Annotated in this window: 102 protein-coding genes, 1 tRNA gene, 3 rRNA genes and 3 pseudogenes (2 of these 109 cut by a window edge); 36 read left to right on the top strand and 73 right to left on the bottom strand. The window is 58.1% G+C overall.

Annotated features, from left to right (window positions below; genetic code table 11):
- From yfdX1 to PVE98_RS19715, 6 genes are all read right to left on the bottom strand, one after another.
- Nucleotides 1–512, bottom strand: partial view of a heat resistance protein YfdX1 gene (gene yfdX1 / locus PVE98_RS19740; protein WP_233985785.1) — the 5' portion only. It extends 397 nt beyond the left edge of the window; only the first 512 of its 909 coding nucleotides appear in the window; the start codon lies at nucleotides 510–512; its stop codon lies off the left edge, out of view.
- A 21-nt stretch (nucleotides 513–533) separates the two neighbouring features.
- On the bottom strand, nucleotides 534–992 hold the full coding sequence (hsp20-GI, locus tag PVE98_RS19735; protein WP_016782889.1) for a small heat shock protein sHSP20-GI: 459 nt from the start codon (nucleotides 990–992) through the stop codon (nucleotides 534–536).
- A 146-nt stretch (nucleotides 993–1138) separates the two neighbouring features.
- Nucleotides 1139–3988, bottom strand: coding sequence for a heat shock survival AAA family ATPase ClpK (gene clpK / locus PVE98_RS19730; RefSeq protein ID WP_180246353.1), 2850 nt, complete (start codon nucleotides 3986–3988; stop codon nucleotides 1139–1141).
- A 105-nt stretch (nucleotides 3989–4093) separates the two neighbouring features.
- Nucleotides 4094–4663, bottom strand: coding sequence for a small heat shock protein sHSP20 (hsp20, locus tag PVE98_RS19725; protein ID WP_034126243.1), 570 nt, complete (start codon nucleotides 4661–4663; stop codon nucleotides 4094–4096).
- Nucleotides 4664–4697: 34 nt separating this feature from the next.
- The gene (locus PVE98_RS19720) at nucleotides 4698–4979 is read right to left on the bottom strand and encodes a helix-turn-helix domain-containing protein (RefSeq protein ID WP_016782886.1); all 282 of its coding nucleotides are present in this window, start codon (nucleotides 4977–4979) and stop codon (nucleotides 4698–4700) included.
- A 223-nt stretch (nucleotides 4980–5202) separates the two neighbouring features.
- The gene (locus PVE98_RS19715) at nucleotides 5203–5466 is read right to left on the bottom strand and encodes a hypothetical protein (RefSeq protein WP_141228731.1); all 264 of its coding nucleotides are present in this window, start codon (nucleotides 5464–5466) and stop codon (nucleotides 5203–5205) included.
- Nucleotides 5467–5480: 14 nt separating this feature from the next.
- On the opposite strand from PVE98_RS19715, the gene PVE98_RS19710 reads away from it, so the two are divergent.
- Both PVE98_RS19710 and PVE98_RS19705 read left to right on the top strand, forming a co-directional pair.
- Nucleotides 5481–5744, top strand: coding sequence for a transposase (locus PVE98_RS19710; protein ID WP_001446199.1), 264 nt, complete (start codon nucleotides 5481–5483; stop codon nucleotides 5742–5744).
- Nucleotides 5701–5853, top strand: a pseudogene (locus PVE98_RS19705) (transposase domain-containing protein); the annotation flags it as partial. The gene PVE98_RS19710 and the pseudogene PVE98_RS19705, both read left to right, overlap by 44 nt.
- 290 nt (nucleotides 5854–6143) lie before the next feature.
- Here PVE98_RS19705 and PVE98_RS19700 read toward each other — a convergent pair.
- From PVE98_RS19700 to ravA, 24 genes and pseudogenes are all read right to left on the bottom strand, one after another.
- Nucleotides 6144–6245, bottom strand: a pseudogene (locus PVE98_RS19700) (ATP-binding protein); the annotation flags it as partial.
- A 91-nt stretch (nucleotides 6246–6336) separates the two neighbouring features.
- Complete coding sequence (locus tag PVE98_RS19695) at nucleotides 6337–7959, bottom strand: Tn7-like element transposition protein TnsE (RefSeq protein WP_094988650.1); 1623 nt, start codon at nucleotides 7957–7959, stop codon at nucleotides 6337–6339.
- Nucleotides 7952–9454, bottom strand: a complete 1503-nt coding sequence (locus PVE98_RS19690; protein WP_180246355.1) for a TnsD family Tn7-like transposition protein — start codon at nucleotides 9452–9454, stop codon at nucleotides 7952–7954. Before PVE98_RS19690 ends, PVE98_RS19695 begins: the two co-directional genes overlap by 8 nt.
- Nucleotide 9455: 1 nt before the next feature.
- A complete protein-coding gene (locus tag PVE98_RS19685) occupies nucleotides 9456–11066 on the bottom strand; it encodes an ATP-binding protein (RefSeq protein ID WP_407568537.1) in 1611 nt (536 codons plus the stop codon).
- Nucleotides 11059–13146 carry a Mu transposase C-terminal domain-containing protein gene (locus PVE98_RS19680; RefSeq protein WP_024014938.1) on the bottom strand — a complete coding sequence of 696 codons (2088 nt, stop codon included), beginning with the start codon at nucleotides 13144–13146 and terminating at the stop codon, nucleotides 11059–11061. Before PVE98_RS19680 ends, PVE98_RS19685 begins: the two co-directional genes overlap by 8 nt.
- Nucleotides 13133–13960, bottom strand: coding sequence for a TnsA endonuclease N-terminal domain-containing protein (locus PVE98_RS19675; RefSeq protein ID WP_094988648.1), 828 nt, complete (start codon nucleotides 13958–13960; stop codon nucleotides 13133–13135). Before PVE98_RS19675 ends, PVE98_RS19680 begins: the two co-directional genes overlap by 14 nt.
- A gap of 145 nt (nucleotides 13961–14105) precedes the next feature.
- Nucleotides 14106–15935 carry a glutamine--fructose-6-phosphate transaminase (isomerizing) gene (gene glmS / locus PVE98_RS19670; RefSeq protein ID WP_096072285.1) on the bottom strand — a complete coding sequence of 610 codons (1830 nt, stop codon included), beginning with the start codon at nucleotides 15933–15935 and terminating at the stop codon, nucleotides 14106–14108.
- 148 nt (nucleotides 15936–16083) lie between these two features.
- Nucleotides 16084–17454, bottom strand: a complete 1371-nt coding sequence (gene glmU, locus PVE98_RS19665; RefSeq protein ID WP_096072286.1) for a bifunctional UDP-N-acetylglucosamine diphosphorylase/glucosamine-1-phosphate N-acetyltransferase GlmU — start codon at nucleotides 17452–17454, stop codon at nucleotides 16084–16086.
- A 158-nt stretch (nucleotides 17455–17612) separates the two neighbouring features.
- Entirely contained in the window at nucleotides 17613–18032 is a 420-nt protein-coding gene (locus PVE98_RS19660) for a F0F1 ATP synthase subunit epsilon (protein WP_033755408.1), read from the bottom strand.
- Between the two features lie 24 nt (nucleotides 18033–18056).
- On the bottom strand, nucleotides 18057–19454 hold the full coding sequence (gene atpD / locus PVE98_RS19655; RefSeq protein ID WP_033755405.1) for a F0F1 ATP synthase subunit beta: 1398 nt from the start codon (nucleotides 19452–19454) through the stop codon (nucleotides 18057–18059).
- Nucleotides 19455–19483: 29 nt separating this feature from the next.
- On the bottom strand, nucleotides 19484–20350 hold the full coding sequence (gene atpG, locus PVE98_RS19650) for a F0F1 ATP synthase subunit gamma (protein ID WP_033755402.1): 867 nt from the start codon (nucleotides 20348–20350) through the stop codon (nucleotides 19484–19486).
- A gap of 52 nt (nucleotides 20351–20402) precedes the next feature.
- On the bottom strand, nucleotides 20403–21944 hold the full coding sequence (gene atpA, locus PVE98_RS19645; protein ID WP_096072287.1) for a F0F1 ATP synthase subunit alpha: 1542 nt from the start codon (nucleotides 21942–21944) through the stop codon (nucleotides 20403–20405).
- 14 nt (nucleotides 21945–21958) lie between these two features.
- Complete coding sequence (atpH, locus tag PVE98_RS19640) at nucleotides 21959–22492, bottom strand: F0F1 ATP synthase subunit delta (RefSeq protein ID WP_033755396.1); 534 nt, start codon at nucleotides 22490–22492, stop codon at nucleotides 21959–21961.
- 14 nt (nucleotides 22493–22506) lie between these two features.
- Nucleotides 22507–22977, bottom strand: coding sequence for a F0F1 ATP synthase subunit B (gene atpF, locus PVE98_RS19635; RefSeq protein ID WP_033755393.1), 471 nt, complete (start codon nucleotides 22975–22977; stop codon nucleotides 22507–22509).
- A 111-nt stretch (nucleotides 22978–23088) separates the two neighbouring features.
- A complete protein-coding gene (gene atpE, locus PVE98_RS19630) occupies nucleotides 23089–23328 on the bottom strand; it encodes a F0F1 ATP synthase subunit C (protein WP_003849523.1) in 240 nt (79 codons plus the stop codon).
- Between the two features lie 48 nt (nucleotides 23329–23376).
- Nucleotides 23377–24195, bottom strand: coding sequence for a F0F1 ATP synthase subunit A (gene atpB, locus PVE98_RS19625; protein WP_033755384.1), 819 nt, complete (start codon nucleotides 24193–24195; stop codon nucleotides 23377–23379).
- Between the two features lie 8 nt (nucleotides 24196–24203).
- Nucleotides 24204–24584 (bottom strand): F0F1 ATP synthase subunit I, encoded by a 381-nt coding sequence (gene atpI, locus PVE98_RS19620; RefSeq protein ID WP_048781264.1) that lies wholly within the window; start codon nucleotides 24582–24584, stop codon nucleotides 24204–24206.
- Between the two features lie 713 nt (nucleotides 24585–25297).
- The gene (gene rsmG, locus PVE98_RS19615) at nucleotides 25298–25915 is read right to left on the bottom strand and encodes a 16S rRNA (guanine(527)-N(7))-methyltransferase RsmG (protein ID WP_333620473.1); all 618 of its coding nucleotides are present in this window, start codon (nucleotides 25913–25915) and stop codon (nucleotides 25298–25300) included.
- Nucleotides 25916–25962: 47 nt separating this feature from the next.
- The gene (gene mnmG / locus PVE98_RS19610) at nucleotides 25963–27852 is read right to left on the bottom strand and encodes a tRNA uridine-5-carboxymethylaminomethyl(34) synthesis enzyme MnmG (protein ID WP_096072288.1); all 1890 of its coding nucleotides are present in this window, start codon (nucleotides 27850–27852) and stop codon (nucleotides 25963–25965) included.
- Between the two features lie 441 nt (nucleotides 27853–28293).
- Nucleotides 28294–28734: an FMN-binding protein MioC gene (gene mioC / locus PVE98_RS19605; RefSeq protein WP_313620076.1), complete on the bottom strand. Its 441-nt coding sequence runs from the start codon at nucleotides 28732–28734 to the stop codon at nucleotides 28294–28296.
- A 152-nt stretch (nucleotides 28735–28886) separates the two neighbouring features.
- Nucleotides 28887–29348, bottom strand: coding sequence for a transcriptional regulator AsnC (asnC, locus tag PVE98_RS19600; RefSeq protein WP_033755376.1), 462 nt, complete (start codon nucleotides 29346–29348; stop codon nucleotides 28887–28889).
- A gap of 102 nt (nucleotides 29349–29450) precedes the next feature.
- A complete protein-coding gene (gene ovoA, locus PVE98_RS19595) occupies nucleotides 29451–31589 on the bottom strand; it encodes a 5-histidylcysteine sulfoxide synthase (RefSeq protein ID WP_033755373.1) in 2139 nt (712 codons plus the stop codon).
- A 70-nt stretch (nucleotides 31590–31659) separates the two neighbouring features.
- On the bottom strand, nucleotides 31660–33120 hold the full coding sequence (gene viaA, locus PVE98_RS19590) for an ATPase RavA stimulator ViaA (protein WP_096072291.1): 1461 nt from the start codon (nucleotides 33118–33120) through the stop codon (nucleotides 31660–31662).
- Nucleotides 33117–34613, bottom strand: a complete 1497-nt coding sequence (ravA, locus tag PVE98_RS19585) for an ATPase RavA (protein ID WP_033755367.1) — start codon at nucleotides 34611–34613, stop codon at nucleotides 33117–33119. Before ravA ends, viaA begins: the two co-directional genes overlap by 4 nt.
- A 273-nt stretch (nucleotides 34614–34886) precedes the next feature.
- On the opposite strand from ravA, the gene kup reads away from it, so the two are divergent.
- Nucleotides 34887–36755, top strand: coding sequence for a low affinity potassium transporter Kup (kup, locus tag PVE98_RS19580; RefSeq protein WP_033755365.1), 1869 nt, complete (start codon nucleotides 34887–34889; stop codon nucleotides 36753–36755).
- Nucleotides 36756–36758: 3 nt separating this feature from the next.
- On the opposite strand, the gene qseC is transcribed toward kup, so the two are convergent.
- Together qseC and qseB are read right to left on the bottom strand one after the other, a co-directional pair.
- Nucleotides 36759–38090 carry a quorum sensing histidine kinase QseC gene (gene qseC, locus PVE98_RS19575; RefSeq protein WP_096072292.1) on the bottom strand — a complete coding sequence of 444 codons (1332 nt, stop codon included), beginning with the start codon at nucleotides 38088–38090 and terminating at the stop codon, nucleotides 36759–36761.
- Complete coding sequence (qseB, locus tag PVE98_RS19570) at nucleotides 38087–38749, bottom strand: quorum sensing response regulator transcription factor QseB (RefSeq protein ID WP_407568536.1); 663 nt, start codon at nucleotides 38747–38749, stop codon at nucleotides 38087–38089. Before qseB ends, qseC begins: the two co-directional genes overlap by 4 nt.
- A 162-nt stretch (nucleotides 38750–38911) precedes the next feature.
- Here qseB and PVE98_RS19565 point away from each other — a divergent pair, with 162 nt between their 5' ends.
- From PVE98_RS19565 to rbsR, 7 genes are all read left to right on the top strand, one after another.
- A complete protein-coding gene (locus PVE98_RS19565; RefSeq protein WP_096072293.1) occupies nucleotides 38912–39307 on the top strand; it encodes a YgiW/YdeI family stress tolerance OB fold protein in 396 nt (131 codons plus the stop codon).
- 170 nt (nucleotides 39308–39477) lie between these two features.
- Nucleotides 39478–39897 (top strand): D-ribose pyranase, encoded by a 420-nt coding sequence (gene rbsD / locus PVE98_RS19560; RefSeq protein ID WP_096072294.1) that lies wholly within the window; start codon nucleotides 39478–39480, stop codon nucleotides 39895–39897.
- 7 nt (nucleotides 39898–39904) lie between these two features.
- Nucleotides 39905–41413, top strand: a complete 1509-nt coding sequence (rbsA, locus tag PVE98_RS19555) for a ribose ABC transporter ATP-binding protein RbsA (protein ID WP_033755352.1) — start codon at nucleotides 39905–39907, stop codon at nucleotides 41411–41413.
- Complete coding sequence (gene rbsC, locus PVE98_RS19550) at nucleotides 41410–42381, top strand: ribose ABC transporter permease (RefSeq protein ID WP_033755349.1); 972 nt, start codon at nucleotides 41410–41412, stop codon at nucleotides 42379–42381. Before rbsA ends, rbsC begins: the two co-directional genes overlap by 4 nt.
- Before the next feature lie 26 nt (nucleotides 42382–42407).
- Nucleotides 42408–43283 carry a ribose ABC transporter substrate-binding protein RbsB gene (gene rbsB / locus PVE98_RS19545; protein WP_033755347.1) on the top strand — a complete coding sequence of 292 codons (876 nt, stop codon included), beginning with the start codon at nucleotides 42408–42410 and terminating at the stop codon, nucleotides 43281–43283.
- 65 nt (nucleotides 43284–43348) lie between these two features.
- Nucleotides 43349–44281, top strand: a complete 933-nt coding sequence (gene rbsK / locus PVE98_RS19540) for a ribokinase (RefSeq protein WP_033755345.1) — start codon at nucleotides 43349–43351, stop codon at nucleotides 44279–44281.
- Between the two features lie 3 nt (nucleotides 44282–44284).
- A complete protein-coding gene (gene rbsR, locus PVE98_RS19535) occupies nucleotides 44285–45277 on the top strand; it encodes a ribose operon transcriptional repressor RbsR (RefSeq protein ID WP_369826120.1) in 993 nt (330 codons plus the stop codon).
- Here the strand turns inward: rbsR and mdtD are convergent.
- Nucleotides 45274–46677 carry a multidrug transporter subunit MdtD gene (gene mdtD / locus PVE98_RS19530; RefSeq protein WP_096072296.1) on the bottom strand — a complete coding sequence of 468 codons (1404 nt, stop codon included), beginning with the start codon at nucleotides 46675–46677 and terminating at the stop codon, nucleotides 45274–45276. The two genes, rbsR and mdtD, sit on opposite strands and share 4 nt — an antisense overlap.
- A gap of 544 nt (nucleotides 46678–47221) precedes the next feature.
- Here mdtD and PVE98_RS19525 point away from each other — a divergent pair.
- The 4 genes from PVE98_RS19525 to rrf all read left to right on the top strand — a co-directional run bounded on the left by PVE98_RS19525 (nucleotide 47222) and on the right by rrf (nucleotide 52245).
- A 16S ribosomal RNA gene (locus PVE98_RS19525) occupies nucleotides 47222–48763 on the top strand.
- A gap of 82 nt (nucleotides 48764–48845) precedes the next feature.
- Nucleotides 48846–48921: transfer RNA gene (locus tag PVE98_RS19520), tRNA-Glu, on the top strand.
- A gap of 211 nt (nucleotides 48922–49132) precedes the next feature.
- Nucleotides 49133–52038 (top strand): 23S ribosomal RNA (locus tag PVE98_RS19515).
- A gap of 91 nt (nucleotides 52039–52129) precedes the next feature.
- Nucleotides 52130–52245 (top strand): 5S ribosomal RNA (gene rrf / locus PVE98_RS19510).
- Together the 16S, 23S and 5S rRNA genes with 1 tRNA gene alongside form the textbook arrangement of a ribosomal RNA operon.
- Nucleotides 52246–52345: 100 nt before the next feature.
- Here rrf and mobB read toward each other — a convergent pair.
- Together mobB and mobA are read right to left on the bottom strand one after the other, a co-directional pair.
- Nucleotides 52346–52849 (bottom strand): molybdopterin-guanine dinucleotide biosynthesis protein MobB, encoded by a 504-nt coding sequence (gene mobB, locus PVE98_RS19505; protein WP_096072298.1) that lies wholly within the window; start codon nucleotides 52847–52849, stop codon nucleotides 52346–52348.
- Nucleotides 52846–53415: a molybdenum cofactor guanylyltransferase MobA gene (mobA, locus tag PVE98_RS19500; RefSeq protein WP_033754211.1), complete on the bottom strand. Its 570-nt coding sequence runs from the start codon at nucleotides 53413–53415 to the stop codon at nucleotides 52846–52848. Before mobA ends, mobB begins: the two co-directional genes overlap by 4 nt.
- Nucleotides 53416–53467: 52 nt before the next feature.
- Here mobA and PVE98_RS19495 point away from each other — a divergent pair, with 52 nt between their 5' ends.
- From PVE98_RS19495 to polA, 4 genes are all read left to right on the top strand, one after another.
- Nucleotides 53468–53743: a DUF1040 family protein gene (locus PVE98_RS19495; RefSeq protein WP_033754214.1), complete on the top strand. Its 276-nt coding sequence runs from the start codon at nucleotides 53468–53470 to the stop codon at nucleotides 53741–53743.
- Between the two features lie 45 nt (nucleotides 53744–53788).
- Complete coding sequence (locus tag PVE98_RS19490) at nucleotides 53789–54772, top strand: serine/threonine protein kinase (RefSeq protein WP_033754217.1); 984 nt, start codon at nucleotides 53789–53791, stop codon at nucleotides 54770–54772.
- A gap of 27 nt (nucleotides 54773–54799) precedes the next feature.
- A complete protein-coding gene (gene dsbA, locus PVE98_RS19485) occupies nucleotides 54800–55429 on the top strand; it encodes a thiol:disulfide interchange protein DsbA (RefSeq protein WP_033754221.1) in 630 nt (209 codons plus the stop codon).
- Nucleotides 55430–55805: 376 nt separating this feature from the next.
- Nucleotides 55806–58592 carry a DNA polymerase I gene (polA, locus tag PVE98_RS19480; protein ID WP_313619346.1) on the top strand — a complete coding sequence of 929 codons (2787 nt, stop codon included), beginning with the start codon at nucleotides 55806–55808 and terminating at the stop codon, nucleotides 58590–58592.
- 392 nt (nucleotides 58593–58984) lie between these two features.
- Here the strand turns inward: polA and yihA are convergent, their stop codons facing one another.
- A complete protein-coding gene (gene yihA / locus PVE98_RS19475) occupies nucleotides 58985–59617 on the bottom strand; it encodes a ribosome biogenesis GTP-binding protein YihA/YsxC (protein WP_033754226.1) in 633 nt (210 codons plus the stop codon).
- Between the two features lie 648 nt (nucleotides 59618–60265).
- Here yihA and yihI point away from each other — a divergent pair.
- The gene (gene yihI / locus PVE98_RS19470; protein WP_033754229.1) at nucleotides 60266–60784 is read left to right on the top strand and encodes a Der GTPase-activating protein YihI; all 519 of its coding nucleotides are present in this window, start codon (nucleotides 60266–60268) and stop codon (nucleotides 60782–60784) included.
- A gap of 230 nt (nucleotides 60785–61014) precedes the next feature.
- Nucleotides 61015–62388, top strand: a complete 1374-nt coding sequence (hemN, locus tag PVE98_RS19465; RefSeq protein ID WP_096072300.1) for an oxygen-independent coproporphyrinogen III oxidase — start codon at nucleotides 61015–61017, stop codon at nucleotides 62386–62388.
- A gap of 24 nt (nucleotides 62389–62412) precedes the next feature.
- Here hemN and PVE98_RS19460 read toward each other — a convergent pair whose 3' ends face one another.
- The 5 genes from PVE98_RS19460 to PVE98_RS19440 form a co-directional block, all read right to left on the bottom strand.
- On the bottom strand, nucleotides 62413–62538 hold the full coding sequence (locus tag PVE98_RS19460; RefSeq protein WP_147632217.1) for a YshB family small membrane protein: 126 nt from the start codon (nucleotides 62536–62538) through the stop codon (nucleotides 62413–62415).
- A gap of 102 nt (nucleotides 62539–62640) precedes the next feature.
- Complete coding sequence (glnG, locus tag PVE98_RS19455) at nucleotides 62641–64050, bottom strand: nitrogen regulation protein NR(I) (RefSeq protein ID WP_033754235.1); 1410 nt, start codon at nucleotides 64048–64050, stop codon at nucleotides 62641–62643.
- 7 nt (nucleotides 64051–64057) lie between these two features.
- Nucleotides 64058–65107, bottom strand: coding sequence for a nitrogen regulation protein NR(II) (gene glnL, locus PVE98_RS19450; RefSeq protein WP_033754238.1), 1050 nt, complete (start codon nucleotides 65105–65107; stop codon nucleotides 64058–64060).
- 221 nt (nucleotides 65108–65328) lie between these two features.
- On the bottom strand, nucleotides 65329–66738 hold the full coding sequence (gene glnA, locus PVE98_RS19445) for a glutamate--ammonia ligase (protein ID WP_033754241.1): 1410 nt from the start codon (nucleotides 66736–66738) through the stop codon (nucleotides 65329–65331).
- Complete coding sequence (locus tag PVE98_RS19440) at nucleotides 66728–66982, bottom strand: hypothetical protein (protein WP_127908360.1); 255 nt, start codon at nucleotides 66980–66982, stop codon at nucleotides 66728–66730. Before PVE98_RS19440 ends, glnA begins: the two co-directional genes overlap by 11 nt.
- A 191-nt stretch (nucleotides 66983–67173) precedes the next feature.
- On the opposite strand from PVE98_RS19440, the gene typA reads away from it, so the two are divergent.
- The 5 genes from typA (at nucleotide 67174) to fabY (ending at nucleotide 72124) form a co-directional block, all read left to right on the top strand.
- The gene (gene typA / locus PVE98_RS19435) at nucleotides 67174–68994 is read left to right on the top strand and encodes a ribosome-dependent GTPase TypA (RefSeq protein WP_033754244.1); all 1821 of its coding nucleotides are present in this window, start codon (nucleotides 67174–67176) and stop codon (nucleotides 68992–68994) included.
- 219 nt (nucleotides 68995–69213) lie between these two features.
- On the top strand, nucleotides 69214–69810 hold the full coding sequence (gene yihX / locus PVE98_RS19430; RefSeq protein ID WP_096072302.1) for a glucose-1-phosphatase: 597 nt from the start codon (nucleotides 69214–69216) through the stop codon (nucleotides 69808–69810).
- A gap of 3 nt (nucleotides 69811–69813) precedes the next feature.
- Nucleotides 69814–70683, top strand: a complete 870-nt coding sequence (locus PVE98_RS19425; RefSeq protein ID WP_096073853.1) for a virulence factor BrkB family protein — start codon at nucleotides 69814–69816, stop codon at nucleotides 70681–70683.
- Nucleotides 70680–71117, top strand: coding sequence for a D-aminoacyl-tRNA deacylase (gene dtd, locus PVE98_RS19420; RefSeq protein ID WP_096072303.1), 438 nt, complete (start codon nucleotides 70680–70682; stop codon nucleotides 71115–71117). The genes PVE98_RS19425 and dtd overlap by 4 nt, the downstream gene beginning before the upstream one ends.
- Nucleotides 71118–71176: 59 nt before the next feature.
- Nucleotides 71177–72124, top strand: coding sequence for a fatty acid biosynthesis protein FabY (fabY, locus tag PVE98_RS19415; RefSeq protein WP_033754253.1), 948 nt, complete (start codon nucleotides 71177–71179; stop codon nucleotides 72122–72124).
- A 36-nt stretch (nucleotides 72125–72160) separates the two neighbouring features.
- On the opposite strand, the gene PVE98_RS19410 is transcribed toward fabY, so the two are convergent.
- The 7 genes from PVE98_RS19410 to gmk all read right to left on the bottom strand — a co-directional run bounded on the left by PVE98_RS19410 (nucleotide 72161) and on the right by gmk (nucleotide 81331).
- A complete protein-coding gene (locus PVE98_RS19410) occupies nucleotides 72161–73840 on the bottom strand; it encodes an AsmA family protein (protein WP_096072304.1) in 1680 nt (559 codons plus the stop codon).
- 120 nt (nucleotides 73841–73960) lie between these two features.
- Nucleotides 73961–75346 (bottom strand): NCS2 family protein, encoded by a 1386-nt coding sequence (locus PVE98_RS19405; protein ID WP_033754257.1) that lies wholly within the window; start codon nucleotides 75344–75346, stop codon nucleotides 73961–73963.
- A gap of 125 nt (nucleotides 75347–75471) precedes the next feature.
- Nucleotides 75472–77550: an ATP-dependent DNA helicase RecG gene (gene recG, locus PVE98_RS19400; protein WP_333620359.1), complete on the bottom strand. Its 2079-nt coding sequence runs from the start codon at nucleotides 77548–77550 to the stop codon at nucleotides 75472–75474.
- Nucleotides 77547–78245, bottom strand: a complete 699-nt coding sequence (trmH, locus tag PVE98_RS19395; protein WP_033754263.1) for a tRNA (guanosine(18)-2'-O)-methyltransferase TrmH — start codon at nucleotides 78243–78245, stop codon at nucleotides 77547–77549. The genes recG and trmH overlap by 4 nt, the downstream gene beginning before the upstream one ends.
- A 3-nt stretch (nucleotides 78246–78248) precedes the next feature.
- On the bottom strand, nucleotides 78249–80357 hold the full coding sequence (spoT, locus tag PVE98_RS19390; protein WP_033754265.1) for a bifunctional GTP diphosphokinase/guanosine-3',5'-bis pyrophosphate 3'-pyrophosphohydrolase: 2109 nt from the start codon (nucleotides 80355–80357) through the stop codon (nucleotides 78249–78251).
- Between the two features lie 20 nt (nucleotides 80358–80377).
- Nucleotides 80378–80653 (bottom strand): DNA-directed RNA polymerase subunit omega, encoded by a 276-nt coding sequence (gene rpoZ, locus PVE98_RS19385; RefSeq protein WP_013511051.1) that lies wholly within the window; start codon nucleotides 80651–80653, stop codon nucleotides 80378–80380.
- A 54-nt stretch (nucleotides 80654–80707) separates the two neighbouring features.
- Nucleotides 80708–81331 carry a guanylate kinase gene (gmk, locus tag PVE98_RS19380; RefSeq protein ID WP_033754269.1) on the bottom strand — a complete coding sequence of 208 codons (624 nt, stop codon included), beginning with the start codon at nucleotides 81329–81331 and terminating at the stop codon, nucleotides 80708–80710.
- Nucleotides 81332–81573: 242 nt separating this feature from the next.
- Here gmk and ligB point away from each other — a divergent pair.
- Nucleotides 81574–83317: pseudogene (ligB, locus tag PVE98_RS19375) on the top strand (NAD-dependent DNA ligase LigB); the annotation flags it as partial.
- On the opposite strand, the gene PVE98_RS19370 reads toward ligB, so the two are convergent.
- The 7 genes from PVE98_RS19370 to PVE98_RS19340 form a co-directional block, all read right to left on the bottom strand.
- Nucleotides 83258–83875: a trimeric intracellular cation channel family protein gene (locus PVE98_RS19370; protein WP_033754272.1), complete on the bottom strand. Its 618-nt coding sequence runs from the start codon at nucleotides 83873–83875 to the stop codon at nucleotides 83258–83260. The pseudogene ligB and the gene PVE98_RS19370 overlap by 60 nt on opposite strands.
- A gap of 375 nt (nucleotides 83876–84250) precedes the next feature.
- Entirely contained in the window at nucleotides 84251–84895 is a 645-nt protein-coding gene (locus tag PVE98_RS19365) for an oligosaccharide flippase family protein (protein ID WP_096072306.1), read from the bottom strand.
- Nucleotides 84896–84966: 71 nt separating this feature from the next.
- Nucleotides 84967–85233: a hypothetical protein gene (locus PVE98_RS19360; RefSeq protein WP_048782845.1), complete on the bottom strand. Its 267-nt coding sequence runs from the start codon at nucleotides 85231–85233 to the stop codon at nucleotides 84967–84969.
- Between the two features lie 433 nt (nucleotides 85234–85666).
- On the bottom strand, nucleotides 85667–86062 hold the full coding sequence (locus PVE98_RS19355) for a polyketide cyclase (RefSeq protein ID WP_096072307.1): 396 nt from the start codon (nucleotides 86060–86062) through the stop codon (nucleotides 85667–85669).
- A gap of 126 nt (nucleotides 86063–86188) precedes the next feature.
- Nucleotides 86189–87325, bottom strand: coding sequence for an alanine racemase (locus tag PVE98_RS19350; protein ID WP_096072308.1), 1137 nt, complete (start codon nucleotides 87323–87325; stop codon nucleotides 86189–86191).
- A gap of 117 nt (nucleotides 87326–87442) precedes the next feature.
- Nucleotides 87443–88366 (bottom strand): kdo(2)-lipid IV(A) palmitoleoyltransferase, encoded by a 924-nt coding sequence (gene lpxP, locus PVE98_RS19345; protein WP_033754286.1) that lies wholly within the window; start codon nucleotides 88364–88366, stop codon nucleotides 87443–87445.
- A gap of 384 nt (nucleotides 88367–88750) precedes the next feature.
- Entirely contained in the window at nucleotides 88751–89614 is an 864-nt protein-coding gene (locus PVE98_RS19340; RefSeq protein ID WP_033754290.1) for a YicC/YloC family endoribonuclease, read from the bottom strand.
- A 158-nt stretch (nucleotides 89615–89772) separates the two neighbouring features.
- On the opposite strand from PVE98_RS19340, the gene PVE98_RS19335 reads away from it, so the two are divergent.
- Nucleotides 89773–90204: a DUF3574 domain-containing protein gene (locus PVE98_RS19335; protein ID WP_096072321.1), complete on the top strand. Its 432-nt coding sequence runs from the start codon at nucleotides 89773–89775 to the stop codon at nucleotides 90202–90204.
- Nucleotides 90205–90239: 35 nt separating this feature from the next.
- Here PVE98_RS19335 and PVE98_RS19330 read toward each other — a convergent pair whose 3' ends face one another.
- Nucleotides 90240–91424, bottom strand: coding sequence for a NupC/NupG family nucleoside CNT transporter (locus PVE98_RS19330; RefSeq protein ID WP_096072322.1), 1185 nt, complete (start codon nucleotides 91422–91424; stop codon nucleotides 90240–90242).
- Between the two features lie 145 nt (nucleotides 91425–91569).
- On the opposite strand from PVE98_RS19330, the gene rph reads away from it, so the two are divergent.
- Nucleotides 91570–92286 (top strand): ribonuclease PH, encoded by a 717-nt coding sequence (rph, locus tag PVE98_RS19325; RefSeq protein ID WP_033754298.1) that lies wholly within the window; start codon nucleotides 91570–91572, stop codon nucleotides 92284–92286.
- A gap of 49 nt (nucleotides 92287–92335) precedes the next feature.
- A complete protein-coding gene (gene pyrE, locus PVE98_RS19320) occupies nucleotides 92336–92977 on the top strand; it encodes an orotate phosphoribosyltransferase (RefSeq protein ID WP_033754300.1) in 642 nt (213 codons plus the stop codon).
- Between the two features lie 60 nt (nucleotides 92978–93037).
- On the opposite strand, the gene slmA is transcribed toward pyrE, so the two are convergent.
- The 3 genes from slmA to coaBC all read right to left on the bottom strand — a co-directional run bounded on the left by slmA (nucleotide 93038) and on the right by coaBC (nucleotide 95405).
- Nucleotides 93038–93634 carry a nucleoid occlusion factor SlmA gene (gene slmA, locus PVE98_RS19315; RefSeq protein ID WP_033754303.1) on the bottom strand — a complete coding sequence of 199 codons (597 nt, stop codon included), beginning with the start codon at nucleotides 93632–93634 and terminating at the stop codon, nucleotides 93038–93040.
- A 111-nt stretch (nucleotides 93635–93745) separates the two neighbouring features.
- On the bottom strand, nucleotides 93746–94204 hold the full coding sequence (gene dut, locus PVE98_RS19310) for a dUTP diphosphatase (RefSeq protein WP_033754307.1): 459 nt from the start codon (nucleotides 94202–94204) through the stop codon (nucleotides 93746–93748).
- Complete coding sequence (gene coaBC / locus PVE98_RS19305; RefSeq protein ID WP_096072323.1) at nucleotides 94182–95405, bottom strand: bifunctional phosphopantothenoylcysteine decarboxylase/phosphopantothenate--cysteine ligase CoaBC; 1224 nt, start codon at nucleotides 95403–95405, stop codon at nucleotides 94182–94184. The genes dut and coaBC overlap by 23 nt, the downstream gene beginning before the upstream one ends.
- A 180-nt stretch (nucleotides 95406–95585) precedes the next feature.
- On the opposite strand from coaBC, the gene radC reads away from it, so the two are divergent.
- From radC to mutM, 4 genes are all read left to right on the top strand, one after another.
- Nucleotides 95586–96242 carry a DNA repair protein RadC gene (gene radC, locus PVE98_RS19300; RefSeq protein ID WP_096072324.1) on the top strand — a complete coding sequence of 219 codons (657 nt, stop codon included), beginning with the start codon at nucleotides 95586–95588 and terminating at the stop codon, nucleotides 96240–96242.
- Between the two features lie 243 nt (nucleotides 96243–96485).
- The gene (gene rpmB, locus PVE98_RS19295) at nucleotides 96486–96722 is read left to right on the top strand and encodes a 50S ribosomal protein L28 (protein ID WP_010616494.1); all 237 of its coding nucleotides are present in this window, start codon (nucleotides 96486–96488) and stop codon (nucleotides 96720–96722) included.
- A gap of 11 nt (nucleotides 96723–96733) precedes the next feature.
- Entirely contained in the window at nucleotides 96734–96901 is a 168-nt protein-coding gene (rpmG, locus tag PVE98_RS19290) for a 50S ribosomal protein L33 (protein WP_001051798.1), read from the top strand.
- 69 nt (nucleotides 96902–96970) lie between these two features.
- Nucleotides 96971–97780: a bifunctional DNA-formamidopyrimidine glycosylase/DNA-(apurinic or apyrimidinic site) lyase gene (gene mutM, locus PVE98_RS19285; RefSeq protein ID WP_333620361.1), complete on the top strand. Its 810-nt coding sequence runs from the start codon at nucleotides 96971–96973 to the stop codon at nucleotides 97778–97780.
- On the opposite strand, the gene coaD is transcribed toward mutM, so the two are convergent.
- The 8 genes from coaD to PVE98_RS19245 form a co-directional block, all read right to left on the bottom strand.
- On the bottom strand, nucleotides 97781–98260 hold the full coding sequence (gene coaD, locus PVE98_RS19280; protein WP_033754318.1) for a pantetheine-phosphate adenylyltransferase: 480 nt from the start codon (nucleotides 98258–98260) through the stop codon (nucleotides 97781–97783). It abuts the gene before it with no gap.
- Nucleotides 98257–99033, bottom strand: a complete 777-nt coding sequence (locus PVE98_RS19275) for a glycosyltransferase family 2 protein (protein WP_313619842.1) — start codon at nucleotides 99031–99033, stop codon at nucleotides 98257–98259. The genes coaD and PVE98_RS19275 overlap by 4 nt, the downstream gene beginning before the upstream one ends.
- Complete coding sequence (gene waaA / locus PVE98_RS19270) at nucleotides 99033–100307, bottom strand: lipid IV(A) 3-deoxy-D-manno-octulosonic acid transferase (protein WP_048782874.1); 1275 nt, start codon at nucleotides 100305–100307, stop codon at nucleotides 99033–99035. The genes PVE98_RS19275 and waaA overlap by 1 nt, the downstream gene beginning before the upstream one ends.
- Before the next feature lie 85 nt (nucleotides 100308–100392).
- Nucleotides 100393–101526, bottom strand: a complete 1134-nt coding sequence (locus PVE98_RS19265; protein WP_096072326.1) for a glycosyltransferase family 4 protein — start codon at nucleotides 101524–101526, stop codon at nucleotides 100393–100395.
- Entirely contained in the window at nucleotides 101519–102595 is a 1077-nt protein-coding gene (rfaQ, locus tag PVE98_RS19260; RefSeq protein WP_096072327.1) for a putative lipopolysaccharide heptosyltransferase III, read from the bottom strand. Before rfaQ ends, PVE98_RS19265 begins: the two co-directional genes overlap by 8 nt.
- A 72-nt stretch (nucleotides 102596–102667) precedes the next feature.
- Nucleotides 102668–103618 (bottom strand): glycosyltransferase, encoded by a 951-nt coding sequence (locus PVE98_RS19255; RefSeq protein WP_244951160.1) that lies wholly within the window; start codon nucleotides 103616–103618, stop codon nucleotides 102668–102670.
- A 44-nt stretch (nucleotides 103619–103662) separates the two neighbouring features.
- A complete protein-coding gene (locus tag PVE98_RS19250; RefSeq protein ID WP_407568535.1) occupies nucleotides 103663–104772 on the bottom strand; it encodes a glycosyltransferase family 9 protein in 1110 nt (369 codons plus the stop codon).
- A 42-nt stretch (nucleotides 104773–104814) separates the two neighbouring features.
- The gene (locus tag PVE98_RS19245) at nucleotides 104815–105939 is read right to left on the bottom strand and encodes a glycosyltransferase (protein ID WP_096072330.1); all 1125 of its coding nucleotides are present in this window, start codon (nucleotides 105937–105939) and stop codon (nucleotides 104815–104817) included.
- Nucleotides 105940–106268: 329 nt separating this feature from the next.
- Between PVE98_RS19245 and PVE98_RS19240 the strand changes: the two genes are divergently transcribed.
- On the top strand, nucleotides 106269–107246 hold the full coding sequence (locus PVE98_RS19240; protein WP_096072331.1) for a polysaccharide deacetylase family protein: 978 nt from the start codon (nucleotides 106269–106271) through the stop codon (nucleotides 107244–107246).
- Here PVE98_RS19240 and PVE98_RS19235 read toward each other — a convergent pair.
- From PVE98_RS19235 to rfaD, 6 genes are read right to left on the bottom strand one after another with little or no spacing between them, the layout of a single operon-like run.
- Nucleotides 107229–108236 (bottom strand): glycosyltransferase, encoded by a 1008-nt coding sequence (locus PVE98_RS19235; protein WP_096072332.1) that lies wholly within the window; start codon nucleotides 108234–108236, stop codon nucleotides 107229–107231. The genes PVE98_RS19240 and PVE98_RS19235 overlap by 18 nt on opposite strands.
- Entirely contained in the window at nucleotides 108236–109492 is a 1257-nt protein-coding gene (locus tag PVE98_RS19230) for an O-antigen ligase (RefSeq protein ID WP_096072333.1), read from the bottom strand. The genes PVE98_RS19235 and PVE98_RS19230 overlap by 1 nt, the downstream gene beginning before the upstream one ends.
- On the bottom strand, nucleotides 109482–110660 hold the full coding sequence (locus PVE98_RS19225) for a glycosyltransferase (RefSeq protein WP_096072334.1): 1179 nt from the start codon (nucleotides 110658–110660) through the stop codon (nucleotides 109482–109484). The genes PVE98_RS19230 and PVE98_RS19225 overlap by 11 nt, the downstream gene beginning before the upstream one ends.
- Nucleotides 110657–111625, bottom strand: coding sequence for a lipopolysaccharide heptosyltransferase RfaC (gene rfaC, locus PVE98_RS19220; RefSeq protein ID WP_096072335.1), 969 nt, complete (start codon nucleotides 111623–111625; stop codon nucleotides 110657–110659). Before rfaC ends, PVE98_RS19225 begins: the two co-directional genes overlap by 4 nt.
- Entirely contained in the window at nucleotides 111613–112671 is a 1059-nt protein-coding gene (gene rfaF, locus PVE98_RS19215; protein WP_096072336.1) for an ADP-heptose--LPS heptosyltransferase RfaF, read from the bottom strand. Before rfaF ends, rfaC begins: the two co-directional genes overlap by 13 nt.
- A gap of 16 nt (nucleotides 112672–112687) precedes the next feature.
- A complete protein-coding gene (gene rfaD / locus PVE98_RS19210; RefSeq protein WP_033754343.1) occupies nucleotides 112688–113620 on the bottom strand; it encodes an ADP-glyceromanno-heptose 6-epimerase in 933 nt (310 codons plus the stop codon).
- A gap of 232 nt (nucleotides 113621–113852) precedes the next feature.
- On the opposite strand from rfaD, the gene PVE98_RS19205 reads away from it, so the two are divergent.
- Entirely contained in the window at nucleotides 113853–115046 is a 1194-nt protein-coding gene (locus PVE98_RS19205) for a glycine C-acetyltransferase (RefSeq protein ID WP_096072337.1), read from the top strand.
- A 10-nt stretch (nucleotides 115047–115056) separates the two neighbouring features.
- Nucleotides 115057–115343 carry the 5' portion of an L-threonine 3-dehydrogenase gene (gene tdh, locus PVE98_RS19200; protein WP_096072338.1) on the top strand. It continues 742 nt past the right edge of the window, so only the first 287 of its 1029 coding nucleotides appear in the window; it begins with the start codon at nucleotides 115057–115059; the stop codon falls past the right edge of the window.

Below are 115343 nucleotides of genomic sequence, written 5' to 3'. Positions count from 1 at the left end.
ATGGGCAGGTTGTCGGTTTCGATCACGATTTCGCTGGCCAGATTGGCAACGATGGGCCGGGCCTTTTGCACCTCGCCATCACCCAACAACTCCCGAGACAACTTGACCGCTTTCTTTACCGATTCCACGTTGGCGTGGATATCATGGGTGATGACGCGTACATCGACCGGCGCCAAAGCAAGTTTGGCGTCGCGTGCCAATACCAGTTCCAGCTTTCCGGTGGCCAGTTCCAGCGCAGCGAGCGCCTCCTTGGTCTTATTTGCATCAAGGAGGGTCAAAGCCTCCTGGGTCTTGGTGAGCGCCGTGATGGCGTCCTGAGTGAGCTCGGAACGCTTTTTTTCGGCTTCCTGGGCGGCCTTGTCGTCTACTTGTGGCTGCGCCGCCTTGGGTGCGACAGAGGGCGCTGCAGCGCTTGGACTTGCCGCCGATTGGGCCAAAACCGGTCCACTCAGTCCGATGCAGACCGCCAGGGCAAGTGCGGAACGGATGTATTGGGGCTGTTTGATATTCATGATGTTGGACTCCAATTGAAGTTAATTGACTGAAATTTCAATCTGCTTCGGCTTGGCTTGCTCGGCCTTGACAAGCCGCACTTCCAGCACGCCGTCTTTCATCGAAGCCGTCACCTTGGTCGGATCAACGTTGTCAGGTAAGACAAAGCTGCGCACAAAGCGGCCATACGCACGTTCGATGCGGTGGAATTTCTTGCCCTGCTCCTCTTTTTCCAGTTTGCGCTCGCCGCTGATGGTGAGTACGCCGTTTTCCGCGCTGACGCGCACGGCATCCTTGGGGACCTCCGGCAGATCCAGCTTGAGGAGGAATGCGTTCTCATCCTCGCTGATGTCCACCATTGGTGCCCAGTCCGCCGTGGTCATGGCTTCGTTGCCGGTACGGGCGCCCTGTCGCTGGGGGGGCCGTCCCAACATCGTCGCCAGGCGGTTTTGCAATTCATCCAGTTCCCGGAAGGGGTCCCACGGAGTCAATGCAGACATATCGGTTCTCCTTGAACAATGCCGGCGAATTGGATGACGCACCGAACAGAGCCGCCGGCGCACTCTGAATAGCGCCTGCTACTTTTCGTTTCCATCAAGAACAAGTCCTTGGGTCAATTGAAGGATCACGACAGCCTCCCCATGACTCAAGATTCGCCGCCCGCTGACTTTTTCTTGCGCGCAGGCTTGCTCGCGTCGCTCGGCGGCGTCTCGGCCACGTTCGCGGCATCGGGCTTCTCAGGCTCGGCCGGCTTTGCGGGTGGCTCCTGGCGCTCGAAGACCACCCGTTCGGCCTTGTCGTCCCAGCGTGCGCTGGCGTGATCGCCCTTGCCGATTCCGCCGCCGAGCATCTCGCGTGCCAGCGCGGTTTCCAGCTCGCTGCGGATCAGGCGCTTGAGTTCACGCGCACCGAACTCGGGCTTGTAGCCTTCCTCCGCGAAGTGGTCGATCAAGGTCTGATCGAAGGTCAGCGTCACGCCCTGGCTGGCGGCGTTGCGGGCCACACGATCGAGCTGCAGGCCGACGATATGGCGGATCTCCTCCTTGCCCAGCGCATGGAAGACGATGATCTCGTCGATGCGGTTGATGAACTCGGGGCGGAAGTGTCCGCGCAGCACGTCCATCACCTCGGACTTGGTCTTCTCGTATTCCTCGCCGGCGGCGCTACGGGCCTTCAGCCGACGCTGGATGATGTCCGAGCCCAAGTTCGAGGTGGCGATGATGATGGTATTGGTGAAATCCACCACCCGGCCCTTGCCGTCGGTGAGCCGCCCGTCGTCGAACACCTGCAGCAGGATGTTGTAGACGTCGGGGTGAGCCTTCTCGATCTCGTCCAGCAGCAACACGCTGTAGGGCTTGCGACGCACCTTCTCGGTGAGCTGGCCGCCCTCGTCATAGCCCACATAACCCGGAGGCGCGCCCACCAGGCGTGCCACGGTATGGCGTTCCCCGTACTCGGACATGTCGATGCGCAGCAGCGCACCTTCATCGCCATAGATGGACTCGGCCAGCGCCTTGGCGAGCTCGGTCTTGCCCACGCCGGTCGGCCCGAGGAACAGAAAAGTCGCCACCGGCTTGCCGCCTTCGCGCAGCCCCGCGCGCGACAACCGCACGGCATCGGCCACCGCGCGCACCGCTTCGTCCTGGCCCACCAGGCGCTCGTGCAGCCGCTGTTCCAGATGCAACAGCTTCTCGCGTTCTTCCACCGTCAGCTCGTTGACCGGAATGCCGGTCAGGCGCGAGACGATCTGCGCGACATGCTCGGCCTTGACTTCGGCGCTGCCCGAGGCGCGCTCGCGCTCCCAATCTTCGATGAGCTTCTTGAGTTCGGCCTCTTTTGCCTCGATGCGCTTGCCCAGCTCGGCGGCCTTGTCGTACTGCTTGCGCGAGGCCATGTAGTCCTGCTCACGCCGCAACTGGTGCAGTTCGGACTCCAGCTCTTGTACGGCCACTGGGCGAGCCGTGGCCGACAGCTTCACGCGTGCGGCCGCCTGGTCAAGCAGGTCGATGGCCTTGTCAGGCAAAAAGCGCGCGGTGATGTAGCGGTCCGACAACTCGGCGGCGGCGATGATCGCATCCTCGGTGATGCTGACCTTGTGGTGCGCCTCGAAGGTGTCGCGCAGGCCGCGCAGGATCATCATGGTCTGCGCTACCGTCGGCTCGGGCACCATCACCGGCTGGAAACGACGCTCCAGCGCGGCGTCCTTCTCGATGTACTTCTGATACTCGTTGAGCGTGGTGGCGCCGATCAGGTTCAGCTCGCCGCGCGCCATCATCGGCTTGAACACGTTGGCCACGTCCAGCCCGCCTTCGCCGCCACCCTGGCCGGCACCGACGATGGTGTGCACTTCATCGATGAAGAGAATCATCTCGCCCTGGTGCTCGGTCACTTCCTTGAGCACCTTCTGCACGCGCTCCTCGAACTCGCCGCGATACTTGGCGCCGGCCACCATGGCGTTGATGTTGAGTTCCACCAGACGCTTGTCGCGCAGCGTCTCGGGCACTTCGCCGGCGACCATCCGCTGCGCCAGTCCTTCGACAATGGCGGTCTTGCCGACGCCGGGCTCACCGATCAACACCGGGTTGTTTTTCTTGCGCCGGGCCAGCACCTCGATGGTGGTCTCGATCTCCTGCGCACGGCCGATGACCGGATCGAGCTTGCCCTCGCGCGCCATCTTGGTGAGGTCGCGCGAATACTTGTCGAGTTCTGGCGTGTTGGTCGGCGTCTCGGCGCGGCCATCCTCGGCGCCTTTGCCGACCACCTTGCTGACCTGTTGGCGCAGCGCCTGCGGCGTCAGGCCGTAGCGGCGTAGCAGGTTGGCGGCCAGCCCTTCGCCTTCCTCGGTCAGACCGATCAGGAAATGCTCCGGACCGACATAGGAATGGCCGAGTTCATTGGAGGCCACGAAGGCGCGGCTGAGCGCATCCTTCACGCGCGGCGACACGCCGATCTCGCCCTCGAACGGCTTGTCCCCGCGCTTGGCCTCGGACTCGATCTGCCGCTTGAGGTCATCGACCTTGATTTTGAACTGACCCAGGATGGTCTTGACCACGTCGCTGTCGGCCAGCGCCAGCAGCAGATGTTCGGTATCCACCTCGGAGCGGCCAAATTCGGCAGCGTGTTTGGCGGCCTCTTGCAGCAGGGCTTCCGACTGTTCGCTGATGCGGCTGGCCAGCCCACTGCCGCGCCGGCGCGGTGCACCCGAACCTGCGGCGGCGGGTTCGCCAAACACGGCATCGACCACGTCATCGGTATCGGCGGCAAAGGGCGTCGCGTCGTCGCCGATGCGGAAGAAGTCACTGCCGAGGAAGTCCTCGAACAGGCCGCTGCGCGAGCCGAACAAGGCTTCCAGCGGCGAGACGGTGCGTTTTTGCTGGCGCACCAGTTGGCGGTAATGGTCGTCGCACAACAGCATGGTGCTGTGACGCCCGTTGAGATTGGCTTCCACCCGCACGGTGGCGGGTTGGACGCAGACCTGGCATTGTTTTCTGGCCATGCTGATGCTCCTGAGAAGGTTGACAAGGTTGAGGCGACGAGGCATCGCGAGCCGCGACACCTCGTCTCGTACCGGGTTTTTCTTGTGACGAACGAGCCGGCGACGTCAGCTGTTGATCGGGATCGAACGTCCCTGCTTCGGCGCGCTGACCTCGCGCTTGTCGATCGTGACCGTGAGCACCCCGTTCTTGAACGATGCCTTGATCGAATCCTGATTGGCGTCGTCAGGCAGGTTCAAGGCGCGGTGAAAGCTGCCGTAGGTGCGCTCCACACGGTGGAAGCCACCTTCCTTCTTCTCCTGTTCCTGGCGCTTCTCGCCACGCACCACCAGCACGTCGTTGTCGAGGGTGATCTGGATGTCCTTTTCCTCGACACCGGGCACTTCCAGGGCAATTTTGTACTGCTTGTCGGTTTCCTGGATGTCCAGGGCCGGCTTCAGCATGCCCGACCAATCGGATGGCAGCCGCGGCATGGCCAGCGCCGGAAAACCGAAGCCCCGGAACGCGTCATCGAACAGCCGGTCGATCTCGCGATGCAGTTGCAGGATCGGGCTGACTGGCCCGCTCGCCGCTGGCAGGTCATTGCGCTGCACCGGCAGGGAAGAGGCGGTCTGCTGCTCTTGCTGCTCGTTCTTGAACCAGTTCCAGGGAGCCAACTTCTTGAAATCGATGTCCATGTCATACCTCCAGAAAAATTGAAAAACGAGTTACTCAAGCCCTTTGCCTGCTGCGACGGGCAGTGCGCCCAGGCGACACGGGCTGCTCGGATGACTTCTGCTGTTCACGCTTGCGCATCACCTCCTTCTTTGCTCCGGCTCGGGTCTGATCATTGATCCACTGATCGATTTCACTTTGACGAAACCGCCACGTCCCGCCCACCTTGAAAGCCGGAATTTCCCCGTGCGCGGCGAGCCGATAAAGCGTCCGCTTGCCGACTTTCAAGTACGCAGCCAATTCATCGAGCGTGAAAATCACCTGTAGGTGCGCTTTCATCTCACCCTCTCCAATCGCGTCGCTTTGCGGTTCCGGCCAAGGAAATCCTTGCAAGACTTTGCAAGATATTGCGCTTACCAGGACAAACTTCAAGAGTCAATGTACAGCGATCTCCCGCCCCATTGATGCAGGTCAACTGCTCAGGCAAGGCGCAGCGGGGCGGCCTGATCAGGCCATGGACAGCGCCTGGCTCGTCAGCCTGCGTGTGCCACAGGCGCCTCGATCAAACACCGATCCTCACGTTGTAGCCGAGTGCCCGCAGCCCCTTGCTCGTCTGCATGTTCCTTGGCGGAAACTCGTCTGGGCGCGCCCAGCCGACGCTTTCCCCGAGGCTGCTCAGGCCAACGTGCGGAATTGCCCAGTCGTCGCTGCGGATCGCGTTCCAGAGTCGGGCCGAAACACTTCCGTTGCCCCAGACAGCGTAGTTCAACAGTATCCGTCCGTCCAACACACCTTCCCGACACCGCCGCCGAAGGCCATGGCCCATCAAGCGGATTTTCCATGCCCCCTCAGCGCCGTACCTACAGCAAATCTTTCAAGGCCCAGGTCATTCAGGAGTGTTCTGAACCCGGTGCCTCCATCGCAAACATCGCCTTGGGCTACAGCCTCAATGCCAACCTCGTCCACAAATGGATTCGGCTGCATACCCAGAAAACCACGGCTATCCAGCCAGCGTTCATCCCGTTGCCTTCTCAAATGCTCGGCGCGGGATCGCATGCTCAAGTGCGCTGCTGCGATCATGAGTTTGATCCAGTCGGCCCGTAATAATGGGCACGATCCGTATGCCTATCTCAAGGATGTGCTGACACGGTTGCCGACGCAGCGGGCGAGTGAGATTGCAGAGCTGCTGCCGCATAGGTGGCATCCGGCATAGTCGCGCAAGACGGTTTGCCCGCACGCTTACGTTCAACAGCTCAAGCACCGTCCGCCCTTCGCGGGATCGTTGCCGCCAGAGCCACACGCCGAACTTTTCCACCTTGTCGTCGCCGGCCTGCGGTCAGTCAGGCAAGCCCAGGTGCTCGTTTTCCTGCTTGATCGCGTGGTCTCGGATCGCGTGCACCCGGGAAACGGCATCCACGAACTGCCACCATCTCTTAGCTTGGCGGGGTCAAGCCAGCCGGGATGCCCGGACGGTTACGCTGGTCCGCGCCCAGTTGCAGCACCAAGGTCGGCCGCAGTGATGAAGCGGGTCTTGATGCCGCACTGCGCCGCCCGATAGCGCAGTGCGATGGCCAGATGCGTCTTGCCGACTCCCAAGGGGCCTATATCGCCTTGGCACGGCTCCGGGCAGTTTCGGGGAGGCTGCACGCAGTGCGCGACAAGATGTATCGCAGCCGAACTGCGGTGTATTCTGCAATCAGCCTAGGGCCGCGCGTATCCGCTGCTTCCAGTCGAACACCCGGGCATGGTTGGCCCCAGATGAGCTTTCTTTCGGGTGATGCACAGAGTGCAAAGGCTCACAGTACTTCGCCATGGTGCCTGGCCAACGCAACGAGCCTTTCACTGTCTCCCTCAAGATCCTGTCTATGCATTTTCCTGCCTCAACACCTGCTTTGAAGCCCATGATCCGCGTTGACATGGTCTTCCGGTTGTCTGAGGTATCTATTTCTAGAAGGTAGCGTTGATCGCCGTTTTGCAGCTTGAACCTTGCCAGCAGATAGCAGCGTGATTTTTCGTGATCAATCATGTGGTAGCTGCAACGTGGAACGGGCGGCAGAGGCCTCACTTCCAGTGCTACCAGCGCAACTCCAGACTCTTGGGTGATTTGTTCAAGAATCTCTCGGAGCAGCGAGAAGCGATCTGCAAGCCGTTCATGCTCGTCCCCATCACCCTCTCCCTCACCCAATTGTTGGAATTCTCCTGACGCTATGCTGCCCTCGCTCACAGGATCAGCCACGCCGAAGAGTTGGCTTTCTCTGCTCGGGCATTGCTCGTCGTCGACCTTCTTGCCATGACCGTTGGCACGCTCCCCGTTGTAGGCGATCTTGGTGCGCAGCTGAGCATCAAACGTGACTCCCTCAACGGGCAGATGAATCAACCTCTGCTCCTTGGCAGCAGTCGGCTCTTCGTCAGCATCCACCTCCAACTCTTTCGCTCCCGATGGCACGGATACACAGCCTGTGTTCTCTCCCCTGACGGGTAACTTGAGAGCAGGGTGATGGAAAAAAATATCACCGCGATGGCTAAACCGGAGCCCCTGAAGCTTTTCGATCTCCCAGACCAGCAATTCGTTGCTTTCCGGATCAAAGGGGCCTCGCACATCCATGGTGGTACCCGCGAGGGAAGTGGGTGCCTGAAAGTCGAACTGCCACCTGGCATACGCCAACTCTTGCAGTACCCGCTCTTGCCTTTGATTGAGGCTTTGCCAGATTGACTCGAAGGATCGCCTCACATCCTGATTCAGCAGCAGCCAACTGAAATGGTCTCTGTATCCCTTGATTTTGAGAAGCTGACTTGGGGCCCCCGTCTTCGGGGGCGTATGGATATGAACAACATCGCCCTCTCTGTAGATCGTGAAGGCCATGTCCAAGCCATTCGGTGCGAAGGCTGCACGAACGGCGAAGGCTGCGTGGAAGAACATTTTTCGTGCCAGCTCGAATTTCGGCAGCCAGACGGTCAGACCATCGACCTCGAACACAAAGCATCGCTGTCCAGATATCTCAGGATTTGCAGCAAGCCTTCTGGCCAGACGTGGGCACTCACCCAACTGCCTTTCCCGCCAGGTATCTATTGCAGGAAGCACCACCGTCTTCTTGAAACCACTGGGACGATAAGGAGCCCCTTCTTCGCCAAGAAACTCGCGACCAACGGCCAAGACACACGACATCTCCTGTGCGAACCGCTGCAGCTGCAGCTGACCGTTACGCTCAAAGAGAGCCGCCAACTGCCACTGGGCCGCCGGAGTCTTGGCCCTGAAAAAATTTCCAACGGCCAGCAACCTGGATCCGTTCGGGATCTGACGAAATACTGTCCTATTCAATCCATCTTCCTATCAATCGAATGAACGCAGTGGTCAGTGGTGCCACCCTGCTTTTTTCCAATCCACAACGCTTTTCCAGCTCCCAGCGCCTAGACGTTATGCCTGTCTGTACATCCTTCAGCATCGCTGCAGTCAGGCGACGGATCTGATACTCGCCGACGGACTCGGCATAGCGATCCAGGAAGGTGCAGCAAAGAGGCAATTGATCGAGACGGTGCTCGACTGATGCCCGATGGGGTAGCTGCTGCAGGAACCAGTTGCGACTCCTGCGCGGAAGGCCCAGGTCTTCTTCGCTACCTCTACCAATCCGGATCAGCAGGCGCACCCACCTTATGTCACGCGCTCGCCAGTCGATGTGGCTGTTGTTGCCCTGTCGGCGCTGCCTGACCTGGTTCGCAACCATCAGCCAGTGTCGGTCATGACGATAGAGCCAGGCGTAACATGCCCCTGCTCCGTCTTGCCTGGCTGCCTTGGCTCCACCGTGATTAGCCAGTGCTTGCAGCCAAATGGCTCGGTACTGCTGCTTTTGCTCAAACTCAGCAGGGAGCAGCTGCACTGACCGCTCGGAGGCAAGGTCGACCTGGCGAGTCTTCGCCTCGCTGATCAGCTCGCCAGCATGCTGGCCAGGGCGCAGGCTGGTCCAGACGATCAGATGCTGCAGCGCACTGAATCCCTTGCGATGCTTCCTGAACATCGCCAACAGCCAAGGTGGAGGCTCTCCGGATGTCAGCAGACCGTTCGCAGCAAGCCAATCCCTTTGATGGGATGCCAGGATCTTCTCCCAGATGACTTCAGCCCTGACCTGCCGGCCTCGCCTGGCGTCGCACTCTGTAGCCAGGTACCGGTACAGGTTGGTCCAGCGTCCGTAGCCAGGCGATTGCACCTCTTCGAGCGCCAGCAGCTGCATAGCAGCCTTGGCGAGCCTGATAGCCTCTTCGCCCACGGGACTCACGCGAAGATCACGGGGCAGAAACAGTGGAGAGGCTGTATGAAACTCGTGCCGCTGCGCTCGACGGAACGGGATAGGTGAGTTCAGGAGCTGACAGCCATGCTCGGGACAGGCATCTATCCCTTGAATCTGCCAGCTACGCCGCCAGTAGGGTTCACCGTAGCGCGCAGACATATCTTCAAAGCAGATCGGGCAGTAACGCAGCCAATCGGGCCACTTGACCAAGGCCGTCGAGGCCCCAGACAGACCAATCGTCGGCCGGTCGGGAGCAAGCATGGCCTGAAAAAGATCGGTACGGCGCTCCGGCGGAATGAAAGGGGCATAGAGCGGGAACAGCGTGTGATTCAGGATCATGCCTTCCGCATCCAAGCCCGTGTTGTTCGCCAACGCAGTCAGGTGTGTGGGCAGATCGGTGATCGCGGCAACCTTGCTGTCACCGAAAAGCATGTGCAGCAAGGTCTTGTGGCTGCCTATCCCCAGATGTACCCGGCACCGGGCAATACCGCTGTAAAGCAGTTCGTCCGGGTAGAGCCTGGGGAAGTACATGTCAGCTCGCTCTCAGCAGAGGCCGCAGATCGAGGATCAAGCCAGCCTGCTTGAATCTGTCATAGGCCTCGCTTTCAGGCCCATCGGCATAACGTCGGCGCAGATCCTCCTCGGATAGGCACCCCCACTCCGTCCGCTTAACTCTGGAAATGCCGGGCCTCTTGGGAGCGTCCTGCGCGAGGTAGGCCGTGGCCTTGTGAATCAGGGCCGCCAGCGGGATGTCCGGATTCTCCGCCAACAATTCATCGGCCATGGGAATGGCGATGTCCCTCGGGATTTCCATACCTTCGAGCAGGGCGGCCAACCGCTTTGCCTTGTCATCAGCCGGAGGGGCCGATGGTTTAGGTTGGGGGACGCTATCCAGAGAGCGAGTCAGGGTCAGCAACCGTCCCTCGATCTCTGGCATCAGCAGGTCGTCATATTTGGCGATCAGCTCGGGCCTACCGCTCCGCAAGGCCGCCAGCATCGGATGGACCGGTTTGAACTCGTCCTCGAAAACCCTGCGCAGCAACAGCGGCTTAATGCACTCGACACCTGTCACTATCGCCCGGATCTGCGCCAGCGCGAACAGCTTGATGACGATGTCCATGACCCCTTGGGTGAGGTCGTACATCGTAGCCTCCAGTTCATCATCCAGCGGCGCCGCATTTCGCAGCCACTGATACTTCCAAAGCCGCTTCAACAGACGCTTCCAATGCTCGTCCCGAGGCAACCTATCCCAGCGGATGCTGCCCAACCCGGAGACCCGCCGAGCAGCCCGGAACGTGCGCTGGAAGAACTTGCTGGCCCGGTGGGTGCCGACCTGAATGATCGGAACACCGATGGTGTTCACCAGCGACACGAAGAAATTGTGCATTTTTTCGGCACCACCGGAGCGTGCCTCGTTGAGGTTCTGAACCTCGTCGATGATCAGCACTCCGAGCGTGTGCAGATTGGCCACCTGGCACATGGATGCCAGCAGACGTTTGCTACCCAGCTTCTTGCGTCCGTGGCTACGGCTGTAGTGGGTACCCAGGATCTTGTCTACTTCGTTGAAGAAGCTCAGGCACAGCTCATCCAAGTCACCGTCAATTGGGCAGTCGATCTTCAGGTAGACCAGTTGGGTGATGTTGTAATCAGGGTGATGGAGAGCTTGGGGGTACATGCCCAGAATCCGCTCCAGCGTGCGCGTCTTGCCGCAACCGGAGCAGCCGAACAGCGACAGGCTGTTGGCCGTAGAGGAGACACTCTGGTACACCGCCGCATCCAGATCCTCCTCCTCGACACGGCGATAGCCATTCTGCAGGTGCGCATACCAGGCACCGCTGGCCGGATTCCGACCGATGTACCCTTGACGGATCATCAGGCTGATCTTGCTCTCCAGCTCCAAGTGATGGCTCAGCGGCTGGAAGAAGCCGTGCAACAGGCGGGCAATCGCATGTGCCCTGAGCCGACCATCCAGAAGCGCCTCCTGCGGCTCGAAACCGGGAAGCTGCTGCAATAGATCGACCACCTCCTGCAGATCAGGAATCGGAGGCAATGCGCTGATGAGCGGATTGTCCTGATACTCGGGAAGCTGCTGCTCCTGGTAACGCGCCAGGGGAATGACTCCGCGCTGGAATTCTTCAGTCATCCTCTTCCTCCTTGAATATCAGGTCACTGAGATCTGGGAAGGCATAATCTTCCTGCTTCTCACCCCGCAGTGGGATCACCTCGGCTGGCTTTTCCTGCTGTGCTTTATCCGGTTTGAATGCTGTTTTCTGGCGTTCCTGGCGCTTTTCCTGCTGCTTGTTCTCGCGGATCTGGGTTCCCAGATCCTTCGTGGTCATACCCGTTTTGACCGGACTGGCATCCTCTGCCTGGGCAACGATGGACTCGATCTGCTTCAGAAGATTGCCTCTCTCTACCAAAGCTTCCGCCGCCGCGTTGGTATCGCTACGCCGTTCCTCTCTGGACAGCAGCCAGACATCCCAGAAGGTCATCCCCCTGAAGCGTCGACTGCGGTCGGCAAGATCGCAAACCCAGTAGTCCTTGAGACTATTGGACGGCCGCAGGTAGATGTGGTCGGCGCTACGCGGATCGTATGCGACCGTTACCCCTGTCGGCCGGCGCCCCTGGCCTCGGTGAAACCAACCCTCCCTGATTGCTTCCTGGCAGGTGTAGAAGCAGCCGAACAGCCTGATTCCCAGCTCCGAAACCGTGGCCGACTCATGGGGCAAGAGATTTATCCGCACCAGCTCCTCGGGCGCAGTACGTAACCGGCCGGTCAAGTTGGCCAAGCCCCAGTTCCACAGCATGACCGGGATGGCTGGCAGATCGCCCGGCATACCAGAGGTTCTGTCGTATTTGCTCAAGGTATGAAAGTTGTTGTGGTAGAGGATGCCGGCAATGATGATCTGGGTGAACTCGGGCAAGGTCAGACTGGCATCAAGTCTGTAGTCGTGGCCACCCCGCTTCCGGCTGGTGGTGTCCTCGACCACACCGCTGGCATAGGGCTTGAAACGCTCCTGCACCGTCCGGAAATAACGCTCGACGATCCCCTTGGCATCTCCTCGCCTGGCCGGTGCATTCTCGATGCGAACGCCGAAGGCTTGGGAAAATGCTTCCACCTTGGTGCCATTCAGTTCGCCCTTATCGGCCAGCACCACATCCGGCAAGCCTTTGACCGGCCAGTCGCTGGCATCGATCTCCACGCTATACTGGCGGCAATACTCAACCTTGTCGGCGACCGTGTTGGCCAATGCCACCATGGCACTGACCCAGGAAGGTCCCTCGAATCCGACGTACATACCAACGACCATGCGGCTGAACACGTCGATCACCATGTAAACGACAGGCCTGCCGACGATAAGGCTGCGATCATGTTCTGAAACCAGATAGATATCGGCGATGGTGGCATCGATCTGGTAGCGGTATCCGGGCCCCAGTGCCTCGGTCGTCGATGTACTGCTGAGCGGTCGGAAGTCCTTGGCAAAATCCACTGCGGACACCCTGCATGGCAAGGTGTCGGTGAAGTGATATTCGCGCCCATAGAAGTAACGGAACTGCCCCAATGTAGGCAGTTCGAAGGTCGGCAGCTCCGTCAGAACAGCACGGAGCAGATTCAGCCCGGCGGCGTAGGCATCAGGAATGGACGGATGTTTTTCCTTGAGCAAACGTTCCTCGATGACCCGGCGAAAAATGCGCTCGATGTCCGGCGTGACATTGCTCCCTTTCCCCTCCATCACCACTCTGGGCCTGCCCAGCTTGGCCTGGTTCGGCTTTCTGCGCTTGCCACGGGCGCCCGAGTTGACATAGTCCGGCAAGAGGGCATTCCTGCACATGCCTCGCTGCCAGTAGCGCCTCAGTAACCTATACACCGTCTGATTGGTGACACCATGGCGCTCCATGATGCCTCTGACAATGAGCCCTCTGGGGCGCCGCACGAAAAGCTGGGGGTCGTGCACAAAATCCGCCAGCATTCCCCAAGCTTCATCACGCTTCTGCTGATCAAGGGAACCTTCCTCAACCTCCCGTAGGACTGTTTCCTCGAAGGGATCGGCAATGCTCTCCAGCTCCCGCTCCATGATCAGACGCTCCAGCTCTACAATCGATATCGGTTCGGGCAACGCCGTGTCCGAATCGATATCGATCCAGATTGCCTGCTCGGTACCGGACCAAAGCAGGCGCTTTCGCAGTTCCCCCATCCGGAACACCTGATTAACGGGCAACACTGCTCAGCTCCTGATGCATTTGATGAGAGTTGGCAACCAGGTCTTTCGGCTTCAGCTCCCGGTAAGGAGTGTCAAGATCGAAAAGGAAACAGTGCCGGGCCAGCAACTGGCGTAGCCAATAGAGCGCCTGACCGGCCTCCAGCTGGCCGGAGGTATCCAGTCCTTGGGCAATAGCGGTCAGCTTCCGGTCTGGGTGACGCTGAAACTCGAGCAGAAACAGCTGCTGGTAATGGGCGAGATCGTCCTGAGCGATGTCGCCTTCAGCATGGGCAGGATAGAGCCATTGGATATTGGCAAATGCCACCTTGGATACCTCGCGCTCAGTGACGATGACCCAGGGAATACCTTTTTCCTGCCAGTAGCGCCTTTCAAGTTCAAGCCTCTCGATAACTTCAGGCTTCTGCAGGTCGGTACTGTACTTGGCCTGAATCGCGATGCTCGGGCGCTGAGGATCTTCGAAATCCACCAGAAAGTCGCTGGTCAGTACCTGCTGGGTACCCTTGTAACAACCGTGGGGCAGGCCAAGCTCCTCGGCGATGCGCACCGTATCTTCGACCCGCATCGGAAACTGTTCACGGATATCGGTGACATGGGGAGACCGATCCAAGGTCAGGAAGATGGCCAGTTCAAGATCGGATAGAAGATGGTGTAAACGCCGGGTCTTGCTGCCAGGCAGGCGGTGGGAGCGACCCAGCGAGGACACGTCCCTGGTGTAGATGAACGGCTTGTAGTCTGATCCCTGGCCTTGGCCACGCCCGTCCTTGAGCCTTCTATCGATCTGGGCCTGGGTCAGCCCCTTGAATGTTCCAGACATGAGAAAGCCTGCCCCCGCTGTGTCGATGACCTCAACATAGCGGATGCAGGCTCAGAATGAAACTTTATTTATACGGATGATACTTTATTTATACGGATGAACCTTTATTTGCATCCCACAAGGGCCCGTTTCCGGGCCCGCTTGTTTACTCTACCGTCACTGACTTCGCCAGGTTACGCGGCTGATCCACGTCGGTGCCTTTAATCAGCGCGACGTGATAAGAGAGCAGCTGCAGCGGCACGGTGTAGAAAATAGGCGCGATCACCTCTTCCACGTGCGGCAGAGAAATAATCTTCATGCCGTCGCTGTCGCTGAAGCCGGCGTCCTGATCGGCAAAGACGTACAGCAGACCGCCGCGCGCGCGCACCTCTTCAATATTAGACTTCAGCTTTTCCAGCAGCTCGTTGTTCGGTGCCACCACGATCACCGGCATATCGGCGTCGATCAGCGCCAGCGGACCGTGCTTCAGCTCGCCAGCGGCGTAGGCTTCGGCATGGATATAGGAGATTTCTTTCAGCTTGAGCGCCCCTTCCATAGCGATCGGATACTGATCGCCGCGGCCGAGGAACAGCGCGTGATGCTTGTCGGAGAAATCTTCCGCCAGCAGTTCGATACGCTTGTCCTGCGCCAGCATCTGTTCGATGCGGCTCGGCAGCGCCTGCAGGCCGTGCACGATCTCGTGCTCGGTTTCCGCCGACATGCCGCGCAGGCGGCCCACTTTCGCCACCAGCATCAGCAGCACGGTAAGCTGTGTAGTAAAAGCTTTGGTCGAGGCAACGCCGATTTCAGTGCCCGCTTTGGTCATCAGCGCCAGATCCGACTCGCGCACCAGCGAAGAGCCCGCGACGTTGCAGATCGCCAGCGAACCGAGGTAGCCCAGCTCTTTGGTCAGACGCAGCGCCGCCAGCGTATCGGCGGTTTCGCCGGACTGCGACAGGGTAATCAGCAGACTGTTTTTGCGCACCGCCGATTTGCGGTAGCGGAACTCAGAGGCGATCTCGACGTCGCAGGGAATATTCGCCAGCGACTCGAACCAGTAACGCGCCACCATACCGGAGTTATAGGAGGTGCCGCAGGCGATGATTTGTATATGCTCGACCTGGCTCAGCAGGGCTTCGGCGTGCGGACCCAGCTCGCTGAGATCGACTTCGCCATGGCTTAAACGACCGGTTAAGGTGTTTTTAATCGCCATTGGCTGCTCGTAAATCTCTTTCTGCATATAGTGGCGATAAATGCCCTTATCGCCCGCGTCGTACTGCACGCTCGATTCGATCTCGGCGCGCTGCACCGCGTTGCCCGCATGATCGACGATAGTGACGTCGCGTCGGCTAATCTCGGCAATGTCGCCCTCTTCCAGATAGATGAAGCGGCGCGTCACCGGCAGCAGCGCCAGCTGATCGGAGGCGATAAAGTTCTCGCCGACGCCGCGGCCAATCACCAGCGGGCTGCCCGAACGTGCGGCCACCAGCAGCGACGGATCGCGGCTGTCCATGATCACCATGCCATAGGCGCCGCGCAGCTGAGGAATGACGCGCAGCACGACGTCGCGCAGCGTGCCGCCCTGTTTCTGCTCCCAGTGCACCAGATGCGCCACCACTTCGGTGTCGGTTTCGGATGCGAAGCGATAACCGCGCGCGATCAGCGCTTCACGCAGCGGCTCATGGTTTTCGATAATGCCGTTATGCACCACGATGATTTGCTCTGAGACGTGCGGATGCGCGTTGGCCTCCGACGGTTCGCCGTGGGTTGCCCAGCGCGTATGAGCGATGCCGGTGCCGCCGATCAGCGGCTGCTGCTCGGCAGCCTCCGCCAGCATCTGCACTTTGCCGACGCGACGCAGTCGCGTCACGTGGCCCTGACGATCAACCACGGCCAGACCGGCCGAATCATAACCGCGATACTCCAGGCGACGCAGCCCTTCCAGCAGAATCTCTGCGATATCGCGCTGCGCTACTGCACCTACAATTCCACACATAAATGTTATTCCTGACCTGATGGCTTTCGACCATCTTTCGTTGTCATACGACCTGATAACCGGCTTTGCCGGGCTCCCCGAGCCTTGTAGAGAGTGGGGATTATTATTGTGTTACTGCGGCGGCCAGCACGCGGCTGGCCGCTAAAAATTACTTTTTCTTCGCCGGACGCTGCCAGTCCGCTTTGCTGTTCTGCTCTTTGCGGTTATAGACCAGCGACGCCTCGGTAACGTCTTTCATTACCGTGGTGCCCGCCGCGATTGTTGCGCCCGCCGCCACGCTGACCGGCGCCACCAGCTGCGTATCGGAGCCGACGAAGACATCGTCGCCGATAAGGGTTTTGGATTTGTTCGCGCCATCGTAGTTGCAGGTGATAGTGCCCGCGCCGATGTTGACGTTGGCGCCTATCTCCGCGTCGCCGAGATAGCTCAGATGTCCCGCCTTCGAGCCTTTGCCCAGCGTCGCCTTCTTCATCTCGACAAAGTTCCCGACGTGAGCGGCCTGCGCCAGCTCGCTGCCTGGACGCAGACGGGCGAAAGGCCCGACGGTGCAGTCGGCGGCGAGATTCGCATCCTCGATCACCGAATAGGGGCTGATTTCGCAGTCGTCGCCAATGACGCTGTTTTTAATGATGCAGCCCGCGCCGATTTTCACGCGGTCGCCAAGGCTGACCTCGCCTTCGATAATGACATTGACGTCGATCTCGACGTCGCGACCGTGGTGCAAAACGCCGCGCAGATCGAAGCGCGCCGGATCGCGCAGCATCACGCCCGCCAGCAGCAGTTTTTCCGCCTGTTCGCTTTGATAAACCCGCTCCAGCGTCGCCAGCTGCAGACGGTTGTTAACGCCGTCGGTTTCGCTGACGCGCGCCGGTTGCACCGCGTTGATCTGTCGCCCTTCCTGGTGCGCCAGCGCAATGATATCGGTGATGTAGTATTCGCCCTGCGCATTGTTATTGGTGAGCTGGGCCAGCCAGCGCTTCAGATCGCCGCCGTTGGCGATCAGGATGCCGGTATTGATTTCGGTGATCTTCAGCTGTTCGGGCGTAGCGTCTTTCTGCTCGACAATGCCGACAATGGCGCTGTTTTCGCGCACGATGCGCCCGTAGCCGCCTGGATTGTCCAGCACCACCGTCAGCAGGCCGATGCCGCCTTCAAGTTTGGCGTCGCGCAGACGCTGCAGCGTCTCCTGAGAGATCAGCGGCACGTCGCCGTAAAGCATCAGGATATCTTCGTCGTCAGCGAATGCGGGGGCGGCCTGCTGCATTGCGTGGCCGGTGCCGAGCTGTTCCGCCTGCAGCACCCAGTTGAGCGACGGCTCGGTCAGCGTGGCCTTCAGCCGGTCGCCGCCGTGACCATACACCAGATGAATATGGCGCGCGCCGAGGCCGGTTGCGGCGTCGATCACGTGCTGAACCATGGGTTTGCCTGCAAGGGTATGCAGAACTTTGGGCAGATCGGAATACATACGGGTTCCCTTGCCGGCAGCAAGGATCACCACGCTCATTGCGCTGTTAGACATAACCATCCTGACAGAGTTTTTGACATGCGAAAGTTAAACGGTTTACCCCTGAGATTACTACATTTTTCTCAGGTCGAAATTAGGCGCGCGCAGGTTGAAGCGCAGGAAAAAAAAATGCCAGCCCGAAGGGCTGGCATTTCGTGACGCATAAAGCCTGATTACATCGCTTTTTTGGTCAGCTCGATCACGCGCAGTTTAGCAATGGCTTTCGCCAGCTCCGCAGAGGCCTGAGCATAGTCCACGTCGCCGTGGCTGCTGTTCATGTGCTCTTCTGCTTTGCGTTTCGCTTCCAGCGCACGCGCTTCGTCCAGGTCGGTACCGCGGATAGCGGTATCGGCCAGAACGGTAGTGCTGCCCGGCTGCACTTCCAGCACGCCGCCAGAGAGGTAGATAAACTCCTCTTCGCCGTGCTGCTTCACGATACGGATCATTCCAGGCTTGATGGCAGTCAGCAGCGGCGCGTGGCCTGGGAAAATACCCAGTTCGCCTTCGCTACCTGACACCTGAATTTTCTGCACCAGGCCAGAGAACAGCTGTTTCTCTGCGCTGACGACGTCCAGGTGATAAGTCATAGCCATATCTGTCCTCCCGGGAAACCGTTATTACAGTTTCTTCGCTTTTTCCACGGCTTCTTCGATAGCGCCGACCATGTAGAAAGCCTGCTCCGGCAGATGGTCGAACTCGCCGTCCATAATGCCTTTAAAGCCACGGATAGTGTCTTTCAGCGTAACGTATTTACCTGGCGCACCGGTGAAGACTTCCGCTACGAAGAACGGCTGAGACAGGAAGCGCTGAATCTTACGTGCGCGAGCCACCAGCAGTTTGTCGTCTTCAGACAGCTCGTCCATACCGAGGATGGCGATGATGTCTTTCAGTTCCTGGTAACGCTGCAGCAGAGACTGCACGCCGCGCGCAACGTCGTAGTGCTCCTGGCCAACCACCAGCGGATCCAGCTGACGGCTGGTGGAATCCAGCGGGTCAACGGCCGGGTAGATACCCAGAGACGCGATCTGACGGCTCAGGGTAACAGTTGAATCCAGGTGGGCGAAGGTGGTCGCCGGAGACGGGTCAGTCAAGTCATCCGCAGGAACGTAAACGGCCTGAACGGAGGTGATTGAACCGGTCTTGGTGGAGGTAATACGCTCCTGCAGCACGCCCATCTCTTCAGCCAGGGTCGGCTGGTAGCCTACTGCTGACGGCATACGACCCAGCAGTGCGGAAACTTCCGTACCGGCCAGGGTGTAACGATAGATGTTGTCGATGAACAGCAGAACGTCGCGGCCTTCATCACGGAATTTTTCCGCCATGGTCAGACCGGTCAGTGCCACGCGCAGACGGTTGCCCGGCGGCTCGTTCATCTGGCCATACACCAGCGCAACTTTGTCGATTACGTTGGAGTCGGTCATTTCGTGATAGAAGTCGTTACCCTCACGAGTACGCTCGCCCACGCCGGCAAATACCGAGTAACCTGAGTGCTCAGCCGCGATGTTACGGATCAGCTCCATCATGTTTACGGTTTTACCTACGCCCGCGCCGCCGAACAGGCCGACTTTACCGCCTTTGGCGAACGGACACATCAGGTCGATAACCTTGATGCCGGTTTCCAGCAGTTCCTGCGAGTTGGACTGGTCTTCATAAGAAGGCGCCGCGCGGTGAATAGAGGAGATCTCTACTGCACTGCCGTCTTCTTCTTTGATGTCGCCTTTCATGTCGATCGGCTCGCCCAGCACGTTCATGATACGGCCGAGGGTGGCTTTACCCACCGGAACCTGGATCGGTTTTTTCAGGTCAGCAACTTCCAGACCGCGCTTCAGGCCGTCAGAAGAACCCATGGCGATGGTACGAACCACGCCGCCGCCCAGCTGCTGCTGAACTTCCAGCACCAGACGAGCATCACCATTCTGAACCTCAAGGGCGTTGTACACTTGCGGTACCGCGTCCTGAGGGAATTCGACGTCAACTACGGCGCCGATAATCTGGACAATCTTTCCAGCTGCCATCTTGAATCCTCTACCTAATTCTTACCTGGTTAAACCGCGGAGGCTCCCGAGACGATCTCGGTGAGTTCCTGGGTGATGCTGGCCTGACGAGCTTTGTTGTAAACCAACTGCAGCTCTTTGATCAGATTTCCGCCGTTATCGGTTGCGGCTTTCATCGCCACCATACGCGCGGCCTGTTCGCTGGCCAGGTTTTCCACCACACCCTGATAAACCTGCGATTCGACATAACGACGCAGCAGGGTATCCAGCAGCGCTTTCGGATCGGGCTCGTACAGGTAATCCCAAGTCTTCGCCTTCATCTCTTCTTCACCTTCCGCTGGCGGTAACGGCAGCAGTTGGGTAATGGTCGGAGTCTGAGACATGGTGTTATTGAACTTGTTGCTGACGACATACAGCTTGTCGATGCGACCTTCGTCGTAAGCCTGCAGCATCACTTTTACCGGGCCGATCAGATCGGACAGGGCAGGTTTATCGCCCATGCCGGTGACCTGCGCCACGATGTTGCCGCCTACGGAGCCGAAGAACGCCAGACCTTTGGAACCGATGATCGACAGATCGCTCTGCACGCCTTTATCGGACCAGGCTTTCATATCCGCCAGCAATTTTTTGAACAGGTTAATGTTCAAACCACCACAAAGCCCGCGGTCAGTCGAAACGACCAGGTAGCCGACGCGCTTAACGTCGCGCTCTTCCAGGTAAGGGTGCTTGTATTCCAGATTCCCTAACGCAAGGTGACCAATCACTTTGCGCATGGTGTCTGCATACGGACGGCTGGCCGCCATGCGTTCCTGCGTTTTACGCATTTTGGAGGCGGCGACCATTTCCATCGCTTTGGTGATCTTCTGCGTGTTTTTCACGCTTCCAATCTTGTTACGTATCTCTTTTGCGCCGGCCATTAGCTTCTCCTCAAAGCCTTGCGGCCTGTCTTTTCAGACAAGCCGCCAGACATTACCAGGACTGGGTTGCTTTAAACGTGTCGAGCAGGCTTTTCAGCTTCGCTTCGATGTCGTTGTTGTAGTTACCAGTTTGGTTGATTTCCTGCATCAGCTCGGCGTGGTCGCGGTCTGCGAACGCCAGCAGTGCAGCTTCGAAGCTAAGGATTTTCGCCAGTTCAACGTCGTTCAGGTAGCCGCGCTCGGCAGCAAACAGCACCAGACCCTGTTGCGCGACGGACATCGGCGCATACTGTTTCTGTTTCAGCAGCTCGGTCACTTTCTGACCGTGGCTCAGCTGTTTGCGGGTCGCGTCATCCAGATCGGAAGCGAACTGCGAGAACGCCGCCAGCTCACGATACTGTGCCAGCGCGGTACGGATGCCGCCGGACAGTTTCTTGATGATCTTGGTCTGAGCAGCACCACCAACACGCGATACGGAGATACCTGGGTTAACTGCCGGACGAATACCGGAGTTGAACAGGTTCGATTCCAGGAAGATCTGACCATCGGTAATCGAGATTACGTTGGTCGGAACGAACGCGGAAACGTCGCCCGCCTGGGTTTCGATGATCGGCAGCGCGGTCAGTGAACCGGTTTTACCTTTAACTTCGCCGTTGGTGAAACGCTCAACGTAGTCAGCGCTAACGCGTGACGCACGCTCCAGCAGACGAGAGTGGAGATAGAACACGTCGCCCGGGAACGCTTCACGGCCCGGCGGACGGCGCAGCAGCAGAGAAATCTGACGGTAAGCGACAGCCTGCTTAGACAGGTCATCGTATACGATCAGCGCATCTTCGCCGCGGTCGCGGAAGTATTCGCCCATGGCGCAGCCGGAGTAGGGCGCCAGGTACTGCAGTGCAGCGGATTCAGACGCGGACGCAACCACCACGATGGTGTTCGACAGCGCGCCGTGTTCTTCCAGCTTGCGCACCACGTTAGCGATGGTAGAAGCTTTCTGACCGATCGCGACGTACACGCACTTAATGCCGGAGTCGCGCTGGTTGATGATCGCGTCGATCGCCAGCGCGGTTTTACCGGTCTGACGGTCGCCGATGATCAGCTCACGCTGGCCACGACCGATTGGAATCATCGCATCGACAGATTTGTAACCGGTCTGAACCGGCTCGTCGACTGACTGACGGTCGATAACGCCCGGTGCGATCACTTCAACCGGCGAGAAGCCGTCGTTGTCGATCGCGCCTTTGCCGTCGATTGGCGCACCCAGGGTGTTCACCACGCGGCCCAGCAGGCCGCGACCGACCGGCACTTCCAGAATACGACCGGTACACTTAACCTTCATGCCTTCGGCGAGGTCAGCGTACGGGCCCATGACCACGGCGCCGACAGAGTCGCGCTCGAGGTTCAGGGCGATAGCGTAACGGTTGCCCGGCAGGGCGATCATCTCACCCTGCATCACATCGGCCAGGCCGTGTACGCGGATGATACCGTCGCTTACAGAAACGATTGTACCTTCGTTGTGAGCTTCGCTCACGACATTGAACTGAGCAATGCGCTGCTTGATCAGTTCGCTGATTTCGGTGGAATTCAGTTGCATATGCTCCAGTCCCCTTAAGACTGCAAGGCGTCTGCCAGACGCTCGAGACGGCCGCGCACGCTGCCATCAATCACCAGATCACCCGCACGGATGATCACGCCTGCCATGACAGACTTATCAATTTTGCAATTCAGCTTAACTTTGCGTGACAGACGTTTTTCCATCGCGGCGCTGATTTTAGTCAGCTGGCTGTCACTCAGCGTACCGGCAGAAATCACCTCCACCTCCGCAGTCGCCTCATAGGCGTCGCGCAGGTGAATGAACTGCTCGAGTACAGCTGGAAGCGCGGTCAAACGTCCGTTCTCTGCCATAACCTTAATCAGGTTCTGGCCGTGTTCATCTAATTGATCGCCGCAGACGGCAATGAAAGAAGCCGATAACGCTTCCGGCGCCAGCGCGCCAGAGAGAAGATCGGCCATTTGCTCATTGCGTGCTACGGTCGCGGCAAACGCCAGCATATTTTGCCAGCGCTCGATGCTTTGATGCTCAACAGCAAAGTCAAAAGCTGCTTTGGCGTAGGGGCGAGCTACAGTAATCAGTTCAGACATCAGCCCCTCCCTCCTTACAGTTCAGCGACCAGTTTATCAACGATGTCGCTGTTAGCAGCTTCATCCACGGAACGTTCGATGATCTTCTCGGCGCCAGCCATTGCCAGCAACGCGACTTGCTTACGCAGCTCTTCGCGAGCACGTTTACGCTCGGCGTCGATTTCAGCCTGCGCCTGCGCCACGATGCGGTTACGTTCGTTCTCGGCTTCAGTTTTCGCTTCGTCCAGAATCTGAGTACGGCGTTTGTTCGCCTGCTCGATAATGACCTGAGCTTCTTCTTTAGCTTTTTTCAGCTGGTCGGTCACATTGGCCTGCGCGAGATCCAAATCTTTCTTCGCGCGCTCAGCAGAAGCAAGGCCTTCAGCAATTTCTTTCTGGCGCTTTTCGATGGCAGCCATAATCGGCGGCCATACGTACTTCATGCAGAACGCGACGAACAGGATAAACGCGATGGCCTGGCCGAGGATTGTTGCGTTAATGTTCACAGCACAATGCCTCTAATTAAGTTGTTAACTTTTCTGCCGATATCTTAACGATAAGCGGCAGAACCGTTCATCATCGCACCCGGTGCCATGATGAACCAGGAGCGACAGGCTTTAGGCGACAGCAAACATCACATAGAGACCCAGACCAACAGCGATCATCGGGATTGCATCCACCAGACCCATTACAACAAAGAACTGCGTACGCAGCAGAGGAATCAGATCCGGCTGGCGCGCGGCGCCTTCCAGGAATTTACCTCCGAGGATGCCGATACCGATCGCAGCACCGATTGCCGCCAGGCCCATCATCACAGCGGCAGCCATGTACAGCAGATCCATATTCAGGTTTTCCATGACAGTCTCCAGTTTGTTTCAGTTAAACGCTTAGTGTTGAGAAAAAAATCAATGTTCTTCAGATGCCATCGACAGATAGACAATCGTGAGGACCATGAAAATGAAAGCCTGCAACGAGATGATCAGGATGTGGAAAATGGCCCACGGCACATTCAGCACCCACTGCGACCACCACGGCAACAGACCGGCAATAAGGATAAAGATCAGCTCACCCGCATACATGTTGCCGAACAGTCGCAGACCGAGTGAAACCGGTTTGGACAGCAGGCTAACACCTTCAAGGATCAGGTTGATGGGGATGAAGATCGGGTGATTAAAAGGCTGCAGCGTCAGCTCTTTCGCGAAGCCGCCTACACCTTTCATTTTGATGCTGTAGAACAGAATCAAAATAAATACGCCCAACGCCATAGACAGCGTGATGTTCACGTCTGCGGACGGCACGACGCGCAGCGCCGGCAGGCCCAACCAGTGCTCGCCGATGTACGGCAGCAGGTCGATAGGCAGCAGATCCATGAAGTTCATCAGGAAGACCCAGACGAAAATCGTCAGAGCCAGCGGGGCGATAAGTTTGCTTTTACCGTGGTACATGTCGCGCACGTTGCTGTCAACGAAGCCGATAACCAGTTCGATAGCAGCCTGCATTTTCCCTGGCACGCCGCTGGTGACGCTTTTCGCCACTTTGCGGAACAACACCAGGAAGATGAATCCCAGCACCAGAGAGAAAAACATAGAGTCGATATTTAATACCCAAAACGTCGCGGGAGCGTCGTGAGCATTCACTAACTCGAAGGTACGCAGGTCCAACTGAAGGTGCGTCAGATGGTGACCGATGTACTCTTGAGGAGTTTGAGTTTCTCCTGCAGCCATGATGCCTTTTACCCTTTGTTGTTAATTACCGCCGGTGCCAACATCTGAACCACCAGCACCGATAACCAGGTTATCCCGAGCGGCCAGAAAACCACCCTGAAAACACCCAACGCCACAATGAGCAACACGATGGTTGCGATGACCTTGCCGATTTCGCCGAGAGCGAAACTCCACGCAACCCGTCCGGAAGCCGGGGATTGCCCTTGCAGGCGCCAGGCTAAAAACATGAACAACACGTTCGGCAGCCAGGCTGCCGCTCCGCCAGCCAGCGCAGAGACGCCCCAGGTGACATCTTTCAGGGCAAAGAGAGCGCCGATGATGACAACAGTCACCAGCTGGATAGCCAGCACGGTTCGGGCGAATTTTACACTGTAAAGAGACACTGACATGGCGCTGTTACTCCCCTGCCCCATAAGGGGTATGTCGCGTGTCGTATAAGACTGCCTTTACTCACTCGAGTCAAGCAGCAAAAGCCGTGCAAATTATACGGGCCGCACCTGCGATTTCAATCCGTAAGTAGCCAAAAGGTGAACAATTATTTAAATTTCTTTCCGAACGGCTATTTTTCCAAAGATTGCCAGGCGAAATTATGGACCTGCCCCGCGCTAATTTGGCTTCCGGCTTGCGTTTAAAGCGTGCTTTAGATCACATTCTAAACACTGCCCCACTATTCAAATTTGCTGACGAGCAATAGTGGCGTCTATTAATTCGCCGTTAACGCCTTTAAAAACAGTGGGATAATATTTTCGCCACCTCAAGCTGACCTTATTTTCGATAAAAACAGCTGATTGACATCACAGAGTGTGGCAAGAACGTTAAATTGATATTACGCACGCGGAGTTATTACCCTGATATATTTTCCAGCGTGATTATCTGCCCGCCCTGCAGAAGCGGTGGAAGTGATCTTCCTGATAAATAAATGTGAATTAATCGTTAAATGTAACAGAGCTTTTCGGATAATTTCCGGCAAGTCTGTTAACGTTATTTTACTGCCGTCACGTTTAAAATCGCAGCGTACTGGGAAATCAACTGCCGGTTTTATGACCAGCGCATTGAGTAAGGCAAATGACGTTGAACGCCTTAATCCCTGCGCTGTTTAGGGCTATTCGCGTCCGATGATCACCAGGTGACGCTCGCCGTCCAGCTCAGGAACCTGTAGCGCCTCGACTGAAATCAGACGAAAACCGGCTGGCAGGCTGGCGATTTCATCGTCGGGACGTACCCCTTTCAGCGCATAAAATTGTCCCTGCGCGGAAGGCAGATGATGACACCAGTTCACCATATCCTGCAGCGAGGCGAACGCGCGGCTGATAACGCCGTCGAATGGCGGCTCAGAGGGAAACGTCTCTACCCTGCTCTGCACCGGCGTGATGTTGGGTAAACCCAGCTCATGCTGAACCTGGCGCAGAAAACGCACGCGTTTGCCCAGGCTGTCGAGCAGCGTAAAGTGCACCTGCGGCAGCACGATGGCGAGCGGAATGCCCGGCAGGCCAGGTCCGGTGCCCACGTCGATAAAGCGTTCGCCCTTCAGATGAGGCGCCACCACGATGCTGTCGAGAATATGGCGCACCAGCATCTGCTGTGGATCGCGCACCGACGTCAGGTTGTAGGCTTTATTCCACTTATCCAGCAGGCCGACGTAGGCGACCAGCTGCTCTTTTTGTTGATCGGAGAGGGAAATACCGGCTGCCTTAAGCAGCGAAGCGAGTTTTGTGATCACAGCATAAATCCAGTCAGCGGGGGCGAGCGGCCTCGCCCCGTTTCAGGTCAGGCGCTTTTGCGCAGCAGCCCTTGTTTTTTCAGGTAAATCAACAAAATCGAAATCGCCGCCGGCGTGATGCCGGAGATGCGCGACGCCTGGCCGATCGATGAAGGCTTATGATCGTTGAGCTTGGCAATGACTTCGTTCGACAGGCCGTTGACCTGACGATAATCCAGCTCGGCCGGCAGCAGCGTATTTTCATTGCGCAGTTGTCGATCGATCTCTTCCTGCTGGCGCGCGATGTAGCCTTCGTACTTCACCTGAATCTCAACCTGCTCGGCCGCCTGCGCGTCAGGCAGCGACGGGCCGAAGCTCGGCAGCGCGGTAAGTTGAGCGTAGGTAAGCTCTGGACGACGCAGCAGATCTTCTCCGCTCGCCTCTTTGGTCAGCGCGCTATTGAGCAGCGTATTTACTTCCGCGACGTTTTCCGACCTCGGATGGACCCAGATATCGCGCAGGCGCTGACGCTCCTGCTCAATTGCCTCCAGCTTCTGGTTGAAGCGTGCCCAGCGGGCGTCGTCCACCAGACCCAGCTCGCGGCCGGTTTCGGTCAGACGGAGATCGGCGTTATCTTCGCGCAGCATCAGGCGATACTCTGCGCGCGAGGTAAACATGCGGTACGGCTCTTTGGTACCGAGGGTGCAGAGATCGTCCACCAGCACGCCGAGGTAGGCCTGATCGCGACGCGGCGCCCAGCCCTCTTTGTCGGCGGAGCAGCGTCCGGCGTTAAGTCCTGCCAGCAGTCCTTGCGCCGCCGCCTCTTCGTAGCCGGTGGTGCCGTTGATCTGGCCGGCGAAGAACAGTCCGTGAATATATTTGCTCTCCAGCGTCGGCTTGAGATCGCGCGGATCGAAAAAGTCATACTCGATCGCGTAACCCGGGCGAACGATTTTCGCGTTCTCCAGACCCTTCATCGAGCGCACGATCTGCATCTGCACGTCGAACGGCAGGCTGGTAGAGATGCCGTTCGGGTAAATTTCGTTGCTGGTCAGCCCTTCAGGCTCCAGGAAGATCTGATGCGCGTTGCGGTCGGCGAAGCGCATCACCTTGTCTTCGATCGACGGACAGTAGCGTGGGCCGATCCCCTCGATGATCCCGGCATACATCGGGCTGCGATCGAGGTTATTGCGGATCACCTCGTGGGTCTGCTCGTTGGTATAGGTGATCCAGCAGGGAACCTGCTGCGGATGCTGCGAGGCATCGCCCATGAACGAGAAGACCGGCATCGGGTTGTCGCCATGCTGCGGGCTGAGCACAGAAAAATCGATAGTGCGCGCGTCAATGCGCGGCGGCGTACCGGTTTTCAGACGGCTGACGCGCAGCGGCAGCGCACGCAGACGCTTCGCCAGCGGAATCGACGGCGGATCGCCTGCGCGACCGCCGCTGTAGTTATCCAGCCCGATATGAATTTTGCCGTCGAGGAAGGTTCCGACGGTGAGCACCACGGCTTTGGCGCGGAACTTCAGCCCCATCTGCGTGACGGCGCCCACGACGCGATCGTTTTCGACGATAAGATCGTCTACCGCCTGCTGGAAGATCATCAGGTTGGGCTGGTTCTCCAGCGCGGTGCGTACCGCCTGGCGATATAGCACGCGATCCGCCTGCGCGCGGGTAGCGCGCACCGCCGGGCCTTTGCTGCTGTTTAGTATCCTAAACTGAATGCCCGCCTTGTCGATCGCCGTGGCCATCAGACCGCCTAAGGCATCCACTTCCTTAACCAGATGTCCTTTTCCAATGCCACCAATCGCCGGGTTACAGGACATTTGTCCAAGCGTATCAATGTTATGGGTGAGTAACAGAGTTTGCTGACCCATTCGGGCAGCGGCCATCGCGGCTTCTGTGCCCGCATGACCACCACCGATTACGATGACGTCAAAAGGATCTGGATAAAACATGAAGTGGTACCTCGTTGATGAACTGGCAGGGATCGTCGCCCTGGGCGGTGGATTCTACTGAAATTCCGCCGAGGGTGAAAGCGGCGGGATCTGCGGGTTTAAAAGAAAGGATCTTTATCCTGTATATGATCTTTCTGTTAGATCTCTTTATTAGGATCGCGACTGCCTGTGGATAAGCGTCAAAAGCGATAGTTTATCAGCCAGATAGCGAGGATCCTTTGCTGTGAATGATCGGTGATCCTGATCCGTATAAGCTGGGATCAAAATAGCAAGTTATGCACAGCTCACAAAAGCATCAGCGGTTGTTCTTGGGATAACTACCGGTTTTACGCAGCAATCAAGTGTAGTTATCCACAAAAAAAGCGAACGCGATCGAATAAAAACAGACGTTTTAACTGGGGATCCTGCGAAATACCCGATCCCCTGTGGCAAAGGATCCGCTCAGAGATGAGCCATCCAGCCGCTTAGCCAGGCTTCGGCCGGATCTTCAGGGATCTCGTGTTCCAGCACGTCGATTTCCAGCCGCTCGCCAATGCGCTGTGCCCCACGAGCGATCAACAGCGCGTCCAGTGAACGAATGGCGCCGCAGAAGAGATCGTATTCATGGTTGCCGAGGCCGATCGCACCGAAGCGCAACGCCGACAGGTCGGGCTGGGTTTCCGCAATCGCCTCATATAAAGGCTGCAGATTATCCGGCAGTTCGCCTGCGCCGTGGGTAGAGCTCACCACCAGCCAGATCCCCTGCTGCGGCAGCTCGTCCAGCGCCGGGCCGTGCAGCAGCTGCGTGGAAAAACCCGCTTCCTGCAGTTTCTCTTCCAGATGTTCGGCCACATATTCGGCGCTGCCCAGCGTGCTGCCACTGATTAAAGTAATGTCGGCCATGATGCTCTCCCGGAATAAAGGCGAGCATTGTACGCTGTGATCAAGCCGTGATCCACCTGTGGAAAACAGGGTTAATAGAAATGAGGATGCGAACGCAGCCGTTGGCGCAGGCGGCGTTCGCGTGGGATAAAATTGTGCACAGAAAAAAAAGATCAGGGTTTGATGGTGCGCATGATCGGGTTTTGCAGCGAGATCAGGGTTTCGGTGGACTGGATTTCGTCAATGGTCTGGATCTTGTTGATCAGTACCTGCTGCAACGCGTCGATAGATCGGCACATCACCTTAATAAAGATGCTGTAGTGTCCGGTGGTGTACCAGGCCTCGACCACTTCGTCGAGCGCCTCCAGCTTGCTCAGCGCGGCAGGATAGTCGCGCGCGCTCTTCAGAATGATGCCGATGAAGCAGCAGACGTCGAAACCCAGCTGACGGGGATCGATCTCCACGCGGGTGCCGAGAATAATGCCGGCCTGTTTCATTTTCTCCACGCGAACATGGATGGTGCCCGGACTGACGTTGAACTGTTTCGCCAGCTCGGCGTAAGCGGTGCGGGCATTGTCCAGCAGCGCATTCAGGATCCCGCGATCCAGGTTGTCCAGTTGCAGTGATTCGGCCATATCATCCTCATGTCAGCTCTTCTTCTTTGAACAGAGGAGAATGTGCAGTAAAAAGCGGCGTCAGGCAATCTCCGGCAGCGGCGTTTGCCGCTGCCGTCAGGATTAACGCTTACGCCACAGCGTGACCTGAGCCAGCGAATGCTGATACTTGCGCGCGGTTTCGCGGATCACGAAAGGCTGGTCCTGCGGCGCGCCGATCGGCTCGAACTCCGCTGCCAGCAGCCGTTGCAGCGCCTGCAGGGTAGTGAGCGCCTCGCCGTTTTCGCGGATGCCGCCCAGCCAGTTCTCTTTCGGCGTGAAGGCTTCCAGCCAGGTATAAGGCGAGGCGAGCAGCAGCAGACCGCCGGAGCGTATCATCGGCGCGATATCCTGTAGAAAGCGCTGCGGCTGACGCAGGCGATCGATCAGGTTAGCGGCCAGCACCAGATCGTACTGAGCAGGCTGCGGTTTCAGGTTGCAGGCGTCGCCCTGCACGAACTGAATACGCCGCGCCTGTTCGACGTCGAGACCAAAATCTTTCAGGCGCACCTGGCGATAGTCCACCAGATCGCCCTCTTCCGGCACCACGTAGCGGAAATCCTCGCCCGAGGCGAGCTGCAGCGCCACGTCGATAAAACGCGCCGAATAATCCATCCCGATCACCCGTTCGAAATGGCGTGCCAGTTCGAAGCTGGCGCGGCCGGTGGCGCAGCCGATATCGAGCGCGCTGCCGCGTGACGCGCAGTGGGGCAGCGCCAGCGCCACCAGCGATTCAGCGTAGTTGTCGACGCCGAAATAGCGCGGGCCGTACTGGAAGTCGAGATACTGCGACACCATATCGTCGGTTTCGTAGGGGTTGAGCGTCATCGATTCTTTATGGGAGGAGACGACGTAGCGGAATCCCGCATGCTGGAAAAAGTGGCGGCGAAAGGCGTAGCGCGACGACTTCAGCGCCTCGTTGCCGGTGGAGATCCAGCTGCCGCCCTTGATGATCGAATGCTTGCCGTCGAAGGTCGGCGTAGAGAAGTCATCGTAGAGCGGATGCACGCGAAATCCTTCAAAGCCGTTGATCGGCGTAGTGGTCCACTGCCAGACGTTGCCCACGATGTCGAAAAAGTCGCCCTGGGCGAAACGATCGACGGCGCAGGATGAGGCCCAGTAGGCCAGGTTAAGGTTGCCCGGCGCCTGCTGCCACTCAGGCTGATCGCCCTCGACCTGCTCGCGCAGCTGCATCCATTCCGCCTCGCACGGCAGCTGCACGGCGGCGCCGGTCTGCTCTGCTTTCCAGCGGCAAAACGCGGCGGCCTCCAGCTGATTGACTTCCGCCGGCCAGTCCCAGGGCATCGCAACCTCTTCGGTCATCAGACGCAGCTTTAACGCGTCCGGCTGTTGCACATCGCCAACCCAAAAGGTCGGCATCTGCGCCTCGGCAAAGCTGCGCCAGCCCCAGCCTTCGTCGTCCCAGTACTGGCGCTGCTGGTAACCGCCCGCCGCGACGAATTCGAAAAATTCGGCATTGCTGACCAGCATTTTGCTGGCCTTGAACGGCTGAAGTTCTGTCGTCTGGCTGCCGTATTCGTTGTCCCAGCCGTAGGTATCGTCGCTTTTTCCCTGCGTCACGACGCCGCCAGGCATGGCGACCAGGCTGTTGGCCGGCACCGCGTCGCGTACGCGTCGCGCCTCCTGACAGGCTGGCCACTGCGGCTGCGGCTTAACCCATTCGACAGGCAGCTGGCGCATCAGCACGCTGGAGGTTTCCAGATGGATACGCTCATGCTCGATACCCATCAGGATCACCCAGGCCGGACTTTCCCAGTCGATCGGCAACGTCAGCGGCATGGTTTCGATAAAGCGCGTCACCAGGCTTTTCACTTTGCCGCGGTAGTCCCGCACCTCCTGCACGCTGGGCCAGGCGTAGTGGCTCTCATCGAGATCGTCCCAGCTCATCTCATCCACGCCGATCGCCATCATCGCCTCGATGCGATCGTCGACGCGCGCATCGATATAGCGGCCCGCCATCAGCTTATTGATATAGAAAGAGGCGGTGTGGCCAAAATAGAAGATTAAAGGATGGCGCAGCGTAATGGCTTTGGTAAACCAGGCGCGCTCGTCGGCAAGGCAATCGAACAGGCTTTCATACAATTCCCAGGTTTGCGTGTAGTAAGCCAGCAGCTCGGCGCGTTTCTCTGCAACGCTGCTGCCGGAAAGGCGTACCGTACGGGTCGGCGCCGGTAGATTTTGATGTTGTTGTGCGGTTGTCACAGTGAACTCCGTTAGCTGAATAAACACAGCGGGTAATTCACTATAGCAAATCGGGGTTTCTGCCCCGTGACTAACGCCGCCAGCGGCGCAGCAGGCGGCTTTTCATGCCGGTATCGAAGCGCCAGATATGATCGAAAATGCGCAGAATGCCGGGTTTGCCGTGGGCCGACATTGCCACGGCGTGAAAGCGCTGCTGTTGTTGCAGCTGACGCAGCTTAATCAGGCTGACGATCTCGTCGGGCAGGCGCTGGGCGATAAAATCGGAGACCACCACGGCGTCGGCGTCCTGCCACAGCGCGCCCTCCATACGCTTTGCCACGGCTGCCAGACAGGCAGCGAGGTCGGTGCCGCCGCGAAAGCGCTGGCTGAGAAAGCGGATCGCCTGCTCCAGCCCGTCGTCGCCGGTGAGCTCGTAGCCGATAACGTCGTGGGCAAACAGCATAATGTAGCAGCGGCGGCGATCGGCCAGCGCCACCTTCAGCAGCGCCAGGCAGAACGCTTTGGCGCAGCGCTCATTGAAGCCGCCCATCGAGCCGGAGGTATCGACGCAGACGATAAAGGGGCCGCGCGGCTGCTCTTCGTGCTGCTGGTGGCTGACCGGGCGCAGCGTGACTTTTTCATGCCAGGCATCGCCCTGCAGTTTGTAAGTCAGCAGCCGTTTTTCCACCAGGCGACGATAAAATTCCAGCTCCAGCTCGCTGATGCTGATGGTCGCCAGCTCCGGCGGCAGCAAACGCAGCACGTCGTCGCTCTGGTGAATGCCGCTCACCTCTTCAGGCACCGCGTCCGGCTCGCGCACCAGCTGATGGAAAGCCTCCAGCGGCGCATCCTGCGATGGCACCGATTTCGCCTCGCGGCTGCGGCCCAGCTGTTGCGCCAGCGCCAGCAGCTCCGGCTGCTGCGCCAGAAAGTCACCATACTCCAGCATCAGCTGATAGTCGCCGTGCTGCAGCGGGGCTTTGCTCATATCCCATAAGCGGCCGGCCGCCGCCTCGTCGTTGTCGCTCAGCAAGGGCGCCAGCTGGCCGCTCAGCGCCATACGCTGCTGCAGCTCGGCCATCAGGCGTTCGCGCTGCTGCTCCAGCAGCTGTTCGTTAAGCGTCAGCGTCTGCAGCGTCAGGCTGAGACGCCAGCGCTGCAGAAACAGCGTATGCTGCGCGCCGCTTAGCTGATGCGCGTCGGTATGCTGCAACAGGCGCTGCGCTTCTTCCAGGAAGGGCGAAGGCAGCTGAGTCAGCGCCTCGAGTATCTCGGGCAGCTGCTGGCTGAAGTCGTGATGGCTGAGCAGCTGCGCGCGTTGAAACAGCTGAAACTCGTCGGCCAGCGTTTCCGGTACCGGCGTCGCTTTCAGCTCGGCGTTGATCTCCGCTTTCCAGCGCGGCACGTCGCGCAACATCGCCTGCTTCAGACCGGGGAATTTTTCAAAGAAGATCGCCAGCTGCGGGGAGGCGAGCAGCGCGAGGATCAGCTCTTCAATCAGTTCGGCTTCGCCGATGGAGAGCAGCGCGCTGAGCGTCTCCAGCGAGATCATTTACGCGCCTGTTTCAGCTGATCGGCCACGTCCTGCAGGCTGGTTTCGATGCGCGCCAGCCAGTCATCGCTGATAAACAGGCAGCGCTGATGCTGGCTGAACTGATGGCGCTGCGCGCGCAGCTGGGTATCCAGCTCGTCCAGCGCCTCGCTGATTTCAGCCGGCAGTTCGCTGTGCGCAACGGCGCCAGGCAGCGTCAGGCGCGCCGTTTGCAGGCTGACGTCGCGCAGCGCCAGACAGTGCTGCGCGTCCACCAGCAGATCGAGCGTCTGGGCGAAACCGATACCGTTCAGCTTGCCGCGCACGTCGCCGCCCTTCAGCAGCCACTGCTCCAGCGCCTCGCGGGCGATCACCACATGGGTAACCTGCATATCGTGCAGCGTCAGCGGCTGCTGCAGCATCAGGGTCAGCTGCGGCTCCGCCAGGCTGGCTGGCAGCTCGTAGTGCGGCTTGCGGCTGAACATGCCGCTGTGTTTTTCCAGCGTGATCGCCTGCGCCACGCTTTGCTGCTGCTGTAGCGCCAGGCGTCGCGCCTTGAGCTGCTGCAGCCTGAGCAGCAGCGTCTGCTGCTGCCACGCCTGCTGCGTCATCAGCTGGTCAATGGCGCGCTCCAGCACCTGCATAGAGGCGACGTCGTGCCACAGGCAATCTTTCAACAGGATAAGGTCGATTGGCGCGATGGCGCTGCGGCCGCTGTAGAAGGCGCTCGCCTGCAGCAGGTGAATCGCTTTTTTCCAGCGGCGATCGGAGATGTAGGGCGCGTCGGGGAGGGTTTCCAGATGCTGGCGCAGCTGATAGATCAGCTCGAAGACGTTATCCGGCAGGCTGACCTGGCTAATGCCCTGCTGCCACTGATGATATTCCTCGTCGCTGATGCGCAGCGATTCCGCGACCGGATTGGCGTTTTCATCCTGCTGGTGGGTCAGCATGCTGCGAAAGTTTTGCTTCTCATGCACGTTGTCGAGCCAGAGACGGATTAGCATGCGGTCGTAGAGCGCTTCCAGCCCGCTGTCCGCTTCCGGCAGTTCGTTCGAGGCGGTGACCAGCAGGCGCATCGGAATTTTTTCTTCGCTGTCGCCATTGCGGAAGCGGCGCTCGTTAATGGCGGTCAGCAGGGTATTGAGGATGGCGGGTCCCGCCTTCCAGATTTCGTCGAGAAACACGATCTCCGCGTCAGGCAGATAGCCTTTCGTCAGGCGCTGGTAGCGGCCTTCATCTTTTAACGCCTGAATCGACAGCGGGCCGAACACCTCTTCCGGCGTCGAGAAGCGCGTCATCAGGTATTCAAACGCGCGGGCGTGCTGAAAAGCGTATTTCAGGCGGCGGGCGATCAGGCTCTTGGCGATGCCCGGCGGGCCAAGCAAAAACACGCTTTCACCGCTCAGCGCCGCCAGCAGGCAGAGGCGAATAGCGTCGTGGCGTTCATACAGACCCTTCTCGAGGGCATTGCTGAGACGAGAAATTCTTTCTGCCAAAAGATGGGGTTGAGCCATAATCACTTCATTGTCCTTCTGTTACTGCTGCCGTCTTATTGTGTCAGGCGCACTACTCTACTGATTATGATGCGTGAAAGCGTTGATTGCCGTCCGCTTTTTTTGTGTCACAAAATCCAATCATCGCATAATGCCGCCAGAAAAATCGTCAGCGCTAATAGCATTGATGAAAGTGCGGGATGGGTTTTTTAGAAAACAGGTGCATACTGTGCGCTTTTTGACAGCAAGAGCGATGGGGTGTTGCGCCTCTCTGCTCCAACAAAAGATAACTCTATGAGCTCGGATAACAAGCAATCACTTAGTGCGTTAACGCTGGCCGCGATTGGCGTAGTGTATGGCGATATCGGCACCAGCCCGCTCTATACCTTGCGTGAATGCCTCTCCGGTCAGTTTGGTTTCGGCGTTGAGCGCGAAGCGGTTTTCGGCTTTCTGTCGCTGATTTTCTGGCTGCTGCTGCTGGTGGTGTCGCTGAAATATATCAGCTACGTCATGCGCGCGGACAACGCCGGCGAGGGCGGCATTTTAACCCTGATGTCGCTGGCGGGCCGCAATACCGGCGCGCGCGCCACGGCGGTGCTGGTCATTATGGGCCTGATCGGCGGCAGCTTCTTTTATGGCGAGGTGGTGATTACGCCCGCCATATCCGTGATGTCGGCGATTGAAGGGCTGGAGATCGCCGCGCCCTCACTCGATCCCTTTATCGTCCCGCTCTCTATCGCGGTGCTGACGCTGCTGTTTATGATCCAGAAGCACGGCACCGGCATGGTGGGCAAACTCTTCGCCCCGGTGATGCTGATCTGGTTCGCCACGCTGGCGGTGCTGGGCGTTACCGGCATCATGAAGAATCCGGAAGTGCTGCAGGCGCTTAATCCCTCCTGGGCGGTCAGTTTCTTCGTGCACTACAAAACCATCTCGTTCTTTGCGCTGGGCGCGGTGGTGCTGGCGATTACCGGCGTGGAAGCGCTCTATGCGGATATGGGCCACTTCGGCAAAATGCCGATTCGCATCGCCTGGTTTATCGTGGTGCTGCCCTCGCTGGTGCTGAACTATTTCGGTCAGGGCGCGCTGCTGCTCAGCGATCCCAAAGCGATAAAAAATCCCTTCTTCCTGCTGGCGCCGGACTGGGCGCTGATCCCGCTGCTGATTCTGGCGACGCTGGCGACGGTGATCGCCTCGCAGGCGGTGATCTCCGGCGTCTTCTCGCTGACGCGCCAGGCGGTGCGTCTGGGCTATCTGCCTGGCATGCGCATTATCCATACCTCGGAGATGGAGTCCGGTCAGATCTACGTGCCGATGATCAACTGGGTGCTCTATTTCGCCGTGCTGATCGTGATTATCAGCTTTGAACACTCCAGCAACCTGGCGGCGGCTTACGGCATCGCGGTCACCGGCACTATGGTGCTGACCTCGATTCTCTCCTGTACCGTCGCAGTGAAAAACTGGCACTGGAACCGGCTGGCGGTCGGCCTGATCCTGACGCTGTTTCTCTGCATCGACGTGCCGCTCTTCTCTGCCAACCTGATTAAGCTCTTCTCCGGCGGCTGGCTGCCCATCTGTCTGGGTCTGATCATGTTCCTGATTATGACGACCTGGAAGAGCGAACGCTTTCGCCTGCTGCGCCGGATGCACGAGCACGGCAACTCGCTGGAGGCGATGATCGCCTCGCTGGAGAAATCGCCGCCGGTGCGCGTGCCGGGCACCGCCGTCTATATGTCGCGTGCGCTAAACGTGATCCCCTTTGCGCTGCTGCACAACCTCAAACACAACAAGGTGCTGCACGAGCGCGTGGTCTTTTTGACGCTGCGCACCGAGGATGCGCCTTACGTGCATAACGTGCGCCGCGTCGCCATCGAACAGCTGTCGCCGACTTTCTGGCGCGTGGTGGCCAGCTACGGCTGGCGCGAAACGCCGAATGTAGAGGAGATCTTCCACCGCTGCGGGCTGGAAGGGCTTAACTGCCGGATGATGGAGACCTCGTTCTTTATGTCGCACGAGTCGCTGATTATGGGCAAACGCCCCTGGTATCTGCGCCTGCGCGGCAAGCTCTTCCTGGCGCTGCAGCGTAATGCGCTGCGCGCGCCTGACCAGTTTGAGATCCCGCCGAACCGGGTAATCGAACTCGGTACCCAGGTCGAGATCTGATGGTTACCAGCGCAGGGCGACGCAGAGTCCGCCGCCCTCGCACTGGCTGAAGCGCAGCTGCATACCGTGCAGCTGCGCGACGTTCCGCACGATCGATAATCCCAGCCCGCTGCCGCTCTTCTCCTGTCCCGGCGGCCGCCAGAAGCGCTCGCCCAGACGCTGAAGCTCCGTCTCGCTCAGGCCCGCGCCATTATCCTCGACGCGCAACCCGCGGCTTTCCAGCACTACCCTGACGTTGCTGCCTTCCGGCGTGTAGCGGATGGCGTTGTCCAGCAGGTTGCGCGCCAGCAGCGACAGCAGCAGCGGATGACCCTGAATAACCGGCTCGGCAAGGCTTTCCAGACGCAGCGCGACGCCGGCGCGATCGGCGTGCGGCAGCTGCTCGGCCAGCGCCTCCTGCAGCAGGTTATGGAGGTCGACAGGCTGAAACGCCCCGCGTGCATCCTCAGCTTCGGCGCGCGACAGCGTCAGCAGCTGATCCACCAGCCGCGTGGCGCGCTGAATGCCGGCGTCCAGCTGGCGCAAAGCGTGCTGGCGCATCACCTCGTCGTCAGCGGCAAGCTGCACTACTTCGCTCTGCACGCGCAGCGCCGCCAGCGGACTGCGTAACTCATGGGCGGCGTCGGAGGTAAAGCGGCGCTCGCGCTGCACCATGGCGCTGATGCGGCTGAACAGCCCGTTCAACGCTTCCGTCAGCGGTCTGACCTCCAGCGGCACGCGCCCGGCGTCCAGCGGCCTGTCGTCGTCCGGCGCGCGCTGCGCCAGCAGCTGCGTGATGCGCTTGAGCGGGCGCAGCTCGCGCCACACCAGGCCGAGCAGCAGTAACAGCATTAGCGGCAGCGCGATAAGCCAAGGCAGAATGCTGCTTTGCACCAGCGCTTTCGCCATATCGTCGCGGTATTCCCACTCCTGGCCCACCACGATGCGGTGCTGGCCGTCCGGCGTCGTCAGCCAGACAAACCGCCAGGCGTCGTCGTCGTCGATTAACCGCCCGTCGTGAAATCCCTGCGCCTCGGCGTCGAACGGTAGCATTCTGCCGTTTTCGCCGTCGTTCAACACTGGTCTGCCGTCTCGGGTGAAAATAGCAAAGGCGAGCGCGTCGTCATCCTGATCGCCGCGATGATGGCGCAGCAGCGCCTTGTTTTCGGGCAGGGTGGCGTCAGCGGGTGCGGCGAGGTCAAGCGCCATCAGGCGTTTGGCGAACAGCAGCTGCTGGGTGTCGAAAAGCTCGTTGATGGTGTCGCGTGTTTGTAGCCAGGCGCTCAGGCTGGCGCTGCCCCAGCAGAGGCCGAGCAGCAGCACGAAACCGACGCCAAGCCGGAGAAACAGGCTCATTGCGGCTCTCCCAGCATATAGCCGACGCCGTGCACGGTACGGATAAAGGTCGCGTCGAGCTTTTTACGCAGGTGATGAATATGCACTTCTACCGCGTTGCTGGAGACGTCGGCATCCCAGCTGTAGAGCTTCTCTTCCAGCTGCGCGCGCGTCAGCACGCGGCCTGGATGGCGTAAAAAGAGTTCCAGCAGCGCCAGCTCCCGGCTTTTAAGCGGAACCAGCTCGCCATCGCGCGTCACGCTGTGGCTAGCAGGCTGCATAATGACGTTACCGTGACGCAGCTCCGGCTGCAGCTGGCCGTGGCGACGCCGGATGAGCGCCTGTAGCCGCGCGGCGACTTCCGTCAGGGCGAAGGGTTTGCAGAGATAATCGTCCGCGCCCAGCTGCAAACCCTCCACGCGCTGATCGAGGGCATCGCGCGCGGTCAGGATCAGTACCGGCACGTCTGCGCCCTGCTGTCGCCAGTCGCGCAAAATCTCCAGCCCGTCGCGCTGCGGCAGCGAAAGATCGAGGATCACCGCATCCCAGGGCGCCGCATGCAGCGCGGCGAAACCCTCATCGCCGGAAACAAACCAGTCGACGCTGAAACCTAATTTGCCCAGGCCCGCCTTGATGCCGTCGCCAATCAGCCGGTCATCCTCAATCAGTAAAATGCGCATCTTCCCTCCTTTGTCCGCAAAGGCTTTATACGAAGGAGAACGACGCTTGTACAGGCGATATCGCCACATTTCGCTTATTTTTACCTCTTAAGATCCTGTTAAGAAGTCGCTGTTTTAATAGGAAGCGTACCAAACACACATTCATGGAAACGAGGTGACTATATGAAAAAGCATGCCGCACTTTTAGCTATCCTGGCGCTGACCACTGCGCCGGTCTTTGCCGCGACTCAGGGCGGATTTGTCGATGCGAATGCGCCTGCCGCTCAGGCGAAACAGGGAGGTTTTCAAAACGACCAGAGTAGCGTGGTGACCGTTAAGCAGGCGGAAGAGATGAAAGACGACAGCTGGATCACCGTGCGCGGCCAGCTGGAGAAGCAGATCGGCGACGAGGATTATCTGTTTCGCGACGCCACCGGCACCATGAAAGTTGAGATCGACCACAAGCGCTGGGACGGTTTGACTATTACGCCGAAAGATCGCGTTGAACTGACGGGCGAGCTGGATAAAGATTTCAACAGCATCGAACTTGACGTTAAGCAGGTGCGCAAAGCGCCGTAACGTCTTCCCTGCCGGGCCGCTTCAGCGGCCCTTTTTATCGCCTAAGTCAAATTCGCCTTCGCGCGAGCGAAACGTTTCGATAACGATCACACTTCTCGATTTCCCCCGTTGAGTTACTGCCGCCATTTCATACACTGCCGCTAGCGAAACGTTTCGCTCTGGAGCAGAAAATGAAAAAAGGTCGCCTGTTAAACGCTGAACTCTCTTACGTGATTGCCCGCCTGGGCCATACGGATACGCTGACCATTGCCGATGCCGGTTTGCCGATCCCGGCAGGACCGCAGCGCATCGATCTGGCGCTGACGCCGGGCACGCCCGATTTTATGCAGGTGGTAAAAGCCGTCACGCTGGAGATGCAGGTGGAAAGCGCCCTGATTGCGGAAGAGATTAAGCAGCACAATCCGCAGCTCCATAGCGAGCTTCTCGCCGTGCTCGAAGCCTTGCAACAGCACCAGGGAAACACTATTGCAGTGCGTTACACCAGTCATGAACAGTTCAAACAACAGACTCAACGCAGTCAGGCGGTCATTCGCAGCGGAGAGTGCTCTCCGTTTGCGAATGTCATCCTGAGCGCTGGCGTCACCTTCTGAGGCCGTTATGCAACCCTTATTACAGCTCCAGGGGATTGAGAAATCCTTTCCCGGCGTAAAGGCGTTAAAGAGCGCGTCGCTGGCGGTCTATCCAGGACGCGTGATGGCGCTGGTAGGCGAGAACGGCGCCGGCAAATCCACCATGATGAAGGTGCTGACCGGCATCTACAGCCGCGACGCGGGTTCGCTGCGCTGGCTTGGCGAAGAGACCACCTTCAGCGGCCCGAAAGCGTCGCAGGAAGCGGGTATCGGCATTATTCATCAGGAACTGAACCTCATCCCGCAGCTGACCGTGGCGGAAAATATTTTTCTGGGGCGCGAGTTCGTTAACCGTTTCGGCCGTATCGACTGGAAACGGATGTACGCCGAGGCGGACGCGCTGCTGAAGCGTCTTAACCTGCGTTTCAACAGCCACAAGCTGGTGGGCGATCTTTCAATCGGCGATCAGCAGATGGTGGAGATCGCCAAAGTCCTGAGCTTTAAGTCGCAGGTGATCATTATGGATGAGCCGACCGACGCGCTAACCGATACCGAAACGCTGTCGCTGTTTCGCGTGATCAACGAGCTGAAGGCGCAGGGCTGCGGCATTGTCTATATCTCCCACCGTATGAAAGAGATCTTCGAGATTTGCGACGACGTGACGGTTTTCCGCGACGGCCAGTTTATTGCCGAACGTCCGGTGAAGGAGCTCAGCGAAGAGAGCCTGATCGAGATGATGGTCGGGCGCAAGCTGGAAGATCAATACCCGCGCCTCGACCAGGCGCCGGGAGACGTTCGCCTCAAGGTCGAAAACCTTAGCGGACCGGGCGTGCACGACGTCAGCTTTACGCTGCGCAAAGGCGAGATCCTTGGCGTCTCCGGGCTGATGGGCGCCGGACGCACCGAGCTGATGAAGCTGCTTTACGGCGCCCTGCCGCGCAGCAAAGGCCGCGTCTGGCTCGACGGCCGCGAAGTAGTGACGCGCGCGCCGCAGGATGGCCTGGCCAACGGCATCGTCTATATCTCCGAGGATCGCAAGCGCGACGGGCTGGTGCTGGGCATGTCGGTAAAAGAGAACATGTCGCTGACGGCGCTGCGCTATTTCAGCAACGGCAGCGGCACGCTGAAACATGCCGCCGAGCAGCTGGCGGTGGGCGATTTTATCCGCCTTTTCAATATCAAAACGCCGTCAATGGAACAGGCGATCGGCCTGCTCTCCGGCGGCAATCAGCAGAAAGTGGCCATCGCGCGCGGGCTGATGACGCGTCCCAACGTGCTGATCCTGGACGAACCGACGCGCGGCGTCGACGTCGGGGCGAAGAAAGAGATTTACCAGCTTATCAATCAGTTCAAGGCCGAAGGGCTAAGCATCATTCTCGTCTCATCAGAGATGCCGGAAGTGCTTGGCATGAGCGACCGCATTCTGGTGATGCATGAAGGCCGTTCCGGCGGCGAATTTACCCGCGAGCAGGCGACGCAGGAATCTTTAATGGCGGCAGCCGTAGGCAAGCAACACAGCGAGGATTTAGTTGTATGAGCACCCAAACCTTACCGTCCAGCCGTCGCTGGTTCAGCAAAGCCTGGCTGATGGAGCAAAAATCGCTGATTGCGCTCATCGTGCTGATCGCGGTGGTGGCGAGCCAGAGCCCTAACTTTTTCACCGTAGCGAACTTGTTCAATATTCTGCAGCAGACCTCGGTCAACGCCATTATGGCGGTCGGCATGACGCTGGTGATCCTCACCTCCGGCATCGATCTCTCGGTGGGATCGCTGCTGGCGCTGACGGGTGCGGTGGCCGCCTCGCTGGTGGGCATGGAAGTCAACGCGCTGGTGGCGGTCGCGGGCGCGCTGGCGCTGGGGGCGGCGATCGGCGCCGTAACCGGTACTATCGTGGCGCGCGGCAAAGTGCAGGCCTTTATCGCCACGCTGGTGATGATGCTGCTGCTGCGCGGCGTCACCATGGTCTACACCGACGGCAGCCCGATTAATACCGGCTTTAACGACAACGCCGATCTCTTCGGCTGGTTCGGCATCGGCCGTCCGCTGGGGATTCCGACGCCGGTGTGGCTGATGGCCGTCGTCTTCCTGCTCGCCTGGTACATGCTGCACCATACGCGCCTTGGCCGTTACATCTACGCGCTGGGCGGCAATGAAGCGGCTACTCGTCTCTCCGGCATCAACGTTAACCGCGTAAAAGTGATTGTCTACGCCCTGAGCGGCATGCTGGCCGCGCTGGCGGGCACCATTGAAGTCGCGCGCCTCTCTTCGGCGCAGCCGACGGCGGGCACCGGCTACGAGCTGGACGCTATCGCGGCGGTGGTGCTGGGTGGCACCAGTCTGGCGGGCGGTAAAGGGCGCATTATGGGCACCCTGATTGGCGCGCTGATCCTGGGCTTCCTGAATAACGGCCTGAACCTGATGGGCGTCTCTTCCTACTACCAGATGATCGTAAAAGCGGTGGTAATCCTGCTGGCGGTACTGGTGGATAACAAAAGCAGTAAATAACTCTGACCTTTACACAGGATGAAATGATGAAAAAGTTGACCGCACTGGCTGTGATCCTCGGCGCGACATTAAGCGCCAGCGCAGTGGCGAAAGATACCATCGCGCTGGTGGTATCGACGCTGAATAACCCCTTCTTCGTCTCGCTGAAAGAGGGCGCGCAGAAAGAGGCTGACAAACTGGGCTATAACCTGGTGGTGCTGGATTCGCAGAACAACCCGGCGAAAGAACTGGCAAACGTGCAGGATCTGACCGTGCGCGGTGCCAAACTGCTGCTGATCAACCCAACCGATTCCGATGCGGTCGGCAATGCGGTAAAAATGGCCAACCAGGCCAATATTCCGGTGATCACGCTGGACCGCGTCGCGGCACAGGGCAAAGTGGTGAGCCATGTCGCCTCCGACAACCGTTTCGGCGGTAAAATGGCGGGCGACTACATCGCTAAACGTCTGGGCGACAGCGCCAAAATTATTGAACTGCAGGGTATTGCTGGCACCTCTGCGGCGCGTGAGCGCGGCGAAGGCTTTAAACAGGCCTCGGACGCGCATAAATTCCAGGTGCTGGCGAGCCAGCCAGCGGACTTCGATCGCACTAAGGGTCTGAACGTGATGCAGAACCTGCTGCAGGCGCACCCGGACGTGCAGGCGGTATTTGCGCAAAATGATGAAATGGCGCTTGGCGCGTTACGCGCATTGCAAACCGCCGGGAAATCTGATGTCGTGGTAGTCGGCTTTGACGGCACCGCCGACGGCGTGAAAGCGGTCGAAGGCGGCAAACTGGCGGCGACGGTCGCTCAGATGCCGGATAAGATCGGCATGATTGGCGTCGATACCGCCGATAAAGTGCTGAAAGGTGAAAAAGTGCAGGCCATCAATCCCGTTGACCTGAAACTGGTCACCAAATAACTCAAAGAAAAGCAGGGCAATGCGCCACCCTAATCCGGTGGCGCACTCTTTCTGGATCACACCCTATGAGCAAAAGCGCAAAACTGGCCGTTCTCGGCAGCATTAATGCTGACCACATTCTTAACCTGACGCACTTTCCTCGTCCCGGCGAAACGGTGATCGGGGAGCAGTATACCGTTGCGTTTGGCGGCAAAGGGGCGAACCAGGCGGTCGCCGCCGGGCGAGCTGGCGCAGATATCGCCTTTATCGCCTGCCTTGGCGATGACGCCATCGGCGAGCGTATTCGCGCGCAGCTGGCGCGGGACAGCGTCGAGACCGCCGCGGTTGAAACCGTGAGCGGCGAACCCACCGGCGTGGCGATGATTTTCGTCAACGGCGAAGGGGAAAACAGCATCGGCATCTGCGCGGGTGCCAATGCGGCGTTAACGCCTGACTGCGTGGCGCGTCATCAGCAGGTCATCGTCAACGCCTCGGCGTTGCTGATGCAGCTGGAGTCGCCGCTGGAGAGCGTGCTGGCTGCGGCGAAGATCGCGCGCGCTCATCAGACGCAGGTGATCCTCAACCCCGCGCCGGCGACGCCGCTCGACGATGAGCTGCTGGCGCTGGTGGATATCATTACGCCTAATGAAACCGAAGCGGAAAGCCTGACCGGCATCGCCGTCTCCAGCGACGAGGACGCTGCGCGCGCCGCTGAGGCGCTGCACGCTAAAGGCATCGGCACCGTGCTGATCACTCTGGGACGTCGCGGCGTCTGGCTGAGCGAGCAGGGCGAAAAAGGCGAGCGCATTGCCGGCTTTACGGTGAAGGCAGTCGATACCATTGCGGCAGGTGACACCTTTAACGGCGCATTTATTACGGCGCGGCTGGAAGGCAAAAGCCTGCATGAGGCGGTACGCTTCGCCCATGCGGCGGCGGCAATCGCCGTCACGCGTCCGGGCGCGCAGCCCTCCGTGCCCTGGCGCGCGGAAATCGACGATTTTCTACTTCAGCAGGGTTAAGCCTTGGCTACCATGAAAGATGTCGCCCGCATGGCGGGCGTCTCCACCTCCACCGTCTCGCACGTTATCAACAACAACCGCTTTGTTAGCGAAGCGGTGCGCGAGAAGGTCGATCGGGCGATCAGCACGCTGAACTACGCGCCTTCAGCGCTGGCGCGCAGCCTCAAGCTTAACCAGACGCACACCATCGGCATGCTGCTGACGACCAGCAGCAACCCTTTTTACGCCGAAGTGGTACGCGGCGTCGAAGACAGCTGTTACGAGCGCGGCTACAGCCTGATCCTCTGCAATACGGCGGGCGACGAGGAGCGCATGAACCGCAGCCTGGAAACGCTGCTGCAAAAGCGCGTCGACGGCCTGCTGATCATGTGCACCGAAAGTCATCTGCCCTCGGCAGCCATCCTTAATCGCTATCCTTCTATTCCTGCCGTGATGATGGACTGGGCGCCGTTTGAAGGGCAAGGCGATATTATTCAGGACAATGCGCTGCTGGGCGGCGAACTGGCGACGCAACATCTGATTGATAGCGGCTATACCCGCATCGCCTGTATTTCCGGCCCGCTGGATAAAACTCCGGGACGGATGCGTCTGCAGGGCTATTACCATGCGATGGAGAAAAACGGGCTGGCAATTCCGGCCGGCTACGTGATTAACAGCGACTTCGAATTTCAGGGCGGCTACAGCGCCATGAAAGAACTGCTGGCGCTGGCGTCGCCGCCACAGGCGGTTTTCACCAGCAACGACGCCATGGCGGTCGGCGTTTATCACGCGTTGTTTGAGGCGGGATTGCGTATTCCGCAGGATATGGCGGTGATGGGATATGACGATATCGAGCTGGCGCGCTATCTGACGCCGCCGCTGACCACGATTCATCAGCCGAAAGATGAGCTGGGCCAGCTGGCGATCGATACCTTAATCCATCGCCTGAACGATCCCGACGCCAGCCAGCAAACGCTGGTGCTGACGCCGGAACTGGTGGTGCGCGCCTCGACTTAAGCGCTTTTCTTCTTTTTATCGCGATTGGTGATCAGATGGCGGCCGTCGCCCGGCCGCAGCAGCGCAAAGGTAAAGGCCGAAATCACCGTGACGATGCCCATCGTCAGGAAGGTCGCATGGAACTGCTCGACGGTGCCGTTTTCGAACGCCTGATAAAAGCGCAGCACCGCGGCGCTTACCGCCACGCCAAAGCTAATCGACAGCTGCTGCGTCACCGCCAGCACGCTATTACCGCCGCTGGCGTTATCATCATTCAAATCTGCCAGCGTGATGGTGTTCATCGCGGTGAACTGCGTTGACATCGACATGCCGAGAATAAACAGCGGCAGCAGCAGCAGAATAATGCTTTCAGACGGCGACTGCAGCGCAAAGCTGGCGATCAGAATGCCGATGACGATGGTAATGCCGATCAGCGTACGGCGATAGCCGAACAGGCGCAGCACCTGAGTCACCGTGGATTTGGCCAGAATCGAGCCGATGGCCGTCGGCGCCATCATGCAGCCCGCTACCACCGCCGAGAAACCAAAACCAACCTGCAACATTAACGGCATCAGGAAAGGGACGCAGCCGGTGCCGAGGCGCGACGCAATATTACCGATAATGCCGACCGAAAAGGTGCGGGTCTTGAACAACGGCAGGCTGATTAGCGGCGCTGGGTGACGGCGCGCATGAAGGATATAAAGAAGCAGCAATATTACGCCTGCCGCCAGTACGCCAGAAGCCAGCCATGCGGAGACGATACGCTCGCCGAACAGCTCGATGCCGATCGACAGCAAGACTAATCCGGCACCAAATAGCAGGAAGCCGAGAAAGTCGAAGCGGCGCTTGGGCAAGGTAAAGTCCGGCATATATTTGCGCGCATAAAAAATGCCAAGGATGCCGACGGGAATGTTAATCAGGAATATCCAGTGCCAGGTAGCATAGGTGACCAGTAACCCGCCGAGCAGCGGCCCCAGTATCGGCCCTACCAGGCCGGGCATGGTGACGAAGTTCAGCACCGGCAGGAGTTCGCTACGCGGATAGGCGCGCAGCAACGCCAGGCGCGCCACCGGCATCATCATCGCGCCGCCTACGCCCTGAACGATGCGCGAGATCACCAGCATTGTCAGCGATTGCGATAAAGCACAGGCCAGCGAGCCAAAGGTAAAGAGCGACACTGCGATAATAAAGACTTTGCGCGTGCCGAAGCGGTCGGCAAGCCAGCCGCTCACAGGAATCAACATGGCGACGGTAAGGGTGTAGCTGATAACGGCGGACTGCATGGCCAGAGGAGAGCGGTCGAGGCTGGTCGCGATAGCGGGTAGCGCAGTATTAAGAATGGTGGCATCCAGAGCCTGCATAAAAAACGCCATGGCGGCTATCCATGGCAGACCGGCCATACTGCGCGCGGATCGTATCATCGAAAATCCTTCTATATAGGTGTCAGTAGCTGGCAAGAAACCGAAGTGACAGCATAGCATCGGCATAAAAGGGGTGGTTGGCAATTTTCCACGGCGAAAGGCGGTTTCTGTGCGCTTTTTCGCCCGGAAATGTCTGCTTTTAACCCGTTCGATTAAAAAAAAGGCATCCGGCAATTATTTTCAAAGAAATGCTTGTCAGCCCGGAAGAACTCCCTATAATGCGCCTCCACTGACACGGCACAACGGCTTACGGAATGCGGTGTTCAGGAGGCTCGGGAAGCTGAGCCGCCGGATGAAATACCTGAAAAAAGGGGTTGACTCCGAAGGAGAGTAGCGTAATATACGCCACCTCGCAGCAGCAGGCTCCGCCGCTGACTGCACCGCTCTTTAACAATTTATCAGACAATCTGTGTGGGCACTCGAGAGCAGATATCAAAGCCTTCGGGCTTAAAAAATATCAAGCCTCACGAGTGGACACATAATGACATTCATTATGACGTTTTACAGATGAGCACCGCTTAACTTGTTTAAGCAAATCAAACTTAAATTGAAGAGTTTGATCATGGCTCAGATTGAACGCTGGCGGCAGGCCTAACACATGCAAGTCGAACGGCAGCACAGAAGAGCTTGCTCTTCGGGTGGCGAGTGGCGGACGGGTGAGTAATGTCTGGGAAACTGCCCGATGGAGGGGGATAACTACTGGAAACGGTAGCTAATACCGCATAACGTCGCAAGACCAAAGTGGGGGACCTTCGGGCCTCACACCATCGGATGTGCCCAGATGGGATTAGCTAGTAGGTGGGGTAACGGCTCACCTAGGCGACGATCCCTAGCTGGTCTGAGAGGATGACCAGCCACACTGGAACTGAGACACGGTCCAGACTCCTACGGGAGGCAGCAGTGGGGAATATTGCACAATGGGCGCAAGCCTGATGCAGCCATGCCGCGTGTATGAAGAAGGCCTTCGGGTTGTAAAGTACTTTCAGCGGGGAGGAAGGCGACGCGGTTAATAACCGGGTCGATTGACGTTACCCGCAGAAGAAGCACCGGCTAACTCCGTGCCAGCAGCCGCGGTAATACGGAGGGTGCAAGCGTTAATCGGAATTACTGGGCGTAAAGCGCACGCAGGCGGTCTGTCAAGTCGGATGTGAAATCCCCGGGCTTAACCTGGGAACTGCATTCGAAACTGGCAGGCTAGAGTCTTGTAGAGGGGGGTAGAATTCCAGGTGTAGCGGTGAAATGCGTAGAGATCTGGAGGAATACCGGTGGCGAAGGCGGCCCCCTGGACAAAGACTGACGCTCAGGTGCGAAAGCGTGGGGAGCAAACAGGATTAGATACCCTGGTAGTCCACGCCGTAAACGATGTCGACTTGGAGGCTGTTCCCCTGAGGAGTGGCTTCCGGAGCTAACGCGTTAAGTCGACCGCCTGGGGAGTACGGCCGCAAGGTTAAAACTCAAATGAATTGACGGGGGCCCGCACAAGCGGTGGAGCATGTGGTTTAATTCGATGCAACGCGAAGAACCTTACCTACTCTTGACATCCAGAGAACTTGGCAGAGATGCCTTGGTGCCTTCGGGAACTCTGAGACAGGTGCTGCATGGCTGTCGTCAGCTCGTGTTGTGAAATGTTGGGTTAAGTCCCGCAACGAGCGCAACCCTTATCCTTTGTTGCCAGCGATTCGGTCGGGAACTCAAAGGAGACTGCCGGTGATAAACCGGAGGAAGGTGGGGATGACGTCAAGTCATCATGGCCCTTACGAGTAGGGCTACACACGTGCTACAATGGCGCATACAAAGAGAAGCGACCTCGCGAGAGCAAGCGGACCTCATAAAGTGCGTCGTAGTCCGGATCGGAGTCTGCAACTCGACTCCGTGAAGTCGGAATCGCTAGTAATCGTGGATCAGAATGCCACGGTGAATACGTTCCCGGGCCTTGTACACACCGCCCGTCACACCATGGGAGTGGGTTGCAAAAGAAGTAGGTAGCTTAACCTTCGGGAGGGCGCTTACCACTTTGTGATTCATGACTGGGGTGAAGTCGTAACAAGGTAACCGTAGGGGAACCTGCGGTTGGATCACCTCCTTACCTGAAGATACTGCCTTCGAAGTGCTCACACAGATTGTCTGATAGAAAGTATGAGCAAGGCGTCTTGCGAAGCAGGCTATATGTCCCCTTCGTCTAGAGGCCCAGGACACCGCCCTTTCACGGCGGTAACAGGGGTTCGAATCCCCTAGGGGACGCCACTTGCTGGTTTGTGAGTGAAAGTCGCCGACCCTCCTATCTTAAAGATGACTTACGAGTCATGTTTAAGATATTTGCTCTTTAACAATCCGGAACAAGCTGAAAATTGAAACGACGCGTCGCGTTATTCCTCCGTAATAAGGAATAAAGGCAGCGCGTTCGAGTCTCTCAATAATCACATCCGCGACGTCGCAAGACGCCTGTGGGTTGTGAGGTTAAGCGACTAAGCGTACACGGTGGATGCCCTGGCAGTCAGAGGCGATGAAGGACGTGCTAATCTGCGAAAAGCGCCGGCAAGGTGATATGAACCGCAACAGCCGGCGATGTCCGAATGGGGAAACCCAGTGTGTTTCGACACACTATCGCAACATGAATACATAGTGTTGCGAGGCGAACCGGGGGAACTGAAACATCTAAGTACCCCGAGGAAAAGAAATCAACCGAGATTCCCCCAGTAGCGGCGAGCGAACGGGGAGCAGCCCAGAGCCTGAATCAGCTTGTGTGTTAGTGGAAGCGTCTGGAAAGTCGCAGGGTACAGGGTGACACTCCCGTACACGAAAACACACATTCTGTGAGCTCGATGAGTAGGGCGGGACACGTGGTATCCTGTCTGAATATGGGGGGACCATCCTCCAAGGCTAAATACTCCTGACTGACCGATAGTGAACCAGTACCGTGAGGGAAAGGCGAAAAGAACCCCGGCGAGGGGAGTGAAACAGAACCTGAAACCGTGTACGTACAAGCAGTGGGAGCCTCTTTATGGGGTGACTGCGTACCTTTTGTATAATGGGTCAGCGACTTATATTCTGTAGCAAGGTTAACCGTATAGGGGAGCCGCAGGGAAACCGAGTCTTAACTGGGCGTTAAGTTGCAGGGTATAGACCCGAAACCCGGTGATCTAGCCATGGGCAGGTTGAAGGTTGGGTAACACTAACTGGAGGACCGAACCGACTAATGTTGAAAAATTAGCGGATGACCTGTGGCTGGGGGTGAAAGGCCAATCAAACCGGGAGATAGCTGGTTCTCCCCGAAAGCTATTTAGGTAGCGCCTCGTGAACTCATCCTCGGGGGTAGAGCACTGTTTCGGCTAGGGGGCCATCCCGGCTTACCAACCCGATGCAAACTGCGAATACCGAGGAATGTTATCACGGGAGACACACGGCGGGTGCTAACGTCCGTCGTGAAGAGGGAAACAACCCAGACCGCCAGCTAAGGTCCCAAAGTCATGGTTAAGTGGGAAACGATGTGGGAAGGCCCAGACAGCCAGGATGTTGGCTTAGAAGCAGCCATCATTTAAAGAAAGCGTAATAGCTCACTGGTCGAGTCGGCCTGCGCGGAAGATGTAACGGGGCTAAACCATGCACCGAAGCTGCGGCAGCGACGCGCAAGCGTTGTTGGGTAGGGGAGCGTTCTGTAAGCCGTCGAAGGTGTGCTGTGAGGCATGCTGGAGGTATCAGAAGTGCGAATGCTGACATAAGTAACGATAAAGCGGGTGAAAAGCCCGCTCGCCGGAAGACCAAGGGTTCCTGTCCAACGTTAATCGGGGCAGGGTGAGTCGACCCCTAAGGCGAGGCCGAAAGGCGTAGTCGATGGGAAACAGGTTAATATTCCTGTACTTGGTGTTGCTGCGAAGGGGGGACGGAGAAGGCTATGTTGGCCGGGCGACGGTTGTCCCGGTTTAAGCGTGTAGGTGTGTGCTCCAGGCAAATCCGGTGCACTTTACACTGAGGCGTGACGACGAGGCACTACGGTGCTGAAGCAACAAATGCCCTGCTTCCAGGAAAAGCCTCTAAGCTCCAGGCAACACGAAATCGTACCCCAAACCGACACAGGTGGTCAGGTAGAGAATACCAAGGCGCTTGAGAGAACTCGGGTGAAGGAACTAGGCAAAATGGTGCCGTAACTTCGGGAGAAGGCACGCTGGCGCGTAGGTGAAGGGACTTGCTCCCGGAGCCGAGGCCAGTCGAAGATACCAGCTGGCTGCAACTGTTTATTAAAAACACAGCACTGTGCAAACACGAAAGTGGACGTATACGGTGTGACGCCTGCCCGGTGCCGGAAGGTTAATTGATGGGGTTATCCGCAAGGAGAAGCTCTTGATCGAAGCCCCGGTAAACGGCGGCCGTAACTATAACGGTCCTAAGGTAGCGAAATTCCTTGTCGGGTAAGTTCCGACCTGCACGAATGGCGTAATGATGGCCAGGCTGTCTCCACCCGAGACTCAGTGAAATTGAAATCGCTGTGAAGATGCAGTGTACCCGCGGCAAGACGGAAAGACCCCGTGAACCTTTACTACAGCTTGACACTGAACACTGGTCCTTGATGTGTAGGATAGGTGGGAGGCTTTGAAGCGTGGACGCCAGTCTGCGTGGAGCCATCCTTGAAATACCACCCTTTAATGGCTGGTGTTCTAACGTAGGCCCGTTATCCGGGCTGCGGACAGTGTCTGGTGGGTAGTTTGACTGGGGCGGTCTCCTCCCAAAGCGTAACGGAGGAGCACGAAGGTTGGCTAATCCTGGTCGGACATCAGGAGGTTAGTGCAATGGCATAAGCCAGCTTGACTGCGAGAGTGACGGCTCGAGCAGGTGCGAAAGCAGGTCATAGTGATCCGGTGGTTCTGAATGGAAGGGCCATCGCTCAACGGATAAAAGGTACTCCGGGGATAACAGGCTGATACCGCCCAAGAGTTCATATCGACGGCGGTGTTTGGCACCTCGATGTCGGCTCATCACATCCTGGGGCTGAAGTAGGTCCCAAGGGTACGGCTGTTCGCCGTTTAAAGTGGTACGCGAGCTGGGTTTAGAACGTCGTGAGACAGTTCGGTCCCTATCTGCCGTGGGCGCTGGAAAACTGAGGGGGGTTGCTCCTAGTACGAGAGGACCGGAGTGAACGCACCGCTGGTGTTCGGGTTGTCATGCCAATGGCACTGCCCGGTAGCTAAGTGCGGAAGAGATAAGTGCTGAAAGCATCTAAGCACGAAACTTGCCCCGAGATGAGTTTTCCCTGAGCACTTGATGCTCCTGAAGGGACGTTGAAGACGACGACGTTGATAGGCCGGGTGTGTAAGCGCAGCGATGCGTTGAGCTAACCGGTACTAATGACCCGTGAGGCTTAACCTTACAACGCCAGAGGCGTTTTGTGAGACGCGAGATTTTCAGCTTGTGACGGATAATTCTGCGCGGCCTGCGGGCGGCGCGGAGACAGAATTTGCCTGGCGGCCTTAGCGCGGCGGTCCCACCTGACCCCATGCCGAACTCAGAAGTGAAACGCCGTAGCGCCGATGGTAGTGTGGGGTCTCCCCATGCGAGAGTAGGGAACTGCCAGGCATCCAACTGCGATAACCCTGACCTCACGGTCAGGGTTTTTTGCTTTTCAGGCCAGAAAAAAACGCGCTAAAAGATCTCTCCTTCAGCACGTCGGATCGCGTTACTCTCTGCCTAACCATTTGGCGATAAAGGCAGTAATCTCGTCGGGACGATTGAGATCCAGCAAGGGCACATCTGTGTCAAAGCGGCTATCGCTGGCGACAGCGATAACGTGCTCGTCCAGCAGCGGCAAATCCTCGCCTTTTACGCCGGCGCGCCACAGAATAATTTTTGGCACCGGCTCATCTTTGAATCCTTCCACCAGCACCATATCCAGCAGCGTCGCATCCATACGACTGACCAGATAGCGTAAATCAAGCGTGACGTCCGGCGTCTCGCACATCAGCGCCCAGCGCTGCGAACTGGCGACAATAACCTGATCAGCACCCGCTTTTCGCAGCAGATAGCTGTCTTTTCCCGGCGTATCGATCTCCATCTGATGATGCGTATGCTTTATCAAGCCGGGCCGAATGCCTCGCGCTTTCAGCTGCGGGATCACCTGTTGCAAAAGCGTGGTTTTCCCGGTGCCGCTCCAGGCGGCGATAGCCAGTAACGGCAGCGTCATCGCGCGTTATCCTCGAGATCGTCAGGTGTATTCACATTGCGAAACGCGGCGTCATCCTGGCTTATCGTCACCGCATGGCCGCCCTGTTCGCGTAAAAACTGCATCAGGCGTCGCTCCCCGCGCTGCAAATAATCAGCAAGCGGCTCCGCAAGGCTGCGATGCAACAGCGCCAGCGCGGGATGATCGCGCTCGACCGAGCGCGCCCACACGGCAGGTGCCTGTGCTTTGCGTCGTTCTAGCTGCTCTACGTAATCAATGGGCACGAAGGGCGTGTCGCAGGAACAGAAGACCACCCATTCCGTTTGCGCGGCTTGCAGGCCGCTCAGCATGCCCGCCAGCGGTCCCGGATAGTCAGGCAAAGTATCAGAGATCACCCTACAGCCGCTCGACTGATAACGATCAAGGTTACGGTTGGCGCTTATCATGACAATGTCGACTTGCGGCCTGAGCCGTTGAAGAACATGCTGATAAAGCGGGATGCCGCGAAACAGCACCAGCCCTTTATCCTGACCGCCCATGCGACGCCCCTGTCCGCCGGCCAGAATAACGCCGGTTAATGCTGTCATGCCGATACTCCTGTTTAAAGGCTTATAACAAAGCTGTGATGAGGACAAATAGATGAAATACCATCGCCTGAATGAACTGCTTGAGCTACTGCGTCCTGCGTGGCAACAGGAGCCTGACCTTAACCTGACGCAGTTTTTACAAAAACTGGCGCAGGAATCGGGTTTCAGTGGCCCATTAAGTGAATTAACCGATGACGTATTGATTTACCATCTGAAAATGCGCAACGCCGATAAGTATGCGGAAATTCCCGGCCGACAAAAAGATTATGAAACGGATTTTAAAACTGCGCTGCTGCGCGCGCGCGGTGTGATTAAGGATGATAACTAATGCTATGCTTGGCGGCTTCGAGTAAAGACTGTAACGGATAATCCTATGGATGCCGCTTTTAATTTCCAGACGCTTGATCCTGACGCCATCCTCGATGCGCTATGGGAAACCGGACTTCGGGTTGAGTCTGGATTAACCGCGCTTAACAGCTATGAAAACCGCGTCTATCAGTTCAGTGATGAAGACCGGCATCGCTACGTGGTGAAGTTTTATCGCCCGCAGCGCTGGAGCGCGGCGCAGATTGAAGAAGAGCACAGCTTCACGCGCGATCTGCAGGCGGATGAGGTGCCGGTTGCCGCGCCTCTGATCCTGCAGGGAAAAACGCTGCATAGCCATGCTGGCTTCATGTTTACCGTGTTTCCCAGTCTTGGCGGTCGTCAGTATGAAACCGACAATGATGAGCATCTGGAGTGGGTCGGTCGCTTTCTCGGGCGCATACACCAGACCGGACGCAAGCAGCGCTTTGAACACCGTCCCACCATGGACTTAGAGGAGTATCTGCATCAGCCGCGCGCCGAACTGGCGAGCAATGCCCTGGTGCCCGCTTCCCTGAAGCCGGCGCTGTTGCAGGCCGTAGATAAGCTTGGCGTCGCCTTACAGCAGCGCTGGCATCACAGCTGGCAGCCGCTGCGTCTCCATGGCGATTGCCATCCGGGCAATATTCTGTGGCGCGACGGACCCTTCTTCGTCGATCTCGACGATGCGCGTAACGGGCCGGCGGTGCAGGATCTCTGGATGCTGATCAACGGCGATCGGCAGGAGCAGCGCATTCAGTGGGATATCCTGCTTGAGGCTTATACTGAGTTCAGCGATTTTGATATTAATGAATTGTCACTGATTGAGCCTTTACGCGCCATGCGCATGGTTTATTATCTGGCCTGGGTTGCGCGCCGCTGGCAGGATCCAGCCTTTCCCCGTGCGTTTCCATGGATGACGGATGAGGATTTCTGGCGCAGACAGATTTCGCAATTTACCGAGCAGGAGAAGCTGTTGCAGGAACCGCCGCTGCAGCTGACCCCGCAATTTTAAATAGAGAAGTCAGGAGAATTTTTCACAATGAAGAAAATTTGGTTTGCACTGGTTGGTTTAGTGCTGGCGTTCAGCGCTTCTGCTGCCCAGTTTACCGATGGTCAGCAATACGTCAGCCTGCCAAAACCCGTTGCTGGCGAACCGCAGGTGCTGGAGTTCTTCTCCTTCTTTTGTCCGCACTGCTATCAGTTCGAGCGCGTCTATCACATTGGCGAGGCCGTAAAAAAGAATCTGCCCGCTGATACCAAAGTGGTTAAATATCACGTCGACTTTTTGGGCGGCGATTTCGGTCCGGTTGTAACGCATGCATGGGCGGTGGCAATGGCGCTGGGCGTCGAGGATAAAGTCACGGCGCCGATCTTTGATGGCATTCAGAAAACCCAGACTATTACCGATGCCGACAGCCTGAAAGCCGCCTTTATTAACGCGGCAGGTATCTCTTCGCAGGAATATGACGCCGCCTGGAACAGCTTTGCCGTAAAAGCGCTGGTTGCACAGCAGCAAAAAGCCGCTGCTGACGTCGATCTGCGCGGCGTGCCGGCGATGTTCATCAACGGCAAATATATGGTTAACAATGGCGGTCTCGACACCAGCTCCATGGATAACTTTGTCGCGGAATATGCCAACGTGGTGAAATTCCTGGTCAGCCAGAAATAAAAACGCGCATTACGTCTGAAAACGCCGACAGTGTCGGCGTTTTTTTATGATTGAAATTATTTAGCTAAATAGTCCATCTGCATCCTTTCCGATTTAATATCCACATAAGCCACTGCCTGTGCAGAAAGGCACACCCTGTCACGGTAATAACTTAAGTTGCTGATTTAGAGTGCTTTTACAAAACATGTCGGCATTTTATACCGTTAGCCGTAATACGTTATGATTTTTGCGCACAAAGTTATCCACAGAAAGATCCTTGCGATCCGTACCGTAAAAGCGCGAAAAAATCGCAGCATGGGCGGCCTGCGTTCAACATTCTGCTCAAGCTGTGGCATCCTTATAGTCCAATCCATGGCAACGAAGATTACACAGACTTATGGCGCAAATTGCAGAAAATCCCCTGATTCTGGTTGATGGCTCATCCTACCTTTACCGCGCTTATCATGCGTTTCCGCCGCTCACCAATAGCGCAGGCGAGCCTACCGGCGCGATGTATGGCGTGCTAAACATGTTGAAAAGTCTGCTGGCGCAATACAATCCAAGCCACGTTGCCGTGGTATTTGACGCCAAGGGCAAAACCTTCAGGGATGAACTGTTCGAGCACTACAAATCGCATCGCCCGCCGATGCCGGACGATCTGCGCGCGCAAACCGCGCCGTTGCACGAGATGGTGAAGGCGATGGGCCTGCCACTGCTGGCGGTAAGCGGCGTCGAGGCGGACGACGTGATCGGTACGCTGGCGTTGCAGGCGGAGAAAGAGGGGCGTCCCGTGCTGATCAGCACCGGCGATAAAGATATGGCGCAGTTGGTGACGCCCAATATCACCCTGATCAACACCATGACTAATACCATCCTCGGCCCTGAAGAAGTCGAGCAAAAGTATGGCGTGCCGCCAGCGCTGATTATCGACTTTCTGGCGATGATGGGCGACAGTTCAGATAACATTCCAGGCGTGCCGGGCGTGGGCGAAAAAACTGCGCAGGCGCTGCTGCAGGGATTAGGCGGCATGCGGTCGATTTATGAAAATCTGGATAAGGTCGCGGAGCTCTCTTTCCGCGGCGCGAAAACCATGGCGGCCAAGCTGGAGCAGAATCGCGACGTCGCCTTTCTCTCTTACCAGCTGGCCACCATTAAAACCGACGTTGAGCTTGAGCTCAGCTGCAGCGAACTGACGGTCGCCGAGCCGGACGTCGCCGCTCTGCAGGCGTTATTCAGCCGTTACGAATTCAAACGCTGGCTGGCCGATCTGCAGGACGGCAAATGGCTGCAGGGTAAAAAGAGTAATCTGAAAGCGCAGCAGGCGCTGCCGGATGAAGCGCCTGCTAAGCCAGAGGCGACCAGCGTGCTCGCCTCTGACGGTTACGTCACCATTCTCGATCAGGCGACGCTCGACGAATGGCTGGAGAAGCTGCAACAGAGCGATCTGTTTGCGTTCGATCTCGAAACTGACTCGCTTGATACGCTCAGCGCCAACATTGTCGGCATCGCGCTGGCCGTCGCGCCGGGCGAGGCCGCTTATCTGCCTGTAGGTCACGACTATCTCGATGCGCCGGATCAGCTTGATCGCCGCGAGGTGCTGGCGCAGCTCAAGCCAATTCTTGAAGATGACAAGGCGCTAAAGGTAGGCCAGAACCTGAAGTACGACCGGGGCGTGCTGAAAAACTACGATATCGAACTGGGCGGTATTAAGTTCGATACCATGCTGGAGTCATACATCCTTAACAGCGTAGTGGGCAAACACGACATGGACAGCCTGTCGGCGCGCTGGCTGAATCATAAAACCGTGACTTTCGAAGAGATCGCCGGCAAAGGGAAAAATCAGCTGACGTTCAACCAAATCGCGCTGGAGCAGGCAGCGCACTACGCGGCGGAAGATGCCGACGTCACGCTTCAGCTGCACCTGAAAATGTGGGCGGAGCTGGAAAAAGAGGCGGGCCCGAAGCACGTCTTCGAAGAAATCGAAATGCCGCTGGTCACGGTGATCTCGCGCGTCGAGCGTAACGGCGTGCTGATCGATCAGGGCATTCTGGCGCAGCACTCCAAAGAGCTAACGCTCAGGCTGGCGGAGCTGGAGCAGAAGGCGCATGAGCTGGCGGGCGAGCCTTTTAACCTGTCGTCTACCAAGCAGCTGCAGACCATCCTGTTTGAAAAACAGGGCATCAAACCGACCAAGAAAACGCCGGGCGGCGCGCCTTCTACCAGCGAAGAGGTGCTGGCGGAGCTGGCGCTCGATTATCCGCTGCCGAAAGTCATCCTGGAGCATCGCGGTCTGTCGAAGCTTAAGTCCACCTACACCGACAAACTGCCGCAGATGATCAATCCGCTCACTGGCCGCGTCCATACCTCCTATCACCAGGCGGTAACCGCGACAGGGCGCCTCTCCTCTACCGATCCTAATCTGCAGAATATTCCGGTGCGCAATGACGAGGGCCGCCGCATCCGTCAGGCGTTTATCGCCGGGAAAGGCAACCGCATCGTCGCGGCGGACTACTCGCAAATCGAGCTGCGCATCATGGCGCACCTGTCGCAGGATAAAGGCCTGCTGGACGCCTTCGCGCACGGCGAAGATATCCACCGCGCCACCGCGTCAGAAGTCTTCGGCGTCGCGCTGGATAAGGTGAGCGGCGAACAGCGCCGCAGCGCGAAGGCAATTAACTTCGGCCTGATTTACGGCATGAGCGCGTTTGGCCTGTCGCGTCAGCTCAACATCGGCGCGGGCGAAGCGAAGCGCTATATGGATCTCTACTTTGAACGCTATCCTGGCGTGCTGCGCTATATGGAAAACACGCGCCAGCTGGCGGCCAGCAAAGGCTATGTCGAAACCCTGGACGGACGTCGACTGTGGCTGCCGGACATCAACTCCAGCAACGCTATTCGCCGTAAAGCGGCTGAACGAGCGGCTATCAACGCGCCGATGCAGGGCACGGCGGCGGATATCATTAAGCGTGCAATGATTGCGGTAGACGACTGGCTGCAACAGCGCAACGACGGCGCGATCAGGATGATCATGCAGGTCCATGATGAACTGGTGTTCGAAGTACAGGGCGATGAGGTTGAGTCCGCCAGCCAGCAGATCCGCGCGCTAATGGAAGGCAGCATGAAGCTGGACGTGCCGCTGCAGGTTGAGGTCGGCGTCGGCGAAAACTGGGACGAGGCACACTGATTGAGATCGCTCAGGCTGGCGACGACGCTTTGTTGCCAGCCTGCTCAGGATATAAGAAAAAAGTCTGTTTAACCGATTCAGCGCGAGACAAAAGCACGCGGTTTCTAACTGCTTCTCGGTTAAGCATTTTTTTAGTAATTAAACTACAGTCAGAGGCGATTTTTGTGACGAACGCATGAAAAATCATGTCGTTTGATGAAAGCTAACTACAAAAAACCCTTTGTCCGTCAGAAAAAATCAGGTAAAGTTCGAGGCGTAGGGTACAGAGGTAAGATGTTCTATCTTTCAGACCTTTTACTTCACGTAATCGGATTTGGCTGAATATTAGCCGCCCCAGTCATTTTATGACTGGGGCGTTTTTTATTGGGCTTTTGCTAAATTTCGCAAGGCTGTTACGCCTCAGCGGAGTCATCCTGCGCAGGCGCCAGTTCGTTAAACCAGACGTCCAGTTTTTGACGCAGCTTGTCGACGCCCATCTTTTTCAGGGAGGAGAACATCTCCACCTGCACATCGCCCATAAAGGCCAGCGCCGCTTCGCGCACCATATTGAGCTGCGCTTTGCGCGCGCCGGAAGCGAGTTTATCCGCCTTAGTCAGCAGTACCATCACCGGGATCCCGCTCTCTACCGCCCACTGAATCATCTGCTGGTCGAGATCTTTTAACGGATGACGAATATCCATCAATACCACCAGGCCTTTCAGCGCTTCGCGCTTTTGCAAATATTCGCCCAGCGCGCGCTGCCATTTGCGCTTCATCTCTTCCGGCACTTCGGCATAGCCGTAGCCGGGCAAATCCACCAGGCGTTTGCCTTCAGTGACCTCAAACAGGTTGATCAGCTGCGTGCGTCCAGGCGTTTTACTGGTGCGCGCCAGACTTTTTTGATTGGTCAGCGTATTCAGCGCGCTGGATTTACCCGCGTTGGAACGCCCGGCGAAGGCGACCTCAATACCGGTGTCGGCTGGCAGATGGCGGATATCCGGGGCGCTGAGGATGAAATGGGTAACGTGATAATTCAGTGCAGACAAAGTTTAACTCCAGAGACGAATGCGGGCATTGGCGCTGATTATACGCGTTATGGCGCAAAAGTGCCCGAGAGCATCGATCGACCGGCTTTTGTAAGATATCAGCCATAAAAGCTGCCAGCGATTACTGTTTTTACTAAAAAATTTGAAAATTTAAAACCTTTATAATCATGTGCTTGAAGGCTGATGGGCGTTTAAAGGCGCAAAAAAGCCTGATGTCAGGTTGTGGGTTCCGCAGGTTGGTCTACATTATTGGGCAGTGCAGGGCTGCACCCATCAGGATGATGTGCTCAGGAGCGTCGGGACGACCGCGAGCAAAGGAGAGGAGACGGTCAGGGATAACAGGCCGGACAAGGACAGGGATTCGCTCAGGAGTTGGGCAGGCGCGGGATCGACCGGGACGTTGCGAGCCAAAAGGGATTAAAAATATGATTCCTTCTGCGGAAGGTGCGAAATAAGGCGACAGCATAGGCTGTCGCCTTTTTTCTTTGTCCGCTTTCTGCTAGATTTCGCCGCAATTCTGTCCCCTCTGTTGTCAGACGAGCTTGAGAAGAGGATACGTACGTTAAGGTGCGCATCGCCGACAAAAAAGCAGCGTCAGGAGTGAGAGGGTTATACTGATACTGATTAAAAACAGTGAGACCTGACATCATGAAGCAACCTGTACGCGGCGCGCACGCTAAACCGGCAAGTAAAACAAAGCGCAAATCGCGCGAAGAACTTAACGAGGCCGCACGCGATCGCAAGCGTGATAAAAAGCATCGCGGCAACGCATCCGGCAGCCGCGCCAATCCTGCCGTCAGCGCAGGAAAAGCTGGCCAGGGCAATAAAGCCAAAGATCCGCGCATCGGCAGTAAAAAACCGATCCCGCTGGTGGCGGATGGCGCAACAGCGAGCGCGCCGGTAAAAAAAGCGGCGAAGCCCGTCGCGAAAAAAGTGCGTCTTAGCCCGGAAGAGGAGCTGGCGCAGCTGGAAAACAGCGAGCGTCTCGACGCGCTGCTGGATCGCATGGAAAACGGCGACACGCTGTCGGCGGAAGAGCAGGCCTGGCTGGATGAAACCCTGGACCGCATCGATGAACTGATGGAGCAGCTCGGCATCGACATGGATGATGAAGCGGAAGATGAGCAGGCCGAAGAAGATATGTATCGCCTGCTGAAAGGCAACTGAGTTTTTTGATCGGCATGCGCTCCGGCGCATGCCGCGCCAGACAGGTAAATCGTTATGTTTTGGCCTGGATCAATTTTAGCGCTGCTGCTGTCGTGTTATCTCATCTGGTTATTGGCTAAACTACGCCGCCTGTCGCGTCTGAAGTCACGTTTACGTCGGGTTCAGTCCCGCCCACCTTTCCTCTCTTCTGCATCGCGACCTTCTCTCAGACGTCACCGGAAGGAGTAAGCATGTCTTTGCAACCTGTCTCCTGGGACCAGCGGCTTATTGAAAAATACAATTACGCCGGTCCGCGCTATACCTCATACCCTACTGCGCTTGAATTCAGCGACAGCTACGGCGAGGCGGATTTTTTGCGTGCCGTGTCGCGCTATCCGGAGCGCCCGCTGTCGCTCTACGTTCATATCCCGTTCTGCCATAAGCTCTGCTATTTCTGCGGCTGCAATAAGGTCGTGACGCGTCAGCTGCATAAAGCTGACCGCTATCTGGACGCGCTGGCGCAGGAGATCCGCCAGCGCGCGCCGCTGTTCCGCGACCGGCGCGTCACCCAGCTGCACTGGGGCGGCGGCACGCCGACCTTCCTTAATCATGACCAGCTTTCACGGCTGGTGGCTTTGCTGAGGGATCACTTCAGCCTGACGGACGATCTGGAGATGTCGATCGAGGTCGATCCGCGCGAAATCGATCCTGATACCATTTCACACCTGCGCCAGCTCGGCTTTAACCGGCTGAGCATGGGCGTGCAGGATTTCAATAAAGCGGTGCAGGAACGCGTAAATCGCGTTCAGGACGAAGAGGCGATCTTTGCGCTGATGGCGCGAGCGCGCGAGCAGGGCTTTCACTCTACCAGCATCGATCTTATCTACGGCTTGCCGCTGCAAACGCCGGAGAGCTTTGCGTATACCCTGCAGCGCGTGATTGCGCTTAATCCGGACCGCATGAGCGTGTTCAACTATGCGCATCTGCCGGCGCTGTTTGCGGCGCAGCGTAAAATCAAAGAGCAGGAGCTGCCGTCGGCGCAACAGAAGCTGCAAATCCTGCAGCAGACCATCGCGACGCTGACGCAGCAGGGCTATGACTTTATCGGCATGGATCACTTTGCGAAACCGCAGGACGAGCTGGCGCAGGCGCAGCGCGCCGGATTGCTGCATCGCAACTTCCAGGGCTATACCACTCAGGGCGACAGCGATCTGCTGGGGCTCGGCGTGTCCGCCATCAGCATGGCTGGCGACAGCTACGCGCAGAACGAGAAAGAGCTGAATCGCTGGTACGATGCGGTAGCAACGCGCGGCGAGGCGCTGTGGCGCGGCGTAGCGCTTACCGCGGACGACTGCCTGCGGCGCGACGTCATCAAGCAGCTGATTTGCAACTTCTCGCTCGATTTCCGCGCCATTGAAGCACAGCACGCGATTCGCTTCTGCGACTATTTCGCCGAGGATTTAGCGCTGTTGCAGCCGCTGATCGACGATGGGCTGGTGGAGCGGCGCGCTGGCGGTTTGCAGGTCACCGGCGCAGGCCGTTTGCTGATCCGCAACATCTGCATGTGCTTTGACGTTTATCTGCGCCAGAAGGCGCGCCAGCAGCAGTTTTCGCGCGTGATTTAAGGCGAAAACGCGCTGGCGCGGAGTTTAATTAAACAGGTTGACCATGATAGCGCACAGCACGGTCGCGAAGGCAGCCTGCGGCGAGTGGCCGAAGGCGCTGCCGATAACGGCGACATTGTGCGAAATCATGTGAAGAAAGGAATCTAACATCGTTCATCTCCCGATAGCCGCCCGTATGATACTGAACGGCATCGGCATGTAAAGCGGGACAAGGCGACGCTTTGTGTAAAACGTCGCCTTGCCTCTCGCTCGTTACTCCATGCCCAGCTCTTTCAGCTTGCGCGTGAGGGTATTACGTCCCCAGCCCAGCAATCTTGCCGCTTCCTGCTTGTGTCCCTGCGTATGACGCAGGGCGGTGGTCAGCAGGGTACGCTCCATCTCCGGCTGCGCTTCGGAGAGCAGGTTTTGATGACCGGAACGCAGCGCGCGGTCGGCCCACTGCGCCAGCAGGGTCGCCCAGCTGTCCGGCAGCGACTGCACCGGACTTTCCGGCGTGCTCGACTCGAACAGCTCAGGAGGCAGATCCTGAATCAGCACCTCCTGACCGGCCGCCATCACCGTCAGCCAGCGGCAGGTGTTCTCCAGCTGGCGCACGTTGCCGGACCAGTGCAGACGCGTCAGCGCCGCTTCGGTTTCTGGATGAAGGATTTTCGCCTCGACGCCCAGCTCGCGAGCCGCCACCTGCAGGAAATAGCGCGCCAGGCGCGGAATGTCCTCACGGCGCTCGCGCAGCGGCGGCAGATGGACGCGGATCACGTTCAGGCGGTGGAACAGGTCCTCGCGGAACTTGCCTTCCTGCACCCGCAGCTCAAGATTCTGGTGCGTAGCCGCAATTATGCGCACGTCGACTTTGACCGGCGCATAGCCGCCGACGCGGTAGAACTGCCCGTCGGCCAGCACGCGCAGCAGGCGCGTCTGCACGTCGAGCGGCATATCGCCGATCTCATCCAGAAACAGTGTGCCGCCGTCCGCCTGCTCGAAACGGCCCTGACGAATCTGATTCGCGCCGGTAAACGCCCCTTTTTCATGACCGAACAGCTCTGACTCGATCAAATCTTTCGGGATAGCCGCCATATTGAGGGCGATAAAAGGCGCTTTGGCGCGCGGGCTGTGACGATGCAGCGCATGCGCGACCAGCTCTTTCCCGGTTCCCGATTCGCCATTGATCAGCACGCTGATCGACGAGCGCGACAAGCGGCCGATAATGCGGAACACATCCTGCATCGCCGGCGCTTCGCCGATGATATCGGTGGTGGGGCCGCTGACAGGCTGATTGCGCGGCTGCTGCTGCTCCTGATAGTGACTAATGGCGCGCTCGACCAGCGCTACCGCCTCATCAATATCGAAGGGTTTCGGCAGATAGTCGAACGCCCCTTGCTGATAAGCGCTGACGGCGGCGTCGAGGTCGGAGTGCGCCGTCATAATGATGACCGGCAGCATCGGATGACGCTGTTTGATTTGTTTCAGCAGCGCCAGCCCATCCATGCCCGGCATGCGAATATCTGACAGTAAAACGTCTGGGGTTTTGCTTGAGAGCGCGTCCAGCACCTCATTGCCGCTGTCGAAAGTGGCGCAGCTTAACCCGGCTCCAGTAAGCGCGCGTTCAAGCACCCAGCGGATGGAGCTATCGTCATCGACGATCCAGACTATCCCTCGTTGCATAGAAACCTCACTGGCGAATAGGCAGATAAACCGAAAATTCGGTGTGTCCAGGCCAACTGTTGAACTCAATTTTTCCTGAATGCTGATCAATCAGGCTACGGGCGATAGAGAGACCCAGGCCGGTGCCGCCTTCGCGCCCGCTCACCATCGGATAGAACAGCGTATCCTGCAGCTGCGCCGGAATGCCCGGGCCGTCATCCTCAACGTCGATGCGCGCTACCAGACGATAGCGCGTGCCGTGCAGGGTAAGCTGGAAGGCGGTGCGGGTGCGTAGAATAATGGTGCCGCCCTCGTCGCCTAGCGCCTGCAGCGCGTTGCGCACCACGTTCAGCAACACCTGCTCAATCTGATCGGGATCGTGCGGCAGCTCCGGCAGACTGGGATCGTAATCGCGCACCAGCGCGACATTCTCCGGCAGCTCCATCGACACCAGATTCACCACCCGTTCCGCAACCTGGTGAATGCTCTGCGTAATATGCATGCCAGGCTGCTGCGGACCGAGCAGACGATCCACCAGGTTACGCAGGCGGTCCGCCTGCTCGATAATGACTTTGGTATATTCGTTCAGCGACGGATCGGGCAGCGCGCGCGACAGCAGCTGCGCTGCGCCGCGAAGTCCGCCCAGCGGATTTTTAATTTCGTGTGCGAGTCCTCGCACCAGATCGCGCGCCGCCACCTGCTGCGCATGCTGAAGCTGCTCCTGGCTGAGACGGCGCTGGTTATCCATCGGCGCCATCTCCAGCAGAATAAAGCCGTCCGGCAGCCGTTGCGCCGTTAGCGCCATTACGTGCGCGCGACCGTCGACCACCAGCGTCACTTCGCTGTCGGTAAAACCCTGGCCAGCCTCCAGACTCTCGCGCATCACCTCGATATTCAGCGAAAAGTAGCCGGTCAGATCGGGCAGCGGGGTGCCGAACAATTTGCGTGAGCTTTGCGCCAGTAACTGCTGCGCCGCCGGGTTGGCGTAATGGATGACCAGATCGTCGTCCACCAGCAGAATACTGTTTATCAGGGAGTTGAGAATTTGCCCCGCGTCGGGCAGGGAGCCAGTTGCCATACAGCGTTCCTCTGCACTGATTTAGTGCATTATACTCTTCCGCGCCTGTTTCCAGACGGCTGAACGATGATTTCGCGGCGAAAAAAGCCCATCCGGAGATGGGCTAAAGTTTCCACGGCAACAAAAATCTTCTGCGCCTTGCGCGTCGCCGCTGCGTTAGCAGCCTCGGGATCTATCCTGTTGCCGCCTGAGGCGGCAACGCGACCGGTGCAGAATAAAGATTAAACGCTGTAGTAAAGCTCGAACTCGACCGGGTGCGGCGTCATGCGGATACGGTCGTTTTCGACTTTACGCAGTTCGATGTAGGCGTCGATGGCGTCGTCGGTGAACACACCGCCGCGGGTCAGGAACTCGCGATCTTCGTTCAGTGCGTTCAGCGCTTCTTCCAGCGAACCAGCAACTTTTGGAATCTCCGCTTCTTCTTCCGGCGGCAGATCGTACAGGTTCTTGTCCATGGCATCGCCCGGGTGGATCTTATTGATCACGCCGTCCAGGCCAGCCATCAGCAGCGCGGTGAACGCCAGGTACGGGTTAGCGGCCGGATCCGGGAAGCGCGCTTCGATACGGCGTGCTTTCGGGCTGGCGACGACTGGAATACGGATAGAGGCAGAGCGGTTACGGGCAGAGTAAGCCAGCATAACCGGCGCTTCGTAACCAGGCACCAGACGCTTGTAAGAGTTGGTGGTCGGGTTCGCCAGAGCGTTGATCGCTTTCGCGTGCTTGATGATGCCGCCGATGTAGAACAGCGCGGTTTCAGACAGGCCGCCGTATTTGTCGCCTGCGAACAGGTTTACGCCGCCTTTAGAGAGAGACATATGGCAGTGCATACCTGAACCGTTGTCGCCGAACATCGGCTTCGGCATAAAGGTCGCGGTTTTGCCGTAGGCGTGCGCGACGTTGTGCACCACATATTTGTAGATCTGAATTTCGTCCGCTTTCTTGGTCATGGTGTTGAAGCGGGTCGCCACTTCGTTCTGACCAGCGGTCGCCACTTCGTGGTGGTGCGCTTCAACCACCAGGCCCATCTGCTCCATGGTCAGACACATGGCAGAGCGGATATCCTGCGCGGAGTCGACCGGCGGAACCGGGAAATAGCCGCCTTTCAGGCCCGGACGGTGGCCTTTGTTGCCGCCTTCGTACTCTTTGCCGGTGTTCCAGGCCGCTTCGATATCGTCGATAGCGACGTGCGAACCGGAAGTTGACGAGCCGAAACGGATGTCGTCGAACAGGAAGAATTCCGGCTCCGGTCCAAACAGAACGGTGTCGGCGATGCCGGACGCGCGCAGATACTCTTCAGCGCGTTTGGCGATAGAGCGCGGGTCGCGATCGTAGCCCTGCATAGTGCCTGGCTCGAGGATGTCACAACGGATGATCAGCGTCGGGTCTTCGAAGAACGGATCCAGAACGGCGGTGGTCGCGTCCGGCATCAGCACCATGTCTGATTCGTTAATGCCTTTCCAGCCGCCGATAGAGGAGCCATCAAACATTTTGCCTTCTTCGAAGAAGTCAGCGTTAACCTGGTGAGCAGGGATAGTAACGTGCTGTTCTTTACCTTTGGTATCGGTAAAACGCAGGTCAACAAACTTAACTTCGTGCTCGTTCATCATCGAGAGAACGTGTTCAGCGGACATACTCAACTCTCCTGGAAATGGTCATTGTCATCGTGGTGAGTGGCTGCGTCGTCTGAAACATGAAGTGTCTGACCGCCATTCCCAACCAACCGATCTCGGCAAGCTCTGCAACCGTCGTGCAACTGCTGTTTTCGCTTGAAAGAAATAAAGCGAATTCTGTGCCAACTTTCTTTTTTGCAGCTAAATCACGCCTGCGCGCACTCTTTTGTTGCCAGCGCGCTGCACCAGACTGGCGAATTTGCACCAAAACTGTGCTTTACCGCTTTTTGATGGCACCAAAATGGTGCGAACCTCCAACTTAGTGCATTAAGTGCACCGCATCCAGCGCAAATTTCCGCCAGTGCAATAAACTTCAGGTGAAAAGTGTGATCGTGTTCAGTATCCCGCTTAATCCGTGTACAATAGCGCGCTATTTCTAATGCCTGAGGCAAAGTTGTGATCGAAAATTTGCGTAACATCGCCATCATCGCGCACGTAGACCATGGTAAGACCACCCTGGTTGATAAGCTGCTGCAACAGTCCGGTACCTTTGACGCGCGTACCGAAGCGACTGAGCGTGTGATGGACTCCAACGATTTGGAGAAAGAGCGTGGAATTACCATCCTCGCTAAAAACACCGCTATCAAATGGAATGACTACCGTATCAACATCGTTGATACCCCAGGACACGCCGACTTTGGCGGTGAGGTAGAGCGCGTCATGTCCATGGTTGATTCGGTGCTGCTGGTTGTAGATGCGATGGATGGCCCTATGCCGCAAACTCGCTTCGTGACCAAAAAAGCCTTTGCCCATGGTTTGAAGCCGATCGTTGTAATCAACAAGATTGACCGTCCGGGCGCGCGTCCTGACTGGGTTGTTGACCAGGTATTCGACCTGTTCGTCAACCTGGACGCGACCGACGAGCAGCTTGATTTCCCGATCATTTACGCATCTGCGCTGCAGGGCATCGCCGGTCTGGATCACACCGACATGGCTGAAGATATGACCCCGCTGTACCAGGCGATCGTCGAGCACGTTTCTCCGCCGCAGGTGGAAGTTGACGCGCCGCTGCAGATGCAGATCTCGCAGCTGGACTACAACAACTACCTGGGCGTGATCGGCATCGGCCGCATCAAGCGCGGTAAAGTTAAGCCAAACCAGCAGGTGACCGTTGTCGACAGCGAAGGCAAAACGCGCAACGGTAAAGTCGGTAAAGTGCTGGGCCACCTGGGCCTGGAGCGTATCGACACCGACCTGGCGGAAGCGGGCGACATCATCGCGATCACCGGCCTGGGCGAGCTGAACATCTCCGATACCATCTGCGATCCGCAGAATGTAGAGGCGCTGCCGGCGCTGAGCGTCGACGAACCGACCGTAACCATGTTCTTCAACGTCAACACCTCGCCGTTCTGCGGTCAGGAAGGCAAGTATGTGACTTCGCGTCAGATCCTTGAGCGCCTGAACAAAGAGCTGGTGCACAACGTTGCGCTGCGCGTAGAAGAAACAGAAGATGCGGACGCGTTCCGCGTATCCGGCCGTGGCGAACTGCACCTGTCGGTGCTGATCGAAAACATGCGTCGCGAAGGCTTCGAACTGGCGGTTTCCCGTCCGAAAGTTATCTTCCGTGAAATCGACGGCCGTAAACAAGAGCCGTTCGAGAACGTCACGCTGGATATCGAAGAGAACAATCAGGGCGCGGTTATGCAAGCCATGGGCGAGCGTAAAGGCGATCTGAAAAACATGGATCCGGATGGCAAAGGCCGCGTACGTCTTGACTACGTTATTCCGAGCCGTGGTCTGATCGGCTTCCGTAACGAATTCATGACCATGACTTCAGGTACCGGTCTGCTCTATTCCACCTTCAGCCACTACGACGACATTCGTCCGGGCGAAGTGGGCCAGCGTCAGAACGGCGTGCTGATCTCCAACGGCCAGGGCAAAGCGGTTGCCTTCGCCCTGTTCGGTCTGCAGGATCGCGGCAAGCTGTTCCTGGGCCACGGCGCGGAAGTCTATGAAGGCCAGATCATCGGTATTCACAGCCGCTCCAACGACCTGACCGTTAACTGCCTGACCGGTAAGAAGCTGACTAACATGCGTGCTTCCGGTACGGATGAAGCAACTACGCTGGTGCCGCCGGTGAAGATGACCCTTGAGCAGGCCATCGAATTCATCGATGACGACGAGCTGGTTGAAGTTACGCCGCAGTCGGTCCGTATCCGTAAACGTCACCTGACCGAAAACGACCGCAAACGCGCGTCGCGCGGTCCGAAAGAGTAAGACGTTTCGCTCTGATAAAAAGCCCCGCTCGTCGGGGCTTTTTTTATTCCTGCCGCCTTTCTGACGCGCGTTGTCCCCCGCAACGGCGCCGCCCGCCGCCCGCGCGCGCTAAGCCCGCATGCGCAAGCTTCCATAACGGATTTTCTCCTGCCAGTTACCTGTTCAGCCCCTGGTTTTGCCGCTAGAGTGAATGATCCAGGGAACCAGAGGAGTAACGACATGTTGTACATTTTTGATTTAGGCAATGTGATTGTTGATATCGATTTCAATCGCGTGCTGGGCGTCTGGAGTGACCTCGGCCGCGTACCGCTGGCGCTGCTGCAAAGCCGCTTCCAGATGGATGAGGCGTTTGAGCAGCACGAGCGCGGCGAGATCAGCGACGAACATTTCGCCGCGGAGCTGTGCGAGCGGCTCGACATTGCGCTGAGCTACGAGCAGTTCGTGGCGGGCTGGCAGGCGGTATTTATGGGCGCGCGCGCCGATACGCTGGCGCTGATGAACCAGCTCCGCGCCGACGGACATCGCGTGGTGATCCTCTCCAACACCAACAAGCTGCACACCGAATTCTGGCCGACGCAGTATCCGGAAGTGCGCGCTGCAGCGGACGCCATCTATCTGTCGCAGGAGCTGGGAATGCGCAAGCCTGAAGCGCGCATCTTTGAGCACGTGCTGCAGCAAGAGGGCTATCGGGCCGATCAGGCGATCTTCTTTGACGATAACGCGGACAATATCGTAGGCGCGGAGGCGCTGGGCATCAGAAGCGTACTGGTTACCGACAGCAAAACCGTGCCGACCTGGCTGGCAAGCCATCGCTGAATGATGACGTCGCGCCCTTTTATTTCGACCTGCCACGCGCTCTGGCTGTGGCTCAGGCTGCTGTGGAAACGCATCGACGAAGACAACATGACGACGCAGGCCGGCAATCTGGCCTTTGTCTCGCTGCTGGCGCTGGTGCCGCTGATCGCCGTGGTGTTCGCGCTTTTCTCCGCGTTTCCGGTCTTTTCTGAAGTCAGCGTTCAGCTGAAAAATTTTATCTTCGCCAATTTTGTGCCGGCAACCGGCAACGTGGTGGAGCGCTATCTCGATCAGTTTGTGGCCAACGTGCACCGTATGACGGCGTTGGGGGCGATAGGACTGATTGTTACCGCGCTGCTGCTGATGCATTCGGTTGATACCGCGCTCAACACCATCTGGCGCAGTCGTAAGAAGCGTCCGCTGGTTTACTCTTTCGCCGTCTACTGGATGATCCTGACGCTGGGGCCGCTGCTGGCCGGCGCCAGCCTGGCAATCAGCTCCTACCTGCTCTCGCTGCGCTGGATAAGCGCCAGCGGGGTGTACGGCGTTATCGATCAGGTGCTAAGGGTCTTTCCCTTGCTGCTCTCCTGGCTCGCGTTCTGGCTGCTTTACAGCATTGTGCCGACGCGCAGCGTGCCGTCGCGCGATGCCTTAATCGGCGCGCTGGTGGCGGGCGCGCTGTTCGAGCTGGGTAAAAAGGGCTTTGCTCTCTATGTTACGATGTTTCCTTCATACCAGCTGATTTATGGCGTGCTGGCGGTTATTCCAATTCTGTTTCTCTGGGTCTACTGGACCTGGTGTATTGTGTTGTTGGGCGCGGAAATTACCGTGACGCTGGGCGATTATCGCCAGCTAAAACAACAGGAAGGCGAAAAAGAACGAGAGGTTGCATGATTGCGTTGATTCAACGAGTACTCAGCGCCAGCGTCAGCGTGGATCGCACGGTGGTAGGCGAAATCGGTCCTGGCCTGCTGGTGCTGTTAGGCGTAGAAAAAGAGGACGATGAGAAGCGCGCCGAGCGGCTGGCGGAAAAAGTGCTGGGCTATCGCATTTTTGGCGACGAGCAGGGAAAGATGAACCTTAACGTCCAGCAGGCGGGCGGCAGCGTGCTGGTGGTGTCGCAGTTTACGCTGGCGGCGGATACGCAAAAAGGCATGCGCCCCTCTTTCTCCGGCGGCGCGGCACCCGCCGAGGCGAATCGCCTGTATGAATATTTTAGCGACTGCTGTCGTCGCCAGGGCGTAACTACCGCCAACGGACGCTTCGCCGCCGATATGCAAGTCGCGCTGGTCAACGATGGTCCTGTCACCTTCTGGTTGCAGGTGTGAGTCTGGCAGCCGAGCGGCACGGGATCGGCCACGCAAGCTCTGAACGAGAGAACCACTTTATGTATCATCTTCGGGTACCGCAAACTGCGGAAGAACTGGATATGTACTACCAGTTCCGCTGGGAAATGCTACGCAAGCCGCTGCGCCAGCCGCAGGGCTCGGAGCGGGACGGCTGGGACGCGCTGGCGCATCATCAGATGGTGGTGGACGAGCACGGCCAGCCGGTGGCCGCCGGACGTCTCTATATCAATGCCGACAACGAAGCGTCGATTCGCTTCCTCGCCGTGCATCCGTCGGTGCAAGGGAAAGGGCTGGGCACGCTGGTGGCGATGACGCTGGAATCGGTGGCGCGGCAGGAAGGCGTTAAGCGCGTAACCTGCGCCGCGCGCGAAGACGCGGTCGAGTTCTTCGCCAAGCTGGGCTACCTCAATCAGGGAGAGATCACCGCGCCGCAGACCACACCGGTGCGCCACTTCCTGATGATTAAACCGGTGGTGACGCTGGACGATATTCTGCATCGCGCCGACTGGTGCGGTCAGCTACAGCAGGCCTGGTACGACAATATTCCGCTCAGCGAGAAGATGGGCGTGCGCATTTTGCAGTTCACCGGGCAGAAATTTATCACCACCATGCCGGAAACCGGCAACCAGAACCCGCACCATACCCTGTTTGCCGGTAGCCTCTTCTCGCTGGCGACCCTGACCGGCTGGGGGTTAATCTGGCTGCTGCTGCGCGAGCGCCATCTTGGCGGCACCATCATCCTGGCGGACGCCCATATCCGCTACAGCAAGCCGATTGCCGGACGTCCGGGCGCGATTGCCGATATCGGCTCGATGAGCGGCGATCTGGATCGCCTGGCGCGCGGCCGCAAAGCGCGCGTGCGCCTTGAAGTCGAGCTGTACGGCAACGAGGAGCCGGGCGCGGTGTTTGAAGGGGTCTATATCGTACTGCCCGCCGATCCCGACGAGCCGTTAGAAGAGGGCGGTTCCGGCGCGCGTATCAACTAAAGCACCAGGGCCGATGATGCGGCCCTGATGCTCTCTTTATCTTACTTCGCCCGCCTGCATCTGCTGCTGAACCTGCTGCGTATCGGTGCGCAGCGAGAGCGAGCCGTTGGCCGAGGATTTCAGCGGCGCGTCCGCCTTGAGCGAGGCGTTGAGCTCAAGCTGGAAATTGCTCGGGCCACTCGCCGGCAGCGCAGGCCAGCCCCAGTTTTGCAGTATTCCTGCGGGCACCGCCTGGCCTTTCAGCGTCAGCGCCACCGGCCGATCCGGCTGCTGGCCGATGCTGCCCGATCCTTCCAGCAGTCCACTGCCGCTAAAGGCGCTCATCTCCGTGACCTGAATCTGCCGATCGTCGGCGATAAGAGACAGCGACGGATGGCGCAGATCGACGCGGTTAAAGGTCGCTTCGGCGGCGTTGAGACTCAGCTTGCCTGACCAGATCCCCCACTGATGCTGACGCGCCAGCAGCAGGTTTTCTCCGCTGCCCTCCAGCGAGGTCATCTGAAACGGAAACGCCGGGTTGATATCGATGATCAGGTTGCGATTAGAGGTGAAACGTCGCACCTCCAGCGAATCGAGCCAGGTCGGCAGCGCTGCCAGCCAGCGATCGCGCCAGGCTTCCGGCAGCGTATATTCCAGTCCTGCGACCGCCAGATTATTCAGCGTCAGACGCTTGTCGCTGCGGCTCCAGCTGCCGTCGGCGCGGATCACGCCGTTGGCCCAGCGCGAGCTGAACTGGGTCAGCGCGATGCCCTGCGGCGACAGGTCGAGATTGAGGATCGGATCGTTTAGCTCGAAGCGTCCGTTGATAAAGTTGCTGGCGTTCAGCGAGAGCGAACCGTCGTCGCTGCGCCAGTCGTCGCCTTGCCAGGTCAGGTTTTTCAGCGTCAGGTCGAGATCGGTGACCGCCCAGTCCGGGCCCTGAAGGCGCGCGTCGGTCATATCCAGACGGTTAATGGTGACGGAAGGCAGCGCCTGAATCGGCCGCAGAAAGTCCGCCAGGCTCTGGGCGGTTTGCAGGCGAATATCATTGAGGCGAAGCTGGCGGATCAGCCAGTTGCCTTGCGCGTCGCGCTCGGCGCTGCCGGTCATCGAACCGCGCGCCAGATCGGCGCCAACGTTGCTGAACAGCATGCGGCCCTGGGATACGCTGCCCTGAATCAGGACGTTAGCGCCTGACACCTTATTCAGCGTCAGGTCGCCGGCGCTCATCTGAAACTGCGCGTCGCTGCCCAGCATGCTCTTCGTCGTGGGTCTCCACGGCATAACGCCGCCGTTTACCTGCTGAGCCGCAAGCGGCAGCGGCGTGTCTGGACTGTCGATACGCATATTGTTCAGCTGCAGGCGTCCCGCCTGGAAAGGCAGGGCGTCGCCGGGCGTCAGATTCGCCAGATTCACCACGCCGTCGCGCAGCTCGATGCTGCCGAAGTTCAGCGGATCGCTGAACTGCAGCAGCGCGAATCCGAGATCGACGCGCTTCGCCACTACTGCAGCCGGCTGGCCGTCATGACCAAAGGTGAAGTTGTCGAGAATGATGTGCGAAGGCGAGGAGAAGTTATGCTCTATCTTGCTGAGGGAGAGATGCCAGGCGGTTTTATCGCTCACGTAGCGGCTGAACCAGCCTGCGCCCCATTGCGTCTGCAGCAGAACGTAGATCACCACCAGGCTCAGCACCAGCAGCAACAGTACCGTAAGAAAAAATTTTCCAAGAAATTTCATTGTATCCATCCCGCCATCTTTCCGGTCAGTGCTTGTTATGCCTGAATTACCGTTGTAGCTCAACAGCCTGGATGTAAATACGAATAAATAGAGGAGGCGGGCCGCAGCCCGCTGGAGAGGTTACTTTTCCTGCGGGAAGATCAGGTTCAGCACGATGGCAGTGATCCCGCCGGCGGCGATGCCGGAAGAGAGCAGGGTCTTCAGCCAGTCTGGCGCAAACTGCAGGATCAGCGGCTGCTGCGAGACGCCCAGCCCGACCGCCAGCGACAGGGCGATAATCATAATCGCGCGGCGGTTGAGCGGCTCGCGCGACACAATGCGCACGCCGGAGGCGGCGATGGTGCCGAACATGACGATGGTCGCGCCGCCCAGAACCGGTTCCGGAATATGCTGTACAAAACCGCTCACTGCCGGAAACAGACCCAGCACGATCAGCATCAGCGCCACGACAAAACCGACGTAGCGGCTGGCGACGCCGGTAAGCTGGATCACGCCGTTGTTCTGCCCGAAGCAGGAATTAGGGAAGGTATTGAACAGCGCGGAGACAAAGGAGTTCAGCCCGTTCGCCAGCACGCCGCCTTTCAGGCGCTGCATATAGAGCGGACCGCTAACCGGCTGCTCTGAAACGTCCGAGGTCGCGGTAATATCGCCGATCGTCTCCAGCGAGGTGACCATAAACACCAGCATCAGCGGGATCAGCAGGTTCCAGTCAAAGCCCAGCCCATAATAGAGCGGCGTCGGTACCGCGACCAGCGGCTGGCTGGTCGGCGCGGCGGTTTGCGGCAGCATATCCATCAGCCAGGCGGCGAGATAGCCGACCGCCATGGCGATAACCAGCGACGCGACGCGCAAATAAGGATTACGCTGACGGTTGAGCACGATAATCACCGCCAGCACCACGCCCGCCAGCAGCAGATTTTTCGGCGCGCCGAAGCTGTGATCGTTCATTGCGGCAAAGCCGCCGCCAATAGAGGTCAGCCCGACCTGAATCAGCGACAGGCCGATAATCATCACCACGATGCCGGAGACCAGCGGGGTGATAATGCGGCGCGCCAGGTGCAGAACGCGCGACAGCACCATCTCGGTACAGGAGGCCACCATTAGCGTGCCGAACAGCGCCGCCATCATGGTCGGCACGTCGGCGCCGCCGTTTTTCAGCGCCATACCGCCCATAATCAGCGGCGTTACAAAATTGAAGCTGGTGCCCTGAATCGACAGCAGGCCCGAGCCGACCGGACCCCAGGTTTTAATCTGCAGCACCGAGGCCACGCCGGAGGCGAACAGCGACATGCTGATAATGTGCTGCGTATCCTGCGCAGGCAGGCCCAGCGCCTGACAAATCAGCAGCGCGGGCGTGATGACCGCCACGAACATCGCCAGCAGATGCTGACCGGCGGCAAACAGCGTTTGCGGCAGCGGCGGACGATCTTCAAGACGGTAAATCAGTTCGCTCTGGCGCGGCGTCGTCGATTTTTGGAGTGTGGCGTCTGGTTGATTAACGGACATAAAGTGGCTTCCCAATCTGTGAAGAGGGGGATTTTAAACCGCTGCTGGCTGAAAGCAATCGTTTGCCAGCCTTTATCTTATGCGCGCCCGGGCGCAAGCGCTGTCAGATCAGAAAGGAGAGGGAATTAGACGTTGGTATAGCGCGCGGTTTCCGGCAGCCAGCGCTCGATCAGCGCCTTCGCCTGTTCAGGATAGTGCTGGTGAATATGGCGCGCCACGCGTTGTACTTCCGGCACCATCGCCTGATCGCGCAGCAGATCCGCTACCTTAAACTCGGCGTTGCCGGTCTGGCGCGTGCCCAGCAGCTCGCCGGGACCGCGAATCTCCAGATCGTGCTGGGCGATGACGAAGCCGTCGTTGCTGTCGCGCAGCACCTGCAAACGACGCTGCGCGGTTTTGCTCAGAGGCGCTTTGTAGAGCAGTACGCAGTGCGACGCCACCGCGCCGCGGCCAACGCGTCCGCGCAGCTGATGCAGCTGCGCCAGCCCCAGGCGTTCCGGGTTTTCGATAATCATCAAACTGGCGTTAGGCACGTCGACCCCGACCTCAATTACCGTGGTCGCCACCAGCAGCTGCATTTCATTGGCCTTGAAGGCCGCCATCACCGCCTGCTTCTCCGCAGGCTTCATGCGGCCGTGCACCAGACCGATATTCAGGTCGGGCAGCGCGACTTTCAGGGCTTCCCAGCTTGCTTCCGCCGCCTGCGCCTCCAGCAGATCGGACTCTTCGATCAGCGTGCAGACCCAGTAAGCCTGGCGGCCGTCCTGGCAGGCGTGCCGCACGCGTTCGATGATGTCGTCGCGGCGGCTGTCAGGGATGGCGACGGTGGTAACCGGCGTACGGCCAGGCGGCAGCTCGTCAATGGTTGAGGTGTCGAGATCGGCGTAGGCGGTCATCGCCAGCGTGCGTGGAATCGGCGTCGCGGTCATAATCAGCTGATGTGGATGGAAGCCCTGCTCTTCGCCTTTCTCCCACAGCGCCAGCCGCTGATGCACGCCGAAACGATGCTGCTCGTCGATAATCACCAGCGCCAGACCGTTGAACTGCACCTGCTCCTGGAACAGCGCATGCGTGCCGACCACCATCGCCACCTGTCCGCTGGCGATCGCCTCTTGTTGCGCCTGCCGCGCTTTGCCTTTCTGCTTGCCGGCCAGCCAGCCGACTTCGATGCCCAGCGGCGCGAACCAGCTGCGGAAGTTGTTCGCGTGCTGCTCTGCCAGCAGCTCGGTGGGCGCCATCAGCGCCACCTGCTTGCCGTGCGCGATCACGTCGAGCGCCGCCAGCGCCGCGACCAGGGTTTTACCGGATCCGACGTCACCCTGCACCAGACGCATCATCGGGAAATCTTTGGCCAGATCGCGCTCAATCTCCTGCACCACGCGTTTTTGCGCGTTAGTCGGGGAGAAGGGCAGCGCCGCCAGCAGTTTGTCGCTCAGCGTATGGCGCGGCGCCATCGGCAGCGCGTAATAGCGCTGCGCGCCAGCGCGTACCGCCAGCATGCTGAGGTTGTGCGCCAGCAGCTCTTCAAGGATCAGGCGACGCTGCGCCGGATGGCGGCCGTGCTCCAGCTCGCTCAGGCGCAGGTCCGGCGGCGGGCGATGCAGCGTGTGCAGCGCCTCCGGCAGACTAATTAATCCCTGCGCCAGCTCCTGCGGCAGCAGTTCGGCGATCGGCACGCTCTCCAGCAGCGTCAACGCCTGATCGGTCAGGCTGCGCAGCGTAGCCTGACGAATACCTTCGGTAGTGGGATAGACCGGCGTCAGGGTCTCTTCCAGCGTAACCGGGCTCTGCTCGCCCTGAACGCGATACTCGGGGTGAATCATTTCCGCGCCGCGCTGGCCGCGCTTGATCTCGCCATAGGCGGTCACGCGACGACCCGGCGCCAGGCTGTTCTTCATTCCGGCATTGAAGTTGAAGAAGCGCATGGTGAGCACGCCGCTGCCGTCGCTGATCTGACACACCAGCATGCGGCGTCGGCCAAAAGAAACATCGGACTGCAGCACTTCGCCCTCTACCGTCGCCCAGATGCCGGGCAGCAGATCGTTAATGGCGTAGAGCTGAGTGCGGTCTTCGTAGCGTAGCGGGAGGTGGAGCAGCAGATCCTGAATGGTATGCAGGCCGAGCTTAGCCAGCTTCGCCGCCTGACTGGCGCCGACGCCGGTCAGGGTACTGAGCGGAATGGCATCCAGCAGGCGGCCTTTCATTTCTTTTTCCCTGTGGCCTGCATGCTGGCCCACCAGTCGGCGTCAGCTTCCACTTCGCCCTGGGCGTTGATATGCGGATAGGGCAGACCTTTCTGCTTCGCTACGCGCGCCAGCACCGGATAGCCGCCTTCGAACAGCAGGCGCTGCTGCTCCTCTTCGTCCAGCAGGCTGTGCCGACGCTGATAGAGTCCGGCGTTCTGCCGCTGGCGCTGCGCTTCGTAGAGGATCAGCGCGGAGGCCACGGAAACGTTCAGCGACTGTACCATGCCCACCATGGGAATAATGATGTCGCAATCGGCCAGCGCCAGCGCCTCGGCGGTGATGCCGGTTTTTTCCTGACCCATCAGAATGCAGGTCGGGCGGGTGTAATCTATTTCGCGAAAATCGACCGCTCTGGCCGACAGGTTGGTCGCCAGCACCTGCATGCCGCGATCTTTGAGATGGGTAACCGCCTGGGCGATATTGCGATGGGTTTTGACCTTCACCCAGCTGTTGCTACCGGCGGAAGCGGAGACCATGGTGCGCATGCGTTCACTGGGCCAGACGGCGTGCACTTCGTGAATGCCCACCGCATCCGCCGTGCGGATCACCGCCGATACGTTGTGCGGTTTGTGCACCTGTTCCATGCAGACGGTGAGGTCGTGCTGGCGAAGCGCCAGCATCTCCTGAATACGAGCGAAGCGTTGGGCGTTCATGCGCTAGTTACGGTTACGGTGGACTTTGATCACGTCCGGCATCACGCGAATTTTACGCATAATATTCGCCAGATGGACGCGATCGCGCGCGGTCAGGCGGATAAACGCGCTGTAAACGCGGCCGTCGCGCTCTTCGGTGTTGAGACTCTGGATATTCGAGCCTGCGGTATTAATCGCCGCCGTCAGGTTCGCCAGCGCGCCCTGATGGTTGAACATGTCGACTTTAATCTCCGCCACGAACTCCTGATCGGTGACCTTATCCCACTCCACCGGCATGAATTTTTCCGGCTCTTTCTGGTAGCCGCGAATATTACGACAGGATTCGTGATGCACCACCAGGCCCTTGCCGGGACTGACGTGGGCCACGATGGGGTCGCCGGGAATCGGGCGGCAGCATTTGGCGAAGGTGATCAGGACGCCGTCCGCGCCTTTGATCGGCAGCTTGCCGCGTTTGCTGCTGCTCGGCGGCGTCGCATTGCTCGACTGCAGCAGGTTTTTCGCCACCACCACGCTCATGGCGTTGCCGAGGCCGATCTCCGCCAGCAGGTCGTCCAGCGACGTCAGCTTCATGCGATCCAGCTCTTGCTTGATGTTCGCGGGCGAGATTTCCGCCAGCTTGCGGCTGCCGCCGAGCGCGTGGCTCAGCAGGCGACGGCCAAGATTGACGGAGTCTTCGCGCTTGAGGTTTTTCAGCAGCTGACGAATTTTGGCGCGCGCTTTGGAGCTGACGACGAAGTTGAGCCAGGCGGCGTTGGGACGCGCGCCCGGCGCCGTAATGATCTCTACCGTCTGACCGCTGGTGAGCGGCTGCGAGAGCGGATAGGGCTGGCGATCGACGCGCGCGCCGACGCAGGCATGGCCGATATCGGTATGTACCGCATAGGCGAAATCGACCGGCGTCGCGCCGGCTGGCAGTTCGACGATACGGCCTTCCGGCGTAAAGACGTAGATCTCGTCAGGGAAGAGATCGGATTTCACGCTCTCGATAAATTCAAAAGAACTGCCCGCGCTCTGCTGCAGCTCCAGCAGGCTTTGCAGCCAGCGCTGGGCGCGAATCTGCGCGGTAGTGCCGCTTTCGCCCGCCTGTTTATAAGCCCAGTGCGCGGCGACCCCCATTTCCGCCATCTGATCCATATCTTCGGTACGGATCTGCACCTCGACCGGCACGCCGTGCGGACCGATCATCGAGGTATGCAGCGACTGATAGCCGTTGGCTTTGGGGATAGCGATGTAATCTTTCATACGGCCTGGACGCGGTTTGTACAGGCTGTGCATCTGACCGAGCACGCGATAGCAGGTATCCACGTCCTTCACGATCACGCGGAACGCGTAGATATCCATGATGGAGTGAAAACGCTGCTCTTTCAGCGTCATTTTGCGGTAGATAGAGTAGAGATGTTTTTCACGGCCGCTGACGCGGCAGGGAATGCCCGCTTCCTGCAGACGCCCGTCGATCTCCGACAGGATCTTCTGAATCATCTCTTTGCGGTTGCCGCGCGCCGCTTTTACGACCTCTTTAATCACACGATAGCGATTAGGGTAGAGCGCCTCGAAGCCCAGCTCTTCCAGCTCGATCTTCAGGTGATGGATACCCAGGCGGTGCGCCAGCGGACTGTAGATCTCCAGGGTTTCCAGCGCGATGCGACGACGCTTGTCTGGACGCAGCGAGCCCAGCGTACGCATATTGTGCGTGCGGTCGGCCAGCTTGATGAGAATGACGCGGATATCCTGCACCATCGCCATGATCATCTTGCGGAAGTTCTCAGCCTGCGCCTCTTTCTTGTCGCGGAAAGTCAGCTTATCCAGCTTGGATACGCCTTCTACCAGCTCCGCCACGCTTTTGCCGAACAGCTGCTCCATATCCTGGTAGGTTGCCGGCGTGTCTTCGATCACGTCGTGCAGCAGCGCGGCCATGAGCGTTTCATGGTCGAGCTTCATTTCCGCCAGGATGCAGGCGACCGCAACAGGATGGGTAATGTAAGGCTCGCCGCTGGAGCGTGTCTGTCCCTCGTGAGCATCACGTGCGACAAGATACGCTTGCTGGAGGCGCTTGATTTGCTCCTCCGGCAGGTATTTTTCAATCAGCTGATTGAGGCTTTCAAACAGATACAAGGTTGGCCTGCAGGTTGCTGTTAACGACGGCCTTCAGCGATAGCGGTAACGGCTTGTAATTCAGCGGCTTCCTGCTCTTGCTGTTCCTGACGATCGCGCACGTCGAGGATCTGGTTGGTGATCAGGCCTTCTTCGATTTCGCGCAGGGCGATAACGGTGGCTTTATCGTTCTCTTCCGGAACCAGCGGATCTTTGCCGCCTACCTGCATCTGACGTGCACGACGTGCAGCGACCAACACCAGGTCAAAACGGTTACCAATTTTTTCTACTGCGTCCTGAACGGTTACGCGTGCCATAGGTGTGCTACTCCACAGATGAAGAAATGACTGGGCATAATACTGAAACTGTCTTCAGACTGCCAATAGTTTGCTGATTAAAGCATCATGACGCGCCTTCTGGCGCCCCATGCGCAGGCGTTCAGCGCGGATGATGGTCTTCAGATCGGACAGCGCCAGATCGAAATCATCATTGATAATTAAATAGTCGTATTCGGCGTAGTGGCTCATCTCAGAGACCGCCTGCGCCATGCGGCGGGCAATCACCTCTTCGCTGTCCTGACCGCGACCGCGCAGACGGCGGTCCAGCTCGTCTTGCGAAGGCGGCAGCACGAAGATGCTGCGCGCGGCGGGCATTTTCGCACGGATCTGCTGCGCGCCCTGCCAGTCGATATCAAGGAACACATCGACGCCGGTGGAGAGCACCTGCTCAATCGCTTTACGCGACGTACCGTAATAGTTGTCGAAGACTTTTGCATGCTCGAGGAAGGCGTCTTCCGCGATCATCGCTTCAAATTCATCTTTCGAGACGAAGTAATAGTGTTCGCCATGGGCTTCGCCGGGACGCATGCCGCGGGTAGTGTGAGAAACAGACACCTGCGTATCGTACAGCGGTTGTGTCTTCAGTAACGCCTGAATCAGGCTGGATTTACCCGCGCCGCTGGGGGCGGAAACAATAAAAAGCGTGCCTTGAGCCATGGTCTTCTTGAATTGAGTAAAGAGCGGAATCGATTTCCTGCAAAGTATACACGGCTTGGGGCCGTCACGCAGCGTTTGCGCATGGCGCTGCGCTAAATCTTTTGCGGCGCGGCGCGTAAAACCGCCTTTTCCAGCCTGCAAACGCTTCTGTTTTCTGCCTGTTCCCTTCCATTCTGCTGTTTTGGCTGTCGCCCTGTTGCTTCCATGCCGCTTCAATAGGCGAAACGTTGAGGAGGCTCATGATGAAAGAGACGCTACGCCTGCTGCTGTGCCTGTTGTTGCTGGCTGCCGATCCGGCACACGCGCTTTGTCCGGTATGGACGCCTGCGCACGCCGGAGAGGAGATCGCCCGTCTGCAGCGGCAGCTGGAGCGCTGGGACGAAGCCTACTATCGCGACGGCAAGAGCCTGGTCAGCGATGCGGACTACGATACGCTGCTGCAGCGGCTGAAAAGCTGGCAGCGCTGCTTCGTGCCCGCTCGCCCGACCTATGCCTCTCAGCTGCCCGCCAGCGGCAGGGTCGCGCATCCGGTGGCGCATACCGGCGTAAAAAAAGTGCGCGATAAGCTGGCGCTGGCGTACTGGATGCAGGATCGGCGCGACCTATGGGTGCAGCCGAAAATCGACGGCGTCGCGGTCACGCTGGTCTACGAGGCGGGAAAGCTGGCGGCGTTAATTAGCCGTGGCGATGGCCTGCACGGCGAATCCTGGTTAGCGAAAGCGCCCTATATTCCCGCCATCCCACTGAAAATCGAGAGCGATGCGCCGCGGGTGGTGCTGCAGGGCGAACTCTTTCTGAAGATGACCGATCATCGCCAGTCGCGCGACGGCGGTAAAAACGCGCGGGCGCAGGTAGCGGGCGCGCTGATGAGTCAGACGCCTGGGCCGCTGCTGGCCGATATCGGCCTGTTTATCTGGGGATGGCCAGATGGGCCCGCCGCGATGACGGATCGTCTGCGGCAGCTTGCCGGCTGGGGGCTGGGTCTGGCGCAAACGTGGAGTCAGTCCGTACGCGACGAGGAAGAGGTCGCGGTCTGGCGCGATCGCTGGTTCAACGCGCCGTTGCCTTTCGCAACGGATGGCGTGGTGGTGCATCAGACGACGCGTCCCGCCGGACAAAGCTGGATGCCTGGCGAAGGTGACTGGGCGGTGGCGTGGAAATTTGAGCCGCCGGACGTCACCAGCGAAGTACGTTCGGTCGATTTCACCACCGGCCGCACCGGCAATATTGCCGTGGTGCTCACCCTTCAACCGGTCGCGCTCGACGATAAAATCGTCCGGCGCGTGAACATCGGCTCGCTGCGGCGCTGGCGGACATGGGACGTTATCGCCGGCGATCAGGTGGCCATTAGCCTGGCGGGACAGGGCATTCCTCGTCTGGAAAGAGTGATATGGCGCGTCGCAGAACGCGACTACCCGCAGCCGCCGGATGCTGAAAGCTTTACGCCGCTCAGCTGCCTGAGCATTACGCCCGCCTGCCGCCAGCAGCTGCTGGCGCGGCTAAGCTGGCTAAGCCAGAAGTCGGTGCTGGATATCGCCGGCGTGCAGCGCAGCACCTGGCTGCGACTGCTAGAGAACCGGGCCATGTCGCATCTCTTCTCCTGGCTGACGCTGACGCCGGAACAAATCGCGCAGAGCTCAGGCATCAGTCCGACGCGCGCGCAGCAGCTCTGGCATCAGTTCAACCTGACGCGTCAGCAGCCGCTGCGCCGCTGGATCGGCGCGCTTGGCATACCGCTGCCGCGGCGCGCGCTAAACGCTTTGCCGGACAGGACCTGGGATGAGGTGCAGCAGCGCGATATGCAGCAGTGGCAGGCGCTGCCGGGCGTCGGCGCGATCCTGGCGCAGCGTATTCACGCCATGCTGCAGGACGCGCGCATACAAAAACTGATCGCGTTTCTGCGTCAGCAGGGCATTCCGCGCGAGGTCAGTGCTCCGGGTGGGGATAGTTGAAAACCGGCAGGCCAAGCCGGAAGCGCAGCGCCAGCAGGCGAGCCAGAAAGCCGAACAGCAGGGTAATAATCACCACGGCCTCATGCGCCAGCGAGGTTTTCAGCAGCAGGATATAGATCCAGCCGGAGGCGAAGGCGATACCGGCATAGAGCTCTTTCTGAAACACCAGCGGAATACGATTACAGAACATATCGCGCAGCACGCCGCCGAATACGCCGGTAATCACCGCGGCGATGGCGGCGATAATCATCGCATGGCCGCTGTCCAGCGCAACCTGCGCGCCAATAATCGAGAAGACCACCAGGCCCAGCGCATCCAGCACCAGGAAAACTTTGCGCAGGTGGGTCATCAGCGGCGCAAGCCAGGTCGTCAGCACGGCGGCGGCGGCAACGATCATGATATATTCCGGATGCTTCACCCAGCCGAGCGGGTAATGGCCCAGTAAAATATCCCGCACCGATCCGCCGCCAATCGCCGTTACCGATGCAATGATAATCACGCCGAACAGATCCATTTTGCGTCGTCCGGCGGCAAGCGCGCCGGTCATGGCTTCCGCCGTAATGCCGATAATATAGAGGACGGTTAATAACATAGCTGGCTCCAGAAGGTGGGCGGCAAGGCTACGGGGTGAGTAAAATATCAGCAACTGAGAATTTCTCAGGCGATCGCTTCGCATCAGTTTAACTTATGCCGGCCTGCGGAAAAACGCCGACGTAGCGGGAAAGCGAGCACCGCGCTGCGGCTGCTGGATAAGAAAAACGAATTATCAGTACCACAGGAAATGAAGCAAAGCGCTATTAAGGCGAGGTTATCGGGAAAAGCGCGAAAGACGCAGCCTGGCTAGTCAGGAATCGCCGGAGGAAAGGAATAAAAAAATAGCGCGGATAAAAAGAAAAAAGCGTGCTGTCGCCAGCACGCGAATGCATCTTGTCAGATGCCCAGAGCCCACCATACAGACTTATTTTTATTATGCGATTCTTGCACGAATGCGACTGTAATCTTTAAGATTAAAACGATATTCCGGCTGAAAGCTCGAGCGGCCATAATAGCAATAGATCAGCATGCGAATAGAGGCCATTGCCAGATAACCCCAGATGGCGCACAGTACCGAAGGCGTCAGCCAGACGGTAAATAACGTCACGCCAAGTCCAAAAAGCACAGACAACGTTTCAGTAAAGGCGATGCGAGTATATTGCTTTTCGCGCTGTAAAACGGCGCGGTAATGTTGTCCCTGCGGAATAATAATAAAAATAACAGAGACCATTTCCAGCATAATAGCCAGTTCGGGCTGCTGCAGGTAGTTGCCGATAAGATCGCTGCCGGTAAACAGCACGGCGAAAATAACCAGGCTCAGCAGCATATTGCCCCAGTAAAGCATCGACTGATCGCGTAGCGACAGCGTGCCGCTGCGGATCAGCGCGTTGGAAAAGCTGCGGTCAGCCAGCGTATCGATGACCAGCAGCCCAATAATGGCGATCGCCAGCAGGTTCAGCTCGTTAGCCTGCAGTATTTGCGCCAGTAAAGAGAGCTGAAGCACCCCAATGCCGATGATTTTAATCGATGAAAGGATCGACCATTTTGCGCCGGTAAAGCTTCGTTCACGTATCGCCATGATATGCTCGTTAGGTACAGGTACCGAGTAAAATGTGACGTATGAAATAGCAGGCTATTTCACACTAATAATTAATGCCATTCGCCTGCGCGAAGTCCAGACGCAGTACGCCAGGCCTCACCTGTTATTATTGATTCAATGCGATGGATTTCTGAAACGTAAATAATTTCCCCATTATTATTATTATCCCGGGACAGGGCCGTCTTTTCTGTGGTTAACAGAAAAGCGGCCAGATCCTGGGCAAATCCTTTTATATTTTTATATTCCCCAGCCAGCATCCTACCGGCGATCTCAACAAGTTCTTCTTCTGACAGCAGAGCCGTAGTTGAGCAATCCATTTTTTATTTCCTAGTGTTGTTATTTTTAAGTGTTGCTGTGTGTGGCTAATTTATACCTCGTTTTTTTTAATTTCACACCATAAGAAAAGTCCGATAACGTTGCTGCAGAAATAAATGGATTCACTCTTTGCATGAAATTTTTTTAACTTCCGTTCTAAAGGTTTATTAATCGTTGTGCAGTAAAAAGGGTAAACCGCGGGTATAAAAAATGCGCACGCGCAGAGAATGCATGTATTTCAGGCGTTACAGCGAAACGGCAGCGTTCGCTACCCAGGACTTTTCCCGGATAGCGGGCTTTAATGAAACTGTTGTGAATCGAGAAGATGGCTTATGAAAAAGGTGAAAGCGCTTATGCGTTTTTACTGAACTTTTTTCACTTTTCTGAGCCGTAAGGCCCAGCCATGACTAAAGATCGGCGGCTTCTTCGCCGGTTTTACTGGGTGAGCAGGCAGTTGAGACGAGCAAGATCGCTTCTTACCCATTCAATATCCTGAGAAAACTTCCCGTCAGACATAAGCGGCTGGCGATAAACCACCATCACGACTTCCGCGCCCTGTTCATTGGCAACCACGCGCATCGGCATATAAATCTCTTTGCCAAAGCCGCTGTCAATCCAGTGATCCATTACGCCAAAGGGATTATGCGGGGTAAAGCGAAGCTTTACTGAACCTTGCGGCCCGCGAGCGCGCCAGTAACTGCCTTCCTGCTCCAGCTTGCTGCTGCTTAGCCCGGAAGCCCATCTGGCGAAGTATTCCGGCTTCCAGATAGTTTCATATAAATCTAACCAGTTACGCGCAATGGTCTGACTGACAACTTGGGACAACAACATGCTACCTCCGGAACCGGGTTAAAACGGCATTAAAGCATGTTGGGTGCGGGGGGAGAATCGCGTGCAACCAGAAGTGTGGCGCAGACAGGGTTTCGTCCGGCAGGCCGGGCGGCCTGCCGGGAGCGGTCAGAGGAAACGTCCGCGCGCGTCAATCAGCTGGATCTCTGCGCGACCATCGGCGTGACGCAGCACATAGCTGTCCGACTGCGCCATAACCGCACAGCTGTGATTGGGGTAGATACGCAGCAGAGCGCCGACGCGGGGCGCGCGATCCTGCCAGGCGATAAAGCCATGCTCCTCCGACAGCTTGCCAATCTCATAGCAGGCGCCGTTCTCATCGACGGCGATACCGAAGCCGCTGGCGCTGGTGCCGTGCGGCCCTTTATCCGAACTCAACATTTTGGAACCGGCATCGATAATAGCGAAATGGCGGTTTATCGCCACCACGCGAGCGATCACGCTCAGCGCCAGCTCATCAACGCGGCTCAGGCCGAGGCGGCAGGCGGTCAGATCGAGCAAGGCGTAGTTTCCCGGACGGATTTCATCGGTTCCGTCGGCCACCGGCGCAGCGAGCGCCGTGGGCGTCGCGCCGACGGAAACGGGGCAGTCGTCGAAACCCGCTGCGCGCAGCTGGCTTTGCACCTGCCGCATCAGCCGCGCCTCTTCCAGGGCGATCTCCGCAATGGCGTCGCGGTTCCCCGCGGCGTAGGCGTGCCCGGCATGCGAGACCAGACCGGCAAAACGTAGCCGCGCTGCCTGCATTGCCTGCGCCAGACTTACCGCGTCGTTGCGATGCGGATCAACGCCGATACGGTGGAGTCCGACATCGACCTTAATCGCTACCCCAACATCGGCATCAGGCTGCTGGTGCAGCGCCTCGGCGATAGCGGCTACGCCCTGCGGCGCATCGACAATCAGCGTCACTTTCGCCTGATGCTGCGCCGCCAGCTTCAGCAGCGGCGCAATGCTTTCGGCGCGAATAATGGGGTAAGCCAGCAGGATGTCGCGCTCGCCGCCGCGAATAAAGACTTCGCCTTCGCTCGGCTTGGAAACGGTAATGCCGCAGGCGCCCAGCGAACGCTGGCGGCGGGCGATATAGAGGCTTTTATGCGTTTTGATATGGGGACGAAGCGCGACGCCTGCGCGGCTGGCTTTTTCCTGCATGCTTTGCAGATTGGTTTCCAGCCTGTCGGCGTCGATTTCAATATAGGGCGTCAGGCGATCGTCAGGCAGAGGACGCTGCCAGCGTTGGTTCATATCCATACGAGGTTCCTGCACGAACAGAGAAAACCTCATCATTCAGCAATTCGCTGCGGGATGCCAGCCGCAAAAAGCGAAAACCGCATCATGAACGTCGTCATGATGCGGCTGCGAAACAGACTAAACGTAGAGCGAGGCTTCACCCGGCGGGCGGGTTTTGAAGCGGCGGTGCAGCCACAGATACTGCTCCGGCGCGCGCAGAATCTGGCTTTCGATCACCTTGTTCATATAGGCGGCGGCGGCCGCTTCATCGGTATGCGGGTAGTTTTCCAGCTCGGGATCGATAATCAGCTGATAGCCGTAGTTATCGGGATTGCGGATCAGCGAGATGGTCAGCATCGCCGGATTGGCCAGGCGCGACAGAACGAAGGTGCCGTTGGTGGTTGCGGCTTTCTCAACGGCGAACAGCGGAGCAAAGACGCTGCCTTTCGGGCCGTAATCCTGATCCGGCGCAAACCACACCGATTCGCCTTTCTTCAGCGCATGCACCATACCGCGCAGATCGCGTCGATCGATCATCGCCTTGTTAGAGCGCATACGGCCTTTGGTCTGCGCCCACTCCATCGCCCGGTTGTTGTGCGGGCGATACATCGCCATCATCGGCTGACACAAGCCGCTGATGCGGCCGCCCAGCTCCAGCGACATAAAGTGCACGCCGATAACCATTACGCCGCGCTTCTGCTCCATGGCGGACCGCAGATGGTGCATGCCTGACACCTCAAACAGTTTTTTCACCGCGCGATCGGACCAGAACCATGCGATGCCGGTTTCCACCAGCGCCATGCCCAGCGAAGCGAAGTTGCCCGCAATCATGCGCTCTATGTCGTGTTCGGCAATGCCGGGAAAGCAGAGTTCGATGTTGCGTCGCGTAATGCGTTCCCGACGCTTAAGGAAATGACGAGAAAGCGTGCCGGCGTTGGCGCCGAGACGCATCAGAAGAGGATAAGGAAGCTGAACCAGCAGCCACAGGATGCCCAGACCTAACCAGGTTAACCAGTAACGCGGATGCAGCATTGAACGGCAAAAAGCTCCGGTCTTTTTCATAGCGCACCTTTATGTGATGAGTGTATGTATCGCATAAAGAAGCACTTCCCTAAGTTCCCCAGGCGCTACAGCTTGTAGTCAATCGGACCGGCACATTAGCAAAAAGTGCCGCGAAAGAAAGTGAAACTGCGGAATCATATGGAGATGAATGTTTCATTGAACGGGTGATTATCGTAGAGAGGAATAATGCGGAAGATAAAATTGCCAATAAAGACAATAAGTTAAATAAAATTCGAAGTGGTAGCTTATAGCCAGCGCTCTAACATTAAGAGTGGTCTGGAAATGAATGCTTATGTTTATTTACGCAGAATTTACGCTAGCGGACAGAGAAAACGGCCAAAAGCTCGCCCGGAGGCGAGCCTTTCGTTCAGCAGGCGTCGCCTGTCACTCGATGTTCTGAATCTGCTCGCGCATCTGTTCGATTAACACCTTCAGCTCAATCGCCGATGCGGTGACGTCCGCATTGATCGATTTCGACCCCAGCGTGTTCGATTCGCGGTTGAACTCCTGCATCATAAAGTCGAGGCGGCGGCCGACGGCCTCTTTTTTGCCGAGGATGTTATAGGTCTCTTTAACATGCGCTTCCAGGCGATCCAGCTCTTCCGCGACGTCGATGCGCTGCGCCATCATCACCAGCTCCTGCTCGAGGCGATTGTTTTCCAGCTGCACTTCCGCCTCTTCCAGCTTCGCCACCAGGCGCTCGCGCTGCCATTTCAGGATCTCAGGCATTTGGGCGCGCACTTTCGCCACTTCCTGCTTCACGCCTTCGAGGCGCTGTTCGATCATGCCTTTCAGCGCGGCGCCTTCGCTTTCGCGCGCAACGATGAAGTCATCCAGCGCGCCGTCCAGCGCGCTCAGCAGCTGGGCGTTAATCGCATCGAGATCCTGCTCCTGCGCGGACATCACGCCAGGCCAGCGCAGAATGTCCATCGGGTTGATGGCGCCTTCGTCGCTCTGCATCTTCACCCAGTTGGCGGCCTGCACCAGCTGCTTCGCCAGGGTTTCATTCAGCATCAGTTCGCCCTGCGCGCCGGGATCGGCGTCGAAACGCAGGTTGCACTCGATTTTGCCGCGCGTCAGGCGCTGACGAATGCGTTCGCGGATAACCGGCTCCAGGCTGCGAAACTGCTCCGGCAGACGGATATAGGTTTCAAGGTAACGCTGGTTAACGGAGCGAAGCTCCCAGGCGGCGCTGCCCCAGGTGCCTTTGGCTTCGCGGCGGGCGTAAGCGGTCATACTGCGGATCATAATCGGCTACTCTTTGTCAGAAATTATGCAGCAAGTATAGCGACACCCGCCGCGCGCTAACAGGCATAAGCGCAGGTGCGGGCGAATAACGAAACATTTCCGCTTTTGCGGACAGACACTTATGATGGCCGCTAACCGTATTGATAAGGATACCGCCGATGTTCCGCTCTGTTGCCCTTTCCGTGGCGCTGGCCGCGCTGCTGGCCGGTTGCCAGGCGCCGCGTCCGCTTCCGCCGCCGACCAAACCGATTGCCGTGTGCGCCGGCGGCGAAATGATGATGCAGACCACGCTCTGGTTTGGTCTCAGCAAACCGCAGGGCGGAGTGGTGAGCCGCGACGACTGGCAGCAGTTCCTTGATAAAGAGGTGACGCCGCGCTTCAAAGCGGGACTCAGCGTCTATGACGCCAGCGGTCAGTGGCTGGAGAAAAGCGGCAAGCTGGCGCGCGAGCCCAGCAAGGCGCTGATGCTTATTCACGGCGCGGAGAACGGCGTCAACGACGATATCGAAGCGCTGCGCACGCTTTACAAGCAACGCTTCGGCCAGGAGTCGGTGATGCGTGTCGACGCGCCGGTGTGCGTGGGATTCTGAATAAAAACGGCGGCTGGAAGGCCGCCGTACAGAGATTAGATAAACAGACCGGCGAAGGCTGCCGACAGCAGGCTCACCAGCGTGGAGCCGTAGACCAGCTTCCAGCCGAACCGGGAGACCACATTGCCCTGCTGTTCGTTCAGTCCTTTGATCGCGCCGGCGACGATGCCGATCGAGGCGACGTTGGCGAACGACACCAGGAACACCGAGAGAATGCCCAGCCCGCGCGGCGTCATGCCGGCCGCCACCTTCTGCAGCTCAATCATCGCCACGAATTCGTTCGCCACCAGCTTGGTCGCCATAATACTGGCGGCCTGCAGCGCGTCGGCGGCAGGAATGCCGATCAGCCAGGCGAACGGATAGAAGAGATAACCGAGGATCTGCTGGAAGCTGTAGCCGAACAGCGCGCTGAATAGCGCATTGACCGCGGCGATCAGCGCGATAAAGCCGATAAGCATCGCCAGAATAATCATCGCGACCTTAAAGCCCGCCAGGATGTACTCGCCGAGCATCTCGAAAAAGCTTTGCTCTTCATGCAGCTTGTCGAGCGGAATCGCCGCTTCATCCTGCGCTTTGCCGGGATTGATAATCGAGAGAATAATAAAGGTGCTGAACATATTGAGCAGCAGCGCGGCCACCACATATTTCGGCTCGATCATCGACATATAGGCGCCGACGATAGAGAGCGACACGGTAGACATCGCCGTGGCGGCCATGGTGTAAAGGCGCTTCGGCGGAATATCGCCCAAAATGCCTTTATAGGCGATAAAGTTCTCCGACTGGCCGAGAACCAGCGTACTGACGGCGTTGAACGACTCGAGCTTGCCCATGCCGTTAACTTTCGACAGCAGCGTGCCTACCAGCCGAATCAGCAGCGGCAAAATGCGCCAGTGCTGCAGAATGCCGATCAGCGCCGAGATAAACACGATGGGGCAGAGCACGCCAAGAAAGATAAAGGCCAGCCCTTGCTTGCTCATATTGCCAAACACGAAGTCGGTGCCCTGCGCGGCGAAGGTCAGCAGTTTCTCAAAAAAGCCGCTGAAGGCGCCGACCGCCGCCTGTCCGCTGGAGGAGTGCAGGAAAAACCAGCCCAGCGCGGCTTCCACCACGATCAGCTGCACGATGTAACGCAGGCGTATCTGTTTACGGTCATGACTGACCAGCAGCGCAAGGGCGAAAATCACCGCCAGCGCCAGCAGGAAATGAAGAATTGAGGTCATACTTTTTATTTTCAGTGAGTGAGGAAGGCGCATTTAGCCACAGACCGAGCGGAAATTCATCCGCCGATGCGTAATCCCGTCAGCAAGACAGGCGACGAGGAAGTCCGTATAATGCGCAGCCAATTCATTTCAGCCGGAGATTACCATGCGTCCAGCAGGCCGAAGCGCACAGCAGGTGCGTCCCGTCACCCTGACCCGAAACTACACCAAACATGCCGAGGGCTCAGTACTGGTGGAGTTCGGCGAAACCAAAGTGCTCTGCACTGCTACCGTGGAAGAGAGTGTCCCGCGTTTCCTGAAAGGACAGGGACAAGGCTGGGTAACCGCCGAATATGGCATGCTGCCGCGCTCCACCCATAGCCGTATGGCGCGTGAAGCGGCCAAGGGCAAACAGGGCGGACGTACGCTGGAAATCCAGCGCCTGATCGCCCGCTCGCTGCGCGCGGCGGTCGATCTCAAAGCGCTGGGCGAATTTACCATCACGCTGGACTGCGACGTGATCCAGGCTGACGGCGGCACCCGTACCGCGTCGATTACCGGCGCCTGCGTGGCGCTGGCCGATGCGCTGAACAAGCTGGTGGCCGACGGCAAGCTGAAAGCGAACCCGATGAAAGGCATGGTGGCGGCGATTTCCGTCGGCATCGTTGAAGGCGAAGCGCGCTGCGATCTGGAGTATGTAGAAGACTCCGCCGCCGAAACCGACATGAACGTGGTGATGCTGGAAGATGGCCGCATGATCGAAGTGCAGGGCACGGCGGAAGGCGAGCCGTTCAGTCATGAGGAGCTGCTGTCGCTGCTCGCGCTGGCGCGCGGCGGCATCGAGGAACTGATTCAGGCGCAGAAAGCGGCGCTGAACAACTGATTTACCAGGCGACCAGAGAGTCGCCTTTTTTTTGCGAGAGGAGTGAGAGATGAAAGCCTGGCAGCGTCAGTTTATTGAATTCGCCCTGAACAAGCAGGTGCTGAAGTTCGGCGAATTTACCCTGAAGTCTGGCCGTAAAAGCCCCTATTTTTTCAATGCCGGCCTGTTCAACAGCGGTCGCGATCTGGCGCTGCTGGGCCGTTTCTACGCGCAGGCGTTAGTGGACGGCGGCGTCGACTTCGATCTGCTGTTCGGACCCGCCTATAAAGGCATTCCTATCGCCACCACCACCGCCGTGGCGCTGGCCGATCACCATGACCGCGACGTGCCCTACTGCTTCAACCGCAAAGAGGCGAAAGATCATGGCGAAGGCGGCCTGCTGGTAGGCAGCCCGCTGGCGGGCCGCGTTATGCTGGTGGATGACGTCATCACCGCCGGCACGGCGATACGCGAATCGATGGACATTATCAACGCGCACAACGCCACGCTGGCGGGCGTGCTGATTTCCCTGGATCGACAGGAGCGCGGACGTGGCGATATTTCAGCGATTCAGGAGGTGGAGCGCGACTATAAATGTCAGGTTACCGCCATCATTACCCTGAAGGATCTGATTAGCTACCTGGAAGAGAAGCCGGAAATGGCGGACCATCTGGCGAAAGTGCGCGCCTATCAGAAAGAGTACGGCATTTAATGCCGATGGCTTCCCTTTCCCGCCTGGGAAAGGGAAGCCAGCCCGGCTGACGTGCGCGGACTACACCAGCTGCGCGGCCAGCAGCGGCCAGCGGATATCGAAGTCGGCGGTCGGCCGAAAACGAAATTCCGAGCGCACGTAGCGCGACAGGATGCCTTCGCAAAACGCCAGTAGCTGGCTCGCCAGCAGCGCTTCGTCCGTCTCGAAGCCTTCGCCTTCACGCATTCTGCGCTCGCGCATTACCTGACGTAGCTGCACTTCAATACGCTCAAACAGCTGATTAATGCGCCCCTGCAGGCGATCCTGCTCAAACATCAGCGCATGGCCGGTCAAAATGCGGGTTAGCCCCGGATTACGCTCACCAAATCCCAGAATCAGCTGCACGATAAGACGCAGGCGCGCCATCGTCTCTTTTTCATCTTTCAGGATCAGATTGATGCGGGTAATCAGACTGTCTTCAATAAACTCAATCAGGCTGTCGAACATGCGCGTTTTGCTGGGAAAGTGGCGATAGAGCGCCGCTTCAGAAACGCCGACGGTGGCCGCCAGCTTGGCGGTGGTAATACGCTGGCTACCGTCACTGGATTCCAGCATTTGCGCCAACGCCTGCAAAATTTCTTCGCGACGGTTCCGTTTGGCGAGTTTTTTTTCTGCCATGACCTTAAAAACCCCTGAAATTCACCTTAAACAGGCACATCTTCCTGTCAGCCCTAAGCGCGAAGCTTAAGGCTGATAAGAAATAAACAGATGGTTAAGCAAAAATGGGCGTTACTGGTGGCCTGAATGACCGAAACCGCCTTCGCCGCGGGCGCTGGCGTCGAAATCTTCCACCAGGTTGAACTCTGCCTGAACGACCGGTACGAAGACCAGCTGCGCAAGACGATCCCCTGGCTGCAGCGTAAAGCTCTGCTGGCCACGGTTCCAGACCGATACCATCAGCTGGCCCTGATAGTCGGAGTCGATCAGGCCCACCAGATTGCCCAGCACGATGCCGTGCTTATGACCCAGGCCGGAGCGCGGCAGGATAACCGCCGCCAGGCTGGGATCGCCGATGTGGATCGCCAGGCCGGTCGGCACCAGCGTGGTCATGCCGGGCGTGATTTCCAGCGCGCTGTCCAAGCAGGCGCGCAAATCGAGCCCGGCGGAGCCAGAGGTCGCGTAGGTCGGCAATGGGAACTCCGCGCCCACGCGCGCGTCAAGAATCTTAACGTCGATTTTTTTCATCATAAAGGCGGACAATCTCGTCTAATAAATGTTGGCCAAGGAGCGTCTTATCGCTGAGCGGTAAGCGTTTTTCTCCCTCCTGCCAAAAAAGGTGAAGCGCATTGGTATCGCTGTTAAAACCCTGTCCGGCTTTCGCTACGTCGTTAGCGCAGATCAGGTCCAGATTTTTTCTTACCCGTTTTTGTCGTGCGTATTCTTCCACATTCTGGGTTTCTGCGGCAAATCCAACCACGTAGGGCCGGTTTTGCGACATTGCGGCGACGCCCGCCACGATATCCGGGTTTTTCACCAGCTGGAGCGTGATGGCATCATCTTCGCCGCCCTGTTTTTTCATCTTTTCCGTCGCGATGGCCGCAGCGCGATAGTCCGCTACGGCGGCGCTGGCGATAAAAATGTGCTGTTTCGCCGCGTCAGCCATCACGGCGGCCTCCATCTCCAGCGCGGAAGTCACGTCGATACGGCGGACCGCTGGCGGCGTCGGCAGGCTCACCGGGCCGCTTACCAGCGTTACGCTGGCGCCACGGCTGGCGGCGGCGGCGGCAATGGCGAAGCCCATCTTGCCGGAGCTATGGTTGCTGATATAGCGCACCGGGTCGAGCGCTTCGCGCGTTGGACCGGCGGTGATCATAATGTTGAGATGTTGCAGATCGTTGACGGGCGAGGCCCACTGCACCGCATGGTCGACAATTACCAGCGGATCGAGCATGCGGCCAGGGCCCATGTCGCCGCACGCCTGGCTGCCGCTGTCGGGCCCCCAAATCAGCAGGCCGCGCGCCGCAAGCTGCTGCAGATTATGCTGCGTGACGGCGGCGCGATACATCTGCTGGTTCATCGCCGGCACCACAGCGACAGGCGCGGCGGTGGCGAGGCAGGCGGTGGTCACCAGGTCGTTGGCCATACCGGCGTGCAAACGGGCGATAAGGTCGGCCGACGCTGGCGCCAGCACCACTAAATCGGCCCATTTCGCCAGTTCGATATGGCCCATCGCCGCTTCGGCCGCGGGATCGAGCAGGTCTTCGAATACCGGATGGCCGGAAACGGCCTGCAGGCTGAGCGGCGTAATAAAGGCCTTGGCGGCGGGCGTCATCATAACGCGCACTTCGGCGCCGCGATCGCGCAGGCGTCGCACCAGCTCGGGCGCTTTATACGCCGCGATGCCGCCGCTCACGCCAAGCAGAATTTTTTTTCCGGCTAATCCCATCATGCTGTAGGCCTCATTTCGCTGGATGCCGCGTCAGGCACGGCAAGTGGCAGGACTTTATCATAAAGCCGCCTCCGCGCCTTTTCACCTCCTGCGTTTGCGAGCCGCCTCGTAAATCCGGCAGAAGTTACTGGTTAAGTATACAGTATTTAATCATGATGTCGTCAACGGCAGGAGGCATTTATGGACGATATGACACCACGGGAAAAATTGCGGTTGATGGGCGCAGAGGCGTTAAGCGACGTCGAGCTGCTGGCGATCTTTCTGCGCACCGGCACGGTCGGCGCGAATGTCATCACGCTGGCGCAGCAGATGCTGCAGCGGTTCGACTCTCTTTATCACATCATGACCGCGGCACCGGCGGAGTTCGACGAGATAAAGGGCGTCGGCGCCGCCAAGCTGGCGCAGCTGCACGCCATCGCTGAACTGGCGCGGCGCTTTTTCGCCAGTCAGATGGCGCGGGAAGATGTTATGGCGAACCCGCAGGTCACGCGACACTATTTGCAGAGCGTGCTGGCGCATCAGGAGCGAGAAATCTTTATGGCGCTGTTTCTTGATAATCAGCACCGCGTATTACAGGCGCAGAAGATCTTTATGGGCTCTATCAACAGCGTCGAGGTGCATCCGCGCGAAATCGTGCGCGAGGCGCTGAAGCTTAACGCGGCGGCGATTATTCTCGCGCATAATCATCCTTCCGGCATGGCGGAGCCGAGCCGCGCCGATCGCCATATTACCCATAAGGTCAGCGCGGCCTGTACCCTGCTGAATATTCGCCTGCTCGATCATCTGGTGATCGGTCACGGCGAATATGTCTCTTTTGCGGAGCGCGGATGGCTGTAAAAAGCCAGGGCCGGCAGGTGCAGATGGCGGGTTTTTGCACGATCTTCAGGGATCTTTATCTGTTCGGGACTTGAGCACTTGCGCTGAGCGGCGTATACTACGCCACCTTTGAGAATCTCGGGTTTGGCGTTTGGGCCAGCTTAGCGGGTTCACATGGAACTCGCCTGGCGGGCTATGAGCCTGACGAGGCGGCCAAGACCTAGTTTTTAAAGCTCGAGCTGATTTGATTTTTGGAGAATAGACATGTCACGAGTCTGCCAGGTAACTGGAAAGCGTCCGGTGACCGGTAACAACCGTTCCCACGCAATGAACGCGACGAAACGCCGTTTCCTTCCGAACCTGCACTCACACCGTTTTTGGGTTGAGAGCGAGAAGCGCTTCGTTACTCTTCGTGTATCTGCTAAAGGTATGCGTGTTATTGATAAAAAGGGCATCGATACGGTTCTGGCCGAAATCCGCGCCCGTGGTGAGAAGTACTAAGGAACTGAATCATGGCTAAAGGTATTCGTGAGAAGATCAAGCTGGTTTCCTCTGCTGGTACAGGTCACTTCTATACCACCACGAAGAACAAACGTACTAAACCTGAGAAGCTGGAACTGAAAAAGTTCGATCCGGTTGTACGTCAGCACGTGATCTACAAAGAAGCCAAAATTAAATAATTTTGGTGTTCTGTGAAAAACCCGGCTTCGGCCGGGTTTTTTGTTTTTGCCGCTTTTTGAGGAGAGAACATGCCGGAATTACCCGAGGTCGAAACCAGCCGACGCGGCATAGAACCGCATCTGGTGGGCGAAAAAATTTTACATGCGGTGGTGCGCAATGGCCGCCTGCGCTGGCCGGTGTCGCAGGAAATCCATGCGCTCAGCGACCAGCCTGTGCTGAGCGTGCAGCGCCGCGCCAAATATCTGCTGCTGGAACTGCCGCACGGCTGGATCATTATCCACCTCGGCATGTCCGGCAGCCTGCGCGCGCTGCCGGAAGAGCAGCCCGCCGCGAAGCATGACCATGTCGATTTAGTGATGAGCAACGGCAAAGTGCTGCGCTACACCGATCCGCGCCGCTTCGGCGCCTGGCTGTGGAGCACCGATCCCGAAGGCAGCAACGTGCTGGCGCACCTGGGACCTGAACCGCTCGGCGACGCCTTTAGCGGCGACTATCTGTATGAGAAGTCGCGCGGCAAGCGCACAGCGGTCAAACAGTGGCTGATGGACAACAAAGTGGTGGTCGGCGTCGGCAATATCTACGCCAGCGAATCGCTGTTCACGGCGGGGATCCTGCCCGATCGTCCGGCGATGAGCCTGAGCGATGAAGAGGCGCAGCGTCTGGCCGCGACCATTAAAGCGGTGCTGCTGCGTTCGATAGAGCAGGGCGGCACCACGCTGCGCGACTTTTTACAGAGCGACGGCAAGCCCGGCTATTTCGCTCAGGAGCTGCAGGTTTACGGCCGCGCCGGCGAACCCTGTCGCGCCTGCGGCACGCCCATCGTCAGCGGCAAGCATGGGCAGCGCAGCACCTTCTGGTGCCCCAACTGCCAGCGTTAATCAGGCCAGCTTCGCCAGTAGCGCCTGCAGCACGTGCGGCGGCAGAAAGGCGCTGACGTCGCCGCCGTGACGCGCCACCTCTTTGACCAGCGAAGAAGAGACGAAAGAGAAGCCTTCGGTCGGCATCAGAAACACGCTCTCCAGCGTCGGCAGCAGATGGCGGTTCATATGGGCGAGCTGCATCTCATACTCGAAGTCGGAAACCGCGCGCAGGCCGCGCACCAGCACGTTGGCCTGCTGCGCCCGGGCGAAGTTCGCCATCAAATCACTAAATCCCGCCACCTCGACGTTCGGCAGATGCGCCACCATGTTTTGCGCCAGCTCGACGCGCTCGTCCAGGCTAAACATCGGCTTCTTGCTCGGGCTGGCGGCGACTGCCAGCACCACCCGATCGAACATCCGCGCGGCGCGCGTCACGATATCGAGATGGCCGAGCGTAACGGGATCGAAGGTTCCGGGATAAATCGCTTTAGTGCTCATAGACGGCCTTTGTCTGCGGCATGATTCAGCGCCCACAGCGCGGAATATTTGTTGAAGGTGTACTGCGCGTTGACCACGGCCAGAATCCAGCCCTGTTTGCCGTCGAGAAAGCCTGCGCGCAGCAAAAGCGTTTTCAGAAAGGCGCCCAGCGTATGGGAAAAAACAGAGAAGAGGCCGCAGCGCTTGCCGCGCTGATGGCGCTCCTGCGCCCAGGCGGCGGCGTAGGCCAGCTGCTTCTGCTGGAAAACGATCAGGTCACGGCAGGTGAGATGTTGCAGGTCGCCCTGCAGCCGCACCACCGGCGCGCCCTGCGTTTCCAGCGACTCGTGCACCAGGTTGTCGTTATAGCTCAGCGCGCGTGGATAGAGGCGCATAACGCGATCCGGGTACCAGCCGCTGTGACGCATAAAGCGGCCGAGAAAGAGGTTGCTGCGGTTCAGACTGTAGACGGTACCGGAAGGCGGCTGCGTCAGTACCGCTTCAATGCTGGCGCGCAGCGTCGGCGTCACGCGCTCGTCGGCATCGATCATCAGAATCATCTCGCCGCTGGCGTAGCGCTGCGCGCGCTGGCGCTGTTTGCCGAATCCGGCCCACGCCTCGGCGCGATAGACTTTAGCGCCAGCCTGGCGCGCAATCTCGGCGGTCTCGTCGCTGCTGCCGGAGTCCAGCAGGATAATCTCGTCCGCCCAGCTGACGGAGGCGAGACAGTCGGGCAGCAGTGCCGCTTCGTTTTTGGCGATCATCACTACGGAAAGGCGTTGGCGAGCGGTCATCAGTGGGCCCGCGGCGGTAAATGGGGTTCAAGCAACTGCAGCAAACGCTGCAGCGCGCCCTGATTCTGATGCAGCACTTCGACCGCATGACGGCCGTAATAAAGACGGTAATCTTCATCCTGCAGCAGATTGGTCACCTCTTTCTCCAGCGATATCACGTCGGTCACGGTAATCAGGCCCTGCGCCTGCTGTAACCTGGCGCAGATATCTTTAAAGTTCCAGATATGCGGACCCATCAGCACCGGAATGGCGTGGGCGGCAGGCTCCAGCGGATTGTGTCCGCCGCGCTCTACCAGGCTGCCGCCGACGAAAGCGAGGTCGGCGATGCCATAAAGCAGCATCAGCTCGCCCATGGTGTCGCCGATCACCACCTGGGTCGAACCGGAAGGAATTTCGCCGCTGCTGCGCAGGATAAAGCTGAAGTTGCGTTTCTGCGTCAGGTTGCGCGCATCGGTGAAACGCTCCGGATGGCGAGGCACCAGAATCAACAGCAGATCGGGAAAGGTTTGCAGCAGGCGACGATGGGCATCCAGCACGATCGCCTCTTCCCCTTCGTGAGTGCTGGTGGCGATCCAGACCGGACGGCGCGGCGCCCACTGACGACGCAGCGTTATCGCTCTGGCGGCCAGTTCGGGCGTTACGGAAATATCGAATTTCAGGCTGCCTGTCACCGCCAGCTGCGAGCGTTTCAGCCCCAGCGCAAGAAAGCGGTCGGCATCTTCCGTATTCTGCGCGGCAATCAGGGTAATGCGCTGCAGCAGGTCGCGCATAAAGCCGCCCAGCTTGCGATAGCCTTTAGCGGAACGCTCCGACAGGCGCGCATTGGCGATGACCAGCGGGATCTGACGCTGATGCAGGATGCGGATAATATTGGGCCACAGCTCGGTTTCCATGATGATTACCAGCCGCGGATTGACCGTGTCGAGAAAACGGTTGATGGCGCCAGGCAGATCGTAAGGCAGATAAACGTGATGCACATCTTTGCCGAACGCCGACTGCGCGCGCTCAGAGCCGGTCGGCGTCATGGTGGTCACGGTAATCGGCAAGGTCGGATAGCGATGACGCAGCGCGCGCACCAGGGGAACCGCTGCCAGGGTTTCGCCGACGGAGACCGAATGCAGCACGATACCGTCCGGCTCCACTTTTCCCGTGCAGTAGCCGTAGCGCTCTGCCCAGCGTTTACGGTACGCCGGCGCTTTACGGCCGCGCAGCCAGAGGCGCAGCCAGATGAGCGGCTGGATGAGGTAGAGCAAAACGGTATAGAGGGTTGTCATAGTTATCGTTTCGACAGCCTGGCAGAAAAAATTTCACATAAATCAATCTATGTTACCAGAAAGCCCAGATAGGCTCACCACTTTGTCAGCGTCGCAGCAGGACCTGCTGATAAAGGGAAGTCAGCGACTGCGCCAGACGCTGAGGACCGTAAGGCTCGATTCTGCGCCTTGCGGCTTCGCCTAAACGCGAATCAACCGAAAGCGAGGGTATCGACATAATAGCCTGGTTTAATCCCTTGATATCTAACGCATCGCAAACGAAGCCTTCCTGACCAGCGGTAATAAATTCCGCGCCGCCGCAGCCGGTACTGGTGATCACCGGCAAACCGCAGGCCATCGCCTCCAGCACGACATTTGGAAAGGGATCGTAGAGCGTCGGCAGCAGCAGGCCGTCGGCGGCGTGGTAGAAGGGCTGCACATCCTGCTGCACGCCGACGAACCGCAGCCTGTCGAGGCAGTTCAGCTGATTGGCGAGCTGCTGATAGCGTGACAGCTGCTTGTCCTGGCCGACCACAATCAGATAGCGGTCGCTGTTCGCCAGCGCTTCGATTGCCGCCTTTAGTCCTTTACGCTCGAAGCCGGAGCCGACGTAGATGAGTACCGTCGCGTTCTCCGGCAGCTGCAGCTGCTGACGCGTCGCACGGCGGCTCGCCTCGCTGGCGGGCTGAAAGCGCTGAGCGTCAATTGCGTTATGGATAACGTGGATTTTCTCCGCACTCAGCGAAAAGCAGCGCAGGATGTCGCGCTTCACCATCTCTGAGTTGCAGATGACCGCCTTCAGGGACGCGGCGTTGAACATTTCCGCTTCCGCCCGCAGCACGTAGCGATGATAGGGACTCAGGGCGGCGCTGATGCGCTGCCACGGCGAGACGATGCGCGCCCGCTGCTCCAGCCAGACGCGATGCACGCCATCGCCGGCGCGAAAAATATCGCAGCCCGCGATGCGCTCGTGGCTCTGGACAATATCGAACCGCTCTTTTTCCCAGCAGGCGCGCGCCGCGCGCGCAAAACCGCGCTCGCGCGAAATCCGTCCCAGCTTCGGCGGATTGCAAATGTGCAGATGCCAGTCGGGATTCGGCGTTCCCTGCCAGCTGCGCGTGATGATATTGAGATCCAGCTGCTCGCTGCCAAGCGCTTCCAGCGCGCGCGAGATAAAGCGTTCGGCGCCGCCGTCGGGGCGATACTTCTGTCGGACGATCGCCAGGCGTAATTTAGTCATGGAGAAAATCCCTTGCGGCTTCGACCACATCGTCGACTGGAATAGCGCTGAGATAGCGCTCGCGGGTGTTGGTATCGATGGCGTCGGGATTGGGCAGCGGGCCGTAATCGCCGGCCCAGATAACGCGATTATGGTCGCCCCATGGCCGCCAGAACTGCAGCTTGGTCGGCCCGAACAGCGCGATGCAGGGCGTGTCGAGCGCGGCGGCCATATGCATCGGCGCGGAGTCGACGCCGATAAAGAGTCGGGCGCGATCGATCAACGCCGCCAGCTGCGGCAGCGTGAGCTGGCCCGCCAGCGTCACCAGATGCGGCGTCGTGCAGAGCGCCTGGATGCGCGCGATCATCGCCATCTCATGCTTGTCGGGCGCGGCGGTCAATACCACTTTGCGGTTCGCCTGCGCCAGCTGGTCGATGGTCGCGGCGACCTTCTCCTCTTCCCAGCACTTAAAATTCCAGCGAGAGGTAGGCTGAAAGACGATGAACGCCGAGTCGACGCCCTGTTCAGCCAGCAGCGCATCGATTTTTTGTCCGTCGACGGCGCTGTAGTGCATAGAGGCGCGCGCGCCCTGCGGCGAGATGCCGAGCGGCGTCAGCGCCGTCATATTCTGCTCTACCGTATGCAGCTGATTATGGTTGCTGGTCGGCACCAGACAGTTGTGGCAGCGCCGCCAGAAGGCGTTATTGCGCTTATTGAATGCGAAGCCGATACGCAGCGGCGCGCCGCTAACCAGGGTAATCAGCGCGCTGCGCCACTGGTCGGCGAGATTGATAACGATATCGTAATGGCTGGCGCGCACGGCGGCGAGCAGGTCGCGCTCGTGGCGCAGTTTGCGCCAGCTTCCTTCCTGCTTCCACTTGCGGTCGATAACGTGCAGCTGGCGAATTGCCGGATGTGCCTCCAGCATCGGCCGCGTCTCTTTGTAGAGCAGCACGTCGATATTGGCCTGCGGATAGCGCTGGCGCAGCGCGTTGATAACCGGCGTGGTAAGCAGCATATCGCCGTGGTGGCGCAGCTTGATTAGCAAAATATTGTGTGGGGTAACGTCTGCGTGAGTCGGGTTTGCCATACACAAATGCTCTTAATTTTCAGTGAGGCGATTGTAGGGCAAACCCTTCGGAGGGGAAACCTGCGGCGGCGGTTATTTGTCTCGCCAGCGCCAGAGGCGACTCAGCCACAGCAGCAGCTGATACCACTGTTTAACGCCACGCGCATTGCGCAGCATACGCAGATGCGTCTTGCTGGCGAAAATATCCTGGATAATCGCCTGTTTCGCGGCCGGGTCGGGCTCGCGACGCACGCAGTGGCAGACGCTCAACGCTTCGTGAGTAATCTGCGCATGAAAAGCCGGATAGATGGTCACGCTCTCTTTGTAGCGCGCGTTGATCTCCTCCAGCATGCGGGCGATCTTCAGGTAGTGGCGCTGATACTCCACGTTGCGCTGGCCGGTGCGCTTGCGGTTGCTGATCGAGGCGTCGTGCATGTAGTAGCGATAGAGCACCTGTTCGGTATAGCGCACGCGCCGCGCGTTAAACATAAATTCGGTGGTCCAGGGAATATCCTGATGATGCAAACCGGGTTCGAACCAGAGCTGCTTCTGCGCGATCAGCGACCGGCGGTAGATGCCCAGCCAGACCACATGCAGGTAACGCCGGGTTTTCAGCGCGGTATTCAGCCACGCTGCGCCGTCCAGCACCGGCGTGCTGCGCAGGCGCTCCAGCGGGATCATCGGCCTGGTGCGCTGGTCGCGCTGGAAAAACCATTCGGCATTGCACTGCGCGGCGTCGAGATCGTCCTGTTCCGCCATCTCTACCAGCGTTTTATACATCTCGGGCCGCATGGTGTCGTCTGAATCGGGAAAGGTGACGTACTTGCCGCGCGCGACGCGCAGTCCGGCATTGCGCGCGCGCGATACGCCGCCGTTTTCCTGATGAATAACCCTGATATGGGGATGCTGCGCCGCCCAGGCGTCGGCGCGCGCGCCGGAATCGTCGGTAGAGCCGTCGTCGACGATAATGATTTCCAGCGAGGTCAGAGTCTGCGCCAGCAGCGACTGCATAAAGGCATCGAACATCTCGCCAGCGTTGTACATGGGAGAGATGATACTGAGCAAAGGGGAAGAATCAGGCTGTCCTGTCATATTGTTCGTTTGTTTTTCCGTCGCGCCAGCTGCTTGTCCAGCCTGGCGGAAATAAAATCGTGGATATCGTTAAGCTTGCGGGCGTCCAGCTTATAGAGCTGTTCAGCCGGATGATGAAACTGATAGAGCGCCTCAAAGACAAACGAGGAGGGCGCTATGTGATCTGGGCCAATCAACAGCACGTCGCCAAGAGGGCGTTGCTCCTCAACGCTGCACGGCCCGTATATCAGGATCACCGGCACCTGCTGCGCGTCCGCGATATAGACATTCCCGGAGTCCGAGGCGACGTAAAAGTCCATTTCGCCAATAGCGGCCGGCAGGCTTTCCAGCGGAAGCTTACCGATGAGATTAACAATATTCTCTCGCTCGCCGGTTATCTTGAAGAGCTCCTGCATGCGGGTCTGCTCATTGGGGGCGCCAAAGGCGTAAAAAGTGCAGGGTAAATCGTCCAGGCTATCGAACAGCGTTTTCCAGATGGCGGGTGGAATGGTTTTAGCCTGGTTGCCAGCGGTGATGCTGAAGCCGATCCTGGCGCCCTGACCCGAATAAATCTCTTCCGGCAGACTTTCCGGCTGCCAGAGCGGACGGGTAGCGTGGGTAGGGTAGCTCTCTTTAGTAAAAGAGCGGTCGGCCAGTTTTAAATAGTTCTCTACCGTTAGCGTGTTTTTTTCATGGCTGACCACGCCGCTGGCGGTCAGGTAAAAAATGTCCTGATAGGCTTTGCGCTTATAGGTGGTTAAAAATTGCTTATTGCTGGCGTTGCAGCAGGCGGCGATAAATAAATTGAGGTTGTTGGGATGCAGCAGATAGATATTGTCGTAACGATTGAGGAACTGCCATATCAGCCTGAACTTCTTTATCAGGCTGCTTTTGTGATCTTCGATATACCAGAGGGTCTCCAGCGTATCGTCGCGCTCCGCCAGCGGCGCAACGCTGCGGCTTAATAGCGCATCACTTTTTTGCAGATGGGCAAGCAGCGGCGTGATATTCACGAAATCGCCGATTTTTGCTGTCTGAATCACCAGATTTTTACCCGTGCGAGGATGCAGCAGCTTCATCACCCACTTGACCGGCAGAAACAGCAGAAAAAGTATTACGTAATTCAAAATATTTTCCCTTTATCCGGTCACGCCGAAAGGGAGACCTTTTTAGCTCGTAAGCTGCGGAGCGGCAGATAATTCCGTGTGCGACCGCTGCGCAAGCTGTAGATACTGCTCGCAAATAACGGAGAGACTATAAATGCTTAGGTCGAGATGATGCAACTCGGGCGGGTAATGATAGATTTCACGCATTTTCTCCGCCAGAGAGGCGGCGTTCATCTCAGCGAGTCCACGCGCCAAATCGTGCGTCAGAATCGTTGCCGGTCCGCCCGGGCAGCGCGTGCTGACGACCGGCGTCTGGCAGATTAACGCTTCGACCAGCACGTTGCCGAATCCTTCGCTATCGGAGCTGACGACCAGCAGCCGGGCATGGCGTATCCAGGGATAGGGATTCGCCTGGAATCCCTGAAAAATCACCCGTTCTGCAATACCCAGGCTATCCGCCAGGCGGCGCAGCTGCGCCGCGCGTTCAGTGCTGCCCTGGCCAAGCAGCACCAGCGGAGCCTGAATACCGCTTTGCGCATAGGCCTCAAGCAGCCTGTCGTGGCGTTTGGTTTCGTGGAAGCGGCCCACATGAAGAATGAAATCGGTGCCGGCCAGCGGGCAGGGTTTCGCCGCCAGCTGTTTTATCTGTTCAAAATCGAATGGATTGGCGATCACCTGGGTACGGCTCGGTCGCACGCCGACGTTTTCAATTAAATCTTCGAGCACGTAAGGCGAGACGGCAATCAGCTGGCAATTCTGGTAGACGTGGCGAATTTTTAAGCGCTTCAGCCACAGAGAGAACCCCGACTTACGCGCCAGGTAAGAGGCTGAAAAGACGCCGTGCAGGCAATACCAGGTTTTACGGGGATCCAGCACGCGTGAGTGCCTGACGATACGATCGGTTTTATGGAGGTGCGACAGCGCCAGGTCGAACGCGCCCTCAGCCTTCTGCGCCTGGCTAACGGCCTGATCGAGCAGACGCGCGCGACGATGCGTTTCGGTGAGTTTACGCCAGGGTAGTTTACAGCGGTCTTTAATCACCTTGTAATCGACGCCTTCGGGAATAGGGTAGTCGCATACGCTACGTAAAGAGAAGAGCGAGACGCGATGTCCCAGCGCCACCAGCCCTTCCGCCAGCGTCAGCACGACTTTCTCAGCGCCTCCGCCAGGCAAGCCATCAATGATCATCAGTATGCGTTTCGACAAAATACCTACCTCAACATGCCAGCCTGTATAGAGTGAAACCTAAGGCTGTCTCGACCTGGCAGCAAAAAGTGTATAAACACTAATCTCGTTATCGCTCAATTTTAAGGGAGTCGCGACAGAAAAGCCTAACCTTGTTTTTCATAACCTTAACTTAACAACACGTAAGAAATTACAGCGTAAATAAGTTTAGTTTAACCAAACATGCTCTGCTTTAAGAGAAGCAAAGGGGTGTGCGGTTAAATTTTTTGCGCCTTGTGCTCAGCCTGCGTAACATAACGCTTTATAGCGACACCTCGTATTACGGATAAGTCATGGAAAAACCAGCATTTTTAATTACGCTCGATACTGAAGGCGATAACCTGTGGCGCAACCGTAGCGGCCAGGTCACGACGCATAACGTCCGTTTTCTGCCGCGTTTTCAGGCGCTCTGCGAGAAATATGGTTTTAAACCGACCTGGCTGACCAATTACGAGATGGCGAGCGATCCCGCCTATGTCGATTTTGCCCGCGATTTTCTGGCGCGCGGACAAGGCGAAGTAGGTATGCACCTGCACGCCTGGCATAGTCCGCCTGCTCACGCGCTGACCGATGATGACTGGCGCTATCAGCCCTACCTTATCGAATATCCTGAGCAGATCCTGCGCGACAAGGTCGCCTTTATGACCGATCTGCTGGAGAAAACGTTTCAGACCAAAATGCGCAGCCATCGCGCAGGCCGCTGGGCGTTCAACGAAATCTACGCACAGGCGCTGGTGGATAACGGCTATCTTGTCGACTGTTCCGTCACGCCGCGCGTTGACTGGCGCGGCTCTGCCGGCGCGCCGCAGGGCAAGGGCGGCACCGATTACAGCCGTTTCCCTGACCACGCCTATTTCCTCGATCTCAACGATATCTCGCAGCCTGGCCAGTCGGGCCTGCTGGAAGTGCCCATGAGCATCCAGTATCGGCACGGGATTTTTGCCAGCCGGTTGAAAAAAGCCTGGGATGGCCTGCGCGGCAAACGGCGGGGCCCTTCCGTAAACTGGCTGCGGCCGGTCGGCGGCAACGTGGCGCAGATGAAGCGGGTAGCAGAGCAGTGCCTGAGTCAGGGCAGCGACTACGTAGAGTTTATGCTGCACTCTTCCGAGTTCATGCCCGATGGCAGCCCGACCTTTAAAAATGAGGCGGATATTGAGCGTTTGTATGACGATCTGGAGCAGCTGTTTAGCTGGTTGCAGAGCCGCACCCGGGGCTTGACGCTGACAGAGTTTGCCGAGCAGAAAAAGCAGCCGTTACTCCCGGCGGTATAGCGCCGCAGCGGGCTTTTTTTTGCCAATGCGGCGCAGCGAAGAGAAAAAGGTGTCCAGCTCGGGATAGCGCATCTGCCAGTACTTCTTCGGCTTGCAGTAGCCTCGACATAGCACGGCGGCGGCTTTTAGCGCTTTTCGGGTATCGGCGGAGTAGTGGTAGTAGCCATACAGCGCCTTTGACATGCTTTTTACTTCGCTAAAGCAGTTCAGCATCATGCCCGTCGCCAGCCTTTGAAAATCAGGCTCACTGCGTCTCGCTTCAGCCATTGTTCGTATTTTTTCCAGAGCGAACAGCATGTCGCCTATATCGCTCGGACGAACGTTGCGCGTTATGCCGCGGCGGTTGTCGCGGTAGTAGTAGAGCGTGTTCTCCAGATGGCTAATCCGGCGCGTTTTGAAGTACTGAAAGGGCGTAAAAATAACATCTTCATAGCGACGGCCATCCTCGAAACGCTCATCAGCCAGCAGGGTATGGCGATAGATGCGATTCCACAAATGCCACATCGCGCGTTGAAACAGCGGCTGCAAGCAGGCGAGGCCCTGCGAAGAAAAATCATAGGGCGTTCGCTGCGCCGTTTCGCGCTGCGGCGCGACAGGCGGCGTCTCGTCAAAGCGTGCATAGTTGAAATCAATCAGGTCATCGCTGCCTGCAAGCAGCACGGGCTTAATGATCGCATAGTAGTTGCTGCTTACCAGGTCGTCGCCGTCCAGAAAGGTCACAAACTCGCCGTGCGCATGCCGTAATCCTACATTGCGCGTTGTCGCAATGCCCTGATTTTGCTGACGGATAAAGGTGATGTGGCAGTGAGCGAAGCGCGATACCAGATCTGTAACCTGCTGCGTTGAGCCATCGGTCGAGCCATCATCGATAACAACAATCTGCATATCGTCATCGGCCTGGGTCAGCAGCGAGGTCAGACAGGCGGTAATAAACGCCTCGTCATTGTGAAAAGGCACAATGACGCTCAGCAAATAGCGCTGTTCTGCCATTAACGCCGATCCTCGGATAGATAAGGCTGTTTCACGATCATGACGCTAAAAATAATTGCCAGACAATAAAGCAGCGTCCCTTCCGTACTAAAGAAAATAACGTCGCTCAAGCCATAAATGATGAGCGAGATCCCGACAGAGAGTAACGCCGGGTTGCGCAGCGGCCTGAAGGCGCTGTAAATCAGGCTCAGGTAGAGGCCGATAAGCGACACAATGCCGAACAGACCCTTAATTGAAAAGTTTTCCAGCACTTCATTATGCATATGCACGGTGAGGTAGATACGCGCGCCGTACAGGCTGGGGTTTTGTTTGATAAGGGCTTCCGCTTTCTCGCCGCGCTCCTCAGCCGATTGCCCTGCCAGGGCGGTGGCGCCGGTTTTCATGGCAACGGTCTGCATGCTAAGACGGGAGATAATCGAATTCTCTCCCTGCGTCTCGTGCATCATCGCAATGTTATCTTTGAGATCCTGAATCCGCGCCTGAATTTTGCTCTGAAATACCAGCGCGCTAATCACCAGCAATACCGGCAGGGCGGTAAAGAGAATAATTTTATGCTTACGCTGTATGACATCTTTGGTGAACAGCACCTGGATCAGCACCAGAATGGGATAAGCCAGCATAGCCGCGCGTGTTCCGGTCAGAATGATAGTGGTATAGGTCACCATAAATAGCAGAGCAAACAGCCAGACCTTATGCCGCGTTCTGAATAGCAGCGCGGATTTAATAAAAACCAGGTTCACCGCGGTAAGGATATAGGCGGCGATAGTAGCGCGATCGTAATTAAGCTCAACGCGGCCGATCTCGAGATGGATACCCTGATACAGCGCATAGGCGTTTACCGCGAGTCCTGTAATCATGGCGGCAACCAGCGCGCTTCGCTGGCGGATGCGCTGATCATTCAGCGTAACCAGCAGCAGAAACGAGGCGGCAATTTGCAGCCTGCCGGTTGACTGATACTGGCGGTAGAGCGTGATGTAATCGCCCGGCTGTTTATAGATCGTCGTCCAGAGAATGCTCACCAGTCCGACCAGAAAAAGAGCGGTGGGCAACACCAGATGCTTTTTCTCTTGCAGATAATATCTGGCGTGAATGATAAAACCCGCCAGCGCCAGATAGCTGGTGATGTAAAACACGTTTCTGCCGAATGAACCGCCGAAGGGCGCGGTCAAAAAGGCGAGCGCGCAGCCGGCGAAAATGAGCAGGCTAAAATAGAGATGCGGCGTATCCTGTCGAAATAGAGTCAGCTTAATGTTCATCGTTACTACCCGTTATAGCGCTTAGTGCGCCGTTGAATTCAGTCCTGAAAACGGCGTAATCAAAATGCTCTTTTGTCCACTGTTTCGCCTGTTGGCTAAAACGCTGATAGGTTTGCTGATCACATAAGGTTTCTACCGCATCCGCACAGGCGACATGCGAAAGCAGCAGCGGCCGGGTCATGATATTTCGCACGGGATCGTAGACGTCGTAAGGAAAATCGACGCGTATTCCCGTCAGCTTTTCATGCTCTTCAATAGAGACGGAAGGCGTAAGGCCGATGCCGCATACGCCGTTTTTTATTACTTCAGGCTGCCCATCTACCAGGGGATAAATAACCGGCACGCCGAAATAGAGAGACTCCATGCAGGAGAGACCGAAAGGTTCCGTTACTGGCGTGCTCATATAGATATCGATGCGGTTGAAAAAGGGCGCGATATCCTGCTGGAAGCCGCTAAAGGTGACCTTATCCTCAATGCCTAGCCTGCTGGCGAGCGCGATAAAAGCGTCGCGATCGGGCCCTTTGCCGGCGATCTCAAGCGTTACGTTATGGCCGCGAATCAGTAATTCTTTCAGCGTCAACAGCGTGACGCTTATGCCTTTCAGACTGACCTGACGCGAAGCGGTGCCAATTTTGATCGGCGACGTAAGCACGCGCGGTTCCAGGCGTATGCCGGGCGGCGTCATGATGCGGTTAATGACCACATAATGGGGACAGGGCAGGTTGAAACGATGCTTCATTACCTGAGAAGAAGCTGACGAGGCGGAGATGACGCCATCTAACATGCGCATAAAGCTTAGGGTCTTATGATTCTCTGGATAGCGCCAGGAACAGCCATGATCGTAATAGACCAGCTTCGCGCGCTTCGGCCTGGCTGTCAGACGCGGCACCAGGTCCCAGACGACGATGACCTGCGCATCGCTGGCTTCAACCCGCTTCTGCAGCAGATACTTCCTGAGAAACTGAGGCGCTTTTAGCCTAAGGCCATTAACTAGCCGATTGGCGAAAACGATCTTTTGCTGCGGCATCTGGCGTCGGATATCTTCGTCAATGTCATTGCTGATGCAGATAACGTCATCTTTGCCATCAGAAAAGTCGTTGATATATTGAAGAAAAAGACGCTCGACGCCGCCCATCTTGCCGAGATTGATAATGTGGAGCTTTTTCATCCCAAAAACGTCTCCAGCCTTTCGGCGACCGCTTGCGCACTGATATCTGACATGCTGTTGCCCTGAGATGGGCAGAGAGCCTGCTGATTCTGCCCATATCCTCCAATCAACCCCGGATCCGTCGGGCCGTAGAGCGTAATGTTGGGGCGATCGAGCGCCGCGGTAAGATGGCTTAGTCCGGTATCTACCGACACTACCGCCTTCGCCCCCGCCAGTTCGCGCGCTATCGCTTCCAGCGTCAGCTTCGGCAGCACCTCGACATAGTCGAAGCCTTCCGCCAGGCGCTGGGCGCGCTGATGCTCGTGCTCGGCGCCCCACGGCAGCTTGATACGCAGTCCCGAGTGCTGGAGCAGGCCGATCAGCTCGCGCCAGTGGCTTTCTGGCCAGTGCTTGTTGTCGCGCGTTGTGGCGTGGAGAAACACCAGATAGGGGGCGATATCCTGCGGCACGTCGCGCAGAAAGTGCGCGGCAATGGCGTAGTCGCCCTGGGTTTGCGGCTTCTCGTAGCCGAGGCTCTTCGCGAACAACTCGCGCGTGCGCTCTACCGCATGCTGCTTTTTATCAATCTCATGGCGTTGGTCGTACCACCAGCTGGCGAAGGGTTCGCGCGCGCTGCGGCTATCCTGGCCATGCTTGACGCCTCTGGCGAGACGGGTCACCAGCGCGGCGCTTTTGATCAGCCCCTGCGCGTCGATCACCACATCATACTGGCGCGACTGCAAATCGCGCTTGAAGCGCACCCGCTCTTCGCGCTGCTGACTGCCGAACCAGTGTTTGCGCCAGCGGCGAATGGCGACCGGCAAGACTTTATCCACCGCCGGATGCCAGGAGGGGATCTGGGCGAAATTCTCTTCCACCACCCAGTCGAAGCGAATGCCAGGGATCGCCTGCATGGCGTCGGTTAAAGCGGGAAGGGTATGAAGCACATCGCCCATCGACGACGTTTTGACGATCAGGACGTGCATGCCGTCTCCTGCGGATGAGCCAGCAGTTCGCTCAGTTCCTGATAAACGCGCTGCGGCGGGATGTCGATCAGGCTCTGATGATAGCCCTGCACGGCATCGCCTTTGCGAACCTTATGGTAGCCGGTAATCAGGCGAATAATGCGCACCTGCTTTGAAAGCGGCGGCGTGAAATCGGGGCTGCTGGGACCGTACAGCGCCACCAGCGGCCGGTTGAGCGCGGCGGCGATATGCATCAGTCCCGAATCGTTGCTGACCACGGCGTCGCAGCGCGCAATCAGGATAACCGCCTGCTCAAGCTGCGTCTCGCCCGCCAGGTTGCGGCAGTAGCGGCGCGCCTCGGCGGGCAGCGCTGCGATAATCTCTTCGCCGCACTCGCGATCTTTTGCCGAACCAAACAGCACTACCTGATTGCCTTCGGCAATCAGCTGCTGCGCCAGCGCGGCATAGTGATAGTGCGGCCAGCGCTTCGCCGGACCAAACTCCGCGCCCGGGCAAAAACCGATCAGCGGCCGCTCCGCCGGGATCTGGAACTGGGCGGAGGTTTCGATTTTCTCCTGGTCGTCTACCTGAAGCTGGGGCCAGAGCAGCGGCTGCGGCAGCTGCTGTGCCGAAGCGACCGGCGCGTCGCAGGCCAGCGCGATGTAGCGCTCCACCATCAGCGGAAACGCCGCCTTGTCCAGCACGCGCACATCGTTCAGCAGGCCGTAGCGCATCTCGCCGCGCCAGCCGATACGACGTTTAATCCCGGCGAAAAAAGGCACCAGTGCGGATTTAAACGAGTTCGGCAGCACATAGGCGCGATCGTAGCCGCTGGCGCGCAGCGATTTGCCGATGCGTCGACGCTCGCCGAGCGCCAGCGCGCCGTGCCCGAGCGGCATCGCCAGCGCCTGACTCACTTCCGGCATGCGCGACAGCAGCGGACGGCACCAGGCCGGCGCCATTACGTCAATCAAGGCGTCCGGATGTTGAGCCTTGAGGGTGCGATAGAGGCTTTGCGACATCATCATATCGCCGACCCACGATGGGCCAATAACCAGAATTTTCATCGCGGGTACGCGTTCCTTATGCGCTGCGGTTCAGCCAGGCCATATACTCGGCCACGCCCTGCGCCACGGTTTTGAACGGCTTGTCATAGCCGGCCGCGCGCAGACTGGTGAGGTCCGCCTGAGTATAGGCCTGATAGCGGCCTTTGAGTTTTTCCGGGAAGGGAATGTACTCAATTTGCCCTTTCTGATGGAATTTCAGCACCGCGTCCGCCACTTCCTGGAACGATTCGGCGCGACCGGTGCCGCAGTTATAGATACCGGAAATCTTGTTTTCCCAGCACCACAGATTGACCGCGACCACGTCGTCAACGTGGATAAAGTCGCGCTGGAAGCCTTCGCTGCCTTCAAACAGCTTAGGGTTTTCGCCGTTGGCGATCTGGGTGTTGAGATGAAACGCCACGCTCGCCATGCTGCCTTTGTGGCCTTCGCGCGGGCCGTAGACGTTGAAGTAGCGGAAGCCGCACACCGGCGAATCCGCTTCCGGCAGGATCTGGCGCACATAGTGATCGAACAGCATTTTAGAGTAGCCGTAGACGTTCAGCGGCTGCTCATATTCGCGCTTCTCGATAAAGTTGTCGTTGCGGCCGCCGTAGGTAGCGGCGGAGGAGGCGTAAAGGAAAGGAATTTCGCGCTCGAGGCAGTAGTGCAGCAGATCTTTCGAGTACTGATAGTTATTGTCCATCATGTACTTGCCGTCCCACTCCGTGGTCGCGGAGCAGGCGCCTTCATGGAATACCGCTTCGATCGGACCGAAATCCTCGCCCGCTGCGATATAGGTCAGAAACTCCTCTTTATCCATGTAGTCGCTGATATCCAGATCGGCCAGATTGACGAACTTGGTGCCATCTTTCAGGTTGTCGACGACCAGAATATCGCTGATGCCGCGATCGTTGAGCGCCTTGACGATATTGCTGCCAATCATTCCTGCGCCGCCAGTGACGATAATCATGTGCTCTACCTTTAAACGTTGGGGCATGAAACAGGCGGTTTCACGCGCTAATGTCTCACATCATAACATTTCATCACGGAGCAGACAGCCAGATGACTCCGACACGCCGTCGCCTCCCCCCTCTCTGACGTGAACTATGCTGCAAAATTAACATTCTCCTGGTGGATTTATCGTTAGCACCCTTCTTCTTCAGTAAGATGTGCCGAATTTATGCCATCTGAGGAGAACAATGATGACAGCGCAATTTTATCAGCAGATCCGCCAGCAGCTGGATACGGCGCACCGGGAAGGGCTGTTTAAGCAGGAGCGCATTATTACCTCCGCGCAGCAAACCGATATTGAGGTGGGCGCGCAGCAGGTCATTAACTTCTGCGCCAACAATTACTTAGGCCTGGCAAACCATCCGGCGCTGATTCAGGCGGCGAAAGAGGGCATGGAAACGCACGGTTTCGGCATGGCATCGGTGCGCTTTATCTGCGGCACGCAGGACACGCATAAGCAGCTGGAGAAAAAGCTGGCGGCGTTTCTCGGCATGGAGGATGCCATTCTCTATTCCTCCTGCTTCGATGCTAACGGCGGCCTGTTTGAAACGCTGCTCGACGCGGAAGACGCGATTATTTCCGACGCGCTCAATCACGCCTCGATTATCGACGGCGTACGGCTCTGTAAGGCGCAGCGCTATCGCTACGCCAATAACGATATGCAGGCGCTGCGCGCCTGTCTGGTCGAGGCGCGGCAGAAAGGCGCGCGCCATATTTTTATCGCCACCGACGGCGTCTTTTCTATGGACGGAGTGATCGCCAACCTGCGCGGCATCTGCGATCTCGCCGACGAGTTCAATGCGCTGGTGATGGTAGATGACTCCCATGCGGTGGGCTTTGTCGGCGCGGCCGGTCGCGGCACGCATGAATATTGCGACGTCATGGATCGCGTCGACATTATTACCGGCACGCTGGGCAAGGCGCTGGGCGGCGCTTCCGGCGGCTACACCGCCGCGCGCGCCGAGGTCGTCGAATGGCTGCGCCAGCGCTCGCGTCCCTATCTCTTCTCTAATTCGCTGGCGCCGGCAATCGTTGCCGCTTCCATCCGCGTGCTTGATCTGTTGAGCGAGGGCGACGGTCTGCGACAGCGCCTGTGGGACAACGCCCGCTTCTTCCGCGAAAAGATGACGGCGGCCGGTTTTACCCTGGCGGGCGCCGATCACGCCATTATTCCCGTCATACTGGGTGAAGCGAGCGTGGCGCAGGAGTTCGCTCATTTGCTGCAGCAGGAGGGCATTTACGTTACCGGCTTTTTCTACCCGGTGGTGCCGCGCGGCCAGGCGCGTATCCGTACGCAGATTTCGGCGGCGCATACCCAGCAGCAGCTGGAGCGCGCGGTCGAGGCCTTTACCCGCATTGGACAACAGCTTGGCGTCATCGCCTGAGGAGCTCTGTATGAAAGCGTTAGCCAAACTTCACGCGCAGGAAGGCATCTGGATGGTGACCGATGCGCCGATCCCGGAGCCGGGCCATAACGATTTGCTGATCAAGATCCGTAAAACCGCTATCTGCGGCACCGATATCCATATCTACAACTGGGATGACTGGTCGCGCAAAACTATTCCGGTGCCGATGATCGTCGGGCATGAGTATGTCGGCGAAGTCGTCGCCATCGGCCAGGAGGTGCGCGGCTTCAGCATCGGCGATCGCGTCTCCGGCGAAGGGCATATTACCTGCGGGCA

Origin of the sequence: Pantoea sp. GABEPS69 (genome assembly GCF_045780835.1) — a bacterium.
Taxonomy (GTDB): domain Bacteria; phylum Pseudomonadota; class Gammaproteobacteria; order Enterobacterales; family Enterobacteriaceae; genus Pantoea; species Pantoea septica.
This window is presented reverse-complemented; position numbering and strand designations above follow the sequence as displayed.

Bases quoted from the DNA above. Each gene is read 5' to 3' on its own strand.
- PVE98_RS19230 (WP_096072333.1), bottom strand. From the start codon at position 109,492: ATGAACATTAAGCTGACTCTATTTCGACAGGATACGCCGCATCTCTAT.
- rbsK (WP_033755345.1), top strand. From the start codon at position 43,349: ATGAGCAAAAGCGCAAAACTGGCCGTTCTCGGCAGCATTAATGCTGAC.
- PVE98_RS19690 (WP_180246355.1), bottom strand. From the start codon at position 9,454: ATGTACTTCCCCAGGCTCTACCCGGACGAACTGCTTTACAGCGGTATT.
- PVE98_RS19330 (WP_096072322.1), bottom strand. From the start codon at position 91,424: ATGACCTCAATTCTTCATTTCCTGCTGGCGCTGGCGGTGATTTTCGCC.
- PVE98_RS19340 (WP_033754290.1), bottom strand. From the start codon at position 89,614: ATGATCCGCAGTATGACCGCTTACGCCCGCCGCGAAGCCAAAGGCACC.
- lpxP (WP_033754286.1), bottom strand. From the start codon at position 88,366: ATGAAAAAGACCGGAGCTTTTTGCCGTTCAATGCTGCATCCGCGTTAC.
- PVE98_RS19565 (WP_096072293.1), top strand. From the start codon at position 38,912: ATGAAAAAGCATGCCGCACTTTTAGCTATCCTGGCGCTGACCACTGCG.
- rbsB (WP_033755347.1), top strand. From the start codon at position 42,408: ATGAAAAAGTTGACCGCACTGGCTGTGATCCTCGGCGCGACATTAAGC.
- rfaD (WP_033754343.1), bottom strand. From the start codon at position 113,620: ATGATTATCGTCACTGGCGGCGCAGGAATGATTGGCAGCAATATCGTC.
- PVE98_RS19275 (WP_313619842.1), bottom strand. From the start codon at position 99,033: ATGACCGCTCGCCAACGCCTTTCCGTAGTGATGATCGCCAAAAACGAA.
- rfaQ (WP_096072327.1), bottom strand. From the start codon at position 102,595: ATGGCAAACCCGACTCACGCAGACGTTACCCCACACAATATTTTGCTA.
- PVE98_RS19365 (WP_096072306.1), bottom strand. From the start codon at position 84,895: ATGGCGATACGTGAACGAAGCTTTACCGGCGCAAAATGGTCGATCCTT.
- glnA (WP_033754241.1), bottom strand. From the start codon at position 66,738: ATGTCCGCTGAACACGTTCTCTCGATGATGAACGAGCACGAAGTTAAG.
- glmS (WP_096072285.1), bottom strand. From the start codon at position 15,935: ATGTGTGGAATTGTAGGTGCAGTAGCGCAGCGCGATATCGCAGAGATT.
- pyrE (WP_033754300.1), top strand. From the start codon at position 92,336: ATGAAAGCCTGGCAGCGTCAGTTTATTGAATTCGCCCTGAACAAGCAG.
- glmU (WP_096072286.1), bottom strand. From the start codon at position 17,454: ATGTCTAACAGCGCAATGAGCGTGGTGATCCTTGCTGCCGGCAAGGGA.
- atpA (WP_096072287.1), bottom strand. From the start codon at position 21,944: ATGCAACTGAATTCCACCGAAATCAGCGAACTGATCAAGCAGCGCATT.
- yihI (WP_033754229.1), top strand. From the start codon at position 60,266: ATGAAGCAACCTGTACGCGGCGCGCACGCTAAACCGGCAAGTAAAACA.
- PVE98_RS19460 (WP_147632217.1), bottom strand. From the start codon at position 62,538: ATGTTAGATTCCTTTCTTCACATGATTTCGCACAATGTCGCCGTTATC.
- atpD (WP_033755405.1), bottom strand. From the start codon at position 19,454: ATGGCAGCTGGAAAGATTGTCCAGATTATCGGCGCCGTAGTTGACGTC.
- radC (WP_096072324.1), top strand. From the start codon at position 95,586: ATGGACGATATGACACCACGGGAAAAATTGCGGTTGATGGGCGCAGAG.
- mobB (WP_096072298.1), bottom strand. From the start codon at position 52,849: ATGACGCTGCCGTTACTGGCTATCGCCGCCTGGAGCGGCACCGGGAAA.
- atpB (WP_033755384.1), bottom strand. From the start codon at position 24,195: ATGGCTGCAGGAGAAACTCAAACTCCTCAAGAGTACATCGGTCACCAT.
- PVE98_RS19225 (WP_096072334.1), bottom strand. From the start codon at position 110,660: ATGAAAAAGCTCCACATTATCAATCTCGGCAAGATGGGCGGCGTCGAG.
- PVE98_RS19255 (WP_244951160.1), bottom strand. From the start codon at position 103,618: ATGTACAACGCTGGCGAGATGTTCGATGCCTTTATGCAGTCGCTGCTG.
- hsp20-GI (WP_016782889.1), bottom strand. From the start codon at position 992: ATGTCTGCATTGACTCCGTGGGACCCCTTCCGGGAACTGGATGAATTG.
- mnmG (WP_096072288.1), bottom strand. From the start codon at position 27,852: ATGTTTTATCCAGATCCTTTTGACGTCATCGTAATCGGTGGTGGTCAT.
- atpG (WP_033755402.1), bottom strand. From the start codon at position 20,350: ATGGCCGGCGCAAAAGAGATACGTAACAAGATTGGAAGCGTGAAAAAC.
- mobA (WP_033754211.1), bottom strand. From the start codon at position 53,415: ATGACAGCATTAACCGGCGTTATTCTGGCCGGCGGACAGGGGCGTCGC.
- hemN (WP_096072300.1), top strand. From the start codon at position 61,015: ATGTCTTTGCAACCTGTCTCCTGGGACCAGCGGCTTATTGAAAAATAC.
- rbsA (WP_033755352.1), top strand. From the start codon at position 39,905: ATGCAACCCTTATTACAGCTCCAGGGGATTGAGAAATCCTTTCCCGGC.
- PVE98_RS19490 (WP_033754217.1), top strand. From the start codon at position 53,789: ATGGATGCCGCTTTTAATTTCCAGACGCTTGATCCTGACGCCATCCTC.
- dsbA (WP_033754221.1), top strand. From the start codon at position 54,800: ATGAAGAAAATTTGGTTTGCACTGGTTGGTTTAGTGCTGGCGTTCAGC.
- ravA (WP_033755367.1), bottom strand. From the start codon at position 34,613: ATGGCTCAACCCCATCTTTTGGCAGAAAGAATTTCTCGTCTCAGCAAT.
- PVE98_RS19370 (WP_033754272.1), bottom strand. From the start codon at position 83,875: ATGTTATTAACCGTCCTCTATATTATCGGCATTACGGCGGAAGCCATG.
- glnL (WP_033754238.1), bottom strand. From the start codon at position 65,107: ATGGCAACTGGCTCCCTGCCCGACGCGGGGCAAATTCTCAACTCCCTG.
- PVE98_RS19660 (WP_033755408.1), bottom strand. From the start codon at position 18,032: ATGGCTATGACTTATCACCTGGACGTCGTCAGCGCAGAGAAACAGCTG.
- slmA (WP_033754303.1), bottom strand. From the start codon at position 93,634: ATGGCAGAAAAAAAACTCGCCAAACGGAACCGTCGCGAAGAAATTTTG.
- rpmB (WP_010616494.1), top strand. From the start codon at position 96,486: ATGTCACGAGTCTGCCAGGTAACTGGAAAGCGTCCGGTGACCGGTAAC.
- dtd (WP_096072303.1), top strand. From the start codon at position 70,680: ATGATTGCGTTGATTCAACGAGTACTCAGCGCCAGCGTCAGCGTGGAT.
- PVE98_RS19410 (WP_096072304.1), bottom strand. From the start codon at position 73,840: ATGAAATTTCTTGGAAAATTTTTTCTTACGGTACTGTTGCTGCTGGTG.
- mioC (WP_313620076.1), bottom strand. From the start codon at position 28,734: ATGGCCGACATTACTTTAATCAGTGGCAGCACGCTGGGCAGCGCCGAA.
- polA (WP_313619346.1), top strand. From the start codon at position 55,806: ATGGCGCAAATTGCAGAAAATCCCCTGATTCTGGTTGATGGCTCATCC.
- PVE98_RS19720 (WP_016782886.1), bottom strand. From the start codon at position 4,979: ATGAAAGCGCACCTACAGGTGATTTTCACGCTCGATGAATTGGCTGCG.
- rph (WP_033754298.1), top strand. From the start codon at position 91,570: ATGCGTCCAGCAGGCCGAAGCGCACAGCAGGTGCGTCCCGTCACCCTG.
- viaA (WP_096072291.1), bottom strand. From the start codon at position 33,120: ATGATCTCGCTGGAGACGCTCAGCGCGCTGCTCTCCATCGGCGAAGCC.
- PVE98_RS19205 (WP_096072337.1), top strand. From the start codon at position 113,853: ATGACAGCGCAATTTTATCAGCAGATCCGCCAGCAGCTGGATACGGCG.
- hsp20 (WP_034126243.1), bottom strand. From the start codon at position 4,663: ATGGACATCGATTTCAAGAAGTTGGCTCCCTGGAACTGGTTCAAGAAC.
- atpI (WP_048781264.1), bottom strand. From the start codon at position 24,584: ATGTCAGTGTCTCTTTACAGTGTAAAATTCGCCCGAACCGTGCTGGCT.
- PVE98_RS19335 (WP_096072321.1), top strand. From the start codon at position 89,773: ATGTTCCGCTCTGTTGCCCTTTCCGTGGCGCTGGCCGCGCTGCTGGCC.
- asnC (WP_033755376.1), bottom strand. From the start codon at position 29,348: ATGGCCGAATCACTGCAACTGGACAACCTGGATCGCGGGATCCTGAAT.
- mutM (WP_333620361.1), top strand. From the start codon at position 96,971: ATGCCGGAATTACCCGAGGTCGAAACCAGCCGACGCGGCATAGAACCG.
- PVE98_RS19710 (WP_001446199.1), top strand. From the start codon at position 5,481: ATGCCCCCTCAGCGCCGTACCTACAGCAAATCTTTCAAGGCCCAGGTC.
- PVE98_RS19235 (WP_096072332.1), bottom strand. From the start codon at position 108,236: ATGGCAGAACAGCGCTATTTGCTGAGCGTCATTGTGCCTTTTCACAAT.
- fabY (WP_033754253.1), top strand. From the start codon at position 71,177: ATGTATCATCTTCGGGTACCGCAAACTGCGGAAGAACTGGATATGTAC.
- gmk (WP_033754269.1), bottom strand. From the start codon at position 81,331: ATGGCTCAAGGCACGCTTTTTATTGTTTCCGCCCCCAGCGGCGCGGGT.
- PVE98_RS19425 (WP_096073853.1), top strand. From the start codon at position 69,814: ATGACGTCGCGCCCTTTTATTTCGACCTGCCACGCGCTCTGGCTGTGG.
- kup (WP_033755365.1), top strand. From the start codon at position 34,887: ATGAGCTCGGATAACAAGCAATCACTTAGTGCGTTAACGCTGGCCGCG.
- rfaC (WP_096072335.1), bottom strand. From the start codon at position 111,625: ATGCACGTCCTGATCGTCAAAACGTCGTCGATGGGCGATGTGCTTCAT.
- recG (WP_333620359.1), bottom strand. From the start codon at position 77,550: ATGAAAGGCCGCCTGCTGGATGCCATTCCGCTCAGTACCCTGACCGGC.
- dut (WP_033754307.1), bottom strand. From the start codon at position 94,204: ATGATGAAAAAAATCGACGTTAAGATTCTTGACGCGCGCGTGGGCGCG.
- atpH (WP_033755396.1), bottom strand. From the start codon at position 22,492: ATGTCTGAACTGATTACTGTAGCTCGCCCCTACGCCAAAGCAGCTTTT.
- PVE98_RS19495 (WP_033754214.1), top strand. From the start codon at position 53,468: ATGAAATACCATCGCCTGAATGAACTGCTTGAGCTACTGCGTCCTGCG.
- PVE98_RS19240 (WP_096072331.1), top strand. From the start codon at position 106,269: ATGGAAAAACCAGCATTTTTAATTACGCTCGATACTGAAGGCGATAAC.
- PVE98_RS19245 (WP_096072330.1), bottom strand. From the start codon at position 105,939: ATGATCATTGATGGCTTGCCTGGCGGAGGCGCTGAGAAAGTCGTGCTG.
- PVE98_RS19355 (WP_096072307.1), bottom strand. From the start codon at position 86,062: ATGTTGTTGTCCCAAGTTGTCAGTCAGACCATTGCGCGTAACTGGTTA.
- atpE (WP_003849523.1), bottom strand. From the start codon at position 23,328: ATGGAAAACCTGAATATGGATCTGCTGTACATGGCTGCCGCTGTGATG.
- coaD (WP_033754318.1), bottom strand. From the start codon at position 98,260: ATGAGCACTAAAGCGATTTATCCCGGAACCTTCGATCCCGTTACGCTC.
- glnG (WP_033754235.1), bottom strand. From the start codon at position 64,050: ATGCAACGAGGGATAGTCTGGATCGTCGATGACGATAGCTCCATCCGC.
- PVE98_RS19715 (WP_141228731.1), bottom strand. From the start codon at position 5,466: ATGGGCCATGGCCTTCGGCGGCGGTGTCGGGAAGGTGTGTTGGACGGA.
- rbsC (WP_033755349.1), top strand. From the start codon at position 41,410: ATGAGCACCCAAACCTTACCGTCCAGCCGTCGCTGGTTCAGCAAAGCC.
- qseB (WP_407568536.1), bottom strand. From the start codon at position 38,749: ATGCGCATTTTACTGATTGAGGATGACCGGCTGATTGGCGACGGCATC.
- PVE98_RS19360 (WP_048782845.1), bottom strand. From the start codon at position 85,233: ATGGATTGCTCAACTACGGCTCTGCTGTCAGAAGAAGAACTTGTTGAG.
- trmH (WP_033754263.1), bottom strand. From the start codon at position 78,245: ATGAACGCCCAACGCTTCGCTCGTATTCAGGAGATGCTGGCGCTTCGC.
- PVE98_RS19265 (WP_096072326.1), bottom strand. From the start codon at position 101,526: ATGACTAAATTACGCCTGGCGATCGTCCGACAGAAGTATCGCCCCGAC.
- coaBC (WP_096072323.1), bottom strand. From the start codon at position 95,405: ATGATGGGATTAGCCGGAAAAAAAATTCTGCTTGGCGTGAGCGGCGGC.
- PVE98_RS19350 (WP_096072308.1), bottom strand. From the start codon at position 87,325: ATGGATATGAACCAACGCTGGCAGCGTCCTCTGCCTGACGATCGCCTG.
- mdtD (WP_096072296.1), bottom strand. From the start codon at position 46,677: ATGATACGATCCGCGCGCAGTATGGCCGGTCTGCCATGGATAGCCGCC.
- rpmG (WP_001051798.1), top strand. From the start codon at position 96,734: ATGGCTAAAGGTATTCGTGAGAAGATCAAGCTGGTTTCCTCTGCTGGT.
- PVE98_RS19675 (WP_094988648.1), bottom strand. From the start codon at position 13,960: ATGTCTGGAACATTCAAGGGGCTGACCCAGGCCCAGATCGATAGAAGG.
- qseC (WP_096072292.1), bottom strand. From the start codon at position 38,090: ATGAGCCTGTTTCTCCGGCTTGGCGTCGGTTTCGTGCTGCTGCTCGGC.
- rbsD (WP_096072294.1), top strand. From the start codon at position 39,478: ATGAAAAAAGGTCGCCTGTTAAACGCTGAACTCTCTTACGTGATTGCC.
- waaA (WP_048782874.1), bottom strand. From the start codon at position 100,307: ATGACAACCCTCTATACCGTTTTGCTCTACCTCATCCAGCCGCTCATC.
- PVE98_RS19685 (WP_407568537.1), bottom strand. From the start codon at position 11,066: ATGACTGAAGAATTCCAGCGCGGAGTCATTCCCCTGGCGCGTTACCAG.
- clpK (WP_180246353.1), bottom strand. From the start codon at position 3,988: ATGGCCAGAAAACAATGCCAGGTCTGCGTCCAACCCGCCACCGTGCGG.
- rfaF (WP_096072336.1), bottom strand. From the start codon at position 112,671: ATGAAAATTCTGGTTATTGGCCCATCGTGGGTCGGCGATATGATGATG.
- rpoZ (WP_013511051.1), bottom strand. From the start codon at position 80,653: ATGGCACGCGTAACCGTTCAGGACGCAGTAGAAAAAATTGGTAACCGT.
- PVE98_RS19405 (WP_033754257.1), bottom strand. From the start codon at position 75,346: ATGTCCGTTAATCAACCAGACGCCACACTCCAAAAATCGACGACGCCG.
- yihX (WP_096072302.1), top strand. From the start codon at position 69,214: ATGTTGTACATTTTTGATTTAGGCAATGTGATTGTTGATATCGATTTC.